Origin of the sequence: Neobacillus mesonae, assembly GCF_023715155.1 — a bacterium.
GTDB lineage: Bacteria > Bacillota > Bacilli > Bacillales > Cytobacillaceae > Neobacillus > Neobacillus mesonae_A.
The window spans coordinates 230,687-337,153 of record NZ_JAMBNQ010000002.1; the positions used below are offsets into that span (position 1 = coordinate 230,687).

The following is a 106,467-nucleotide window of genomic DNA, read 5'->3' on the forward strand; positions in this document are numbered from 1 at the left end:
GGGATCATGTCGTTTGTGCTTTCGTTCCAAGCTGTGGTCATTGTCTCCCTTGCCAAGAAGGACGGCCTGCGCTTTGTGAACCAGGGGCTGAAGCCAATACAGCCGGCACGTTAATAAGCGGTGAACGACGGATTCATTTAAACGATGGAACGATTCATCACCATTTAGGTGTTTCTGCTTTTGCCGATCATGCGGTGGTTTCAAGAAACTCCTTAATAAAAGTGGATCCTGAAATTCCATTTGATAAAGTCGCTGTATTCGGATGTGCGGTTATTACCGGGGTAGGAGCCGTTGTCAATACAGCCGGGATTGAAATGGGCAGTACGGTGGCTGTCATTGGGCTTGGAGGAGTTGGGCTAAGTGCACTTCTTGGGGCCGTCACAGCAGGAGCCAGCCGGATTATCGCAGTAGATGTCAATGATGCAAAGCTTGCACAGGCACGTGAATTAGGAGCTACTGATACATTTAATTCGAGAGATGTGGAAGTCGTCTCCCAAATTCGTGAAGCAACTGGCGGCGGTGTTGATTATGCATTTGAAACAGCAGGTGTTGTTCCTGCCATGAACGTAGCTTATGGTATTACAAAAAGAGGAGGTACAACAGTTACGACCGGATTGCCGCATCCTGATGATCATTTTTCCTTCCCGCAAGTTACCTTGACGGCGGAAGAGCGTACGCTTAAAGGATCCTATGTAGGAAGCTGTGTGCCAGCACGGGATATTCCTCGTTTTATTGAATTATATAAGCAGGGCCGTCTGCCTGTCGATAGATTGTTAACGGATCATTTATCGCTGGATGAGATCAACGAAGGATTTGATCGGCTTGCAAGAGGGGAAGCTTCCCGTTTAGTCGTTGTATTCTAATTCAACAAGAGAAGAAAGGCGGAAGCAATGGTGGAAAAGTATCAGTTATTTGTTGGCGGAGAATGGGTTGATAAAAAAGAAACATTTGATGTCATCAATCCTGCAACAGAAGAAATTATTGCCAAGGTGCCTAATGCAGGAAAAGAAGAAATGAAACTTGCGGTTGAAGCTGCTGTACATATTCAGCCGGAATGGGCAGACACGGTTGCGGCCGAACGTGCAAGAATTCTTGTGGAAGCCGCGAAATTGATGCGTGAGCGGACAGAGAAGCTGGCTCGAATTATGACGTTAGAAGAAGGGAAACCTCTTAGTGAATCACGTGGTGAAATCGCCTATGCCATTTCTTTTTTGGAATGGTTTGCCGAGGAGGCTAAACGAATCTATGGAGATACTATCCCTTCGAACTCGAAGGATAAACGCATACTAGTGATCAAGCGTCCGGCAGGCGTGACAGCCGCCATTACCCCATGGAACTTTCCAGCAGCGATGATTACAAGAAAGATCGGACCGGCACTCGCTGCAGGATGTACTATGATTGTCAAGCCATCTGAAATGACGCCATTATCTGCACTGGAGATTGCCGGCATTTTTGAAGAGGCAGGTCTGCCTAAAGGTGCCTTATCAGTAGTCGCTGGAACTGATCCAGCTGAGCTGACACAAGTCTTAATGGAAGATATCCGTGTGCGTAAAATCTCTTTCACAGGTTCGACGAATGTTGGGAAACTGTTAATGAGACAGGCATCTGATACCATGAAGCGGGTTTCTTTTGAATTAGGGGGACATGCTCCGTTTATTGTCTTCCCAGATGCAGATTTGGATGAGGCTGTTGCTAATGCTGCTTTGGCAAAGATGAGGGGGATGGGTGAAACATGCGTGGCGGCCAACCGCTTCTATGTCCATCACGATATTTTACCAGCCTTTACAGAAAAATTAACGGCACGCCTGCAGGCTATGAAAGTTGGGAATGGCCTTGAGGAGGGAATCACAGTCGGTCCTCTTATTGAGCCGGCAGCTGTACAAAAAGTCGAAGAACATGTACAAGATGCGGTTTCGAAGGGTGCCAAACTGTTATTGGGCGGTAAACGTACAGAATCTGAAAAAGGATTCTATTATCCGCCAACGATTCTTGCAGGCGTAACGGAAGATATGAAGATATCCTGTGAAGAAACATTTGGCCCGGTTGTGGCGATTCTTCCTTTTGAAACGGAGGATGAAGTCATCCACAAAGCAAATGATACACGTTATGGTTTGGCTGCCTATTTCTTTACAAGGGATGTGGGCAGAATTTTCCGTCTTGCTGAACGGTTAGAATTTGGCATTCTCGGTGCGAATGACGGGCTGCCATCCACCGCCCAAGCCCCATTTGGCGGTGTAAAGGAATCAGGATTAGGACGGGAAGGAAGTAAATACGGAATCGAAGAATATCTCGATATTAAATATTTATCCCTTGGTGGAATTTCTGCCAAATAAGTAAGGAGGGCTTCCCAACCACTTTGGTTGGCATAAAGCCCTCTTTTTTATATTAAATTCGGGCAGCAAGCACCCATTGCCTGCCAAAGAACTTTTTTTTCGAAATAAGGTTCTCCACCAAAAGACCCTGCAGCTATTTGCACCCCATATATGGATTATATGGCAGCTGAAGTCGAGGGGGAGAGCCAAGTATGAAATTAGTTTTTCCATGATTCATCTCATTTATTTTGTTGGTGCATTCCTAACAGGATATGTATAAACGAAGCTCTCTATCAACCAGATATTTCAGGAGCAGGGGATACTGTGGATATTCTGCAAAGTGAAACAGCATCGGGTATAACTGCATCACCTTTATTTTTCCTATTAACCTTTACGGGAGAAGCTATTGTGTGCGCAACCCTTCTTTTTTTCTACAAAAAGAAGGGACATTCTGAAAGCCGGCCCCTTTGTTCGTCATTTCATTCTATCCAATGGAACATCAAAAATCAGTAATAGAATAATAATGATAGGGATTGAGAGCACATAGGCAATTAAAGGCTTTTTATGATGTAAAATTAACATCGGAAACATCATGCAATTAAAAGCAATGGACCATCCAAAATTCCAGCCATTATCATAATGAAATAAGCCCATCAAATGATAAGATAATTCGATTCCACAGTTAAACAACACCCAAAATGCTATATATAAGACTTGCTTTCCTATTGAACTGGGATAATGAGAAAGAAACAATAATACCGTACAGGTAAAAGCAATAAAGGTGACAATAAGGGCATTGATCGTATGGGTTGGAACGAAAAAATCACTAAACACCCATAAGGGGTAATTGTAGGTTAACACATCATATAATAAGGACATCGAAATCTTATAAAGAATGGTCGTATGATACCGTTCCCAATGCTTCCAATCTGCCCACCGCCAAGCTGCTAATATAAATATCAGAGAACCCAAGATTTGAATGGCCGTTTCCCTCCCTGCAAACGCTCCTCGAGTTATCATATTTTCCAATTAAATGGAAAATTATTCTTGGCTTTTAGACATAAAAAAGGCATTTAGCGTGAAAATGTAAATACCATTGCTGTTTTGCTTTTAAAAAATACTTAGAGTGCACTGGTTCTGCAGCCTTTACCGTTGTAGGAGATGGTTCTTTTCCTTCACTTGGTTTTTTGAAAAGGCTCTTTTCTAAAAGATTGTTGCTTTTTGCTCCCTTTTTAAGATTCGTTCAAAAAATAGGGGTAGAAATTCCCCTTATTTAGGAAATTGGATGTTAATTAGCTGAAATAGACGGAGGAATTTCCCTTATTTGATTTTAAACGGCTAAAATCGGGTGCTTTTCATTGAATAACGGAAAAAACTCCGCTTATACTTTACTATTTAAGCTTCATTTTGCAAATAACGGGAAAACTTCCGCTTATTTTTTACTTCCAAGGGGGCTATCCTGTAATCCAGCTTTTTCGCAGAGTCCGCTTATTCCAAAATAGAATAAACCACCGCTTTTCTTGGCATAACAACATAGTTTACGAAAACAGCCTTTGAAATAGAAAGAACAGATCAAGGCAGCCACAGATATCCCTGTTACCAAAGTAGAAAGTATATTTTACGCCGGCAGCTAATATGTCGCTCTGTGCGGCATTAGGAGCTCCAGCTGCGAAACTAGTTTGACCAGCTGTAAACAGGGTAATCGCGATAGCAGTACCTGCAGCCCCGGCTGCTTGTTTCAATGTATTCATGGCGGCAGATCCACCTGCATATAACTCACGCGGTAATACATTCAGACCATTGGTTTGTGATGGAATGGTGACCATTGTCAACCCAAAGAATAGAATCATAAAGCCGAGCAGGGGTTGATGCTGAAATAACGGCAGCAAAAATGAGATTACCAATCAATACAATCATAGATCCTGCGATTACTAATTTTTTTGGACCTCTTTTATCAAACAGGGTTCCGACAATCGGTGACATGATTACATTGACAGCATTACCTGGAAGCAATAATAAGCCAGCCGCCGCAGTGCTGAATAATAAAGATTCTTTTAGATAGATTGGCAAGAGAATTCCAGTTGATAAAATGACTAAAATACTTAAGAACATCATCACTGTTCCTAATGTGAACATAGGGTGCTTGAATACTCCTAAATGGATCATAGGCTTATCATGGAATTTTGCCGGAAGAGCGATACCCTCTGCTAGTAATGGAGTCCATAATTTGGGAGAGGCAAAGGATATTTCAGCCATCACCGCCAAAGCATAAATTAATCCGCCAAAACCAATGGTTGATAAAACGATCGATAAGAAATCGATTCTAGGTTTAGTTATTTCCGAAACATTGGCCATTTTAGCGGCAGCAAAGAGTGTCAGTACCACATAAATAACCGCACTAAACCAGAAAATATAATGCCACCCAAGCATACTAATAATAACCCCTGAAAGTGCCGGTCCTAAAGCTGGCCCTAATGTAATTACAAGCCCCATAATCCCCATGACCACACCGCGTTTATGGAATCGGGAAAATCATTAACAGAACCAATCGTCATGACCGGAATTAAAATACCTGTTCTGACAGCTTGGATGATCAGGCCGGTTTCCAATACAGCGGGGGAAATCGTTGCTAAAACTGCCCCCGCCAGCGTGATAGCAAGTCCTCCGATCACTAATGTTCGTAAACCATTTCATTAAAAGAGCGGAGATTGGCACTAAAATCGCTAAGGTTAGTAAATATCCTGTTGTCAGCCACTGTGCAACAGGAGCCCTAATGGAAAATTGCTCCATAACATTTGTTAACGCCATATTTAATGCCGTCTCACCAAAATAAACCGATAAACGCACCAAACATTAAAATAAATGCCATTCTCTTGGGGTTTTTTACTTGAATATATGAATTCAACACAAACTTCTTATCCTGTTATAGAAAATAATTAAATAAAATGTCAACTTGGTTGACATATAAAAAATTTTTTTGTATAGTATTGTCGATTAATGGATTGGAGTGAAAACACTTGAATCATGAATTAGAACACTTAGATTTAATTGACTTATTAAGTGAGCGGCATCTTTTGCTTCGACAAATTACAGAGAAATTGTGGAATGATCGCAGTGATATTCATATCTCCAATTCTGAATGGTTTATTATGGCGCGAATATACAAAAAACAGCCGACCATTGCATATGTATCCAAAAATGTGGATATCTCCCGGCAGGCTACCCATAAATTTATCAAAAGACTGGAATCAAAGGGCTTAGTGGAAGTAATGAACGTTGAAAATAATAATAAAGAGAAGTGCATCAAATTAACGCCATTAGGAAACGATTATTTTGAAAAAAACGCGGAACTTAAGAAAGCACTTGAGAGGAAAATTACCAATCAAATGGGAGAGAAACAGGTTGCATTCCTGAAAGATATTTTGAAGGCTGACTGGGGAGTCGGAAATGATTAGACACGCGCAAGAGCCCTCGGAACAAGCGCAGCTTTTTTAATAAAAAAAAAGAGTTGTGGACTACATCCTCAACTCTTTCATGCCATTATGCTTTTATCATATTGTTGACTTGTTCCGAAATATTTTCTAATGTGGTATCTAACGTCATAGCCATTTCTTGAAATAATAGATGTTGAATGGGTTCTAATATTTTGCGGTCTTGCTCATGCATTTTTTTATTGTCCAAACTTAACTCCAATTCTTTTCTCAATAAGGTGTTGGTAATTTGGGCAATTTCCATGCGGTCGCCAGCTTTTATCTTATCGTGGTATTGACTGTATCGTTGTTTTGAATTTTCAATCCACTTTACCCCAGGCTGTTTAAACGATTGTAAAATTTCCTCAGCCTCTGCCTGATCCATCATCTCCAGCATCACGACTTTATCGCTGTCCACTGGTACACTAATGGTTAAAGTAGACTGTTCAAGAGGATGTAAAACATAATATTTTCTGGTTACATTGGAAATTGTCTTTTCACATATATCATCAATTCTGCTCAAACCATGCACTGAATAAATAATGACATCTCCAACATTAAACATTGCCACAGCCCCTTATATATATATATTGTAAACCTAGTTTACTACTAGTATAACCCTATTTTTGTCAATTGTCAACCTTGTTGACAATGAGAAACGGGTTCCTATATAGTAAAAAGGGTGATTTTTAATAGGAGATGTAAGAAATGGACATGGAAAAAGAAGAACATGACGGGGGTTCTGAACCTGTCATTCCATTCGAAATGGGAGAAAAAGTAAAGATAAAAAAAGTTGAAAGTGAACTAAAACAAAAAATGGAGCCAGAGGATTACTATTATTTAAAAGGCTTTGAAAATAAAGTGGGGACAATCAGCGAACAAAAGAGAAATCAATTAGGCATCTGCTCGTATAGAGTCGATTTTGACGAAAAGCACTTTGGCTATTTTTATGGCAAGGATTTAATTGAAATATAGTAATAATTAAAGGAACCAATAAAAAAGGTGCACTGCGCGGACTATGGGCAAGTTAAAGAGCGCGGAAGAATAAAAAAAGGGCCTCCGCGCGCGCTAAGAAAAGGTTAAAGAGCGCGGAAGAATAAAAAAAGGGCCTCCGCGCGCGCTAAGAACAGGTTAAAGAGCGCGCAAGAATAAAAAAGGGAACCCCATGCGCCCTAAGAGCAAGTTAAAGAGCGCGGTAGAATAAAAAAAGGAACCCCGCGCGCGCTAAGAAAAGGTTAAAGAGCGCGGAAGAATAAAAAAAGAGCTCCCGCGCGTACTAAGAACAGGTTAAAGAGCGCGGAAGAATAAAAAAAGGATCGCCGCGCGTACTAAGAACAAGTTAAAGAGCGCGGAAGAATAAAAAAGGAAGCGCCGCGCGTACTAAGAGCAAGTTAAAGAGCGCGCAAGAATAAAAAAGAGTCCCCCACGCGTACTAAGAGCAAGTTAAAGAGCGCGGAAGAATAAAAAAAGGGTAGCCGCGCGCGCTAAGAACAGGTTAAAGAGCGCGTGAGAATAAAAAAAGGATCGCCGCGCGCGTACTAAGAGCAAGTTAAAGAGCGCGGAAGAATAAAAAAAGGGTAGCCGCGCGCGCTAAGAACAGGTTAAAGAGCGCGGAAGAATAACAAAAGAGCCCCCGCGCGCCCTAAGAAAAGGTTAAAGAGCGCGCAAGAATAGAAAAGGAGGCGCCAATCGCATCATGAACACTTCAAAGAGCGCAATAGACCAACATCGTTACTGCTCCGCGCACTATGATCATCCCTCAAGGTACATATTCCTCAGAGACAAACTCCGTCTTCCTGCAGATCAGATTATCTTTTATTTGCCTTCTGCCACTCACTCTCAAGAATACTCATTTCCCATTGATTCCAATAGTCGTCGCCGATTTTACTGGAATCCCGCAGTAACCCTTCTTTGACAAAACCAGCTTTTTCGTAGCAGGCGATAGCGGGAGTATTGAAGTCAAACACACCTAAGCTGACCCGGTGCATGTGCAGTTCATCGAATGCAATTTTTAGGATTTCGTTGATCATTTGCCGGCCGATGCCTTTTCCTCTTGCATTTTCATCCCCAACTAAAACTTTCCCCACTCTAGCGGAACGGTGCTTTCTATCAATTCTTCCTAAAGAAATGTGACCGACAACATTTCCCGTCTCGTCATCTACCACTTTAAATATCAAGGTATCTGAATTATCATGATTGGCATTCATGATATATTTTTCTAACTGGCTCTCCGTTAAGGGATATTCAAATGCAGGGCCAGACCATTGAAGCAGGAATTCAGGTGATTCAACCCAATGGATGAGCTGCTGAAAATCAGATCGTTCAAAGTATTTTAGTTCAATCATTGCCATTCTCCTCTTTTTATTTTTAGTTTACTATATAGGATGTCCTTGGAAACTTATTTTGGCAATTTTTCGAGGCGTTATGGTTATTTTTAAATAGGTTTTGGCTATTTTTTAAGCCTTTTGGCTATATTCCAATCCCGTTTAGCCGAAAATACACTTTATAGAAAAAAACCTCAGCACACCCAGCAATGAAAATTTCGTCGCTAAGTATACTGAGGATTCCCCTTATAAAACGAAACCTGCCATCCACACCCCAAAAACTACAACCATCAAACCAATGAAATAAACAAAATCTTTCCCCGCAAGTTTGGTTGTTTGATAGTACGTCCGGTCTCTGCTGCCGGTAAATCCGCGCGCTTCCATGGCGATGGCGATCCGTTCCGATTTTCGAATCCCCTGGGTGAAGAGGGGCAGGGAGTATCTGGCAAAGGCTTTCCAGCTGTTTTTCTGCTTGTATCCGCGAATCTTATGGGCGGCTTTCATTTGGCTGAGTTCGGATTGGAACAGGGGAATGAAACGAAATCCTGCTAGTAACCCGTACGCCCATTTAGGTGAAAGCCTGCATTGATGAATCAGGCTCATGATGAACGAGGTTAAATCGGTGGTCGATGTGAATAATAGACCATATGTAACGAACCCCAGCATCCGTAAGGAAATCGTCAGACCATGACTGACGCTCTCTTTCGTGACATGAAACCAGGCCCAGCTCCAGATTGTTTCTTCACCTTTCCCAAATGCAGCCATCATCCAAAAAATCATCACAAAAAAGCCAAAATAGGGGAGAAGCCTTTTTAACAAATAAGAAATTCTCCAACCGCCAATCGAAATTCCAATGGCCACAGCAAGCAGCCAGATAGCGAGTGTCTCTCTAAAATCCGAGATGGCCATTAGCATAAACATCACGAGCAGGTGGGCAAACAGCTTGCAGGCAGGATTTAGAGATGACAGCCAGGAATGATTTCCTTTCATACAAGACTCAGCTCCTTTCTTGCATGAACTAACTTGTAATGAAGAGGAGGGACCAACGAACTGTCCTCCAGCAGCACCTCGTTCATAAATAATGAATAAGGGGTGCCGTAATAAGCTGCTTTTCCATTTTTTAAAAGCAGAACTTTGTCTGAACATTGATCCACTAGATTCATATCATGGGTCACCATAATGATGGTGGTGCCTTGTGCCTGCCTTTCCTTTAATTTTTTAATCAGTTCCTTCGCCGTTTTTTCATCCTGGCCAAAAGTGGGCTCATCCAGCAATAATACATCCTGGTCAAACAATAACATCGTTGCCACACTTAATCGCCGTTTCTGGCCGAGACTCAAGGTGAAAGGGTGGGCATCACGATGGGCCTCTAGTCCAAATTCCCGCAGCAGCTGATGGGTTTTCTCCTGAATCTGTTCTTCCGTCCAATTTCGCTGGCGGCCGCCAAAGGCGATTTCTTCAAAGACCATATCGGCAATAAATTGCAGTTCCGGGTTTTGAAATACAAATCCGGCCTTCTCATACAGCTCCACATCCGGCCATTTAGAGAGTTCTTTTTCTAAAAAGTAAATCTTTCCCTTTCTCAAAGATTCTAAGCGGGCCAGACTTTTTAAAAATGTACTTTTACCGCTGCCATTTTTTCCGACAATCGAAATCCATTCTCCTTTATGAATGGTAAGATTGAGATCTTGAACAATAGCTTTTTTACCATAACCGATTGTCGCGTCTTCTACCCGAATCATCGGGTTTCCTCCTACAAAACGATGTTCCTCTGATCGTGTCTCTATGAATCTTGTAAGCTCAGCAGATACGGGATGGTCATGATTCTCCACCACATCATTCCATTTCACAGGGAAAAGCTTTGGCCGCCAAATTCCGGCCTCCTTGATCTCCGCATCGAATTCCCTCAATACTTCTTCAGGTTTGCCGCTGCCAATCATCCGGCCGTCTTTATTCAAAAGAATGACCCGGTCCATCCATTCAATACAGCCATCCAGCACATGTTCGACAAATACCATCGTTTGGCCGGTCTGCCGGGAGAGGTTCTTTAACAACTCAAAGATTTCTATTCTCCCTTGAGGATCAAGCTGTGCCGTTGGTTCGTCAAAAAACAAGACTTCCGGATCCAGCGCCAATATGCAGGCGAGTGCCAACCGCTGCTTCATCCCGCCGGAAAGTGACTCAATGGATGTTCGTTTATCGATGTTCAACCCTGCTTTATCCATGACGTCTGAAATCATCTCATCCATCTTCCCGCGCGGAATCCTCCGATTTTCCAGGCTGAAGGCAATTTCTTCGTCTACATGAAGCATGCAAAATTGCGAATCAGGGTCCTGGAACATCACACCGGCACGTTCCCTGCGTACGACTTCACCTGTCACTTCTGCATCCAAAAATTCCGGAATAATCCCTGAAAGGGCGGAAATTAACGTCGATTTTCCGCAGCCGCTGGGTCCTAAAATTAATAGTTTTTCACCAGGGTGGATCGATAAGGTAATGTCATCGACAATCTTTTTGCGATGCTGGTAAAAACGAACAGAAAGATGATTACAGCCCAGATACATATTCGTCTGCATGGCCTTGTTTTCTTCTTTCCTTCATGATTTCGTATTGGTCCAGCACGCCTGTTTTGACAAGAGATCCCACAACCACTTTGGCCAGCAGGCCGCCAAGCAGGATGCCGCTGATTACTTGAATTACTAAGGTTGATACCAATACTTCAGCAGTGTAATAGCTAAAGCCGTTGGCCAGCAGGTTATAGGCCATGCTGCCGCAAGCGGCTAAGGCGCCTGAGAGCATTAACACTGATACGTGATAGCGTTTGTACCGGAACAGGGCAAAGGCAATTTCTGCTCCAATGCCTTGAAAAACACCCACCATAAGAGCGGATAACCCGAAATGGCTGCCGGTTAGTAATTCAACCGCTGCAGCGGCGGTCTCTGATATGAATGCTGCGCCGGGTTTTCGGATAATGCAGGCAGTAATAGGGCTGGCAATCACCCAAATGCCAAACATAAAATGCGCACCCATCGGTCCGACAAGGGCAGAAATCGGAATCCATAGTGTCGACCAGCCTAAATAAATGACTCCGCAGGCCACGGCTAAAATGACAGTAAGGACAATCTCTTTCATTTTCCATTTCATCTTTTCACCAGCTCCAGCCCAACAGGCCATTCTTCCCGTTTGAAGGCCATATCCCAAAATAGGTATTCCAGCTGACAGCTTAAGAGGAAGTGCTCCTTCATCTTTGCTTTTTCCTTTTCCGATGCATCCTGGACTAGTTCATCAAGCCGTTTGCAGAACTTTTGGGTTCCATCCGGCCGGTTTCCGTAAAAATGAATCCATTCATAAAAAGGATGGGAAGGGTCTGGATTGACTTCTTGGATTAACTTTTTGCCAATCTCCCAATAGGTCCATGGGCATGGCAGGAGTACAGCCAAAATTTCTGCTAAAGACCCTTCATGGGCAACGGTTAACATATGCCGGATATAATGATGCGAGGAAGGGGACAGGGAATACCCTTGTAATTCCTCATAGGAAACACCGGCGGCTTGACAAAAATTATGATGCGGGTGGATTTCACTGTTTAAAATAAAGGCGATCTGCTGGTTGAACATTTCCATGTCTTCGCGGTTATCACATTTTGACACAGCGATTCCATAGATGCGGATAAAGGAATTTAAATACTCAAAATCCTGCTTCACATAGTGAATTAATTGTTCCTTTTCCAATTTCCCGTTGGCAATTCCTTGTACAAATGGGTGGTCAAAAATAGCTTGAAAAATCGGTTCTGCCTCTTTCCTTAGTTCTGCTGAAAAACTCATCAATATGGCCTCCTTAGAATTTTTTCGCAGAGGGTGAGGAGGCACCCATATAAAAAGCCGCCCCCAAAAATGGAGCGGCGCAAATGACAAAATGGACTATTTGAGCTCTGTCTCCACTTTCCTCCGCTAGTATGAACTAGATCAGGTTCGAAGGGTCCAAGATTCCAATCTTGTCTCAGCCGTGCCCACGGCTCCCCCAGTGGTAACCTATTCATTTGCCTATAACTATACATGACACATTTTGGTAACGTCAATAGGAATTTTGTCATTAATGAAGAAGATTCAGAATTTTTTTTATTAAGGAGTCCTGATTCGTGTTCTTCTCAGATGTTTCGGAGTCAAGTTCAACTACATACTGAAAGCCATAAAGAAGCAGCGCCCTTAAAAAGTCGATGCCCAGGTATTGGAACTTGGTCAGCTTATCCAGGTAAAACACCTTAAAATGCTTCACAAATTTTAAACCGCCAAAAAAGATAAAGCAGATGTGGAGAATGGTATTAGAAAGTAAAAATAATGGGAACCTGCCAAAAAACAATTTTAAGGCCCAAAGGCTGGATACGAGGTAAGGTCCGAAGTTAAAAAAATTCATGCTATCTAAAGGCGGCATCCCTTTGAAAAACCGCCACCATTTTTTCTTTTCACCGTACAAATCCAATGCCTTTGTGAAGGTACTCATAAAGATGGCGGCCGGAAGATATTTTTTCAATGCATTTCGGCCTAATAATGGCACTGTCAGCCAGGGAAGAATGAGTAAAGCTATGTAAAGTAATTTTGAATTCTTCATCTTATCTCCTCCTACTAACTTAGATTGTGCATTTTTAGGTCAATTACTCAATGCCTGTAAAAATAGGTGTTTTTTTTGCCAATAGGATACGATAAAAAGAACAGAATAAGGGTTTGAGGTGAAGACAAAATGATGAAAAAAAGACATCTAATATTTAATTTAGCCATCATCTTAATTCCATGGGGATCATTGATGTTTATTGGTAAACGCAATTTGAAACGTTACTCTTTCGCAGGTATTTTTATTGTGATTTTTGAGATTATCAATCATTTGTATGGGCATAAGCGGCATTGGTGGAAGTTTTACGATAAGAAGGACGCTTTTTTCAAGGATGAACTTCCTTTTAGTATTGGTCCATATATGCCTGTTTCTTTGTGGCTGCTAAAGTACTCATTTGGCAGCTTTAAAAAGTTTGTCGTCCTGAATGTGATTTTTGACGGCCTTTTTGCATTTTTGTTTATTGATATCTTCAAAAAAATGAAAATTGTAAGCCTGAACCGGATTAATCATATTCAATTTTTTATTTATCTGCACTATAAAGCTTATTTACTGTATGGGTTTCAATATTTGGTGGAAAAGCTAAAAAAAATGTAAAGTACCTCTTTTTTTATGGTGAAATATGAAACGATTAATTGATGATGAAAAACTCAAAAAAGGCAATGAATTTTATGACAGAATTCATCAAGTGGAAGTGGATCATTTTCACTATTGGCAGGAAAATATCCTGTGGAATTGGGAGTTTTGGCTTTCAGCTGTCCTCTCCGTTCTGCCGTGGGTGATCTGGTTTATTTTTCGAAAACGCGGCAGTGAGGCCAGGCTTCTTTTAGCCGGTTGCTTTGTTTTGATTATCGCTTGCTGGCTGGATTTTATGGGGGTCATTAGTGGACTTTGGTATTATTCCGGGAAAGTGATGCCGACGATTCCTTCCTTCTTTCCTTGGGACTTTTCCTTATTGCCTGTGATCATGATGCTTTGGCTGCAATATAAACCAAACTTACATCCTCTCCTAAAGGCATTTATTTTTTCAGCATTTTCCGCTTTTATTGGAGAACCTTTTTTTGAATGGGTGGGAATGTATTGCACGGAAAAATGGAGCAGCTTTTATTCTTTTATCATCTATATGGTTATTTATTTACTGGCCCATTGGATTAGCAGGACGAAGGCATTTGATTCGTTATAAGATCTATTAATGTTTGGCTGTAATGGAAAAAAGGTTCATGAATCAGCCTGTTGTTTTTTTCTAAACCTAAAAGAAAAAAGGTGGTGGAAAAGAACATGATGATTGCATCCATTCTGATAGGGATTTTATTAGTGGCCAGCCTGGTTTACACCTTTAGAGCAGGCAGGGCAGTCGATGTAAGGAACAGTGAGGTAGATAAAGAAATCAGCGGCACCATTAAAAAGAACTGGGTGTCCTTAAATCCGATTTTCCTTGCCTATATCATTGGAATTGGGGCCATGCTTCTATATATCGTATACCATATCGTCAGGTAATAAGGCTGACTTAATTTTACCCCTGCATGTAAGGCAGGGGTTGTTTTTTATATTCCTAAAGATTCCATTGAAGCCATACAATGGTGGTGATAAAGTTATAATTATAGAAATTGTTTGAATTGCGAGGGAAGAGGATGAATTTAACAAATAACGTTCTATTGCGGGAAGAAAGCAGTTTCCTGGCTGGTGCGCGGGACTGTTTACCGACCGTTTTAGGGTATTTAAGCATTGGCTTTGCGGCAGGAGTTGTGGAAAAGACTGCCGGCCTGTCGATTATGGAAATCGGCTTGCTGTCCTTGCTTTTATATGCAGGTTCGGGCCAGTTTATCGCAGCTGCCATGATTGGGGCAAACAGTCCTACTTTCGCGATTATCTTTACGATTTTCTTTGTGAACCTTCGTCATCTTTTGATGAGCGCGGCCTTATCACCTTATTTTCGCCACCTTACACCATTTAAAAATATATTAATCGGTTCGCTGCTGACAGATGAAACTTTCGGAGTTGCGATGAATGTAGCCGCCGGTAAAACATTTATCAGTGAAAAATGGATGCATGGTCTAAATGTCACTGCCTATTTAAATTGGTTCGCCGCCAACATTGCAGGGGCCTATTTTGGCGCATGGATTGCAGACCCTGAACAATTTGGCCTGGATTTCGCATTGCCCGGCATGTTTATTGGTCTTTTAGTATTGCAGATGGCAAGCCGGAAAAAGATTGTAAGGGATATTATAGTTGCACTTAGTGCCGTGATCATTGTGGTGGTCGTTAGTCAGCTCACTTCAGGCAGTGTGGGTGTGATTGTAGCAACCGTTATCGCTTCCACCATAGGAATGGCGGTGGAAAAATGGAAGTAAGATGGTCGATTTTTTTCATTATTTTAGGGATGGCTCTGGTTACCTTTATTCCAAGGGTGCTTCCGATTGCCATCTTAAGCCGAGTTGAGCTGCCGGATTGGGCTATGCGCTGGTTAAATTATGTCCCAATCGCTGTAATGGCTGCGTTAGTGGGGCAGGAATTATTAATGCCAAATGGAAAGCTTGAGCCATTACAAAGCAATATGGAACTGATTGCCGCACTCCCTGCCTTTATTGTGGCGATTGTCACACGCAGCTTGCTAGGGACGGTTGTGGTTGGGATTATTGCGATGATGGTATTGCGGATGGCGGGGTAATGGGGCGCCCCTTTTTATAAGTTACCTTTCACAAGAGGTCTCAGCAGAAGCTGAGGCCTTATTTCATAATCTCCATTATTAAAACATTCTCCCCCACCATTTCCCTAACATAAGAAACCCCATCTGAAGCAAACTTTCTATGTATGACAAAAGGGGGTTTTTCTTTTGAGTACTACTGAAAAGCAGTTATCCAATCAAGAGTCTTGGAAAGAAGTTGTTAAAACCGTTAAGAAACTGGATCCCAAAAAGCTCGAAATCATTAAAGCGACATTACCGGTTGTAAAAGAGCATGGGGAAGCCATCACCAAGGCTTTTTATAAACGTATGTTTCAACATCATCCAGAATTAAAAAATATTTTTAATATGACACATCAAATCACCGGTCACCAGCCAAAAGCCTTAGCAGACGCTGTCTATGGAGCCGCAGCTAATATTGAAGATATGACGCAGATTATGCCTGTATTAGAGCGGATTGGCCAGAAACACCGCAGTTTGCAGATCAAGCCGGAACATTATCCGATTGTCGGTGAAAATCTTTTAGGCGGAATTAAAGAGACTTTAGGGGACGCTGCCACAGACGAAATTATGGATGCCTGGGCCGATGCTTATGAAGTCATTTCCGATGTCTTTATCCGAATGGAAAATGAGTTATATAAGACAACAGAGACTGAGCCTGGCGGATGGGCCGGGTTTAAGGATTTTGTCATCGACCGGAAAGTCCCGGAGAGCGATGTCATAACCTCCTTTTATTTAAAACCGAAAGACGGAGCAAAATTGGCTGAGTTTACACCAGGACAATATCTAACGATCAAGTTGGACAAGTCTGACCTGGAATATACCCAGCTGCGTCAATACAGCTTATCCGACCGCCCGGGATTGGATTACTACCGCATCAGTGTCAGACGTGAAGACCCGCGCCAGGAAGGGATGCCGCCAGGGGTAGTTTCAACCTATTTGCATAAAAATATGAATGAGGGAGATATCCTCCCAATATCAGCTCCGGCAGGCGACTTTTATTTAGATAGGGAAAGTAAACTGCCATTGGTGTTAATTAGCGGCGGCGTCGGCTTAACCCCGTTAATGAGCATGTTAAATACGATGGCGGAAGAAGAGCTGCAAAAAGAGATTTATTGGATCCACGCAGCCGTAAACGGCAAAAACCATGCCTTTAAAAAGCATGTAAATGACCTGGCATCCAATCTTAAAAATGTGAAGCCTTTTGTTATTTATGAAAAACCAACAGAAGAGGACAAGGAAATGAAGTCATATGATAAGGATGGCTTTATTACACTTGAATTTCTCAAAGAAGTACTGCCATCAAAGGACAATGAATTTTATTTCTGCGGGCCAACCCCGTTCATGAAAGCTGTCTACCGTGCCCTCAAAGAATGGGGAATTCCGCAAGAACGAATTCATTACGAGTTTTTCGGTTCCTTTGGAGATTTGGAGGGGTAACCAAAAAGCTTGCCTTTACAAATAAATCCCAAAAGTCAGAGGCTTTTGGGATTTATTTGGCTTAAAGCTAAACAAACTCTTAAAAAAATTTACCAAAACTTAATATCGGTTTTAGGACATGAACAAGTATGATGAAAAGGTAGGTTTGTATGAGGAGGAAAGTTTTATGAGTGAGCACATCATTGCTTTTATCATGGGGATTGTAGAAGGACTGACAGAATTTCTCCCCGTTTCATCAACAGGGCATCTGATCTTAACTGGTCATTTATTAGGTTTCGAAGGGGACCGTGCCAAAACATTTGAAGTAGTCATTCAATTAGGTTCCATTCTGGCAATTGTCGTTTTATATTGGAAAAGGTTTTTTTCACTTTTAGACTTTAAGAGTTTTAATATAAAGAAAAACAATGGGAATAAATTGAATCTCCTTCACGTACTACTAGGAATTTTACCTGCTGCTATTGTAGGTCTTGTATTGCATGATTTTATAAAAAACGTCCTGTTTTCTACAACAGTCGTCTTAGTTGCTTTAGTCGTGGGTGCCTTATTATTAATTTATGCCGATAAAAAGAACACAACGATTACAGCGAACACTATTGATCAGTTATCTTATAAGCAAGCTTTATATATCGGTCTTTTTCAATGCTTATCGGTTTGGCCTGGATTCTCAAGAGCTGGTTCTACAATTTCCGGAGGTTTGCTGGTGGGCGCAAGCCAAAAAACGGCTGCTGAATTTTCCTTTATTCTGGCATTCCCCATTATGGTAGGGGCAACAGGCTTGGATTTATTGAAAAATTTAGATGCAGTTACTTCAGGAGATATCACTACGTTTGTGATTGGTTTTGTGACGGCCTTTGTCGTAGCATTGTTAGCCTGTGTCGGATTCCTAAAATTGCTGGATAAAGTAAGACTTTCCGCATTTGCTTATTATCGGATTCTGCTTGCGATTGTTTTTGCGTTTATTATATTGTAATCAAATGATTAATGGGATGATTAATGGGGGAAATGGGGGGAAGTACTCCTTCGACCCTTCTGATATGTAATGTTGAGTGCAAAAAAATAAACCTTCCATCGAAGGTTTTTCTTTTTGTGCATGCATCTGTTTCATAACGTTCTGTAAGCCATGTTTTGTTCCTTTGTACTGCAAACGGTTTTACCCTTGTACTCAGGCGGTAATCATCTATCTACGGCTGTTTGAACAGCCGTCTATCTCTCCGTTTGATTCCTTCGAGATAATTCCCCTACCAAATTTGGGTTTCTCGCTCGTGGGGTTTACCGCGTTCCATCTTATATGTTTCCATATAAGCTTCGTCACTGTGGCACTTTCAGGGATACTCAACCATATCCGAAGACGTAGGTGTTTTTTCCCGCCGTCAGTCCAGTCGAAACCGAACTGCCCTAGCTTATTTATTGGCTAGGCACGAACACTACGGGCATCTCAGCACCGTGCGAGCATGGACTTTCCTCAACGCAGGTGAACCATGCCAGGCACTATTCACCTAAGCGCAGCGATTACCCAAACGCTATATCAGATGTGCAAGAGTTAGTATAACAATCAAACGGACTTTTTGCAAAAGTAATTGTTGGAAGGATTCCCATTTAAGAAGAGCATCGGATTGTTAAATCTTAATATAATTGGAATTGGGAACTGGGTTTAATAGGGTCATTTAAAAAACAAAATGGCGGGTTGGGACCGGGAAAATGTCTTTAATAAAGGTCTTGTGGACAGAATGGTGTACTGGACCGGAGGAACTGTTTTTAAAAAGGGTCTTAAAGACAGAATGGTGAGCTGGACCGGAGGAACTGTTTTTAAAAAGGGTCTTAAAGACAGAATGGTGAGCTGGAATGGGGAAATTGTTTTTAATAAAGCGTCTTGAGGACAGAATGATGTGCTGGAACGGGGAAAATGACTTTAATAAGGAAGGATTTTAAAGAAGGATTTTTAAAATGGCGGCTTCAAAGGAAAATGGAAGCCCTGAAAAGAAGGTCAACCTTTTTATAAAAGCAGGGACTGTCCAAGTTGTCCAACTTGCGAACAGGAACGTAAGTAGACTTTTGTCATTGCTCGCTGTACCGGCAAGGCAGGAACTGGAGAAAGATGGGATTCCCTCTTTAAAACGGTTGGGAAAATTTTGTGAAAGGTACATCTTGTGCATCTTTGCCTAAACTTATGGCTGCACTACTGTAAGATGGTTAATCGTTTGAAAAACGCATCTGGCATGTATTTTTCAAAAAGGATTATTCTATGTCACAACGAATTTGTTATAAAAAGGAACAAATAGGAGTTACATGATGAAAATTGCGGTTTTGTCGGATATTCACGAAGGTCTGAATCGAAAAAAAACGGGTGCCGATATGATGGGTGTTTTAAAAAAATGGATCACCAGCCATTCACCCGATGTTTTTATTATTAGCGGGGATATGACGGCCGGCCCTGAGAAAAGTCTTAATCTGCTGCTCCAGCTTCAGCAGAGTTGCCCGCAAACCAAACTGTTATTTGTCAATGGGAATCACGATGTTTATGCAGAAGATTCGAAGTCGGCGTATCAAACGCTGCTGCAATTTCCAGGCAATCTTGGCAATGGTCCAGTGGAATTGAACGATCATTGGGTGGTGATCGGCGATGGCGGCTGGTATGATTACTCGTTGGGAATAGAAGGATTTACGCAGGAACAATTTTCAATCGGTACATTCAATGATTTTACCTGGCCTGATAAAACGTACGCCCATTGGCTAAGGCCTGACCAGGAAGAAACCAATCAGTATCTCGAAAAATTAGAAAGCTGGCTTGAGAAGTACCAGGGGAAAAAGGTCATCATGGTAACCCACTTTGTACCTTTTTCACGATTCTTATTCATTAAAAACGACCTTAGCTGGGACTTTTTCAATGCGATGATGGGAAGCGCACGGTTCGGCGAGCTGGCTGTAAAATACGGTGTGAAAAAATATATTTTTGGCCATATTCATACCCGGTATCATGAACAGTCCCATGATATGGAAATCATCTGCAATCCATTGGGGTATTACCCGGACGAATGGAACTCCGATGATGCAGAGGAAGAAATTTTTTCAACGATTAAAGTTTTGGAAATCTGAAATCCAGGCCTGTATCATCAAATGGTGGTACAGGCATTTTGTGTTGAAGGAGTTGAAAATTTACTTCTAAAATAACCTCCAACCCCCAACATCCCAAATGGATTGACAATAAAAATAGTACAGAACCAGCAATGTATTAAGGGTAAAGCAAACTTGAAAAAGCCATCTTATTTCGGACACCGTCTTGTATAGAAAAAGAAATAGATAGTTACACAGGACCGGAACCAGCGTAAAACACATTCGTTCATCCCAAATGGATACCGTGTCAGGATTAAGCCATAGGATGAATCTATCTGAAATCTGGGCAGCGATTGAGAATAGAAGAAGGAATCCGATTAAAAGCAGTGTAAGGCTCTTCATTATAATCATCCGCATGGGAAACCACCTCTTATCACCAGCAATGGATTGGATTAAATTGGACATTTTTGCCGCCAATTACGTTTACATTCGCTAATGCTGGTGCGGTTTCCTTCTTTAAAATTGATTACCGAACAGATGAGCAGTCTAGGTGCACATGAAGGAAAAGGAATGGGGGAATTGCGTACTTTAAAGAGCGCGGGAAGGTAAAAAGCAGAGCCTCCCTCTACTATAAAACGGTTTAAAGAGCGCAGGAAAGTATAAAAGCAGAGCTCCCCGCGAACTACCCCGGCTGAAAGACAGATTCAAGTCATTTAGCAGCAGATTTGTCCTTCATCCCCCTGCTGAAGGACAGAATCAAGTCATTTAGCAGCAATTTTGTCTTTCATTCGCCCGATGAAGGCCAGTTTTAAGTTATTTAGCAGCAGTTTTGTCTTTCATCCTCCTGATGAAAGACAGAATCAAGTCATTTAGCAACAATTTTGTCTTTCATCCCCCTGATGAAAGACAGAATCAAGTCATTTAGCAGCAGATTTGTCTTTCATTCGCCCGATGAAGGACAGTATCAAGTCATTTAGCAGCAGATTTGTCTTACATCCCCCTGCTGAAGGACAGTTTTAAGTTATTTAGCAGCAGATTTGTCTTACATCCCCCTGCTGAAGGCCAGATTCAAGTCATTTAGCAGGAGTTTTGTCTTACATCCCCCTGCTGAAAGACAGTTTTAAGTCATTTAGCAGCAATTTTGTCCTTCATCCCCTGATGAAGGCCAGATTCAAGTCATTTAGCAGCAATTTTGTCTTACATCCCCCTGATGAAAGACAGAATCAAGTCATTTAGCAGCAGATTTGTCTTACATCCCCCTGCTGAAGGCCAGTTTTAAGTCATTTAGCAGCAGATCTGTCTTTCATCCCCGGCTGAAGGCCAGAAAGCCGTCATTTTACTGCAAATCGTCTTTCATCCGCGCGATGAAGGCCAGAATCAAGTCATTTTGCCACTATGCCCCCTTTAAAGAGCACATCAAAGTAAAAAGACGAAGCAACCCGCGCACGAGGAATTCCCCAACACCCCAGCATTCATCAACCCCACATGGAATCCAGCCCAACACCCCAGCATTCATCAACCCCACATGGAATCCAGCCCAACACCCCAGCATTCATCAACCCCACATGAAATCCAGCCCAACACCCCAGCATCCATCCACCTCACATGAAATCCAGCCCCAACACTTATACATAATACCCCAATTTTAGTAAAACCTAATCACAGCGGAAATTTATGACACGGAGAGCTCTTGTTTATTTTTCCAAAGCTGATCAGGAGGAAAAGACATGAGATTTTTTAATAAAAGAAAACGGCATGAGGGGGCGTTAGGGCAAGACGATTCTGCGGCAGGCAAACCCAGTTCCGGGCAAACTTTTTCCGGTAATATCCACCGAGACACTGACTATATCAAACAGCTGTATTCCTACCCTGCGAATGTGGATTTCATGGTGAGAGAATTTACAATTTTCGGGATGGGCAGGAAGGCTGCGCTATTTTATATTCCGTCCCTGACGGATGCGAAGCTGGTTGATGAGGATATCATTAGGCCATTAATCACAAAAGAAATGGCCATTCAGGATGTGCCCTCAGCCGTATATGTCAGTGCAATTAATGCGGAACAGGAAATGAGAAAGGCCTTTCAAGAACTGAATACAGGAGACACCTTGTTATTGGTGGATGGGATAACCCACGCTTATATCATGAAGACCGCCAAGACAGCGGGCCGGAATGTGGAGAAGCCGCAGAACGAAACGACATTACTAGGGCCGAAGGAGTCCTTTGTGGAAAAGTCAGGGGAAAATATTTCACTGATCCGCAAGAAAATCCGCAGTGAAGACTTTACCGTCGAAAAAATGACCGTCGGAGCCCGGTCCAATAATGAAGTTTTCATCATCTACAACAAAGAATTGGCCAGCAGCAGAGTACTAGCAGAGCTGCGAGAAAGAATCGGATGCATTTCAAAGGATGCGGTGCAAAATCTAAGTTTGTTAATCCAGCATATTGAGGATCGAAAAAGAAGCTTGGTCCCGACGATTTTACAAACAGAGCGGCCTGACCGGGCAGCTTCTTATATTGAGGATGGGTATGTTGTTGTCATCATGAATAACTCTCCATTTGCCATTGTGGCTCCAGCGACATTTTGGTCTTTTTTCCATTCGGCAGATGATCATTATTTACGCTTTATCTATGGGAATTTTACAAGATTACTTCGGATCATTGCGATATTTATTACCTTATTTACATCCTCTATCTATATTTCCATTACGAACTATCATGTGGAAATGTTCCCGACCGACCTGTTACTGGCGATTGCCGGGGCACGGGAGATTGTCCCGCTGCCTGCCATTTTAGAATTATTTTTGCTGGAAATCGCTTTTGAACTGATTCGGGAAGCAGGGATTCGGGTGCCTGCTCCCATTGGGCCGACGATTGGCATTGTCGGGGCACTGATTCTAGGACAGGCGGCAGTGGAGGCGAATGTCGTCAGTCCAATTGTCGTGATTGTTGTGGCACTTTCAGGTCTTTCTTCTTTTGCGATTAATGATGTGAACTTAAGTTATACGATCAGAATTGCCCGGTTTGTTTTTTTACTTTCTGCAGGCCTTGCGGGAATCTTCGGGATGGTTTGCTGTTTCATGGCGTGTGTCATTTATTTGTCTTCTATCAAAAGCTTTGGGGTGCCTTATATGGCACCGATGACGCCAAACTATAAGTCATCAGGCGATACCGTATTCCGAAAATTATTGACCAATGAACGCTTTCGGCCGGGTTTCACAAAATCAAAGGATTTGACGAAAGATACCGGACAAAATAAGTAAAGATGGGTGGTAGTTTGGCACGGAACGAAAAGGACTATGTCGGATACAGAGAGATTTTTGCCATTGTTTTTTTAACAGTGGGATCAAAAGCGACTGATATGAATATCGTCCTGCTATTTGAGGATGGGCTGAATGCGGCATGGATGATTGTCATCGGTTCTTTTTTACTGATCGTCCCTTCGCTTTTTCTATTAAATCTTGTAATGAAAAAATATGAAACGAAGAACCTGCTGGAAATCATCCAGCTGACACTTGGAAAGCCTGCTGCGTTACTCATTGGACTGGTCTTCCTTTTGTACGTTTTAATTGTAACTGCATCTGATACCAGGAGCTATGTGACGCAGCTGATTACGATCAATTTTCCGAATACACCATTGTTTGTGATTTACTTATGTTTTTTACTTCTTTGTCTTTGGGGTGCGAAGAAGGGATGGGAGTCGGTAGCATCGATTGCCTGGATGATTTTGCCTTATCTCTTGCTTTCAATAGGGTTTTTAGCCTTTTTACTGTTAAGGGAAGGGGAAGTATATAGGACCTTTCCTTTATTTGGAACCGGTAAATGGGAAATAGCGAAGGCTAGTTTTAAGTACACGTATTTATATTCAGAAGCATTCCTTCTTGCTATGATGTACCCGTTTGTGAAAAATCATCAAAACTATACGAAAGGGTTATATAGTTCCTTAGGATTTGCTGTTATCTTTATGGCTTTTATGTACCTGTCATATTTATGGGTATTTGACTTTAGAAGTGTTGGAAAGATTACTTATCCTTTTAATGAAGCAATCCGGCTGGTGTCACTGGGCAGAACGATTGCCAATATCGAGACCTTTTTTATCACCGTTTGGCTTGTTGGAGTATTTGTGAAATTTATGGTTTATATTTTTTTTCTATGTAAAATATTTGGGTTCGTTTTTCGGATTGATGAGTATGAATATGTCGTGGTTCCTATCACCCTGCTGATTTTGGTCATGGGGATGATACCAGAAAACAATGAGGTTAATATGTTTTTCATTCGAAAGGGAATAGCCGTTTATTTTAAATACGTCATTCTTTTTTTACCGCCGCTGCTCTGGGGCGTAACAAAAATAAAGGGGGCAAAGGGATGAGGTATCCGCTTCTTTTATGTGCGCTCATTCTCGTGCTGACAGGCTGTTGGGATAAGAAGGAAGTGGAGGAACGGTCCTATGTTGTGGCGATTGGAATGGATCTGCCAAAAGGAATAGATATTGAAAAAGAGCAGGCGGTGGATGTGACGTTTCAATTTTCCAATCCAAAATTAAATGTCAAAGGCGCTTCTGCGACAGAGGGGTCAGAAAGGAAGGATGTTGTCACTCTGACTGCTCCGGACATTGTCACGGCACGAAACATGGCCAATTCATTTGTTACAAGGGAAATTTCCTATAGTCATAACAAGGTTTTAATTGTTTCTGAGGACCTGGCAAAGAAGGAAATCTTTTACCGGCTGTTAAGTACAGCCATCAAAGACAGGGAAATCCGCAGGGAGACTAATCTTATTGTGACAAAGGGAAAGGCTTCGGAATTTATTTCGAAAAATAAACCTGAACTCTTAGTAAGGCCGCACCGGTACTATCAATTTTTAATTGACCGGGCAGCCGAAACAGGATTGGTGCCGGAATCGACCCTCAACCGCTTTTTTGCGATAACGGACGGAGATGCGGACCTATTTTTGGCAATATACGGTGCCTCCAACCAGGAAGAAGCAGGGTTTCGGGATGAAGACCAGTATAAGGCGGGACAAGTCCCAAAAACAGGGGGGAATCCTGTCCTGATGATTGGGTCTGCTGTTTTTAAGGAGGGGAAAATGATTGGTACCTTAACAGGGGAAGAAACAAGGATTACGAGATTATTAGATAATACGGAAAACACCAGGGATTTGTTCTCAAGCTTTCAAGACCCTTTAGACAAAAGGTACAAAATTGCCGTGAGAATTAAGAAAACCAACAGAACAAAGGTGAAAATCAAGCTGCGAAACGGTCCGCCTAAAATAGATGTAACCTATCCCATTGAAATTAAAATTTTATCGGTGCCGAGTTTGATTAATTATGCGGATGACATGAAAAAACAAAAACAATTAAAAGCCGCCTTGGAACAAAAGCTGAAAGAAAATGCCGAGAATTTGATTAAAAAAACCCAAAAGAAATTTAAGACAGAACCATTCTACTGGTCATTATATGCCCGCCCATTGTTTAGCACCGTGAAGGAATATGAGGAATGGGATTGGAATAATAAACGATATCCTTATGCTGATATCAATATAAAAATGGATTTGAATATTACCGGATTCGGTAAACAATTCAAGGAATCCGACATTGAGAAGGTGCTGGATTAATGTTGAAAATGGTCTTCTGGGCTGTGGTGTTGTTTGGTTCGGGCTATAGTTTTTGGTATTCCTATTATTTAGTCAAAGGGAAAAATAAATTAGGGGCATTGGGGATTGCCCTTGTTGGAGGATTGATTTTCGGATTGTCATTTTTGGTGAAGGTAAAATGAGGATGAATCTCGACGTTCATAGTATTGACACAATTGAACGACTCTGTTATCGTTAGATAGTTGCTTTTGATAACTGTTACCATTGGTAACTATTTAGGCGGTGATCTATATTAAAGTATCCCAAAAATTTTTTTATCAACTGTTAATGCTCTATCGTCCATTTGAAAAAAGATTAAATGTAGAGCTTAATAAACATGATCTGCACAGGGCGCAATGGACGATTATTTATTATTTGGAAAACTTCGGCTCCTCCACGCTGGTTGAACTTTCCAACTACCAGGGTGTGGAAAAGCCGACCATTACCAGGACCATTAATCAATTGGAAGAATTAGGTTATGTTGAACAGGTGCCTGGAAAGGATAGACGCGAAAAACGGATGCAATTGACGGAGTCTGGAAGACAGTTGTATCAAGCAGTCCGCATGACAGTTGATCAATATGAAGAAGAAATTCTACAGGGGATTTCGGAAGAAGATCAGCTAACAGCCATCACAGTGATGGATGAAATACGAAAAAATATAAAGTTATAGGGAGATGGAGAGTTTGGATCAGGCAAGACCAAAATTGTGGACGAAGGATTTTATTATTATCTCGGCTGCAAACTTTTTCTTGTACTTAGTCTTTTATTTGTTATTGGTGACCATCGCGGTTTACGCCGTCGATCACTATCACGCCAGTGAAGCTCAGGCGGGTCTTGCGACAGGTATTTTCATTATTGGAACCTTAATCGGGCGTCTCGCCATTGGCCGCATTATTGAATCAGTCGGCAATCGGAAAACGATGTTATTCGGTCTTATCTTTTTTATTTTGACATCTTGCTTATATTTCATTGATTCAGGGATTTCCTTTTTACTGTTTACCCGTTTAGTGCATGGTTTAGCACTTGGAGTAGCCAGCACTGCAACAGGCACCATTGTTGCCCAGATTATTCCAGCTGAACGCAAAGGTGAAGGGATTGGCTACTACAGCATGAGCACCACATTAGCTACAGCTATCGGACCTTTCATCGGTTTATTCATGAGTCAGCATACAAGCTACTTCGTTATCTTTAGTTTTTGTTTAGCATTAGGCGTCATCAGCTTTATCATTGCACTGTTTATGAAAGTGCCGGAAGTAAAAACATCTGGCAAAAAAGCAGCGGTTACGAGAGGATTCAAGATTTCCAACTATATTGAACCCAAAGCGCTGCCGATTGCATTGGTTACTATGATTGCAAGCATTGGCTACTCAAGTGTCTTATCTTTTATTAACTTCTATGCCATTGAAATTAATCTTGTCAACGTGGCCAGCTTTTTCTTTATTGTCTATGCCATAGCCATTTTAGTATCACGCCCAGTTACGGGTCGGTTAATGGACGTAAAAGGCGCCAACTCTGTGATGTACCCAACTTTTATTCTTTTTGCAGCAGGATTATTCTTATTAAGCACAGCATCAAACGGTGTGATTTTCTTACTTGCCGCTGTTCTAATTGGATTTGGGTTCGGAAATATCCAATCTTGTTCACAGGCCATTGCCGTGAAAGTAACACCGCTTGAGCGAATGGGATTGGCCACATCAACGTACTTTATCGCACTGGATGCCGGCTTGGGATTCGGTCCATATGTGATCGGCTACATCATCCCGCTGACCGGCTATCGTAAGCTTTACTTGATTATGGCCATCATTGCTCTTGTATGCGCGGTTCTTTATTACTTCATGCATGGAAAAAAAAGAGAATCTGCAGAATTGAAGGTCAATGAGGCTTAAAAGATAATAGAAAAAGGGTGTCAGGCATTATGTGCTGGGCACCCTTTTTTAGATATTAATACACTTTTAGCGTAAAGCAACGGATGCCGGTGACCTATTATATAGTAGTTATGGCAACACACAGCTGCTAATTACACATTGTGCTGAATCCATGCAGGTACGTACTCCAAATGGATCAAAGCATTCAACTGTTACAGTTACAGTGATAGGCACGTCAGGGGGAGGACATTCGTTGAAAGTAAAAGTTGCATTTATAATGGTTTCACCCTGATCGACCGGAATTGGGTTCCCCGGGGGATAGTAACCTCCACGAAAAACGCTTAACTCGCATGAAGCCCCAATAGTATCTGGTGCGATATCACAGCTGACGATACAATTCTCGCAAGCTCCCATGACATTTACAAGAAAAACTGCCTGATTCACTCCAGGGGTCGCCTCTGCAATGAGTGGGCAATCCATCACCGAAATCTCACAATCACATCTAAGTCCCAACTATTTCACCGCTTTTCAGTTGTATTTGTTTTAATATGATATTTTACATACAGCAGGAAAGCATCGGCGCTTGTCCATGGAGGGAAAATTTGGAGTGATTTGGGAGAAATTTTTTCTTAAAAGTCGTTTTTAAAACTTAAGGATTTCTTAAGGTTGCCCCAATAAAATAAAAAACAGTTAGTTGAGATGTTTTATTAGGAGGAAATCTTATGAAAAAGAATTATATAAAGATTGTACTTGATTTGCTGATGGCGGTTACGTTTGTGCTGCTGATGAATCCAAGGGTATTAAACGGGCTGCCGTTTCATGAAATTGCGGGACTTGTGATAGGAGTAGTGATTCTCGTCCATATCGGGTTGAACTACCGCTGGGTAATCAATACAACCAAAAAGATTTTCAACCCTAAGCTCGCTGGAAAAACAAGATTTAGTTTTCTGCTGAATATCTTGCTCTTACTTTCAATGGCCACTGTCATAATAACCGGGATATTGATTTCAAGGGTGGTTTTACCAGACCTGGCCGTTCAAGGAGGCCGATCGCTTCGCGGGCTCCATGGGTTATCGGCTGATGCCGCGGTTGCTTTGGCAGGCCTTCATATTGCCGTACATTGGCAATGGATCATGAGTATTTGTAAAAAGGCATTTAAAACGAAGGAAGGAAAACTTCGGAAGGGTGTTTTGGCATCGGTGGTTTTGTCACTGGCCATTTTGGCCGGCGGGATGCAATGGGTTTCTTCAACCTCTGGTCCGGCTCCGGATCATTTCAAACAGGGACGTTTTGAACAATTTGAGCAATTTGACCATAATGGGACCGGGGATGTTGCGGCACCCCCTCAAAGGATTTTTAGTGAAGATGGCCGAGAAGGGGAATTTCATGGAAGAGAAGGACATGGACGCAGCAGCAGCCCATTTCTCGTAATCCTCAACTACTTTGCCATTTGGGCAGCCATCATTATACCGGTTTATTATATAGAGCGGCGGTTTTTTAAGAAAAAACGAAAAACAAAAGAGCTGGAGCCTAAAGCATCGGTATGATTGGAAGGCAATGTGACCGAAGGCAGGATTATTTCTTTTCTTCGGTCACGTAGAAGGAATCTACATGCCCAGAAGCGAAAAAATGAGAATGGGCTGGAAACGTAGAAGAATGGTCTGGAAACGTAGCAGGGGTCTACGTGACTGAAGGCGGAGGAATAAGAATGAGCTGGAAACGTAAAAGGAGTTTACATGCCGAAGTTGAAAAAACCGGAATGGATGGGTAACATAGAGGAGGTCTACGTGACCCAAAATGAGCATATCTATGTAAACTGGTAATGTATAGAAATTCTGTATGACCAGCCAGTCTCTCCACCCAATCACCGGTACGGTCACATAATCCTTACTTATTGATTCATAGCAAGTTCTCGAAATACAACTCCCCCAACCAACCCTCCTTATAAAATTCATCAAATAACAGTCCTCGATAACTCAAAAGTTGTTTACCATAATCCACCAATATCAACAGCAGGTTTTAATTTTTCTAAAATTTACCAAATGTAGGAAACTTTCAGGACTTTTTGACGTCTATGTGATAGAATGGATTAGGAAAAAGGAGGTAGCAGTATGGTTAATGATTTTGGGCAGGTTGCGCTGGTTAGTATTTTATCACATCTGGTGTTTATCGCTGTTGCCTGGTGGGCCTTGCAGGCGATTAACCTAGAGAAACTTCTAAGACCTAACCGCGTATTTCAGGCACGATTGCTATACATAGTATTAGCCATTTTCATTGGATCATCTGTTAGTAATTTCTTCCTTGACTATTTGCAATGGTCAAGACAACTGCCTTTAATTTTTCAATAAAGTGCAACTTCAATTAGTGGGTCTTTTCCACCCACCGCCGACTGTTAGTTGAACCAATCAGGCATTTACAGGCACTTATACTCTCAATTTGTATAAAGTTTGAAGGGGGTTACTGCCGTTAATGTGGGATAAAAAAGAAAATTGGTAAAAATTTAGGTCTAAATATATGTTCCCAAACTCATGCAAATTGAGTACAATCTAGTTTGTGTGAAAAATTTGTTTGCAGGCTCTTTTTACATAAAAAAGGGTTTCATTTTGTCACATAAAATAAATCTAACATATGACAATGTAAAATCGTATAAAATGCTGTTGTCAAAAAGTGACGATAATTCCCAAGTATGCTCTCTTTCTCCTTGGAAATACTGGTAATAAGGGAGAGAAGCAGAGATGAAAAGATATCGTACATTTTTTTTATGCCTGATAACAGTTATTATTTTTTTACCGTTTGTGATTGGGAACCAGTACACCGAGGCAGTCAAGGGTCTGAATTTGTTTCAAACCGAAAAAGCAGATGCCAGCGGAGCTTTTTTTCAAAAAAAGGCTCAAGGCAAAGGCGGAACACTTTTTTCAGCAGAAGGCGTTCAGGACTTAGCAAAAATCGGCACCGTTTTACAAGCCGAACATATTTTGCTTAAAAATTGGTCGTTTTATGCACGTGAACAATTAACAGGCTTTACAAGTGAAAAAGAAGTGCAGGAATACGCGGATAGGCTTCAACGAAAGTTTCCTGATTGGAATTGGACCATTAAAGAAACAAGCCAATCATGGGAACTTACAGCTGTATCTCCAACATCTGAACACCACAAAGAAATGCTTCAAATTATGGCTACCCGCACAAAACAACCTATTAATGCGTATATAGTATATCGTGTAAGCGGAGAAGAATGGAATCAGTCGACAAAGGACTATTTCACCACCGAAGAATTTAAAGATAAGCTATCTGGCATATTTCGGGGAAAACCGACAGTTTTTTCTTGTATGAAAGGCGTTGTCAGTGATAAGATTGATACAGTTTTAAGCAAAAAAGTGAATCATTTATTATCAAGTTTTAAAGCAAAGGAAATCGAGTCCCTAAAAGAGGAGAAATTCATATCGGTGTCTGCTGCATCACCCATGTTTACAGAATCAATAAATGACATGAATGTACAAATTGGTGCGCGTTCCGAAGGATTGGGCGAAGGGACAACCATTATAGTAGGAACACCTATTATTACGATTGAATATTAATATAGAGAAAATGGACGCGGAGGGGAATACTCTTGGAAAAGATCATCGTCCGCGGCGGACAAAGGCTTTATGGAACGGTAAAAGTTGAAGGCGCAAAAAACGCCGTCCTGCCTGTTATCGCTGCAACATTATTAGCAAGTGACGGAAAAAGTGTAATACGTGATGTACCTACACTCTCCGATGTATACACAATTAATGAAGTACTACGCAATTTAAATGCAGAAGTGAACTTTGACAATAATACCATCATGGTAGATGCATCTAGAGTGTTAAAGGAAGAAGCGCCATTCGAATATGTTCGAAAAATGCGCGCATCTGTATTAGTAATGGGATCGTTGCTCGCTCGAAACGGCCGTGCCCGCGTGGCATTGCCTGGCGGCTGTGCAATTGGATCCCGGCCAATTGACCAGCATCTAAAAGGCTTTGAAGCCATGGGTGCCAAAGTGAAAGTTGGAAATGGCTTTATCGAGGCGGAGGTAGAGGGCCGCCTTCAGGGAGCAAAGATTTATTTAGACTTCCCAAGTGTTGGAGCAACGGAAAACATTATGATGGCAGCCTCTCTTGCAAAGGGCACCACCATCATCGAAAACGTCGCAAAAGAACCAGAGATCGTCGATTTAGCGAACTTTTTAAATAAAATGGGCGCCCGCGTGAAAGGTGCCGGTACCGGTACTCTTCGAATTGAGGGCGTAGATATGTTATTCGGCGCCGACCATAATATTATTCCAGACCGTATCGAAGCAGGCACTTTCATGGTTGCTGCTGCGATTACCGGCGGAAATGTATTGGTTCAAGGGGCAGTCCCTGAACATTTATCCTCCTTAATTGCGAAAATGGAGGAAATGGGCATTACGATTATTGAGGAAGAGGAAGGTATTCGAGTTATCGGCACAGACCACATGAAAGCAGTCGATATTAAAACGATGCCGCATCCTGGGTTCCCAACGGATATGCAATCACAAATGATGGCGCTATTGCTTCGGGCAGAAGGAACTTCCATGATTACTGAAACGGTTTTTGAAAATCGATTCATGCATGTGGAAGAATTCCGCCGGATGAATGCCGATATTAAAATTGAAGGACGTTCCGTTATACTAAATGGTCCTTCTGATTTACAGGGAGCAGAGGTATCAGCAACCGACCTTCGGGCAGCAGCTGCCTTAATTCTCACCGGACTTGTTGCTGAGGGTGTAACACGTGTAACAGAATTAAAACACCTAGACCGCGGGTACGTGAACTTCCACGAAAAACTAGCCGCATTAGGTGCAGACATCGAACGCGTGAAAGAAGAAGAAGAAACTTTCGTCGAATTTCCGAAATATGTTACAGATCTAAATGCGTAAAAGCTTTATAAAAGAAACAACCAAAGCAACAGGGCCCGGAGAATGCGGGTCCTGTTTTCTTTAGGCGGATAATTAGCTCTGGTGATTATTTTTAAAATTGTTTATGAGGACAGAACAGGGTAGGGAATTTCGTATTCTCGTATTCTGTTCTCATAAAGGGTCATGAGGACTGGGCAGGGATGAAAATTCCGTTCATAGTTCTTATAAAAGGTTCATAAGGACAGAACAAGGCGAAAAAATCCGCTCGCTGTTCTCATAAAGGGTTCTTGAGAACAGAACAAGGTGAAAAAACCCGTTCCCCATTTCCATAAAACTAACCATTATAAAAAAGCCCCGTTTCCATTCCTTAAGTAGTTCCGTTTCGGTGGAGAAACATACCAAACAGCATGTTAAATAGGAGACAAAATCGCAGCCTAAAAAACATATTGACAATAGTTGTTTTCAATGTGCTGTGCTAATTACTTGTTAATTCCTATGCAATTGGCTAGGTTGTTTTTTACTGAGGTTCACTTGGTTTTTTTGAAACATAAGTAGTCTAATCCATAATTGGGTAACCGGCGAAGGTAAAATAAGCGGAGTTTTTTCCGCTATATGCAGAATAGAGCTCGTTTCGCGGAATATAAGGGGAGGATTTCCGCTTATCCAAAGCAAAATTACCTATTTTCACATTTTTCGAGTCAATAGGCGGAAACCCTCCGTCTATTTTAGCTATTTTCAGTGTTTTTTGTTACTTAAGGGAAATTTCTCCGCCTATTTATAAAACTTGCCTTAGCGTTTAACGACTTGTACAACTTTTCCATATTAAAGAGCTTTTTTGTGTGCTAGTTATATTGTTAATAACTTGTTATTCATGCAACGAATTCTTATGTTATTTGTGTTGTGGTTTTAGATATTCTCCACATTATCGGAACTGCTTATCCATTCCTATAAAGGCTTCGTGCTCATCAAAATACCGCTAAAACAATCCGTCCCCCACCCTAAAAATTTGTAATAAATGCTTGTCCGTCTCCATATGTATTAATTGAAACACATCCGGGCGGGGCTCCGGCTGTGAATTTGCATTCTGGAGGCACATTCATGAAAAAATACAAACCACTCTTCGTACTCGCATCAATTCTCTTTGCCTTGACTCTAGTGATACCAGCCGTGCTGGTACTGCCGTTTTCCGATGGGAAAGCGAGCGGCAAATTAGGGGAGGAACTCGCAGCCAAAAGCAAGCCTGCTGCCAGCAAGACGGCCTCTGCTTCTGCCTCAAAGGATCCGGCTGTCGAAGTTGCTGTATATCGTTCGGGTAAATCTAAAATTGAAAAAGTACAGCTGGAAGATTATCTTGTCGGTGTGGTAGCGGCAGAGATGCCGGCTGATTTTAATGAAGAAGCTCTTAAGGCCCAGGCACTTGCAGCAAGAACCTACATAGTCAACCGGTTGATAAGCAAGGATCAGCTGGGTGTCCCTAAAGGAGCGACCGTAACCGATACCACCATCCATCAAGTATATAAAAACGATGCAGAGCAGCGAAGGGATTGGGGCAAGGATTACACCTGGAAAAAGAAAAAGATAGTGGAAGCTGTTCGTTCGACCAGCGGACAAATTTTAACCTATAAGGAAAAACCAATTGACGCACTATTTTTTTCCACCAGCAACGGCTACACGGAAAGCTCAGAAGACTACTGGGGAGGCTCCATTCCATACCTAAAAAGCGTCTCAAGTCCTTGGGATAAAGGGACGGAAAAATTCATTCACAAAGAACAGATACCTGTCAGCCAATTTGAATCCAAGCTCGGCGTGAACATTGGTTCAGGAGGTACAATTGGGAAAATCATCGCCAGGACAGAAGGCAAGCGCGTAGCCAAGGTTGATTTTAACGGGAAAATACTAACTGGCAAAGACATCCGTGAAAAACTTGGCTTGCGATCAACGGACTTCTCTTGGGAACGGAAGGGCGGAAGTATCCTGATCACCACTAAAGGATTTGGCCACGGCGTCGGTATGAGCCAATACGGCGCCAACGGAATGGCTGAGGAAGGCAAAGACTATAAAGAAATTGTTCAGCACTACTACAAAGGCGTCCAAATCAAATCTGCCAACAACATGCTCGCAACCGTGACAGCACAGAAATAATAAAAGAGCCAGGCTAACGTAAAGCCTGGCTTTTTGGTGCTGTTGAAATTACAATTATACTTTTTCGTGGATTGCATGAAATGCAGTCAATCCAGTGGCCCTCCATTGCCGGCGAAAGAGTTTTTTCATGAAAAACGGTCAATCCAGCCGGCCTCCATTACCCGCGAAAGAGCTTTTTCATGAAAAACGGTCAATCCAGCGACTCTCCATTACCCGCGAAAGAGCTTTATCATGAAAAGCGGTCAATCCAGCGACTCTCCATTGCCCGCAAAGGAGTTTTTTCATGAAAAACGGTCAATCCAGCGCCCCTCCATTGCCCGCGAAAGAGCTTTATCATGAAAAGCGGTCAATCCAGCCGGCCTCCATTGCCCGCGAAAGAGTTTTTTCATGAAAAACGGTCAATCCAGCCGCCCTCCATTGCCCGCGAAAGAGTTTTTTCATGAAAAAAGGTCACTCCAGCCGGCCTCCATTACCCGCGAAAGAGCTTTATCATGAAAAGCGGTCAATCCAGCGACTCTCCATTGCCCGTAAAAGTGCTTTTTCATGAAAAACGGTCAATCCAGTGGCCCTCCATTGCCCGCGAAAGAGCTTTTTCATGAAAAAAGGTCACTCCAGCGGCCCTCCATTGCCCGCAAAAAGTTTTTTTCATGAGATACGGTCACTCCAGCGCCCTCCATTGCCCGCGAAAGAGCTTTTCCATGAAAAACGGTCACTCCAGCGCCTCTCCATTGCCCGCGAAAGTGCTTTTTCATGAAAACCTCAATCCAGCGTCCTTCCATTGCCCGCAATACATCTTTCCTTGTACTTTAATCAGCCCTCAAGCCCGCGAACCCGGCCAAGCATCCTCCTTACCCCGGCAAACTTCCCGCCGAACAACGCCCCGCGGATAAAATAAAAGCATACAGCGATTCCGGTAAAGTCCTTTACTAAGTCAAATAATGACGAAGAACGGTAGGGATAAAAAGATTGATGGATTTCGTCACTGATTCCGTACAATCCGGCAAAAATCGCACAGGCCAGATTCAATCCGGTTGTAAAGGAACGCTTTCTTGTTAAAAAAGCAAGCACAAGCAGCACATATAAAATCGCAAACTCAATTAAATGAAGGGATTCCTTGATTGTGTGGTCAAGCTTTGAGTCGGGCAGCTCGACGAATTGGTCTGAGGGCAGGCTTGATTGAATCCAAATGATTGCCATATACAATAAAGGCAAAACCCGAAGCCCCCATTTTAAAAAACTTCTCATAAAAGCTCCTCCTAAAAAAATTTTTCCGATATCATGCATAAAAATCGCTGCACTGTCAAAAAATAAAAAATTTTTCATGACTTGTGTATATAATTCTAGTTATCTGTTCAGAATGATTGCTGAGGTGATGAAAATGAGAGAGGAAAACAATCGATCTTCTCAAGGTTCAAAAGTAAAACGCTTCTTTAAAAAGCGTTGGGTGTTTCCAGCCATTTATATCGCAAGTGCAGCAATCATTTTAACAGGAGTTCTTTGGTATCAATCTGCCGCAAATAATACGGACAAGTATGATTACAAGTCTACTGATTTAACCGGCAAAAAGAACCCGCCTGCAGTGGAAGTTAACAAAGCATTGGAAAACTTCAAAATGCCAGTGGCAAAGGCTGACTCTGCTGTAATTAAAACGAAATTCTATGATTTTAATGGAAAAGCAGAAGATCAGGAAGCAGCACTCGTATTTTACAATAATACGTATTCGCCAAACACTGGTGTGGATCTCACAATGCCAGACGGCAAAACATTTGATGTTACTGCGTCTTTAAGCGGAAAAGTAGTCCGTGTTGATGATGCTGATGCGGTTCTTGGAAACGTAATTGAAATCGAACACGATAATGGTATTGTAACACAATATCAATCTGTGAAAGACATTCAAGTTGAAGAAGGCGACGTTGTAAAACAAGGTGATGTTCTTGCAAAAGCTGGACAAAGCTTGTTCAATGAAAAGGCTGGTACACACGTTCACTTTGAAATCCGCAAAGATGGTGTAGCAGTAAACCCAACTGAATTCTTTAACAAACCTGTAAGTTCTTTAGTTCAAGAAAAAGTATCTGAAGATAAAAAATCAACGGAAACACCTGCAGCTGAACAGAAAAAGATGGAAGACCCAGCAAAGTCTTTAGATGACAACAAGTCAATTGATAGCGACAAGTCAACTGAAGATGACAGTCAGTCAATTGAAGATGAAAAGTCTACTGATGACGGCAAGTCCATTGATGACAGTAAGCCATCTGATGAAGGCGAGTCTACCAACACAACAGAGAGCACAAACTCATAATCGGCGACTGCTGAGAAATGACGACAGTCACTAATTCGATTCACATGACAATATAAAAGCAATACTGTAACAAAGGGGAAGGGGAAGACATCTTTCCTCTTTTTTTTGTCTTTTTTAGGGTAAGGCGGCGGTTCGTATGTAAAGCTCCAACATGGTGCCTGACACCACCGCGGACATGATTCGGGACGCGGTGAGGACAGTTTTATACTTTTTTAGGGTGGACTGTTTTTGGGAAAGGTATGTTATTGAAAGCCTTTGTAAGATGCTTGAACCCAATTGTGTGTGTTAGAATGGTTGTAAAGATTTTTAGAGGGGGGTTACGAAGTGAAGAAATTTATGGGTCTGCTGCTTGCTGCAGTAATGGTTTTGGTGTTTGCAGGCTGCAGTAAAGAGCCGCAGCCACAGGACCGTTTCGCGGAATACATAGATTTATGGAATAAACAAAAGTTTGATCAGATGTATGACTACCTTTCGGCCAGTGCGAAAAAGAAAATCTCTAAAGAGGAATTTACAAGCCGTTATGAAAAAATTTACAGTGATTTGGAGATTTCCGACCTTAAGCTAAATTTTAAGAAGCCAAAGGAAGATAAGCAGGGCAAGGAGGAAAAAGCCCAATATTCTTTTACGGCAAAAATGAACAGCATTGCAGGACCGATTTCATTTGACTATAAAGCCAATCTGAAGAAGGAAGAAAAAGAGAAAAAGAAAAATTGGTTCGTTGATTGGAATACCGGGTTTATTTTTCCACAGCTAAAAGAGGGAGACAAAATCAGCTTGAGCACTGTCAAGCCAAAGCGGGGAGAAATTCTGGACCGCTCCGGCAGTGCCTTGGCAGCAAACGGCCAGGTGTACGAAGTGGGGGTTGTCGCTGGAAAATTGGATAACTCCGTGCTGGAGCCGCTGGCCAAGCTTTTACAAATGACCCCTGAAGAGATTAACAAAACGCTTGATGCCAGCTGGGTACAGGAAGGAATGTTTGTGCCGCTGAAAAAAATCTCAATGGATGACAAGGATCGGATCAAACAGCTCGTGGCGCTCGAACCGGTTCAGACCCGCAAAGTCGAAGGAAGGGTCTATCCTTACGGTAAGGCTGCGGCACAGCTGGTCGGCTATGTAGGACCGATTACGGCTGAAAAGCTGGAAAAATTAAAGGACAAAGGCTATACCGCAAATGACGTCATCGGCATGCGCGGCCTTGAACAGGTTTTTGATGAACAGTTAAAAGGAACAACCGGTGTAACCATTTCTATTAAAAAAACGGACGGAACACAAGAAGTACTGGCAGAACAGCCGGTAGTGGATGGTAAAGATGTTAAACTGACCATCGATGCCGAATTGCAGAAAACTATTTTTAATGAGATGGGCAAGGAAGCTGGAACAGCAGCGGCGATGAATCCAGTGTCAGGCGAGACATTGGCACTTGTATCAACTCCTTCATTTGATCCGAATCAGGCGACACTCGGCTTTTCAACTGATGAATGGAAGGCACTGCAGGAAAATAAGCAGAAGCCTTTATTGACCCGGTTCAGCCAAGGTTATGCGCCGGGATCAGTGATGAAGCCAATCACCGCGGCGGTCGGACTTGAGAGCGGTGCAATTAAGCCGGATGAAGGCGTGAAAATCGATGGCTTGAAATGGCAAAAAGACAAATCATGGGGCGGCTACTATGTAACACGGGTTCACTCCGGCAGTCCAATCAATTTGGAAAAAGCATTCGTATATTCTGATAACATTTATTTTGCTCAAGCAGCATTGAAGATTGGAAAAGACAATTTTACCGCTGGTTTGAAAAAGTTTGGCTTTGAAAATAAGCTGGATTATGCGTATCCGCTCGAGGCCTCTAAAATAGGCGGACTCGGAAATGATATCGCGCTTGCGGACTCTGGATACGGCCAAGGCCAGATCCAAATGAGTATTGTACATCTAATGTCGGCGTACACACCGTTTATGAACAATGGCAATATGATCAAACCGATTTTACTGGCGGACGACAAACCTGGACAGGTGCTTCAAAAAGCGGTTGTATCGCCTGACCATGCAGCCTTAATCGCCGCAGACCTGCGGAAGGTGGTCGGGGATGCCCACGGCACAGCCCATGCTGCAGATATCAATGGATACCCGCTGGCTGGCAAGACCGGCACTGCTGAAATCAAGCAGAAGCAGGGCGAAACCGGAACAGAGCTCGGCTGGTTTGTCGGATATAATGTAGATAATCCGAAATTAATGATTGCCATGATGGTCGAAGACGTCCAAAAACGCGGCGGCTCTGGTATACCGGTGAAAAAGGTCAAGAATATTTATACAAAGTGGAAATAGTGTTTAAAAAATAACACCTGGTTGGCAGGTGTTATTTTTTTTGTACTTTTAGTGGCTTTGGAAAAGGAAAGCTGGGTGGTGCTTTGCTAAAGAGTGTGAGTTTTATACGTGCCCGAATCATATTTCTATTCATGGTTTCGGGAAAATAGGAGCAGTCTAGTTGCCCGAACAGCATCCCATTCGATGAATTGGGTAAAGTAGAGGCGATCTAGTTGCCCGAACGGCACCGCGTTTGAAGAATTGGGTAAAGTAGAAGCGATCTAGTTGCTCGAACAGCATCCCTTTCTATGAATTGGGTAAAGTAGAGGCGATTTAGTTGCCCGAACGGCACCGCGTTTGAAGAATTGGGTAAAGTAGAAGCGATCTAGTTGCTCGAACGGCATCCCTTTCTATGAATTGGGTAAAGTAAAGGCGATTTAGTTGCCCGAACAGCACCGCATTTGAAGAATTGGGTAAAGTAGAGGCGTTCTAGTTGCCCGAACGGCATCCCTTTCTATGAATTGGGTAAAGTAAAGGCGATTTAGTTGCCCGAACAGCACCGCATTTGAAGAATTGGGTAAAGTAGAGGCGTTCTAGTTGCCCGAACGGCATCCCTTTCTATGAATTGGGTAAAGTAAAGGCGATTTAGTTGCCCGAACAGCACCGCATTTGAAGAATTGGGTAAAGTAGAGACGGTCTAGGTACCCGAACAGCAACTTTTTCAATGAAAACGGTAAAGTTGAGCCTGTCCACGTGCCCGAGAAACATCTTTTTTTCAAAGATTCAGTCATCTAGAACCCCTATACGTGCCTTTTGAAGACGGGAAATGTCACGTAAAGAGGTTCTATGTCCCCTCGGAAAAGGGGAAGAAAACAACTTTATAAGATGGTTATTTTCTTCCTATTTTTCGACTCATTGCTCTTGCTTCTTAAAGTATCTTAAATGATGACTGCAGAGCTGAAGTCCTCTTGGATGTAATTGAGAGGAGCTCTCTTAGCTGTCTTTCAAGGGGAAGCTGCCGCGCTGCAAAACCCCGGTGCTATTTGCTTGGTAAAGAATCTCTATATTTATATAAGATTCTCCTTTTTCCAACCGAATCTTTTTACGTATTCAATATAAACATCGTTTCCTATATCCTCAAGCAGCCTTTTAGTAAATTCTTCTCTATCTAGTTTAAAAGGATAGTAACATATATTAAAAATGAACGGTGGTCTTTTAGGTTTATCAATAAACCTTAATATTAAAAGCATACCTAAGAGATATTCTTTATATTCAAACTCACTCCCAATATAAACTGGGATTTCGTTTTTGGCGAGCTGCTCCTTTTTAAAATCATCTTGAAGAACGATGGCTGCTTCGGTATCTAGATGTACAGAGTCCAGCTCTACTGTTTCTTTTATTAGTTTAATTAAATTACCCTCATCTAAATCCTTAACCTTTTCTTTGAAGGAATTCAAATCTTTCTCTACATCTACTTCTAAATTAAGATTCCTTAGTATCATTACCAATTTCAAAGTTCATTACCTCCTTTAATATCTACTATGTAACTTATAAGAAGTACGATCAATAGTCAAAAGGGCCAAAGCTCCAATGAGAAGATCAAAAAGCAGCACGGTCACAAAGAAAAACTCCTGGAGGGAGCACATACAAGATTCCTATTCTCCGATTTCCTCCCCCTCCGGATGCCACTGATATTTTTCCAAATCAATCACCCCATGCAGCCCGACCTCTACGCCCTCCGCTTCAAGCGACATCCATTGTTCACTGCGGGATTCATCATCTTGAATGGCGATGACTCCTTTCGCATTGACTACCCGATGCCATGGAAGTCTGTGGGAACGGCTCATAGAATGAAGAATGCGGACTACCTGGCGGGCAGCAAGCCGGCTCCCGGCAAGACCGGCAATTTGTCCGTACGTCATTACCTTGCCGGGGGGAATATGTTTAATCATCTCAATTACTTTTTCAGTAAAAGGTGTCACGAATCCATATCCTTTCTTGAGCAGTATAGAAATAGTATATAATAATTGAAAAGGGAAGGGCTAGACACCACGGAAAAGTGAAACAATTCACAAACACAGCTCCTTTGGGGGTTCATAAACCTTGCCTCTTCAAACCTGACTTCTTTGGAGCTCCACAAACCCACCTTTTGTTAAAATAAATTCCGCAAAACACTGCCGATCATTACGACAGGAAACTCCACGAAACACTACCACATCCACATCATACTATTTTTCCCAAAAACGATTATTTAGTCCTATTTTGGTAGGATGATAAAACTACTATAATAGTAATGGTAATTATGGGGGATTTGTAAAGTTAAGGTAAAAGCGGGTGATTTTAGTGGGTATTAATGTGGGATTGGCACATTCTCAAGCGAATCGGGTAAAGGATTGCGCACAGTCATTGAGAGGGATTCAGAACAGCATGAGCCAGGTAAAGGGCAGTCTGAATCAAGGCTGGCAGGCAAAAGAGATGACATACGTCAACCAATCGATTGAGAAGATTAATCAAGAAATTTCACAGCTTTCTTCTAAGCTCCAGCAAATTGGATCGGATATTATCGCTGCGGCTGAACAAATCAAACGGGAAGAGGAAGCAAAGGCAAGAGCCGAGGCAGAGGCAAAGGCGAAGGCGGAAGCAGAGGCCAAGGCAAAGGCTGAAGCCGCAAAAGCGGGCCGATAAGCCAAAACTAAAAAAAACAAAACAATAGCCAGCAAAGGAGGTATGCTCGTTTGGCGTTAATCAAAGTACATACAGATTATGTAAGAAGTACGGGAAACATTCTCGGTACGAAAATTGCCAGAGTGGAGGACGTGAAAGGGGATATCTCCTCATTACGACATGGGATTGACCGCAAAATTTTAAGCCGCAGAAATATTGACCTCAAGCTAAGCAGCTCTTTGAATGAACTCAACAAAATTGTCATGCACATGCGCGAACTTGATCGATTTATCGATCAATCGATGGACCGCTATCAACGGACAGAGCAGGGGCTTGTGAAAAAGTCAGGGGAAATAAAAGCTTCTAAAGGCAGTAAAAAACAAGAGGAATCCAGCATCATGAATGATATCTTAGGGGTCATTGACAAGGTGGACTCCGCTCTCGGCGATGGGGATAATGTTTTGTTAGCCTCACAAGTTTTTTCACTTTTGGCAGCGAGCGGATATACCCGCAAGCTCAACATCCGCTACATCAATGGTAAACCGACATTTTTGCAAAAAATAAAGGGTGACTACAAATTTACGGTGCGGGCAGATGCTTCCTGGACACGTCGTGGAAACTACTCTTCTAAAGTGGCCCGTGCCATTTATAATTTTTCCAAATCGAATCCGACGAATCCGATTGTTAAACAGCTTCATAAACTTGTGACTTCGTATACAAGCCCATCTGCGATGTTGAAGCATGCGGCAGGATTCCCGAAAAACGTGAACGGGATGATGAAGGCGAATACGTTAGCAGGCACATTCCACGGCCGGATTACGGCGGGTACGAAAGAGGTTGCGGAAGCCGTATTGGATGGAAAAGGCTGGACGAAAGCGGCCAGGAAAATCCCGCTGGCGGGGACCCTTATTTCTATTGGGGCAAATGCAGGAGAAATTTGGGACCCGGCGAATGCCAATAAGACCTTTGCGGAAAAAACAGGCAGAGCGGCTGCTGGATTTACATCAGATCTTGTAGCCATTTCCGGCGGTGTAAAAGTCGGCGCTATGATTGGCAGTATCGGCGGCCCGGCTGGTATTATTATCGGCGGTGCTGTCGGGGGTGTAGTAGGTGCTGTGGCAAGTACGGTTTTTGAAGATCAAATCAAGGAAGTCGGTGAAAAGGCCGGCGCATTGGTCGACAGCGGGATTAAAGCAGCATCATCAGGTATTGGAAAAGCTTTTAAATCAGTAGGAAGCTGGTTTAAATAGTAAAAAGGTTAGGGTGAATTATGACACCGGAAACATTGGAAATCATCAGAGGTTTGATTGTTTATTATTTATGTATCCAAGTAATATATAGTGTTTTAATTATGATTTTTGGACAGATGATCCTGAATATTTATGAGGCAGGGTATTATGAAAATCCCCGGAATCTTTTTGAAAAAGTACTGACGTTCATCGTGAACTTCTTTTTTGGGGCAGGGGCTTTTATTGCCAAAAAGGTGAAAAAGTACTCATGGGCAAAACGGAAACTTCTCATGCTGATGGCAAATATTATTCTGTTTATTGCCAGCGTCATTATCTACTATATTCTTAAATTTATATTGGAAGCTATTTTTCTATAGAAAGGAGGGGGAGAAATGGAGTATATTATCACGTGCACCGCTGAGGAGCTTGCGTTAATGGTCACGGTCTGCGGATATCCCGGTGTTGCGAAGGGGATTGCGGAGGCATCTCTCGGTGAAAAAACGCCGCAGGAATGGGAAGCCATTATGGGGACGGCCGCCCGTCAGTTAATCCTGAAGCAGGTGTGGGACAGTGAAAAAGAAAGGCGCGATGAAGTTCCCTTTAGCGAGGAAGCACAGCAGTTTATCCGCGAATATGTGGAATCGAAATGGATGATTCGCTGTGTGCACCAAACGGGGGCCAATATTTTAATGATCCACCATGTCGGGCAGGACAAATGGATGAGCCATGTCATTGACCAGGACATGTTCCATGAATTTTCTTACATAAATGAGGAAGAAATTCCTGAAATCATCCGAAGCTATTATTCTTTTTCGGACGCACCTTCGGAAAAATCTGCATCATTCCAGCTTACGGACAAGATGTTCGATTTACTGAGCAAGCCGGATAAGACTGAAAAGGTTAGGAAAAAGAACCGCTTTGCACCGGAAGAAGAGCAAAGCTTTGATCATTTTATCACAGACCTGGAAAAAAATTCCTGGTTGCTGATGAATATTTCTTTTTTCAATATCCCAAGCATGGAAGCTGACCCGATTCTTGAAAATATCGTGTTCTTCCTGCCATCAGATGCCGGCATTTGGATTGTCGAATACACGGAAGACCGGAAAACCCCTGTCCATATTGAGCTGAACACCCATGAAGAGTGGTGCGGCCTGTTAAACGGCGTGGGTACCGTGGCAGCAATGGTGAATCAGGGATAATGGGGAACTTCATTAGCGGGGGGGGGATCCCCCGCGATTGTTAGTCCCGTCCTACTGTCTCAAATATCAAGGGGGAGCCCGTGATCCAAATATCACGACGGCAAGTTCATGGTATCTCACCAATCGGGTGCATGCAGCAGTTATGCCTCGCATATACTTCTTGCTTGCGCTAAGCCTTGAAGCGCGGGGATTACTGCCTGTTAATGCAGGATAAAAGCAGGATGACACCATCACGTTTGTGGTGGTTTTTGTTGTTGATAGGAAAAAATGCCTAGCTGCCAGCTGGAAAAATGATTCCAAAGATAGTACTCATTACGTAAAAAGTTCTTTATCATATAAAATATGGAAAAAATACGTAAAGTAGCAGGACTCTAGGGAGAGAACCGTCTTGATTTTAACACTTTTTGACCGAGGTAAGGCATTCGATATGGTCTTACCGGAAAAGATTACTGGGAGATATGTCCTGAAGACGACCAATCAAGAGGGACAGCCGCAGGACCTCATTGCCGTCGAAGCGGAAAAGGGATGCTGGTATATCAAATCCAATAAATATGCATACATACAAGATCAAAAGAAAGCCTTGGTAGAGCCGTTTATGACCTATGCGATCCAAAGGGAAGGAGATGCCGCAGCACTCCTGTATGCCGAACCCTACAGTGAGGACCGCAACGAGTTTACCAGGCATATTGCCGCATCCGCCAGCATTAAAATCGGCCGGCTAAAGGAGAACCATATTTGTTTTACCAACAAATTGGTGTCAGGCACCCATGCCGTGATCGAATATAAAGGAGACGGGCAGGCTGTCATTCGCGATTTAAACAGTGCGAACGGCACCTATGTCAACGGCGGGAGAGTTTCGGAACATGTTCTTGCCATTGGCGACGTGATAACGATTATGGGCCTGAAGATTATTTTTAATGGAAAACTACTTTCCTTAAATAACCCGCACCAGCAGGTCTTTTTGAACCGGAATGCATTCAAGCTGCATATCGTGAGTGAGCCTGCACCCGAAGAAGATGATGGGCTCGATGACTTCCAGAATGTGGAGGATACAGCTGAATTATTTTACCGCTCGCCAAGGTTTAAACGCGAGATTGAACGGAAGATGATTAAAATTGACCCGCCGCCAGCTCCTAACCAATTAGAGGAGACGCCGCTCATGCTGCTTCTCGGCCCATCGATTACGATGGGAATGGGGTCGCTTGCAACCGGGGTGTTCGCAGTTATGAACGTGACGCGGTCAAATGGCGACTGGATGTATGCGATGCCGACCTTAATCATGTCTGTCAGCATGCTGCTTGGGATGATTCTCTGGCCGATTTTAACGAAGCGCTATGAAAAGAAACGCAAAATCGCCCATGAAAAGAAGCGCCAGGAAAAATACAGTGCCTATATTGAAGAAATGAAACAGGTCATCGCGAAAGAATGTGAGTACCAATGGGATATCTTGCACGAAAACCATATCCCGCTTGCAAACTGCCTGAACCGAATCGACAACCGCGAACGCACATTGTGGGAGCGGGTCATCGGGCAGAATGACTTTTTGAAAATAAGAGTCGGGATTGGCAATCTGCCGTTGGCTGCTGATATCAAGTACCCAGAGAAAAAATTTGCCCTTGAGGATGACAATCTGCGGGATGCTCTTTATGAATTAGCGGAGACGCCGCAAATCCTCAAACAGGTGCCGATTACGATTTCCCTGATGGAAGAACGAGTCAGCGGGATTATCGGCAAGCGGGAAAAAGTAACTTCCTTTGTCAAAGGAATGATTTTTCAATTAGCCGCTTTACATAGTTATGATGAGTTGAAATTTGTCTTTTTGTACGATGAAAGTGAAGCAGATGTATGGAAGTTTGCGAAATGGCTGCCACACGTCTGGAATGAAACGAAGAGCATGCGCTTCATTGCCGCTGATGCAAACGAAGCGAAGGAACTGTCTTCCTTTTTTGAAAAAGAAATGGCGGCAAGAACTGAGCGTCTGATGAATGGACCGGAAGATGCGGAAATGTCGCCGCATTATGTGGTGTTCTCAATGAGCCGGGAGCTTGCGGCGAAAACGGAAATAATTAACCAGCTGTTAAAAGAAAAGCAGCAGCTCGGATTCAGTTTGGTCACACTGTATGACGAACTGGAACACCTGCCAAAAGAATGCTCCAATGTGGTGGAACTGCCAGGGCTCGAAAAGGCCGGGAAAAACTACAGCAAGGGCGAATTGGGCGAGGTGCAGCCGGAGAATATCGGAAAAATTTACGACAAAGATGATATTTCAGGCAAATACCTGCCGTTTATACCGGATATTTATATGACACGCGATGCCGAAGAAATGGCGGTGAAGCTTGCCAATATCGAATTGGCATCATCCGCAGCGGCCTACACATTGCCGGATATGATGACATTTTTAGAAATGTTCGGGGTCGGCAAGGTCGAACACCTAAATGCTTTAACACGATGGAAAGAGAACAATCCAACACGGACGCTGGAAGCACCGATTGGCGTGGGCCGCACCGGCGAACCGTTCCTGCTGGATCTACATGAGAAATTCCATGGACCGCACGGCTTGATTGCCGGAATGACCGGTTCTGGAAAAAGTGAATTCATCATGACGTTCATTCTGTCGCTTGCGGTAAACTACCACCCGGATGAAGTGGCTTTTATTTTAATCGACTATAAAGGCGGCGGAATGGCCAATGCCTTCTTGAACCTGCCGCATCTTGCCGGTACGATCACCAACTTAGACGGTGCCGCAGTGAAGCGGTCACTGATTTCAATCCAAAGTGAATTGAAGCGGCGCCAGGCAATTTTTAGCGAAACAAGCAGACGCTTGAACGAAAGCAATATCGATATTTATAAATACCAAAAACTGTACCGCGAAGGTGTCGTGCGTGAGCCGCTGCAGCATTTGTTCATGATTTCCGACGAGTTTGCTGAGTTAAAAACACAGCAGCCGGAGTTTATGGAACAGCTTGTCAGCGCGGCCCGGATAGGCCGGAGCCTTGGCGTCCATTTGATTTTAGCCACACAAAAGCCTTCCGGTGTCGTGGACGATCAAATTTGGAGTAACAGTAAATTCCGCATCAGCTTGAAGGTGCAGGAAAAAGCGGACAGTATGGAGGTCATAAAACGTCCGGATGCAGCAGAATTATCGCAGACAGGCCGGTTCTATTTGCAGGTCGGCTATAACGAATTGTTCGAACTTGGGCAGTCGGCATGGGCCGGTGCACCGTACTATCCGGCTGATAAGGTGGAAAAACGCAAAGATGACGGCATTACCGTCATTGATCACTTAGGCCGCGCCATCAAAAGTGCGCGGATTGACAAGCGAAAAGGTAAGATAAAAAATCCGCCGAAACAGATTGATGAAGTGACGAAGTACTTGGAGAACTTAGCAGACCAAGAGGGGATTTCGGTGAAGCCGCTGTGGCTTGAGCCGATTCCTGCGGATGTGTTTGTCGATGAGTTGAAGGGGAAATATCGTGTCGGGGCTGGTGCGGCGTCACGCCATTTCAACCTCAACCCGGTTATCGGCGAATACGACGATCCAGCCCGCCAGCGCCAGCTGTTATTGAGGCTGCCGATCACTCAGGAAGGGAACACGATTGTTTATGGTGTGGCCGGAAGCGGAAAAACAACTTTCCTGACAACGCTGATGTATTCATTAATGGAAGAGCACACGCCGGAAGAAGTCAACATCTATGCGCTTGACTTCGGCTCAGAAACGCTGAGCTGGTATCAGGGCGCACCACATGTCGGCGATGTGATGCTGTCACATGAAGCAGAAAAAATCGATAATCTCTTTAAAATGCTTGGGAGTGAAGTAGCCACAAGGAAAAAACGGTTTACTCAATATGGCGGCGACTTTAAAATGTACAACGAAATGGCGGATGAGCCGGTACCGGCCATTGTAGTGATGATCCACAACTACTCCGCCTTTTCCGAGACCTATGAACAATTTGAAGAAATGATTTCCTATTTAACACGTGAAGGAACGAAGTATGGTCTTTATTTCGTTGTGACCGCATTGAATACAGGTGCAGTCCGCTACAAACTGCTGCAGAACTTTAAGCAGATGTATGTATTGCAGCTCAATGACACGACTGAATACTCAGCTGTTTTAGGTAATGTGGACGGCGTGTACCCGTCGAAGTTTAAAGGACGGGGGATTTTCAAAGCGGATGAAGTTTATGAATTCCAGACCGCGCAAATCTCAGAGGCGGCGTCACGGGACGTGTATCGCTTTGTCACTAACTACTGCCAAAGCTGGCAGCAGAAGTGGAATAAGGCCGGGGCGAAGCGGATTCCGATTTTACCGGAAACCGTCGACCTTGACTATCTGCGGGATGATATTCAGTTTGGGCAAGGGCTGCCGGTTGGTGTGGAAAAAGCAACACTGAAGGTCGCAAACTATGATTTCGCTGGGCAATATATCACGTTGACCGCTGCGGCAGATGCCAGTGAGAGTACTGCGTTCCTGCAGGGACTTGCTGAAATAGCAGCCGTAAAAGGCGACAGTGAAGTAATCGTCCTTGACCCTGAGGAGGACTTTACGGAAGACAGCTGTATCGGGTACCAATATGTGACCGGAAGTAAGCCATTAGAAGATAAAATTGTGGAATTGTTCAACATGCTGGTGTATCGCAATAACACCTCGAAGGATGCCATTGAAGCCGGCCTCGAAGCGCCGGTGTTCGGGGAGGTAATGGTGATTATTCATGCATTCAACGAATTGAACGAACAATTATCCGAAGACGGACGCGATAAACTGAAGGTATTTTTAGAAAAAGGAAATGGGTTGAACGTATCGTTTGTTATCGGGGATGCAGCCGACAAATTCAACTCCATTACGTATGAATCCTGGTTCCAACAGCATGTATCGCTACACGATGCGATATGGGTCGGCAACGGGATCGCCGACCAATATGTGCTGAAACTCGCGAAATTTTCAAACGGGCTGTATGAGGAACTGGCGGACGGCTTCGGCTACATCATCCGCAAAGGAAAAGTCTCGCAGGTGAAACTGCTGACATCAGCGGCTAGGGAAGAGGAGGCTGTGCAATATGTCTAAAATCTTAGTCGAAGTCTACAGCCCTGCTGCCGGCAGCAGCTATGACGCGTTCATCCCGCTCGAAAGCAAAATGTACGAAGTAGCTTATCTGCTGGCCAACACCGTATCAGAGCTATCCCAAGGCTATTTCAAGGCAAACCCCGAGCAGACCATCATCTGCGACCGGTCCACCGGCCAGGTATTTGATATCAATCGGACGGTGGAAGAACTAGGACTGGAGAATGGCGCGAAATTGATGCTGCTTTAAGGCGTTGCGTTGTGACAAAATCTTTTAAAGTCGCTATTGAAGACAAAAGGGGTTGTTTGAAAAGGGAAACTGTCTTTCAAGGGGACTCTTGGAGACAAAAAGACTTGCGGGAAGTGTGGAATTGTCTTTAATAGTGCGTCTTGAAGGCAAAAAGTGCTACGGAAGTTGAAAAACTGTCTTTCATAAGCAGGATGAAGGACAGAAAGGGTTGCAGACTATGAGAAACTGTCTTTCATAGAGGGTATGAAGGACAGAAAAGGTTGAGGACCATGAGAAATTGTCTTTCATAAGCAGGATGAAGGACAGAAAAGGTTGAGGACCATGAGGAACTGTCTTTCATAGAGGGTATGAAGGACAGAAAAGGTAGAAGACCATGAGGAACTGTCTTTCATAAGCAGGATGAAGGACAGAAAGGGTAGAAGACCATGAGAAACTGTCTTTCATAGGGGGTATGAAGGACAGAAAGGGCTTTAAACCATGAGAAATTGTCTTTCATAGAGGGTATGAAGGACAGAAAAGGTTGAGGACCATGAGAAACTGTCTTTCATAAGCAGGATGAAGGACAGAAAGGGTTGCAGACCATGAGAAACTGTCTTTCATAGAGGGGATGAAGGACAGAAAGGGTTGCAAGCCATGAAAAACTGTCTTTCATAAGCAGGATGAAGGACAGAAAGGGTTGCAGACCATGAGGAACTGTCTTTCATAAGCAGGATGAAGGACAGAAGAGGCTTTAAACCATGAGAAATTGTCTTTCATAGAGGGTATGAAGGACAGAAAAGGTTGCAAACCATGAGAAATTGTCTTTCATAAGCAGGAAGGACAGAAAAGGTAGAAGACCATGGAAAACTGTCTTTCATAAGCAGGATGAAGGACAGAAAAGGTTGGAAACCATGTAAAACTGTCTTTCATAAGCAGGATGAAGGACAGAAAAGGTTGGAAACCATGTAAAACTGTCTTTCATAAGCAGGATGAAGGACAGAAAAGGTTGAGGACCATGAGAAATTGTCTTTCATAGAGGGTATGAAGGACAGAAAAGGTAGAAGACCAAGAGAAACTGTCTTTCATAAGCAGGATGAAGGACAGAAAGGGTTGCAAACCAAGAGAAACTGTCCTTCATAAGCAGGATGAAGGACAGAAAAGGTCGGTCTCCATTGGAACTGTCTTTAATAAAGTCTCTTAAAGACAAATCCTTTGCTAAATCCTAGCAAACTGTCTTTTATAGAAGCACAAAGCAGGGAGTTCGGGTTTCGATGGGACCCAATTCGAATTTGGAAGGCCGGCTTTGTCCCATAGAGAGTTCTATGAGACAGAATCACCTATCGGAAGGTGGTTTTAGTCCCATAGACAGCACCTATGAGGCAAATTACAAGAGGTCAGATAAGCATCCCATAGCGAACGCTTAAAAGACAAGAAGTCCCTTTCCGCCCCCTCTTGGTCCCACAGCACCTAAAAGAATAATAGAATCAAGGCTCTATTTTTAAAACTATAAAAAACTGTCCGCCCCAGGCGTACAAATGTCCACGAAGGTCGTCAGGCACCGCTAATCAGGCTGCCAAGACGGCAAAAACTACAAAAATCACAAAAGCCGCAAACAGCGCAAAAGCCGCAAAAGCCGCACCCTGTAAAATGGTGCAGCTCAAACAAGATTAAAGGAGGTGATAGGAATGGCAAGATCCATTATGGTTGATCCAGCGAGACTGGAGGAAGCATCTGCTAAGATTGATGCGCAATCTGCGGAATATGAAAAGCTTTATAAAGCACTTTTTAATGAAGTAGATGGGATGCAGGCAGCTTGGCAAGGTCAGGATAACGTAGCATATACTACCCAAATCAAAGGCTTCATGGATGATTTCCAAAAGATGTCCCAGCTGATGAGACAGTACTCTGAATTTTTAAAGATGAGTGCAAAAACATACCGCAATACTCAAAATGACATCGTTTCGGCAGCGAAGCGTTTAACAAACTAATAAACTAATAAACACAATAGAGGAGGTGCTGAAAAATGGCAGTAGAAGGAATTAAAATTACCCTCAACCAGGTGTCAAGCACGGCGAACCAAATCCGCACGCTGAACAACCAGCTGACAGATCGTCTTGCAGATATCAGAAAAGAAATGAATGCCTTACAAAACACCTGGAATTCTGATGCATCCAATACCATCAGAAACAACTTTAACGCCCTGCAGCCGAAGTTTGAAAACTTCCGCCAAATCGTGGACAGCTATGGAAAATTCCTTGACCAAACAGTAAATTCATATGATTCCACAGAATCAGCCATCAACAACAACGCCAGCGCATTCAGATAATTTGAGCGCTCCGGCTAAAGCCAATTCCAGCTCGCCCAAAATGGGAGCTGGAATTGGGTACCACTCGTGGACATTTGTATGCGTGGAATGGACAGTTGATTTTTAATAAAGGTTCAAGATGGGAGACGATGGATGATGATGAGGGATTTGGATTTGAGGGTGGAAAGTTACGGAGGATCCCAATTTTTATTTTTTTCCCTTCCTGAAGGCGTAGAGCCGGAAGAGATAATGGTATCCAAAGAGGCCCCGGGGCTGCTTCCTTGGGCATTGCTGCAAAAGGAAGATGAGGTTCTTGTCAGGTATGATCAAATTTTTAACCGGACACTGGGAGAACTATTTAAAGGCACACTGACGAAACAGCAGCTTGCTCTGAATCTAGTAAACTTGGCCGACAGTTTGATTGAATTACAGCAAACAGGCCTTAACCCGGACAACCTGCTGTTGAACAAACAATATATCTTCCTTGATCACTTTTCAAACAGATTAGCTTTTATCTATTTGCCTGTAAAAAATAATGTTTTTGAAAAGGTATCAATGAAGACGTTCATCAGCGAATTATTAAACACCACCACATTCGATGAATCCGATGACCTCGTATTTTTCATCAAACTGCATAATTATCTTGCAGGCGAGGACGAGTTGGATCCGGCTGATTTTAGAAAAAAAATAACGGAACTCGCATCCATCAAGGAGATTCCATTAAAAGAAGAACCCGGTCATTTTTACAGCCCTGGAAGAATGGAGGCAGCAACTTCGGTTGAAAATGGCATCCTTTCTTCCGAATATAGCAGCAAAAAGTCTGACAAGAAATCCAATCAGAAGCTGGAAATTGAGGAAGAGGTACAGTACAAGCGTATCACCCGCACGGAACTGGGGGAAGGCGAGTCCCTGTTAAAAGGGGCAGCATCTATTGGCGGCACTTCGATTAACATTATGCCGAAAATGGCCCATGATCGGCTTGAGGAAGAGGGCACAACGGTTTTATCTGGCAGGCGGGATGAGGAGGAAGAAGGAACCACCACACTTGGGGTTTCTAATTATGCCGCTGCAAGGCCATTTCTCATTGCAGCCGCCTCCAAGGAAAAAATTGAGGTCACCAGCTATGAATTCAAAATGGGCCGCGACCCTGAACAAGCCGACTATGTTTCGAAAAATAAGGTCGTCGGCCGGCTCCATGCCAAGGTCATCACGGAAAACGGGGAATACTTCCTGGTCGACCAGCATTCCAGAAACGGCAGCTTCCTAAACGGTATGAAGGTCCTGCCGAATCAAAAGACAAAAATCAAGCATGAAGACCATATCAAATTGGGAAATGAAGAATTTGTATTTCGGTTGTTTTAAAACATCAGGGAAAATCAACAAAGCAAAACAAGAATGGGGTTATACAAGATGGCATTTTTAACGGCGTACCATACAGATGTCGGCACGAAAAAGAAAACCAATCAAGACGGGCTGCTACTCAAAACCGCGGCAACGCCATTCGGGCAGGTGGGTCTGTTTGTTGTCTGCGACGGAATGGGGGGCTTATCCCATGGAGAGCTTGCGAGTGCCGCTGTCATCCGGGGACTGTCCCATTGGTTTGATAACAACCTGCCTGAACTGCTGCGCGACCAACTGGAAAAACAAACTGAAACGGGCAGCCTAAGCGGGCTTGCCGCGGTCATCCAAACAGAAGTAGAAGCTGCCATCAAACTGCTGAATGAAAAAATTCTTCAGTACGGGGAACGCACAAATGTCAAATTGGGGACAACCGTTACCGCGTTATTCATTTTAAACGATACATATATCATTGCTCACATTGGCGACAGCCGGGCCTATTGCCTTGGACAACGAGAGGCACAGGATTCAAGTGAAGAAACCCAGTTATTGCAGCAGATTCAGCCGGAAGCAGCGGAGCAGCCGCTGGAAACTCCGGCAGTTCTGACGGCAGAGAAACCGAAATTTGCGATCACCCAGCTCACCACCGACCAAACCCTGGTTGCGCGTGAAGTGGCGCGTGGGAATATGACGTTGGAGCAGGCTGAGCGGGATCCGCGGCGGAATGTGCTCCTGCAATGTGTCGGGGCGACAAACGAAATCGAAATCGAATTCCACTGTGGCGAGATCCTTGAAAACTCGGTCTTCGTGTTGTGTTCAGATGGGTTTTACCACCAAATTTCCGACGACGAACTCGAAGTTCATTTTTCCAAAAAAGATCTGGATCTGAAGGAAACCATTGTTGAGCTGGTGGAACTGGTGAAATCGCGCGGGGAAGTTGACAATATCTCGGTGATGGCGGTGAGGATTTCATGATACGAATTGGGTCGATCATCGATGAACGGTATGAGATTCTGAAGGAAATTGGGCGCGGCGGAATGAGCGTTGTGTACCTGGCGATGGATAACCGCCTGAATAAGTCGCTGGTGGTAAAGGATATCCGCAAACGGGAGCACAGCAATGATCAGCTTCTCATCAACAGCCTGATTGCTGAGGCCAACCTGTTGAAAAAATTAGACCATGGGGCGCTGCCGAAGATTTACGACATTATTGAGGCGGAAGGTGACATTTATGTGGTCATGGACTACATCGAGGGCGAGTCGCTGAAGGAGAAGCTGAAGCGCGAGAAAGTTCTCCCCGCTGATGATGTGATTGACTGGGCGAAGCAGCTGGCCGAGGTGCTCAACTATTTGCACACACGAAAGCCGCACCCAATCATTTACCGCGACATGAAGCCGGACAATATCATGCTTACGCCGGAGGGGAAAATTAAGCTCGTCGACTTCGGGATTGCGCGCGAGTTTAAGGCGGACAGCTCAACCGATACGACGAATCTAGGGACCAAATCGTACGCCGCGCCGGAACAGCATTCCGGAAAACAGACGGATGCGCGGACCGATATTTACAGCTTAGGCGTGACATTGTACCATCTGGTGACTGGAAAAAGTTTGAATGAACCGCCGTTTGAACTGAAACCGATCCGTCACTGGGATGCGGCACTGCCGGAGGGACTCGAGCACATTATCATCAAGTGCACCCAGTCCGAGCCGGATGCCAGGTATCAAAGCTGTAGTGATCTGCTGTTTGATTTGGAAAATATCAATAAACTAACTCAAGGTTATAAAAATAAATTGCGCAAACAATTGTCGGTTTTTTTCATCCCAGTGGTGCTCTGTCTTATTTTTTCAACGACGGCAGTGGCCGGCTGGAAGGGGATTAAAAATACGCAGTTTCAGAATTACATGAAGCTGGTCAACAGCTCGAGCATTGCGCTGATGAACGGGGATGAGGAGAAGGCGGTTGGGATTTTGGAAAAGGCGATCACGGACGTTGATAAATCAAGGCCGGAAGCCTATATCAATCTGCTTGACCTTTATATCAGCCGCAATGAGACGGACGCCGGGCTGACGAAAATTGAGACCTATATCAATGATGAATATGGCGGTATTCAAAATAACAGCGAGCTCCGATTCAAGATGGGGATGACTTATTTTGATGTAAAACGGAATTACAGTGAAGCGTTGAAGCATTTCAGCTATGTGGATAAAGAAGAAATTCCGGATGCGAAGTACTATCAATCCTTGGCGACAACCATGATTTCGATGAACATTGACTATGGAAGTTTTTCGAAAAAGCTGACACAGTTTGAGAAATATAATGACGGCCTGGCTAATGACCGGAAAAAAGTGGATAACTACAACTCGCTGGCGAATATTTATATCTCCTACAAGGGGCAGATTCCGGACGCCAATACGAAGGCGATTGAGATTGTCGAGAAGGCCTATAAGGTCCTGCAGCTAATGGAGGACGAGCAGTTAAAGCTGAAGTATGAAGTGGATTTCGAACAGAAACTGGCTCAGGCATTTTACAGCCGCGGCGTGAATTCACAAGATCAGCTGGCTGCCCGCGATGACTACGAGCAGGCGATTGAGCATTATCAAAATGTGCTCGATTTGGATGTGAAAAATAAAGAAGACGTATTGGTGAAAATCGGTGCGATTTATCAGGACATGGGCGAGCCGATCCGTGCCAAGGAACAGTTCCGGCAGACGATTAAAAGCTATCCGAAAAGCATTGATGCTTATACCAAATTAGGAAATCTATTGCTCGACATCGAACAGACGAAGCCTGAGGGCAAGCGCAATTATAACGAAGCCAAGCAGGTCTATGCGCAAGTCAGCGGGATTGCCGGCGCCAAAGAAGATGAGGCCTTTAAAAAACTCACACGCCGGTTTGAGAATCTGAGGATTAAGTAGCGGCGGGTGTGGGATTCGGTAATAGAAGGCTTGGATTCGCTAATAAAGGGCTGAATTCGGTAATAGAGAAGGGTTCCGCGGAAATAACGGAGGAATCGCGGAATTATCTTGGAATCTGGCGAAAATGACGAGCAAACCCGCGGAATCAGGATTTTTTTCGAATGAAAAACTCTCTAAATTGGGTTTCGCTAATAGAGAGACGAATCCTCTGATAGAAAGTCATTTTCCGCTAATAAGCGGTGGAAATTCGCTAATAGAGTGGTTTGTCTTTTAGGGTTTCGCGGAAATAACGGAGGAATCGGCGGAATTATCTTGGAATCCGGCGAAAATGACGAGAAAACCCGCGGAATCAGGATTTTTTTCGAATGAAAAACTCTCTAAATTGGGTTTCGCTAATAGAGAGACTAATCCTCTGATAGAAAGTCATTTTCCGCTAATAAGCGGTGGAAATTCGCTAATAGAGTAGTTTGTCTTTTAGGGTTTCGCGGAAATAACGGAGGATTCAGCGGAAATAACGGAGGAATCGGCGGAATTATCTTGGAATCCGGCGGAAATAACGAGCAAACCCGCGGAATTAGTGACAAAACCGGCGGAATCAGCATTTTTGCCGTATGGAAAACCTGCTAAATTTCAAGTTTCCGCGAATTTTCAGCTCATATCCGCGAATTACGCCAAGTTATCCGCGAATCAATAAGAGTTATCCGCGAATTCCGGCCGCTTATCCGCGAATCGAATTTCATAAATTCACTGAAAGGGGGACAAACGTTGGTTTATCAAATTATGTTTTACGGCGGAATGGCGGGCGCTGCGATTACGCTTGTGATTTCGGTTGTCCTCTACATCAAAATGGGAATTGCCGGGGTGGTTGAGGATTTAACCGGCTGGAACTTCCGCAAAACCAAGAGGAGGATTGCCCGGGAGCAGTCAGGCGACAAGCCTATCACAAAAGAAATTATGCTGAAAAAACAAATACCAGAACCTGCCGCTCCATATGAACCTGAGTCAATGGGTTCCTCTGAACTAACGGGGCGCAAACGGTTGACCGCGAAAATGGGCAGCACACAAGCCCCTATTCCAATGGAAGAAACAGCTTTACTGAGCGAATTGGAAGAGACCACACTGCTGGATCCGTTGGACGAGACCGGGATACTGGATGAAACGACACTGCTGAGCCCTGAACCGCTCGAGGAAACAACACTTATCGCGGAAGAGAACGAGAATTATTTTTTCAAAAAAGAAATAGATGTGATGGTTGTGCATTCGACAACCATTCTGTAGAGGGAGATAGGAGAAATGATCAAGAGGAGAATATCGCCGGCTATGGCGTTGGCTATGGTGGTGCTGCTGGTTTCCGCGCTTGTGTTTGGTACGAAGGCTCTTTCGAAAGACAGCGCCAAACGATATATCGTCTTTCAAGACGACCGCTGGGACCTCGAATCCAGCGAGCAGCCAAACTGGATTACCAATGAAAGCACCATCCATTTCAAGGTAGATTTAAGTGAGGATTTTGAAAAAATTCAAGCCGAACGGGCGGAGGAAGCGGCGAAAAAACAAGCCGCCCAAACAGAGAAAACTGTAGATAATTCAACAGGGGGTCCCGCAGAAGAATCTGCAAATAATGAAAATCCGGCAAGCAGTTCAACTAAAGATTCAGCAGCCGGTTCAACTGAAAATGCAACAAGTGATTCAACAGAAGACCCGTCAAATACTGAAACAAGCGGTTCAACTGAAGAACCATCCCAAGATGCAGAAGAACCGCCTGCTTTAGAGCAGCCTTTCGATATCCAGGCAAACGGGAAAACTATTACGCCGCAAAAGCCTGCAGATTTCAAAGGAATATATGATGTCTCCATTCCGACAAAGGAAGACGGGGATGTTAAAGTCACCATTACGTTTCATAAAGACAACAGCTGGAAAATTCCTGAAATGTCAAAGTCTTTTACGATTAAGCAAGACACAATCAAACCGGTTGTCGATGTCGAGACACATTTTCAGGATAAGCTATTTACAGATGGTGAATTTACTAAACAACCTGTCAGAATGAAGATTTATGTAAGGGACGAACACTTCAAGCCGGGGACAGATACCATCTCGATTGAAAAAGATGATACCCCATACCAGCTGGAAACACAGCCAAATTGGAAAAACAACACTGCCCTTTTAACATTTGCCAATACCGGTGATTATAAGGTGACCATTAAGGCAGCCGACACGGCTGGCAATGTAAGTGACGCGCAAGTAGTTACATTTGGGATTGTCCAGCAAGGCCCTAGTGTGAAAATTACCAACACTGGAAGAGACGGTTATTATAATGACTCTGTTGAACTGATGGTGGAAAATCAAATCCCAATTTGGGGAGCAACCGCTGAAGTTAAGGTTAACGGAAAGCCGGAAAGTGTGACAAAGAATTTCACGGTAAAAGGCAAAACAGCGACCTTGAATCTTAGCGGCGATGGCGTCTATCAAGTCAATGTAACCGTAAAAGACAGGAAAAATCCTGACGGGGTGAATCTTGGCGAGAACCGTTTCACGATTGATACCAAGAAACCTGAACTTGGATTCGGCGGCCTAGGAAACGGAAAGGTTTATAATGATTCAAAGATGCTCGCAATCAGCGTAACCGACACAAATGCAGATGAAAATGCGACCTTATTAAAAGTCCTCCACAATGGGCAGGAAAAGGTTTTTTCCGGCAAAGAGGCCTTTAAAAAGATGGAGCTGAAAGACGAAGGGAATTATCTCCTGCAGCTGGCTTCTACCGACAAGGCAGGGAATACGGCAAATGAAGAAATGTCGCTGACAATTGATAAGTCTAACCCAGAATTAAACATTTCCGGTGTAGACGAAGGTCAATTTTACAATACGAAAAAAGATGTCAATTTTACAGTGAAAGACTTAACATTGGATGTCGGTCAAACCGTATTGAATGTGCTGAAAAATGGCGAGGCTTATAAGAAGGAGATTCCGTTTACGGCCTATCCGGATAACAAAGCCAAGGCTGCTTATACATTTACCGAAGAAGGCAGCTATGAGTTGCAACTGGTATCGACAGACAAAGCGGGGCATAAAGAAGAAACAGCACGCAAATTTACGATTGATGCCACCGCACCGGACATTACCATTTCACCGGTTGACGATGGAAAGGAATATAATACAGAGCAAAACGTAGCGGTTTCTGTCAGCGACCTGCATTTGGATCAATACCAAGTAACGGTGAAGAAAAACGGCGAAGAAATCAAAGCCAGTCCGCTGAAGCCTGATGGACAAACAGCTAAGTCTGAGCAGGTGTTTAAAGAGGACGGCGTCTATGAAATTCATGTAGCGGCACGCGATACGGCAGGCAATAGGAAGGAAATGACGAAAACGTTCACGATTGACAGCGGCGCACCAGAGATTGACTTTTCAGGTGTAAAAGATGGCGTGCATTATAACAGTGATAAAGTCGGTGTCACCATTTCCGTTGACGACCTGACATTTAAAAAAGATAAAACCGCTTTGGAAATTACCCGTAATGGGGAAAAAATAGAACCAGAGCTAAAATGGTCGATTAAAAATGCAATTAAGTGGATGCTTAAAGGGGAATTGACGCTGCAATTTAAGGACGAAGGCGTTTATCACATCAAGGTTTCCTCTGAAGATCATTTTGGCAAAAAGAGTTCAAGTGAAATTGGCTTTACCATTGACCGTACCGCTCCAAAGGTGAACATCAGCGGCATTGACAACGGCTCCTATATTCAAAATGGACAGACTGTCATTTCCGTGGATGAAACCTACTATCAAACGAACAATGTTCAAGTGACGGTAACAAAACACGGTAAGGAAGAGAAAGTGCCGTTTGACAGCAAGGCGGAACACTCCGAATTGACGCTGCCATTTACCGAAGATGGCGATTATGTCATCAAGGTGGCTGCTGAAGATAAAGCCGGAAACAAAGCGACAGTTCAAACGATTGCGTTCACGGTCGACACCGTGAAGCCAGCCATTCAAATATTAAATAAAGCAACCGGCGAACAGATGAAAAATAATGCCTATCACAGCAAAAATCAAGACGTTTCCATCGTGGTAGATGAACATAATTTTTCAAATAATAATGTGAACATTAACGTCACGGCGACCAATACGGTTACAAATGAAAAGCGAAAAATTAATATAGGCGAATGGCAAAATAAAGGCGAAACATCAAAGTTAAGCTATGAATTTAAGGATGAATTCGAGTACACCATTACGGTGGATGCAGCTGATGCGGCTGGTAACAAAGCCGATACCCAGTCCGTCACCTTTACGGTTGACCATACCAATCCTGAGCTTTCCATTGACGGGATTGAGGACAACCACAATTACAAGAGCCAAGGGGCGGTCTTTACCGTCAGAGATACAAATATTGATTTAAACGAGACGAACCTTAAGGTAACCCGTAATGGGGAGCTTTATGCAATCGGCGATTTGCAGCAGGTCTCCAAAACGAAGGGCGAGCTCAAATTTCACTTTGGAGAAGAAGGAAATTATGTGGTGAAACTGGATTCCACCGATAAAGCGGGACGCAAAACAGTTCATGACCCGATTTCGTTCATTATTGACTCAACCAAACCGGTTGTAAAAATTGAAGGGGTCGATCATAACTCCTTTAATCCAAAGTCGAAAAATGTGACCATGTCAGTGGAGGAGAAAAATTATCAGACCAACCATGTGTCACTTTCCGTCACAAAAGACGGAGCACCGTTTGGAATCGGTACATTTGTAACAGACAAAAAACCGTTATCCAAACACAGCTACAATTTTTCAAAAGATGGTTTGTACACGATTGCCTTGAAGGCAGAGGATAAGGCAGGCAATGGTCCGGTCGAGGTCAACCGCACGTTTACAATTGATAAAACGAAACCTGCGATTGATATTACCGGCGTGGACAATGATGCTTACTACAATGTCGACAAACCGGTGAGTGTGACGATCCGCGACGTTAACCTGGATGTGAATCGGATTACGGTAACAAGAGATGGAACACGTTATGCTGCCGGAGGTTTTGGCGTGAATGGCGATACCGCCTCACTGCGTCACAACTTTAGCAAAGAGGGGCTTTATCACATCACAGTGGAAGCTACCGACAAAGCTGGCAATAGTTTTTCAAAGGAAATTCACTTTACGATTGATAAAACCAAGCCGGTGATTACACCGAAAATCAAAGGTACTAACCACGTGATAAAGAACGGCGAGTTTATCAACGAAATTTTCACACCGGAGTTCGCGCTGGATCAACGGGATGACAGCATTGTTTCAGTTGAATTGAATGGAAAAAATGTCGGCCGGACAGCACCGACTGCATCAAAAGAAATGAAATATGATTTCAAGGTGCTGGCAAAAGATAAAGCCGGCAACGAAGCGACCATTTCCGTCAGCTTCACGCTTGATACGACCAAGCCAAACCTAACCATCACAGGTGTGTTAGCCGGATTTTTCAAAAATAACATTTCGCCGATGGTTAAGTATTTTGATAAATATTTAGATAAAGGCAAAACATCCGTCACTCTGAACGGCCGTCCTTACGAAAATGGCATGACCCTTAAGAATGAGGGAGATTATGTTTTAAAAGCGGTCGTAACAGACCTTGCGAAGAATGTCAGCTCGAGGACGATTGTGTTTACGATTGATAAAACCGCTCCGGCAATCAAGTTCAACGAGCCCATTTCGAATAAGTATTTCAAAGAAGACTTGATTCCTAAGCTGTTAATCAAAGACTTGAATGCCTATGACATCATTTCACAAACACTGGACGGCGAAGAATACCGCCTGGGCGATCCGATTACTTCTGAAGGCAAGCACGTACTGTTCTTCGAGGTGAAGGACAAAGCTGGCAATATTAAAAAATTAAGCGTCGAATTTATCCTGGATAAAACGGCGCCGAAGGTTATCTACGAAGGCGTCAAGAGTAATGAAACGTACTACGACTCTGTTCGTGTGGCGGTTCATGTAGACAACCCGCAGGATAAAATTAAGTCCATTTTGGTAAACGGCCAGCTTGTGAATTTTGACAAAACCGTCGATAAAAATGGCACTACGGTATTAACAACCAAACTGTCAGAAATCAGCCCGTACCGCATCCAAGTAACGGCTGTGGATGACGCTGGCAACGAAACTAAACAGGAAATACCGTTTGAAATTGCGCAAAAATCAGCACTCGTGAAGTTTTCCGAGAACAAGCCGCTGGTAGCAGGCTCCATTTTTGGATTAATCGCCTTGATTGGCGCAGGAACCGTGGTCGCAGTTCGAAAACGCAAAGAGGAAGTAGACGAATAAGATTATTTTTGAAAAACCGGAACGGGTATTGTGGCCTGTTTCCGGTTTTTTTGCTGTTTATGGGGATTTGCGGAAATCTTTGTGGAAATTGCAGATATCTTTGTGGAAACTGCAGATATCTTTGTGAAAACTGCAGATAAAATTTGAGATGGGTGGGAAAATATCAAGGCATCGGGGGTATGAAGGACAAAATAGCTGTGTAATGACGTGGAACTGTCTTTCATCGATGGTATGAAGGACAAAATAGCAGCAAAATGAAGTGAAACTGTCTTTCATCGGGGTTATGAAGGACAAAATAACAGCAAAATGAAGTGGAACTGTCTTTCATCGTGGGTATGAAAGACAAAATAGCAGCAAAAATGATGTGGAACTGTCTTTCATCGTGGTTATGAAGGACAAAATAACAGCAAAATGAAGTGGAACTGTCTTTCATCGTGGTTATGAAGGACAAAATAACAGCAAAATGAAGTGGAACTGTCTTTCATCGGAGGCATGAAAGACAAATAGCAGGAAAATGAAGTGAAACTGTCTTTCATCGTGGTTATGAAGGACAAAATAGCAGGAAAATGATGTGAAACGGTCTTTCATCGGGGGCATGAAAGACAAAATAGCAGGAAAATGAAGTGAAACTGTCTTTCATTGGAGGCATGAAAGACAAATAGCAGGAAAATGAAGTGAAACTGTCTTTCATCGTGGTTATGAAGGACAAAATAGCAGCAAAATGACGTGAAATTGCCTTTCATCGGGGGCATGAGAGACAAAATAGCAGCAAAATGAAGTGGAACGGTCTTTCATCGGGGGCATGAAAGACAAATAGCAGGAAAATGAAGTGAAACTGTCTTTCATCGTGGTTATGAAGGACAAAATAGCAGGAAAATGATGTGAAACGGTCTTTCATCGGGGGTATGAGAGACAAAATAGCAGCAAAATGAAGTGAAACTGTCTTTCATTGGAGGCATGAAAGATAAATAGCAGGAAAATGAAGTGGAACGGTCTTTCATCGGGGGCATGAAAGACAAAATAGCAGCAAAATGAAGTGAAACGGTCTTTCATCGGGGGCATGAAAGACAAAATAGCAGGAAAATGAAGTGGAACGGTCTTTCATCGGGGGCATGAAAGACAAATAGCAGGAAAATGAAGTGAAACGGTCTTTCATCGGGGGCATGAAAGACAAAATAGCAGGAAAATGAAGTGGAACGGTCTTTCATCGGGGGCATGAAAGACAAAATAGCAGCAAAATGAAGTGAAACTGTCTTTCATCGAGGGTATGAAGGACAAAATAGCAGCAAAATGAAGTGAAACGGTCTTTCATCGAGGGTATGAAGGACAAAATAACAGCAAAATGAAGTGGAACTGTCTTTCATCGGAGGTATGAAGGACAAAATAGCAGCAAAATGATGTGGAACTGTCTTTCATCGTGGGCATGAGAGACAAAATAGCAGCAAAATGACGTGAAATTGCCTTTCATCGGGGGGATGAGATATAAAACATCAATAAACTGCTGCAAAACTGTCTTTCATCAACATATACAAAGTGTAAATTTACACCACTCCCTTTTTTATCCGCAATTTCTTCAGACTTATCCACGAATTACACCCGTTTTTCCGCGAATCAACCTCACTTATCTGCGAATCCAAGTAAAATATCCGCGTATCGCAAAATCAGCTCTCGAAACTATCCCACTGTAAAAAAGTTCTAGCAAGATTTTTCAAATGACGGGGAAGATATACTTGTAAAACACATTTGAAAGGAGCTTTCCCATGAAAAGAAAACTTTTAATGATGCTCGCTGGTTCTGTGCTTTCAGGGATTTTGTTAGTGGGCTGTAATAATGATAATAATCAAAATCCGCCGCCGCCAAATGTAAATAATCCGACAGATACCAATTTTAATCCTAACGATAATAACAACAATGATATGACACCGGATAATAACAATAACAATGATCTCACACCAGATCAAAATGATGTCATCAACGATAACGATCATTATTCTCCGGCAGAGGACAAAAATACGGATACTGACAAAGACCCTGGAAAAGATAGAAATACCAAGCAAGAAGATATCATTGAGGATGATATCGACGTAAACGACCGCGATAATAAGGACGAATAAAGTGAAACTTCAATCATTGGGAGCTTTTTTCACCCACTGATTTAGTTCCATTCAAATGACTCTAATAAAGCAGATTAAAAAAAGCATGGGGAGGTTCCAGATTCCAAAAGAACCGCTCCATGCTTATTAATTTTTTACTTTAATTTTCGGCTTGCTTTTCATTTTTTCTTTGAATTCTTCGAGCAGTTTGTGACCCTCAAGGCCCATTTGCAATAGATTGTCGAGCAGCAGCTCGGAGTAATCGCTTTTATTACGACGGAGATGACCTTCTAATAGGACACTAATGTGATGATCAAATTTTAGCAGGGAGCAAATTTTCGTTTGAAAATAAGCAGGGGCATTTTCCTTTTTGGTGATTTTGGCTTCGACAATAATTTCACGTTTTTCTGAAAATATTTTATAAAAATAATCATATAGATCTAAATCGGTATATGCCTCAAGCAGCCAGGTGTAATGTTCATCCTCTTTGTTAAGGACCAACCCATCTGTCAATGGAACTTCAACAGATGTTTCACCATCCTCCAAAACATCCAACGAGAACAATTTAAACGTTTTCATCGACACCCTCCTGTCTTTTTCCTCATTATAGCATATGTCTGTTAAAAACAAATGTCGAAAAATCTTTGTCGAACTTTGAAAAAATCATTTATTAATCACTGTAATAGGTTAAATTTTACAAAAGCGTTGAAAAAATCTCATTTTCAAAAGTCTTCACTACTTGAAAAGGTGAAAATTGCGATTTTACAACCATCTGGCCTCAGAGATATGATGGATTCATCAAACGAAAGGAGTTGAAATTTTGATAAATCAAGTTACGCTTGTTGGCCGATTGACGAGGGATCCAGAATTGAGGGCAACACCGGAGGGAACTTCGGTGACACAGGTGACCCTGGCTGTCAACCGCGGTTTTCGTAACCATAACGGGGAATTTGACGCGGATTTTGTTCAATGCACCCTCTGGAGAAAGGCAGCGGAAAATACGTGCCATTATTGTCGAAAAGGATCGCTTGTTGGAATTACGGGGAGACTGCAAACCCGTCATTACGACAATAGGGATGGAAAAAGAGTGTATGTAACTGAAGTGGTCGCTGAATCAGTGCGCTTCCTTAGTTCCACCAGGCCGCAGCCATCTGGCGGTGATTCCCAGTCCAGCAGTAGAGAACGGTATAACCGGGCTGCTGAAACGATGGCTGACAACGCTGGACGGCAAGGTGAGGGGAATTTGCAAAGATCTGTGAATCAATCACAGTCTGCATCAGGGAGCGAATTTCAAGGATCAGTAACAGGCGGTGCCCAGCAAGCCCCAGCTATGGAATCACGAACCACATCCGGCGGACCTAAGCTGACATCATCATTTGGTGCATCGTCTGCCACAGGAGGACAAACCCAGAAGGCCTCCCCTGGACCACCGCCTTTTACAGGCGAACAGTCGTTCAATGGTGCAGATTCACAGGAAAGATCAGCAGATTGGCACATAAATGATGCCGGGCAAAAAAAGGAGGAGAGAGAGCTTGCGTTTTAATGAAAGGGATACCGGCAACTTAGAGCAGCTGCTGGAGAGCTTGATAAAAATGGTAGGCAAGTCCAATAAAAATGTAGATAGTCTGCAAAAGCGTGTCAGCCAGCTGGAATGGCTGATAAGGGAGCAGCAAATCGAGCTAAGGGAACGAGGCCCCATCAAAATTTACTCCAAGCGTCCGCACAAACCGCATGAAAAGATTCCAAATTATTATTGAGTGAGCCCAATTTCCTCTTATTAATTGCCCCATTAGATAGAGAATCAACCAAGTCCCCGCAAGTTTCCTCATAATTGATGTTCCGGCAGACATTTGTTTCTGTCGGACTTTTTTTAATATAGAGGGGGAGGTGTTCCAGTTAAAATGATGAAAAAGTTACCGATGCATGTATAAAATTCCGCGAGCTGGGCATTCTTTTACTAAAACCCCCCTGTTTTTTTAAAAGAAGCCGCTGATCTCGTGTCAGCGGCTTCTTCGATGTTACATTCTATCTCTATGCGAATGGTTTATACGATAGCGTGGATGAAGGATGCCTACCGCTCAGGAGTCATTAAATGCAGTTCCACAAAAGCCATTTTTACATCCTCATAATCTCCTAGCAGCTGGTTAATCCAGTCAAAGTCTGGATCAGCAGGACTTTCACTCGTCACATAACCATTAGAGTAATTTTCTTAGCCCTTATTTCGATTAATTTCATCTATATCGACCGTATATATATCTGCAAATTTAGCAAAGTTTCATCGCCAGGAATCGACTTTCCCGTATCATATCGGCTAAAGCCCGACCGATGGAGATTAACCATTTTGGACAGTTTCTCTTGAGACCAGTTTTGTTTACCGTACAGCATGCGTAACTTTTCGACAAATGACATCCTTTTCACCATAACTTAACGGGAAAAGATTGCTTAGAGTTTGAATGTGTGCAATCTGTACGCTGCATGTTGTGAAGAGTGGGTACAAACGGAAAATTGCCGGGGAAATATGGAGGAAATGGGAGAAACATATTGAATAATTGATGATTGTGTAACATTTTGTCATTTGGAGGGACCTTATGGAGCATACATTTATTTTTATCGGAAAAAGAATGAAAGAGAAAGGTTGGAAAGTTACAAGCAGGCCTGGATTTTACGATGCACTCCAGTTCACATATCCAACACAGCAAAAGGTTAATTCAGCAGAATCATCCTATCAGAGCATTCCGCTGCATTCAGCGAACATTACCTGCGGCAGCTCAGAGAATACCATCTATTTTACCTTTCACAACGGGAAACTTCGGATTTTTACAGAAAAAGCAGAGCTGTCAGATCATGACATCTATGATATCTTCAGCAGCCTTCTTCTTAAAGAGGGAAATAAAGTCAGCTATCTAATCCAGCCGCCAAAGCGAAAAAGCAGCAAAATTAATAGGAAAAAAATACGGACCACATTCAAAGCAAAGACACTAGCAAGAGAAAATTACGAGGCTTGAAACGATTGATTTAGGTCAATTAGGACGATGGTAACATGAAATGATGTCTTTTTATAGGAAAAAAACATCATAGACGAACCCCTGTCATACCGCATTTTTACCGCAATTATGACGAATTGTGATAGTCTTTTAATCTATTTGTAACATAACTGGCATATTATTTTGTTATAAATAGACTAATAAGGAGGGGGAAATGTATGCCAACGAGAGTAAAGCGTATAATTCTCATGTTACTTACGGTCTTAGTTTGTGCGCCGGGCACCCTGGTCACACATGCACAAACTAACAATGAAGCATTAAATAATGCAACACAAGAGCTGCAGAAGAAACAAAAATTAGTAGAACAAAAGCAGCAAGAAAGTCAATCCGTAAATCAAGAAATAGCGAAAATTCAGCAGGAACTGCAATCTTTACATAATGATATTACAAAGAATCAAGAAGAAATGGCTGCAGCAGAAGATAAGATCGCTGCCGTTCAAGAGCAAATCGAAAAGAAGAAGCAAGAAATTGTCGTACTAGAGGACAAGATTCTTGGACGTAAAGATATTATGAAGAAGCGGGCAATAGCTCTTCAGCAAAATGATTCAGTGGATATGATTATCGATATCTTTTTTGAATCCGATAGTATTTCTGAATTTATTCAGCGTGCAAGCGCCGCATCTACTTTAATAGATGCAGATAAGAATATTCTAACCGCACAGAAAGCAGATTTGCAGCAAATCGAAGAAGATAAAAAGGCCATTGACGAACAGGAACAGGTTTTGGAAAAAGAAAAGAACAATCTTGCAAAACAACAGCAAGAACTAAACCAAAACATGCAAAAGAGACAATCAATCTTAACTTCCATGCAAAATAAATACGAACAAATCGTGAAGGAAATGCAGCTAGCCGAACAGGAAAAGGCCGGCATTGCAGCAAAAATGAAAGACATTCAATCAAAAATCAAACAAGAAGAAAATACGGTTAAAACGGTAGCAGCGAAGAAGCCTGCTGTAAAAACGACAGCAGCGCCTTCAGCAAAAAAAGACCCTAAGCCGGCAAAGGCAACTAGTAACGGGAAAGAAATGTATGTAACAGCAACAGCTTACACACCATATGATTCCGGCACGGTCACAGCACTCGGCTATAACATTAAAAAGAACCCGAACATGAAGCTTATCGCGGTTGACCCCAGAGTCATTCCGCTTGGAAAAAAAGTCTGGGTAGAGGGCTATGGGACAGCCATTGCCGGTGACACAGGCGGTGCCATTAAAGGCCATAGAATTGATATTCTGAAACCAAGTAAAAGTGCTGCCTATCAATGGGGCAGAAGAACAGTAAAAGTTATTGTATTGAATTAAAAGACGGCTCCGGGGTTTCCCCTCGGGCCGTTTTTTACATTGGAAGGCAGTACAGCGTAAAGCAGGTTGTTTTTTTTAAAAGTTCTTGTAATCATATCTAGAGGACTCACTTTGATATCAATTAAGAAATAATTTTTTATAGAAACCCTCTATGGGGCCAATATTACTTTAAGGGTTAAAAGTTGTTCTAAAGAGCACGCGCTATGGCCAAAAATTCAACTAAACAGTAAAAAGAAAAGAATCCCATAGAGCACGCCTAAAAGACAAAACTAGCTGCAACCTAAAAGAGTCTCAAAGGTACCATCTATGGGACAAAAACAAAATGATAATCATAGAAAAGGTCTATGGCTCAGAAAAATAACCAAAACCCCCAGCATGCCAAAACAAAAAGAAGAATACAGCCCTCTCGAAGATGCCTTACGGCTAAAATAAATGATTATCCCACAAGAGTGATGCAGACGATTCATTCATATATCGGGTGTCGCTATGTCTGCATATCGCCTATCGCTATGCCCGTATATCCGTATATCGGGTGCCGCTACGCCCGCATATCGCCAGCCGCTATACACAATCAGTTTCAATATTCCGCAACTATCCTACTGTTTATTCCTAACTAACTAGAGCCAGCAAAACCAACACAGGAATTTCTAATGGATATGGTACACCTGGTGACATATCCAGAGGTAAGGATTTGTAAGGCGTTGTATCACATATACGAAAGCCCTCGAAAACACCTTTTTCCAGTTCGATTTATCTTATTTAAAAAAAATGCCAGGCGCCATGTAAAATTTTCTACATGGCGCCTGAGATCTGCAATGAACCATCATCCCAAATAAACTAAATCTTTCAGCTCTTCGGTAGACAGTTCCGTAATCCAGTTTTCACTTTGGATAATTTGATCATTCAAAAATTGTTTTTTCTCCAGCATGGCGTCGATTTTTTCCTCTAAAGTGCCTGTACAGATGAGCTTGTGCACGTGAACGAATCGGGATTGCCCAATCCGGTAGGCACGGTCGGTTGCCTGGTTTTCAACGGCGGGGTTCCACCAGCGGTCATAATGAATGACATGGTTTGCGGCCGTCAGATTCAACCCGGTTCCTCCTGCTTTCAGGGACAGCAGGAACACCTGGAACTCCCCGTTCTGGAACCGTTCAATCATCGTATCACGATGCGACTTCGACACACTTCCATTCAAAAACGGCACTTCGACAGCAAATTTCTTTTTCAACACACTTCGAATCATTTCACCCATTTCAAGGTATTGTGTAAAAATCAGACAGCTTTCGTTCTGTTCCAACACGGCGTCCACAAGCTCAACCAGCTTCTCCAATTTATTCGAACGTTCCAGGAGCACGCGTGCAGCTGATTTTTCCTTTAAATAAAGGGCGGGGTGGTTGCAAAGCTGCTTCAGCCGGCTGAGCATTTGTAAAATTAACCCCTTGCGTTCAAAGCCAGACAGCTGTTCAATTTGAGCAAACGTATCATGAATCAGCTGTTCGTACAGTGATGCCTGTTCTGCTGTGAGCGGACAGTATTCCTTTTGCTCCAGCTTATCAGGAAGGTTCAGTGCTACTTCCTCATCCTTTTTCGTACGGCGCAATAGGAAGGGACGGATTAATGCTTGCAACTGCTGGATTTTTTCCTTTTTCTCATCTTTCTCAATGGGAACAATGAACTTTTTCTGGAATTGTCCCAGGCTGCCAAGATAGCCATGATTGGTAAAATCAAAAATGGACCACAGCTCGGACAGGCGGTTTTCCATTGGCGTTCCTGTCAAAGCGATATGATGGCGGCCGCGCAGTCTGCGGACAGCCCGTGATTGCTTTGTCTGGGCATTCTTAATGTTCTGAGCTTCATCAATGGTGATCGTGCCCCACAGCACTGACTCAAAGTCCTCTGAATCCAGGTGTGTCAAGCCATAGGAAGTCAGCACCACATCGACATCCTGCATTTTTTCAGTGAAGGATTCACCCTTCAAGCGGTTCGGCCCATAATGTAAATGCACATCCAGCTCAGGTGCGAACCGTTCCAATTCTTTCTGCCAGTTCCCCAGCACCGATGTCGGACAAATAATCAACGCTGCTTTCACTGGAATCTTTTCAACAGCATCCGCATCCTTTTTCTTCCTCCGGGACTTAGTTTCGGCCGCCGTGCTCGAATCCACTTCATTAAGGGCGTCAGGCAAAGACTCTTTCACCTTCAGCAAATAAGAAATGAGCTGAACGGTTTTTCCAAGACCCATGTCATCGGCTAGGCAGGCGCCAAATCCGTATTGCCTCAAGAACCAGAGCCAGCTCATGCCAAGCTGCTGGTAGGGGCGCAGCTCTCCTTGCAGACCGCCAGGCACCTCCACTAGTGGAATTTCATGAACTTCCGATAATTGTTTTATCATCTGTTTCCACTGCCGGTTCAGCTCAATCTGAATTTTTGCAAACGCCTTAGGATTCTCAAGCTCGTCCTCAGCCGCTTCCGCCTCCAAGAGTTCCTGCTCCAGCAGATCACGGACATGCAGACCCTCTTTTTCCGCACGTTTCATCATATCTTGAATCTGCCGGATAAACTGCGGATCGAGCTTCACCCAGCGCCCACGAATATAGACAAGCCGCCGTTTCTCCTCGACAAGATTCTGGAACTCATCCTCCGACAGATCGACGCCGTTCATCGAAAACCGCCAATTGAAATCAAGCATTGCCTGCAGACCGACAAAGGACGGCCTGTGGCTCGAGGACCCTTTCAAAGATGCCTTTACCCGCAAATTGGCATTTTTCATCGCCTGCCACCAGGAAGGAAGAAGAATTTCAACATCAAGCGCCAACAGCGTTTCACTTACTTCTGTTAAAAATAACCACGCTTCCTCCTCGGTTAGTTCCGATTTCAATGCATCCGCATTTTCCTCACCAAGCCATGGAATTAAACGAATCCAGCGAGCCTGTTCACGGTCGACCCGGTCCAAATAAGTTCGCCATTTCGCAGGAATCCGTTTCACATCTTCTGCATCAAAAACCTGATTAGGATTCTTTTTCCCTCTTAAAAAGATATCCAGCGTCCAGCTGCCTTCACCTTCCACTGGTTCATCCAGCCGAAGACCAATGGTAAACGGCGTATCGCTTTCTTTAATACCAACCCATTCAAGCCATGATTCCTCATCAAAATAGCGCGACAGTTCGCTGCCTGAGATATTTTGTTTTTTCAAAAGGTCAAGCTTCGGACCAAACAATTCCTTCATTTTCGCATTACGCGTTAAATAGGCATCGAGTGCCTGGTTGTATAAATCTGAAATGTATCCACGAGCGTTTGCATCCACATTCTCGATATCCTGCTCCCAGAACGACGGGTCAAACTCATCCTTCACCCGTTCCGGCAGCCTCCAGCGGAAATCCCCGTCTTGCTTGCCCCAGACCGAAAAGTCCGGCAGCCAGTCTTTTTCCAAAATTCCCTCATACATCGAGAGGGCGGCCGCCAGACAAATCTCAGCTTCCTCATTCCAGTCCCAGTCGATGAACCGGTTGAACGACTCCTTCGCAAACAGCGATACCAGCTGCCAGCCGTTCACCACCACACCATTGCCGCTCTCTTCCAGCACTGTTCCGAAAAAACTCTCCTCGTGACTGCTGAACACAAGGTTTTTCCAGGTGGAAGGAGGGAGGTCGACTCCGCGCTCATCCTGCGCACTGATGAGAAAGTTACCGTCGTCCAATTGAGTTGTAAGCAATCGTAAAAATTTCGTTCTAAGCATAGTAGGCCGTACTCCTTCTGTAGATGCACGTGATAACAGCATCACCAAAAATCCATATTCCTATATTATACCTAAAAATCAGCAGCAAGAGGAAGGGAGGCATATTGAACCCTCTAACAGGATATTTTGAAGATGGTTAAAAGTTGAAAAAAGTATGATGGTAAGAGAGGAACTTGCTGCTGGTACTCGATATAATTAATAGCACCTCTGATCTAAGGGATATCTTTAATAAAAATAACTAATCATTTAATCCTTTTCCATTGAGAATGTGCTGCATATATTTTTCAACCCTTGATATCCTGGTTTTAGATTGTTTGGGTGATGAAAAATAAAGAATATAGGCACGCTGCCGTCCCGGTGTCAATGCCTTAAAAGCCGTTTTCAAGGCAGGATTTTCATCAAATTTCGTTTGAAGTTCTTCAGGAATGCTGTATTCTGCCGTCTTTTTAAAATTTACTTCCAAACCAGCTTTTTCAACTTCAACAGCTTCATGAATATAGGACTTTAAAATGGGTGCCATTTCCGCTATTTCTTGAACTTGAGTGAATCGAATTTGGCGCGCCGCCTGTACATTCTCTGTTTGCTGAATGAGAACCCCGTGGGGATCCTTTAAAAGAGCACCTTTGGGAAACAAAAGCGCACAATATTCTTTAAATCCATGTATTAAAACAATATTTTTATTCTCAAACGTGTAGCAAGGATGCATCCATTTAAATTCTTCGGTCAGCTCACAGTCAAGAACAATCTCTCTCAACTTCTCATATTCTTCCTTCCACTTTTTCGCTTTACTTAAAAATTCATCGACCTTAGGATTCAATTCACTCTTTGTCATCAAGGAACACCTCACTTAATTTCTTCCGCCTTTAAAAATTCAAGCCAAATCCAGCTGCCGATATATGTTGTTTGTCAATGGAGAGGCTGCTGGTGACCGCTTAATAAATCAAATACTCACCGTAAGATAACACCGATTGCCAATAAGAGGGGGGTATCCGCAAGTAAAAACTCGATGCATAAGAAAATGAGAGTTCTCCGCAAGTAACGGGGTGCCATGCGCAAGAAAAAGGCGCTTTTCCGCAAGTAAAATCCCTTGCGCAGGTATCCGAAACTAAATTCCGCAAACCCGTAACTACCTAACAACCCCTAAGATACCCTTCCAGCAACCCCCTAAAACCTACACAATCAACTTCCCGCGCTCGCACTCCTCATGAAACGCCCGCAGCCGTTTCGTCCGCTCCAGCAGCCCTTCGAAAAAATACTCCCAATCGTCCACACGTTTCAGCTTCTTATACAGCGTCCGCAATTTTTTCAAATGCCGGACCGCCATCCGGTAGCTCGCCCGGTTCTTCTGATTAATCTCACGCTGGGCCGCCTGGTGAAGCATCCCGAGCAGTACCTCCGGCTGTTCTTTTTCAATCACTTTCACCCGATCTTTCGGCAAGTCTTGAAACTCCATCCCGACATATGCCTGGAGATCGCCCCAGCGGTCATACATCCCGCGCTCAAACAGCATATACTCATACTCGCTATAACTATATGGCAGACTGGACAGCAGTGCCCTCTCATACACATCCAGCCGGTGTGCCTCCGATACATACGGCATAATCGCCCGAAGCACCGTCCGCACAAACCCGGTCTGGCCATGAAATCCGCCGGGGAACTCAGCACTATCCAAATACCCCTTCAATTTCGGCAAGGTCACATCAATCCAGCGCCCAACCCGCTTCCACGCCTTCAAGCCGGACAAATACTCAATCCAATTAATAAAATAAGGAAAAATAACTTCATCATTGACCAATTCAACCGTACTCAATGCTTGATCGTCCTCGTCAAGCAGGACACTCAAATGAGCGCAGCCAACCACCAAAGGCAGTGAATTCACATCATCTTCCACATGCTTCAATTCTTGAAGAACCCGCTCGCGCTCAGCTTCCCGCCAAGCTGTCTTTTTAAACAAACCGCTCCACAGCAGGCGGTACAGTGAAATCCGATGCTGCTCAAGCCCGTTCACCACAGTCAACAGCCCAAACGCCTCATCCTGAAGCTTCGCCACAAACTCATCAAAATCAAACGGCAGCGTCTGCATCCCAATCCGGTCCACCAAGTCTTCAGCCTCATCAACTGACGCCTCAAACAAATACCCATAGGACCGCCGCACCGCTTCCGCTGAATGCCCCATCTGCTCATTCAGCACCGCAAGCTTCCGAAACGACACAATCTCCGCGACCAGCTCATACAAAAGTTTCCATTCCTGCTCAACCGGCGCACTCGCCCCAAGCCGCCGCCGGTAAATGCCAAACAGCTCTGACACTACAAATGGATTCGTATGCTTTTTCGCCCCCACAATTGCATCAAAACTCTTTTCAAACGAACTCACCCAGCGCTCATAATCCGGCTTCAACAGCCCGTTCGCCTTCACCAAATCCTTCGCTTTTTGCAGCCCCCAGGCCACGACCGATTTCTTCTCCCGCACAGGCTCACGCCACTCCGTAACCCAATCCGACACACTGCCGACCTGCGCATACGCCGCAAAAAACACAGCCATCTGATGACGGCAGAGCTCATTCAAAGGACACGAACACTCGCTCAAGCCCAAAAACTGCGGATCCAGTATCACCTTCGCCGGCGTCACATCCTCCACCACAGCCGTAATCCCAGTCTCCGCCACCTGCAGCTGTGTCACCAGCCCCTGCCGGTACAACATCAAACCCTTCTGCACCAGCCGCGCATCCTCAGGCGAATTCGCACTCAACAAATCGCGAATCTCATCCGACAACTCCCGCACAAACTCCATCCCAATCACCGACCTCATCGAAAAATCCATATTCTACTATTATACCCAAAAATCCAACCCCAACGGAACCCCAACCCCATTTTTGAAAAATGAAGCCAGAATTGCTCATCGAACTTCGTTCCAGTTGATGAAATCTTTCCAGTCCATAGGACAAGCGGAGGGAGGACCGGCAAAATTCACAGCATTAAAATTTTGCTTCCCAGCGCTAAACACAAGTTTTGAAAGGATTTCTCATAATCTTAAAGAATACATAGTAAAGATAAGAAAGAGGAGGGAGACAGCCAATGACAACCAAATACTGCCCAATATGCGGCGAAGAAAACAAATGTATGTCAGGCGGGGGAAAGCACGGGAATTGCTGGTGTGACGCCGTAACATTCCCGCCGGAGATCTTCGAATTAGTTCCGCTGGAGTACAGAAGAAAAGACTGCATCTGCCAAAAATGTTTAACCAGCTTCATCGAAAAAGGGGAAATTCGTAAAGTCTAAACAGCCAAAGATTCTATTAGCGAACTTAGTGAGTTTTTCTATTCAGCAATAATGTTGATTCCGCGGGTTTTGGCCATGATTCCGCGGGTTTGCTCGTTAATTCCGCGGGTTTTCAAAAGAATTCCGCGGCTTTCCGCGTTATTTCCGCCGAATCCTCCGTTATTTCCGCAAACCCGCAAAAACCAAACCTGCTCTAGCAGCGAAATTCAACGGCCAATTGCGAAATCTGTTCTCTTATTAGCGAACTTGGTGAGTTTTTCTATTCAGCAATAATGTTGATTACGCGGGTACTGGCCTTGATTCCGCGGGCTTGCTTATTAATTCCGCGGCTTTTCAAAAGAATTCCGCGGCTTTCCGCGTTATTTCCGCCGAATCCTCCGTTATTTCCGCAAACCCGCAAAAACCAAACCCGCTCTAGCAGCGAAATTCAACGGCCAATAGCGAAAAATCTATTCTCTTTTTACCGAAATGAATCCCAATTTAGTAAGTTTTTCTATGCGGCAAAAATGCCGATTCCGCGGGTACTGGCCTTGATTCCGCGAGTTTGCTCATTAATTCCGCGGGTTTTCAAAAGAATTCCGCGCCTTTTCGTTGTATTTCCGCCATATTCTCCGTTATTTCCGCGCCCTCCCCAAAAACCAAACCCGCTCTAATAGCGAAATTAAAATGCCAACCAGCGAATTCCCCCAGTCTAGCAGCAAATTCCAGGACTTCATTAGCAAATCTAAAACCGCCCCATTTTAGTAGTAAAAAAACCCGGCAATGAAGCCTGGCTCAAGTTAATGCGGTATCGGAATTTTCAACACATTGATTTTCAATCCATCCTTAGCTGAATAGACGAACAGTTCAAACGTTACATTGTCGCTGGCAATCCATTTTTTATCGAGTGTAATGGTAAAATCCCCCCATGCGGGTGCCCCGTCCGTCTGATAGTGGTCTTCCAACAGTACCTTATCGTTGTCGTAAAGTTTGTATTGGAATCCCCCTTCAAACACTTGTGCCCTCCCGGTGACAACCAGTTGATCTCTTGATTCCTTTACCACGACATGTTTAAATACCTCATTTTGGTAGACCTGTTTATCCGAGATTTCCTCAGCTTCTTCCTTAGCCGGCCCCTCTTTTACAGGTTCGACTGTCACCGGCTTTTCCTCTTTCGATGTTTGAACATTCGAGTCTTCAGGCTGACTGCAGGCGGCCAGCCCCAATGCAGCGATTAGCCCTAGCAGAAAATAAAGAACCTTTTTCATCGAAAACTTCCCCTTTTAGTTCATGTTATGTCTAAGGTAAGCAATATGCAGTCTAAAATTTTTCAACCATTCTAAACTCAAATGGCACTCGAAAGATAAAATCCTTGCTAAAATTAATGAAAGAGTTAAAAAGGGGATAGTGAAATTGGAAAAGAACAATCTTGAAAAAGTCATCCGCCTGCGTCATGAACTGCATGAACATCCGGAGTTATCCAACTATGAAGTGTGGACGAAACAGCATGTCATCCAGTTTCTGGAGGAAAATACCAATCTTGAAATTGTCGACAGGGGGCGCTGGTTCTATGCTGTCTATCATTCTCCTATTGGAAAAAGAAATGTTGCCTTCCGCGCAGATTTTGATGCCCTTCCAATAGAGGAAACGATTGATCTGCCATATGGTTCAAAGTTTCCCGGTGTTTCCCATAAATGTGGTCATGACGGCCACAGTGCCGCCCTTTGCGGGTTGGCTCTCGAAATCAATCAAAAGGGGAGCGACAACAATATCTTCTTCCTGTTCCAGCATGCCGAGGAAACAGGGGACGGTGCTGCCGAATGCACCGAGTTGATCAAGGAAGAAAACATTGATGAAATCTTCGCCTGGCATAATATGAGCGGATTCAAACATAATCATGTGTATGTTACGGACAAAACAGCATTCTGTGCTTCTAAGGGAATGTCGATTTATATGGAGGGGTTGCCTTCCCATGCAAGCGAGCCGGAGAAAGGGAAAAATCCATCCTTTGCGATTGCCAAAATCATCGATGCCATTCCTGGATTCATTGATCCTGCCATCAACCAGGGCATTGTTCTCTGCACCGTTGTTCAGGTGGATATCGGGGCCAAAGCCTTTGGAGTCAGTGCCAGCAACGGCGTGTTACGAATGACCATTCGAGCCCTGTATGAGGAAGAAATGGACAGACTTCAACAAAATTTAGAGAATATGGCACGGACCGAAGCGGAGAAATACGGGCTTTCCGTACGTTTCGAATACCAAGACGAATTTCCGGAAACGGTCAACCGCAAGGAAAGTTCTGACAAGGTGCGCCAGGTCTGCCGGGAAAAAGGGATTCCAATGGTGGAGTTGGAGGAAGCCTACCGCGCTTCAGAAGATTTCGGCCATTACACAAAACTGACAAAAGGATCCTACTTTTTTGTCGGCAGCGGAGAAGATCATCCGAACCTGCACAGCTTCGAATATGACTTTAAGGACGACCTCATTGAAACCGCGGTTGAAGTATTCAAGGGGCTTACTGAAAAATAGACGTTTTGGATGGTAAAATGAACCAAATGGCACCATGTTGACAATCTGCCCGTTTTTTACTATCCTTTAAAAAAACATTCATGAATACTTCGTATAACTCCAATAATATGGTTTGGAGGTCTCTACCAGGAACCGCAATTCCTGATTACGAAGAGAGTACAAGATTTGTATTTTCTTCGTGATCGGGAATTTTTTTATTTTCATGAAAAATTTTAGGAGGTCAAGAATGAACTTTTTAGCAATGCCAAAAATTGAACTTCACTGTCATTTAGATGGGAGCGTTAGGGTTGAAACGATTATCGATATTGCCCGCAAGGAAGGTATCCCCTTACCCTCTTTTGATAAGAATGAGCTGCAAAAAGAACTCATTGCTCCGCTTGAATGCGACTCCCTTGATGAGTATTTAAAAAGATTTTCTCTTCCTAATTTGGTGATGCAGTCCAAGGACAGTTTAAGAAGAATTACGTTTGAGTTATTTAAGGATGCAGCAACGGAAAATGTGAAATATTTAGAAGTCAGATTTGCTCCGCTTCTTCACACAGTAAAAGGTCTTGGTGTGGAAGAAGTGATTCAATCTGTTATAGAGGGAATGAGGGAGGCTGAAAACTGTTACGAAATAAAGGGAAATATCATCCTGTCCTGTATGAGGACGATGTCTGTAGAAAGCGCCTTTGAGGTGGTTGAAAAGGGGAAGAAGTTCCTTGGAAAAGGAGCAGCGGCAATCGACCTCTGTGCATCAGAAGAAGAAGGGTTTTGTAAAAGATTCGTAGAACCGATTCTTTTAGCAAAAGAATATGGTTACAGAGTCACGATTCATGCAGGTGAAACGGGAATTGGGAAAAACGTGCTGGAGGCTGTTGAACTGTTGGGCGCTGAAAGAATTGGACACGGAGTATTTATAAAAGATTGTGCGGAGGCTTATAAAATTGTGAAAGAAAGACAGGTAGTGCTTGAAATGTGTCCAACGAGCAATGTCCAAACAAAAGCGGTTCACCAATATGCGGAACATCCGATTTATAAGTTTCATCAAGATGGAATAAAAGTGACCATTAATACTGATAACCGAACAGTATCTGATACAACTATGGCAAAGGAAATCAATCTAGTGAACAAAGAATTTAATCTAAGCGAAGAAGATTACCGGCAAATGTATGTAAATGGTGTAGAAGCATCCTTTGCCGACCAAGAAACGAAAGAATGGTGTTTGGCCCAATATTAGAGGGGGATTTACAAAAGGAGTGCTGCTTTGTATTTAGCGCTCTATTTTAAAAAACAAAAGGGCTTTTAACTTTAGCGGCAATTTGCAGAATATTAGAATGCAGGATAAACTGGTAGAAGATACTGAAATATGACAAGATAGGTTTTTCTTAGAAAGAAAATTTTAAAAGTGAGCAGGTGTACAATATGATTGAGATAAAAAAATCTCCATTAAGTGATGGAGAATTCAATAGAGGGGTCTTTGCTACATGTGAAATCAAAAAAGGAGAGCTTTTACATGAAGCACCGGTCATTTCTTATCCAAATGACCAGCATCAATACATTGAGAAAACCTTACTCGCTGATTATGCGTTTGAGTATGGGATAAATCATACTGCTATCCTTCTAGGTTATGGAATGTTGTTTAACCATTCTTACGAGCCGAATGCCATTTATGAGATTAATTTCGACAATCACACATTTGATTTCTATGCGTATAGAGATATAAAAGCAGGAGATGAGATTCTAATCAATTATAACGGCGATGTTGATGACAAAGAACCACTGTGGTTTAATAAGGACTAAAAACGAGAGCTTACAGGCTCTCTTTTTTTTGACTAACCAGCCTTGCTTTTTAAAATTTTGCCCTTCCAATAGGTCGACTGAGTTAATCAAGGAAAATCGAAGAAAAGATGAAGTATTGTACTATAGAAGGTTCATGGAGTTAAAAAAAATTATCGACCATCATCAATTAGATACTTTTTATCAGCCGATTGTTGAACTTGATTCTGAAAGGACGATTGGCTATGAGGCTCTAAACCGGCCTGCAGCATCTTATTTATTTCCAAACACCGAAATCTTTTATGATTTTGTCGGTCAAACCGATCAAGTTTTCTTATTTGAATGTTTTTGCAGGAATATTTCACTGAAACGGTTTATGGACCGCTTGAAAGGGAATTTCAATAAAAAAGACTTTGTGCTTTTTATTAATATCCATCCACATGTTCTGATGGATGCCAATTATCATAGCGGGGAGACGCTTCAGCTCCTGCAGGAATTTGATATTGAACCAGGGCAGGTCGTTTTTGAACTGACAGAAAAAAGTGCGGTCACAGACTTTGAACAATTTGAAAAAGTGCTGTCCCATTATCGTTCGCAAGGTTTCCGAATTGCCGTTGATGATGTCGGTTCCGGCTATAACAGCCTAAAAACTCTTATTTATCTAAAGCCAGAATTCATTAAGCTGGACCGTTCTCTGATTGACTTCATCGATAAAAGACCAGAACAGCAAAGACTGGTGTCCTTAATCGTTGACTATGCCAAACAGTCCCATATAAAGATCATTGCGGAAGGCATTGAACGGATGGAAGAGCTGGAGTATATAAAAAAACTGGGTGTAGATTATGCTCAAGGCTACGCATTAGGAATGCCGCAGCGGGATATTCAACGCGGGATTTTACCGACAAATTTACTTGCAATGCAAGAACCATTGCATGATGTCAGTTGAGTTCTAGGAATTCAATTGAAGAAGAATAGATTCCAAAAGATCGCCAGTAGAGTCGGTCTTTTTTGTCACTGTTTTACATAAAAGAGTTATTTTTCCTGCTGGATGAGAGTTTCCTATACAAAGACTTTCGCCCCATCTAGAAGTCAGATTAACAGGTAAAAGATGCGATTACTTGGCAAGGTTCACTCGTATTTGCATGGACTACTGGATTTATCGATATGAAACTATAGGAGAATCTCCTATGATGGACAATGAAACTAGATTTAACTCTAAAAGTAAATGATAAAATTGTTAAACTTCAAGAATCGGGTGCTATCCTTGAACAGGGATGAGCACCATTTTTCATTTTAACGGCCAGATGCTTGCATACGTTTCAAAATCAGATTAGATAATTATGTTAAAATACGGGGGTATGGTAAGGATGGTTATTTTACTAACAGCGGGGTAGAAAAAATATTCTCTTTTAGAGTTTCCACTCCCTGCCATGGGTTTATTTAGCAATATAAAAATTAATAAAGGAAGTTCGGTAATTCGAACTTTTTCTGCGCGTGAAAAAATTCCTTGAAGAATCAATATTCATTTTTAGAAAGGTGGATATACAATGCATTTTAAAAATCAGCATAAGTTACTTTCACCTGTCGAGCTTATGAGACTTATTGAGGGTCCTGGACAAATGAATCAAAAAATGATAATTGTCTATGTTGGGCTTGGTAAACAAACGGATGATAAGGACGGATTTATTCCGGGTTCCATTTATCTTGATATCAATTTAATAGAAGGCGGACCATTGTGGAATCTCGTTTCAATGGAACAACTAGGTATTATTTTACATAAATTAGGTATTTCTAATGAAACTACAGTGATACTTTACGGACAACAAATAATGGCTTCCGCTCGAGCTGCGTGGGCATTTATGTACGCAGGTCTAGAAGATGTTCGTTTGGTGAATGGAGGCATCCATGCATGGAAAGCCCTTGGATATGATGTGGAAGAACAACCTTCGATCCTACGTGTAAACGAAGGCCCCTTCCCCCGTTTAAACCCGAAATCACATTATCTTTCGACAAGAAGTGATGTGGAAAAAAGCTTATATGATCAAGACTCTATTGTAGTTGATGTTCGCAGCTGGAATGAATATACAGGTAAAACCACGGGGTATGATTATATGAAAGAAAAGGGGCGCATCCCAAATTCCGTATGGGGTTACGCTGGTTCTAATCCATATCATATGGAAGACTTTGAAGAAAAAAGCGGAGATCTGAAAAGCCTTAAAGAAATAAGGCGATTATGGGAGAAATCAGGAATTACCCCAGAAAAAAAGATCATTTTTTATTGTGGTACTGGCTGGAGAGCTAGTGAAGCATTCTTTATTGCTTATCTAATGGGGTGGCCTCATATCAGTGTATATGATGGTGGTTGGATGGAATGGAGTCAGTAGAAAAAGGAGGTTTGTTCTCATGAATATTTTAATTTTAGGTGGAACCGGGCGGGTTGGAGGTCAAATTGTTACTTATGCCCTTCATGATGGATATCGTGCGACTGTATTAGTCCGCACTCCAGAAAGGATTCAAATAAATAATAAAAATTTAACCATTATTCAAGGTAATGTTTTAAATAAAGACGATGTCATACGTTCCATGCAGGGTATGGATGTAGTGATTAGTGCACTAAATACTGATGGGGCAGCTGTTCTATCAGAAAGCATGCCGTTGATAATCGAAGCAATGGAGAACGAAGGTATACAGCGAATAATCACGATAGGAACAGCAGGTATCCTTCAAAGTAGAACCACGCCAAATTTACTGCGTTATCAGTCAAGTGAATCCAAGCGTAAGTCAACCCGTGCAGCGAAAGAGCACCATAAAGTTTACGAGCTGCTTCAACAATCAACCCTCGAATGGACAATCGTCTGTCCTACGTATTTGCCAGATGGGGAAAGGACAGGTAAATACCGTGTCGACCGAAATGTTTTACCGGAGGGTGGAGTTGAAATATCTGTGCCGGATACAGCAGAATTTGCATATAGCCAGATAAAAAGTAATGATTATATAAAATCACGTGTTGGTATTGCCTATTAATCGTCTCATACTGCTTGCTTATTGGACTAAAATTTAAGGCGGCATCGTTTTAGCTGCAGTTTTTTAAATATATCTGCAGTTTTGAGAAAGACTTCCATAAATTACCCCTTTTTAGAGAAACCCCTCGACTATCACCCAACATATCTGCGACTTTTCAGGGGATATCTGCGACTTCACCTATTTTATCTGCGAGTTTCCACCATATATCTGCGATTACCCCCATTATATCTGCGACTTCCTTTTATTCCCTCCCTTTTTTAAAATCAATAAATAAAATTCCCCGCATATCCGCAAATTTCCAATGATATCTTAATACAAAACATGTAAAAAAGGAGCGGACTATGAAAACAAATATAAATGTCTGTCCACATGATTGCTGGGATACATGCAGTATGAAGGTGACGGTGGATGAGAACGGGAAGGCGGTTAAGATCCGCGGCAATCAGGAGCACCCGGTGACGAAGGGTTCGTTATGCTTGAAGGTGAACCGATACCTTGACCGCGTCTATCATCCTGACCGGATTTTGTATCCACTGAAACGAACCGGTAAAAAAGGGGAAGGGAAATTCAAAAGAATCTCGTGGGATGAGGCCATTCAAACCATCACCGGCCAATTTAAGAAAACGATTCAAACATATGGGGCTGAAGCTGTGCTGCCGTTTAGTTATGGCGGGACCTACGGGCTGTTGAATTATGGCAGCATGGACCGGCGATTCTTTGGAAAAATGGGGGCCTCCACTTTGGCACGGACTTTTTGCGTCGCGGCAGGGGGAGCGGCATTAGACGAAACGTTTGGGACGAAAATAGGGATGGACCCGGAAGATATGGTTCACTCCGAATTAATAATCGCGTGGGGAATTAATCTCTACGCAACGAATATGCACCAGGTTTCGATTATTGAAGAGGCACGGAAAAAGGGAGCCAAATTAGTGGTAATCGACCCGTACATGAACGAAACGGCGAAAAAGGCAGACCTCTATCTCCGGATTCAGCCTGGAACGGACAGTGCCCTGGCTCTCGGCATCATGCATATTCTCATCAAAGAGGATTTGATCAACCACCAATATGTGAATCAATATCTAGACAACTTTGATAGATTAAAAGAAAGGGCAGCCGAGTTTCCACCGGAAAAAGCAGCTGCGATTACTGGGATTGCCGAAAGCAAGATAATTGAATTAGCTCGTCTTTATGGTCAGACCCAAAAAAGTGTGATTCGCTGCGGATTCGGCATTCAGCGCCATACCAATGGTGGAGAGATGGTGAGGAGTCTTGCCATTTTGCCTGCTTTAACTGGGGCGTGGGAAGCTGTAGGCGGCGGGTTTCTTCTCATTAATTGGGATTATGGTTTTAATTTTAATCAATTGTTTGCGATAGATATTCATCAGGGAAACCCGCGTGAAATCAACTGTTCCCAGATTGCCTCGGCCCTTCATTTGAAAGAAAACCCGATTCATATGATGTATGTGTACAATAGTAATCCAGCAGGCGTGGCGCCGAACACCAATCAGGTCATTGAAGGGCTTTTAAGAGAGGATCTTTACCTTGTGGTCCATGAACAGTTTATGACGGATACCTGCCAATACGCGGATATCATCCTGCCGGCAACCACCTCATTGGAGCAGCTCGATATTCACCGGTCCTATTGGCACCTGTACATTCAGCTGAACGAACCTGCGATTAAACCGCTGGGCGAGTCGAAGTCGAATAATGACACCTTCCGGCTGCTGGCAAAAGGAATGGGATACACCGATGCCTGTTTCTCTGACAGTGATGAGGACTTAATTAGGCAATTGCTGGATTCTGACCATCCCTATTTGAAGGGGATTACCTATGAGGCCCTGAAGGAAAAGAAATTCATCAAAATTAATGTTGAAGGAAATCATTTTATGCCATTTAAAAAGGATTTTCCAACCAAAGCAGGAAAAGTAGAGATCACTATGAAAAATGGTTCGGTAATCAACTATACCCCGATTGTGGATGACAGCCGGTTTCCGCTTCATTTTATTACACCAAAGGCCAAGTTCTTCCTAAATTCAACTTTTGGCAATATCGATCTTTTGAAAAAGAGAGAAAAAGATCCGCTTCTTTATATGCATCCAAACGATGCCGAACCGCGCGGCATTCAAGACGGGGATGAAGTTTTGGTTTTTAATAACCGCGGCTGCATTACTCTTCCGGTGAAGATAGGCGAAACATCCGGTCCAGGTGTGGTGATCAGTCCGATTAACTTATGGGAAAAACGGGTGAATGTCACCACTTCTGATGCCATCACGGATATCGGCGGCGGAGCGACGTTTTATACCAATTTTGTGGATGTAAAGAAGATGGAGTAGAAAAGGCCTGCGCCTGTTAGACTTAGATTCAACCTTTTCCAATATTTGTAGAATTGAAGAGAAATATTATACCTAATTTATGTAGAATCGTCCGAAATGAAGTGCCCAACTTATGCAAATTTTTCGGCTGTTTACATTGAATCCCAACAAAAAAGCCAGGCCCAAAGCCTGGCTTAAGTCATTTTAAAAGACTTATTGTAAAATACTAGAAAATACAACATAATATTTGAGGGCAGTATTCTAATCTGATTGACTACTAATGAAAAAGCAGCCAGGGGTGTAAATGTGAAGAAAAATAAAAGAAAAGATAAAAAGATAGATAAAAAAACATATAAAAAGAAAGATAGTAAATGGAAGGATAGATTAGAAACCTTCCTTGGATATTTTTTAATGATTGATATCCCTGTGTTTCTGGTTTCACTGGTTCTAGCTATCTTCATGAAAGATTTCTTGTGGCAGCAAATCTTCCTTAATCTAACGATTGGCTCCTTTGGATTTATCGTCATTTTTGGGGCGATTGCACTGATTCAAAATAAAGCCAAAAGCGTCAACGGCAATATTTTTCAGAAATTGTTTGGCTCTATTTTGGCACTTATGTTTACATTAGTGGTCCTATCCTCATTATTGACGGCGATTTCCCTCTATCAAGACAAAACGGAATATACCAATGGTGAATTTAAAACGGTGGTAGGTGTTGCCAAAAATGTTACATATAGTTCCCCCAAACACGATCCTAAAGATTATTTGTGGAAATTTGAGATCAAAGGGAAAACCTTCACGATAGAAAATATGGCCATCACCGATGATGAATACGAACAACACTATAAAGGTAAAAAACTATCGGTGACTTATTTGCCGGAAAGCGGTTATGTTATCGATTTAACATTGGCCGAGGAAGAACAATAAAATCCCGGCCTTTTCGCGAGTTTCATTAAAGTCTTAAATTACTTCTTTCCAATATACTCCACCGAGTAAATATGTGTTTTCGTCAGCTCAATGACTTCCTTGATAAAATCTTCCTTGGTTTCTTTGAAGCCATTTTGAATCCAATTTTGCAGGAGTCCGTAAAAGCCATAGGCAGTATAACGTTTAAACACGTCCATATTGACAGGAATCTGGTTGATGGTTTCGAAAATAAATTGTTCCTGATAGATTTTTAAGATGGTTTGAGGGAACCGTGTATGCAGCCCCGGCAACGTGTCGTCATAGTTAATCAATTCAAAGAAGTTCCGGTTTTTATAGATATAAGAAACGATATTAAAAGATGGCGGGTTTAGCTTTGATGTATAAACTTTGTGACCAGGTACATAGGGTTTGCCAACTGAAGTCTCTAATCCCTGCAGCATGGAAGCAAGCAGCTCTTCAGCTAATTCGATTTTATCTTGGTAATGGATATAAAAGGTGCTGCGATTATAGGAGGCATAATCGACAATGTCTTTTACGGTAATGGAGTGGTAACCCTGCTCTTTGATGAGATCAATCAATGCTTGCTTAAAATGTTCTTTTGTACGATTTTGCCGCCCCGATGTCCTATTTTGTTCGTTATTCATCAAAAAACCCCCCTGAAAATAGACAGATTTATCGCAAGTGTCTAAGTAATCGACACTTCATGATATCTTAATGATTGTGAAATGTGAACGGAATAGTACAATTAAATTGTGACAAAAATAGTACAGATAATAAATCTATCTAGTATCTTTGTCTAAAATGTAGTAAGGAATTTTTTAATATAAGGAGGATCTAAGGATGGGAAAATTACAAGATAAAGTAGCTGTGATTACTGGCGGAGTATCTGGTATTGGGGCAGCAACAGCGCGTTTATTCGTTTCGGAAGGTGCCAAAGTGGTTCTTGTTGATTTAAATGAGGAAAAAGGGAAAGCTTTTGAAGCAGAATTGAAAACGCTTAATGCTGAAGCTCTTTTTATAAAAGCAGATATTACAAGTGAGGAACAAGTTCAACATGTATTTTCTCAAGCTGTTTCCACTTTCGGCCATGTCGATGTTGTGTTTAATAATGCTGGAATCGGTGTGACAAAAGCAACAGAGGAGATTACGTTTGCTGAATGGCGTAAAACAGTTGGCGTGGATTTAGATGGCGTATTCTTAGTCGCACATTCTGCTTTGAAACAATTCCTAAAAAATGGCGGCGGTGTGTTAGTGAACACAGCTTCAATGTACGGCTGGGTTGGCGCACCAGGAAATGCTGCTTATAATGCAGCAAAAGGCGGCGTGATTAACTTAACACGTTCATTAGGTCTTGAATATGCTGACCGAAATATTCGTGTAAATGCACTATGTCCTGGATTTATTGATACACCTATTATCCCAGAAGAAGTCAAAAAGGATCTTGGAGCTATTACACCAATGAAACGTTTGGGTAAAGCAGAAGAAATGGCAAAAGCCGTTTTATTCATGGCTTGTGATGATTCATCATTTATGACAGGTAATACATTAACAGTTGATGGCGGTTTTACCGCACAATAATAGATTTTGGGAAAGTAACGTTTGGTACAAGTTTAGTAAACCTAGATTTATGGATTACGAAGGGGAGAAATAGCCCTTGTAGAGTGTAATATCCTTAATTAAAGATATTTTAAATGAAGAGAAATTAATGGATATCTGAGCATAAGTTTTTATCTGTAAGAATAAAGGAGGAAATTTCAATGAGCAACCGTTTTGATGGGAAAGTAGTATTAATTACAGGTGCAGGTTCTGGTTTAGGTCAGGCCTCTGCATTACAAGTGGCAAAAGAAGGAGCAAAACTTTCACTCGTTGATTTAAATGCTGCTTCATTAGAAGAAACAAAAAGGAAAGTGTTAGAAGCAGCACCTAACGCTGAAGTATTGCTTATCACTGCGAATGTGGCAGATGAAAAAGCGGTCGAAAACTATGTAAAAGAGACAGTTGAAGAATACGGGAAAATCGATGGTTTCTTCAACAACGCAGGGATTGAAGGAAAACAAAACTTAACAGAGGATTTTGGCAGTGATGAATTTCAAAAAGTAGTGGGTGTCAACCTAAATGGTGTGTTTTATGGCTTGAAACACGTTTTGAAAGTCATGAGAGAACAAGGTTTCGGCTCTATTGTCAATACGGCTTCTGTTGGCGGTATCCGCGGGGTAGGAAACCAATCTGGTTATTCAGCAAGTAAACACGGTGTGGTCGGATTAACAAGAAACTCTGGAATTGAATATGGCCAATACGGCATCAGTATTAAAGCCATTGCACCAGGCGCTATCATGACACCAATGGTTGAAGGTTCATTAAAACAAATGGATCCAGACAACTGGGAAGAAGTAGGAAAACAATTTGTTCAGCCAAACCCAATGAAACGTTTCGGTAAGCCAGAAGAAGTGGGTTATTTGGTGGCCTTTCTGCTATCAGACCAAGCCAACTTCATCAACGCTGCCGTTGTTCCGATTGATGGCGGACAATCTTATAAATATTAAGTAGTACGGGTTCACCCTGAATACAATAAAAAGGAGAGTTATCGATATGTTATTTGAAAACAAAGTAGTCTTAATTACTGGTGCGGCTGGCGGTATTGGAATCGCTGCTGCGAAGGCATTTGCAAAAGAAGGGGCAAAATTAGCGCTTGTGGATTTGAATGAAGATGCGCTAAAAAAAGCTTCCGAACAAGTGGATGCAAGTGATATCTTATTTGTTCCTGCGGATGTTACAAAAGAAGATCAGGTAAAAAATTATGTTGATAAAACCGTTGAAAAATATGGCCGTATCGATGTATTTATTAACAACGCCGGTGTAAATGGCGCCAATGCAACAATCGCAGAGCAAACGGAAAAAAACTTGCGATTTGTTATGGATGTTAACTTCTTTGGCGCTTATTACGGTTTAAAATACGTTCTTCGTGTCATGCAAGAACAAAAATCAGGTTCTGTTGTCAACACAGCTTCAAACGGTGGATGGCTTGGTGCTCCGGGAATGAGTGCTTATGTTGCATCGAAACATGCTATTCTCGGACTTACAAAATCTGCAGCTTTAGAAATGGCGTCATATGGCGTACGCGTAAATGCTGTTGCACCGGGCGCTACAAATACAGATATGATGCGTAGAATTGAAAGAAATGCAGTTGGAGAAGAACATGCTGAGGAAGCACAAAAAGCATTTGCGGCTGCTGTTCCAATGGGGCGCTATGCTACACCAGAGGAAATCGCAGATTTGATGGTATTCTTAGGTTCAGATAAATCCAGGTTCATTGATGGAACGATGGTTCGTATCGATGGCGGCATGTCTTCTAATTCAGCACAATAATATATTAAGGGGCTGTCCTAAAAATTCCAAGATGGATTTTGAGGGCAGCCCCTTTTCAATTTTTGTTAAAATTTTAGTCTATTTTCGTAAACTATGTTGTTATGCCAAGAAAGCGGTGGTTTATTCAATTTAGGAATAAACGGACTCTGCGAAAAAGCTGGATTACAGGATAGCCCCCTTGGAAGTAAGAAATAAGCGGAGGTTTTCCCGTTATTTGCAAAATTAGGCTTAAATAGTAAAAAATAAGCGGAGTTTTTTCCGTTATTCAATGAAAAGCACCCGATTTTAGCAGTTTAAAATCAAATAAGGGAAATTCCTCCGTCTATTTCAGCTAATTAACATCCAATTTCCTAAATAAGGGGAATTTCTACCTCTATTTTTTGAACGAATCTTAAAAAGGGAGCAAAAAGCAACAATCTTTTAGAAAAGAGCCTATTTTTAAAATAAAATAATCAGTACTTAGGTTTTTGACTACCCAAATTTGCACTATTCTTATGCTTAAATGTTTGGCCTTTCAATCTCTTCTTGGCCCTTCGGTTGAGATTTCAATGAAGCAAACGCATTTGACATTCTACTAGCTTGACCTTTTGTAGGAAAGAATTCTTTTGCAATCTCTTCCTGACTTTTAGGTTTAGCATTGGTTGAAAGGTTTGGTGAAAGTTCTTTTGCAATCTCGTATACAGTATTACCTAGTTTCGATTGACCATTATTTGCCTGACTACTTTTTTTATTTTTCTTATGATCAAATATTCACAAAGTCATCATCACCACGGTACTTATTATGAGAGAAGGCGAATGTAATTATGTAAAGAAAGGTTTGTCAAAACATCTAGTGCTTAAAATCTTTCATTGTGCATTATTCAATTGGATATTTTTTTGCATTTTTTTTAAAAAAATCAGTCGTTATTAATACAACATAATACCCACAACGTTAGTTTCGTGGTTTTCAATTCTTCCACAATCGGGCCAGATTGTGAAGTAATCTGTTTTAAAAAATTGAAGCATAAAAAGTACATATAATCCTAAAAGTTGAGCAGTTGCAGCGTAAATTAAACAAAGAATAAAAGTATTACTAAGAACAACGTGTCCTTTAAACTGCGTTTTAAAATTGTAACCGCTAACACACAAAGAAAATTTTAAAGCGAGTATTCCTTACATCATATTTCAATGATAATAAGACTGGATCTTTATCACTAAAGTTTAAATTCAAAAAAGTTAGAAAAGGAGATATAATATATTCAAATAAGGAGGTGTAATATGGCTTATAAGATATTTATAAAAAATAAATTTGATGGAAGTCTTGAAGAAGCTGACGATGAAACATATCACAGTAAAGAAGATGCTGAATACGCTTTAGACGAAGCAATTAATAATTTTATGACAGGAGCAGAAGTATTTGAACTGTCTGGAGAAAGCTATGAAGATCGAAATGATTATGAATTTATAATAAAGAAAATTTAATTTTGGCTAAAAGGGTAAAGTATATTTTCTGTCTTACCCCCTTTTTATTTACTATTGTTTAACCACCGTAGTGTTTTCTATGTTTCAGTATATACTTGAATGGTCGGCTCTCCCTTTTTTAGTTTTTACTTTGGTGGGAATAGCTCTTATATGTGGGGGTGTAATATATATTTATAAAAACTTCCGCACTTAAAATGTTGATGTTTTCTTTCCACAATCGAGCGCTATCCTTGAAAAAGGATGAGCGTTTATTTTTGTATTTTAGGGCCATATTTCGGAGCAAATCCATTAAAGAAAGAGTGTTTTGTATTTATAAACGGTAAAATGAGGGAAAAGCCATTTGAGGATGGATATTCTAGGAGACAGGTAAAAATGAGGATTGTGTTAGAACTACTTCTTATAATGCTGACTATGATTGCAGAAACGAAGGAGGCAGAGGATCCGGAGGACACAAATCTTTTACATTCATTATATCTACAGCTTTACCCGACGATATTTCCAAATATAAATTAGTCTTTAAAGAATGTAAAATACCATTCCAAAAACCAACAGGGCTTGAATTTGTAATTTAAAGGAGCAATTAATTTTCTTAATTAATCACTCATGTACATATTCAGCGCTTTTTCTGCTTTAAATTTAACTTTAGACGAAATCGAAGCGCTCATATAAAAATTAAGTAGTTCCGACTTTGTGGAACATTGTATATGGCATACTGTTTAGCATATATTTTTGTCACTATAACAATGATTTTAAATAAAATAGGCTGAAAATAGCATAGCAATTAGCACCCTTAATAGCATCTGACAATAGCTGTTGTCGTCGGTTAAATTAGGGTGCTATTTTAGTTGTTATTTACTTGTAAATTCTTATCTCTTTTGAGAAAAAACAAGGAGTGATTTCATTTTATAGAAAAATATAGTTGGATAACTTTAAATATTATGTTCTCCAACTACCATGAAAGAAACGAATTCAGACTTTCATTTTCTATGGGTGAAGATATGCTTCATGGATTGCTAAGGAGGGATTTAATTCAATAAGCAATATTCCTCTAAAGTGAAAAAAGCTTGAGGTTCGAAAAATTCCCTCAAGTCTTTTTGTGTGCTATTTAAATTGTTATTTGATTGCAGATTCTTATGTTATTTAACCTGTGATTTTGGATTTTCTCCACGTTATCGGAACTACTTATCTAAAAATGCGTGTCTTTTTTTATTGAGCCATTATCTACAGTATTTTTTTCCACAGTATTCAACGTATTTTATGATAATAAAAATGGTGGTTTTCTATCTTTGCGGAAACATGATCTACTGTAATGGTATATAGTTTTCATCGTATACAAAGATAGGACTTTACATGGTGGCTGGTATGATAATCTTGGATGCCGGTGAAACAGCTGCTTCAGCCTTTCAAGATAAATCGTAACCATAGAGGCTCCACGTCAAGTCCTTAACCACTTATCTTGGCAATACATGTACACAATGATAACGGGAGCATTCTATCAATTTTTTATCGACACTACTATAGATAAGGTTCCGATTGTGAAAGAAGTAATCCTATTAACCCACTAACTATTTTATAGACTCCAGAAGACTATTGATGGAGTGATTTAATTCATTTATGTTAGCATTTTCTACACTCGTATCTTTAATGTTATATTTCTTTTTTAGTTGAATAATTCTTTTTATACTTTCATTTAATCTTTGTTCGGAGATTTCCCCATTTTGAACAGCAGTTTTTAAAGAGGAGATAATCTTTACAACATTATTATAGTCATGCCCTACTAAAATAATATCGCTTCCTGACTTAACTGATTCTACCGATGCTTTACCAATATCATAATGTTCTGTTATGGCTCCCATTGTCATATCGTCCGTTATGATTACTCCTGTAAAACCAAGTTGTTTTCTAAGAAGATCCGTCATGACAGCTTTTGACATGGACGATGGATTCGTTTTATCTAATTGAGGCAATAAGATATGGGCGACCATCACAACATCTGCACCTTGATTAATCGCACGTTCAAACGGTATTAACTCTAGTTCTTTAAGCTCCTTAAGGCTTTTATTTACAATTGGAAGGTCCAGATGGGAATCAACCGATGTATCTCCGTGACCAGGAAAATGCTTAATTGTTGTGATAACGTTCTGAGACTGTATCCCTTTCATCGTTTGAACCCCAAGTTTACTTACTATTTCCGCATTGTTCCCAAATGATCGATCCCCGATTACTGGGTTATTTGGATTGCTGTTAATATCAAGAACAGGTGCAAAATCGAGATTTAAACCATATTCTTTTAATTCGCGGCCTAAAAGTGTTCCGACTTTATAAGAAAAATCGGGGTTATTAAGCTGTCCAATCTGTTTATTTGGTGGAAAGTTAACAAGTCCGCCTGGCAATCTTGTCACACGTCCACCCTCTTGGTCAACACCTAGTAAAAGCGGTAAACTCGAACTATTTCCAGCTTTCAGTTGATTCACAAGGTGATTCACTTGTGCAGGGGTTTCAAAATTATATTTGTAAAAAATAATTCCCCCGACATGGAATTGGCCTATTAATTGTTTTGCGTTTGCATCCATTGTAGTCCCGGAAACCCCAGCAAGAATCATCTGGCCAATTTTATCTTCTAAGCTCATTTTAGAAATTATTTCTGAAATGGTTTGATTTCCTTGTTGATTAGGTTTTTTAACTTGTGTTTGTTGATTCGGCTCTTTTTCAACTTGTGCTTGTTGATTTGGTGCCTTTTCAATCTGTGTAAAGAGTGAGATATGGTCAACTTTAGGATTTGGCTCCTGCTCTGTTTTTACCGGTAAAACCCATAATAAATCAGTAGAAGTCGTTGCATGATAGACTAGTATCATTTGGTCAACAGTTGAATCTTTATAGTATCGAATGGCATCGGGTTGTCCACCAGTTTTCTCAATTTCATTTAACGAGATATTTTGTAGTTCCGAATCATACAATCGGATATCATTTACAGTCTGATCGGCATAGCCGATTGTAGCGTGATGACTTTCATATTCCTCATACCTGCCTTTAGCAGTTTCTGAAATATGGTCTGATTTTCCCCACTCTTGATTTACTTCCTTCCATTCTGTTTTGCCGGAAACGAAGGGAATGTTCGGAACCTTACTTTCTTTAGACAAAGAAAAGGTTTCCTTTACCAATTTATCAAGACTTGAGGTCTGATCCTTGTTCGAATCCACTATTTTTTTATCGGAAGGATTAGTTATAATTGGGCTTTCTTTAGCTGGCGTCTGTTCGCTATCATTTGCTTTGATTGCATAATAAGCTCCAATGATTAAGGCCAGCATTAAAAGTAGAATTGTAAAAATAAGTAGTCTATACCGAGAATTCCTTTGTCTTTTCATCTTCAATTCCCCTTTCTAACCTAGTCTTTATCATACAAAAGGATGAAACAAAGATTTCATCCTCTATTTAGTCGTTAATTATAAAGTTTGCACCTTATAATGGAACTCGTTTGCAATAGTCGATACTTTTTTGTTTCATATTTTATCACCATTGTCTTCCCGGATCGTTTGACATATTATTAAACGTACCCTTAGGGTAAAGTACGGAGTAGTGGTCCATTACCGGGTTCTGATGGCTATTCGAAGGCTGAGGAAATACTAACAAAATCTTGTATTCGGAACTTGCAACATACCCTATAATTTCCTCACCATTACTTTTTACATCATATGCCGGAGTTCCATATACTTTCTTCACCATAGAAAGTGATAATTCATTTAATTTCTTATCAAAGGATCTCGCCTCAAAAATCCGCTCCCCTTTATTGAAACCAAATACCACATTGTGTTTCGAAAATACAGCATAATTCCCTTTAGCACTAGGTACCCAATCAACCTTATCCGGATCTCCTAGCTTTTTCTCTACGTCTTCTATAACAGTCGTTTTAACAGGAAACTCCGAATTAATGATTTTCCCCTGTTTTGCCAATTGCATGATACTAGAAAGAAGCTTTCTCTGAATACCCTCATTAGAGGATGAAGCAGGGGAATTGTTATTTGTTGCTGACGCTTTGCTGGTATTAACTTGTGTTGCATTGCTTTGTGGTGCTATGCTGGTATTATCTTGTGAAGCATTGCTTGGTGAAGCTTGGCTGGTATTATCTTGTGTGGCATTGCTTTGTGACGCTTGGCTGGTATTGTCTTGTGTTGCATTGCTTTGTGATGTTTCATCATGAGATGCTTTATCTTGAAATGTTTCATCTTGAGATACTTCATCTTGAGATGTTTTATCCACTGACGAAGTAGAACTATTTGTACCGCTGTTGTTAGTTGGGGTAACCCCTGAACTGCTTGGTTTAATGGTGCTAGAGCAGCCTACCATAATCGTAAAAATTACAGCTAAAACTGCACATAGTGCAGAACTTTTTTTAAATCGAGTAATCATAATAATTCTCCTTTTATTGTATTTACTAGCATACCCTAATGTCCCAGTAATTCCCCTTTTTTCTGAGAATAATCTAAGCATATTGATCATAGTTTGACCGTATTTTTTGAATTCCTCTGACTTTAAAGTATTGAGGACAGCCGCATCACAAGCCATCTCACAGTCTTGTTTTATCTGATTAAGTGAATACCAGATTAAGGGATTGAACCAATGTATAGCTTTAACAAACATAAGCAGGGTGTTTACCGCTAAATCCTTGTTCTTTATATGAGTTAACTCATGGCTGAACACAAACCTAAACTCTTCCAGGGTTAATTTGTCTATAAGCTCCTCTGGCATTAAAATTTTTGGACGTAATATCCCGTAAACTGCTGGTGACTTCGAGTAATTATTGTAAATAATTTTCACTTTCGAATTTACTTTAAGCCTTGATTTTTCTGCTTCAAGAAGTTCGATTAAATCTCCTCTTTCACAGATTGACCCCTTTTTTAATTTAGCTATCATCAAGATATTGACGAATAGAATATACAGTAAAGCTGCTGAAACACCGATTATCCACAGAACCGCTGCAGTATCATAATTAAAAATAGCCCCTTTAATACCTGGATCAGTGACTGGCATACTTTCTTCTTTTGACGGTATATTTCCGGTTTTAATATTACTGTTCGATAGTATGTTAGGAACATATTGCTCTGTTATAAAATATGTATCAAGTTTCTTCTGCTCATGTGGAATAAAATTCATCAAGCTTATATGACTTTGAACGCCCATTGGCAGTATTAGCCTAAGTACAAGCAGAAACCAGATATAATAATGAAGCCTTGCGCTAAGCCTTTGTCTAAAAATAGCCTTAATGGCAAGAATCCCTAATGCTAAAATACTTCCCATTAGTGACAGTAATAAGACTTCTTTAAATACTGCGGATAAAACCATGCATCAATACCTGCCTTTTACTCGTTAACTTTTTCATCAAGCAATCTTTGAAGTTCTTCTATTTCCTTTTCAGAAATCTTCTCATCTTTTATAAAATTGGCTAGCATAAGGTGAATAGAGCCATCGTATACCTTTTGGATAAACGTCCTTGTTTCTTCCTGTATACAGTCTTTTTTATCTACTAAAGGATAAAACTCATAATGAGGCATCTCCTTATTCACACCTAAAGCTCCTTTTTTTACCAGTCTGTTTATTAATGAATGAATGGTTTTCGGACTCCATGTCTTATTAGAACTTACTGCCTCTATTATCTTCGCAGCCGTTAATGGAGCTTCTTCCCATAACACCTTCATGACAATCCACTCTGCATCAGATATTTTGCAATCCACTTTCTTCATCTTACTTCACCATCCTACAAGTGTAATCTTATTCACAGACTACACTTGTAGGATTACATTGTCAACATGTATTTTTCCTGGAAAAATGCAAAAATATAATCTGGGAATTTCGAAAATAATTTTAGTATTTTTATATGAAAGTTTTATTTTAATCATGATGATATTAACTTCTCTACGAATTCCGTTATTGTACGTGGAAAAGGCGATAAAGAAAGAGAAGTCTATTTCAATACTCGCTGCTCCTTGTGGTTGAAAAGATATTTAGAAGAACGGGACGATGAGGATTCGTGTTTGTTTATCACAGAAAGAAGACCCAAAAGATGTATGAGTATCGACCTTATTAGATACATCATTAAGCGTATATTTTGCCATGCAGGAATAAAAAAAGTATTCATCCACACCCATTACGACATAGTTATGCAACTCACATGATTAATAACGGAGCACCTCCTGAAGTAATCCAGAGCAGCTTACTTAGTCATGAGAAGAGTGAGACCACAAAAATATATGCGCAGCTAAGTGGAAAGTTGAGACACGATTTTTAAAGCAAATATTTTTGAAAGTTGCTTAAAATGCTCTTTTTTTGAAATCGACGTCCATTTATACAAATGCATGTCTTTTTGTATAGGGCCAGATTGTTTAACATCATTTTTAAAGAAAAATTGGTAAGAAGGAAGAAATGGTGAAGATTTTCACTTGAACGATGCAGTTTAGTTTAATAAGGCTTTTCTTAAAAATAAAATGCCCCGGAAGAATCGTAGAAGTAATTTTTAACTGCAATATAACCGGTAAACAAATTTGTTTAGTAAATTCTATATATATTTGAAATTACATCTAACAACTTGTTGGGTGTTTTTATTAACATAATTAGATGACATTAGGAAAAAATAGATAAAAAACGAGGAGGATATATTATGTACAAATTTGCTTTTGCACTCCCTTTTTTGTTTGCTTTATTGCTTGTAAATCCTGCATATGCAGTTGAAGTAACTGGCATTGTTCAGATTATGGATCAAAACAATAAAGTTATAGTAAAGAAAAATATAACATTTGAAGAGGGAGACAATATATACGAAATAACCAAGAACAACTTTGATGTGACGGAAACAAACGGTATGATAACAGGAATCAATGGATTGGTTGAAAAACCTGCAGAAAACATCCATTGGGCTGCATTTATTGATGGTGAATTTGTTGAAATTTCACCAGACGATGTAGGACTTTACGCAAATGATATTTTAACATGGGCGTTAAGGGATCTCGATAAACAAGAGATAATGAAATAAACAGAACTGCTCACGGCAGCTTTTATATTTAAATAACGGGGGAGAATAGTTTAATAAGAAGTGGGTAGTATAAGTTCATTAAGTAGACTGGTGCCGTATTTCAAATATAAAAGTGTCGTCCTTTATTACGTATAAAATTAGATATAATTTAAATACTAAGGAATGTTGATATGATCCAAGATAGGATGTTAAGAATAGGTATATTAGGTGTACTTTCAACAATACCAGGAGAGATTGCTTCGAGGATATTTGTACACTTTGGCTTCGGAAAGTTTGGTATTTATGAATTATCAAGTCTTATTATTACATTTAACAGACCCGTATTTACCATAGGATTAATCGTGGATTTTTTAATTAGTAGTGTTTTTGCAGTCTTACTTTACTTTATATTTGAAAAGTTTGGTTCATGCCATTTAGTTATAAAAACGACCGTGGGCAGTTTATTTGCCTGGTTAGTATGTGAACTATTATTCACAACAATAATAGAAGGTAAATATATCGATATTAGACCCATCAATGATTATTATTCTCATATTTGCAGCACCATGATTTTTGGTATTACATTAGGGTTGTTGCTAAAAAAATTTATATTCAAGAGTTAACCCTATATTAAGTGTAAAAGAGATTGTGAACAATAGCACTTAAGCTATCGGGTGCATTAATTCAAGAAGGATTAATGCACTTTTTTGTTGAAGTTATAAAACTAACGAAGCAGAATTGTTAGATTACCAAGGAATGATTATAATTATTAGTATGATATCAAAAGGTGTGAAATTAAAGAATAAATATAAAATGTATTTGGCAATTAAAAAATGCTGTTTTTGGCAGTATGTTTTTTGAATGTGAAAAAGCAAATATGCAATGGATGAATAAAAACCTGCATATTTTCAGCTTTTTATTAATTTAGGATATTGAACAAAAGCACCCGTTTGTTTAAGTGTAATCATTCACAATCTTTTTCATACCTTAATATAACTCCAATCCCAATGAACTGTTGTTCCAGAATCCATTACTTACAAATAGACGCCTTCTTATTCAAGAAAAGCGCCCAATTGTTAAAGATCTCTTTTGATTATCTTCTTACCTTATAATGACTTCGAAAATCTCAAGTAGTTACATTTACCTATTATCCAGTTAGTGTAAAGAATTAAAATAAGGTTTTTAGAAGGTTACTTCAAATGTTCATTTAACACATTCTCCTCTAGCACCGAAAATTTATCGCCATATACTTTTGTAATATGTTTTTCTCCCCAAGCACATAGCGAATCCAAAATATCCTTTAGACTCCATCCATACTCACTGAGTTCATACTCCACTTTTGGAGGAATTTGATTATAAACAATCCTATTAATGATTCCATCTTCCTCTAATTCACGTAATTGTTGAGTTAGCATCTTTTGAGTTATATTCGGCATAAGACGCTTCAATTCACTTGTTCGTTTCTTTCCGTGTGTCAGATGGCAAAGTATCACGCCTTTCCATTTTCCTCCGATCACTTCCAAAGTAGCCTCAACTGATATATTGTATTTTTTTTTCTTCATCCATAAATACCTCCTAATTCGATAGGCACTAAAAAGTACCTACCACACTAAAAAGTCCCTATATCACTTTTAAGTGCGTTCTTCTCAATTAAAGCTATATAGATCATAATAACATTTGCCGGTGGAAATAGCCTATAGATTATTATTTTAAGTTGCCTTCATTCAAATCTATTCAACCTAAAACACTATTCAGGAGGGATAAAATGTCAATCAATAAAAAACGAAACACTTACGCACTGCTGGCTCTAGCAGTATGTGCATTTGCTATAGGTACTACAGAATTTATCAGTGTAGGGTTATTACCTCTAATCGCTGGGGATTTAAAAATACCAATTACAACAGCAGGTCTAACTGTTTCTCTTTACGCATTAGGGGTAACATTTGGCGCACCTGTCTTAACTTCAATTACTTCCAGTATGGCCCGTAAAACTTTATTACTTTGGATTATGATTATTTTTATAATCGGTAATAGCGTGGCAGCAAGTGCTGCAAGTATCGGTGTATTGCTTGCTGCTCGTATCATTTCAGCTTTTTCTCATGGTATCTTTATGTCTATAGGTTCAACAATTGCCGCCGATTTAGTACCTGAAAACCGCAGGGCAAGTGCGATTTCCATCATGTTTTCTGGTCTGACAGTAGCAACTGTTACAGGAGTGCCATTTGGAACATTTATCGGACAGCATTTCGGTTGGAGAATGGCGTTCATTCTCATTGTGGCAGTAGGAATTATTGCCCTAATTGCAAACAGCATCCTCGTTCCTTCCGATTTACGTCTGAGGACCAAAACCTCTATCCGTGATCAGGTTAAGCTAGTGAAAAATGGGCGTTTACTTCTTTTATTTATTATAACGGCTTTAGGTTATGGAGGAACATTTGTCGTCTTTACCTATTTATCACCTATCCTTCAAAATATAACAGGCTTTAAAGAAGGGACAGTGGCTGCGATTCTGCTTTTATATGGAATAGCCATTGCCATTGGAAACATGTTAGGTGGAAAGTTATCGAATCAAAACCCTATTCGTGCACTATTTTTTATGTTCATTATTCAAGCGGTTGTTTTATTTGTGTTCATGTATACAGCTCCATTTAAAATTGCGGGTCTGATTACTGTGTTCTTAATGGGTCTTCTTGCTTTTATGAATGTCCCCGGATTACAAGTATACGTGGTCATGTTAGCAGAGCGGTTTGTGCCTGCCGCGGTTGATGTAGCTTCTGCAGTGAATATTGCTGCTTTTAACATCGGTATTGCGTTTGGATCTTATCTAGGGGGAGTTATTACTGATTCAGTGGGACTGATTCATACCACTTGGATCGGTTCACTAATGGTTTTAGGAGCTGTTCTTTTGACTGGATGGAGCAGGATCCTTGAAAAAAGAGACCAAAAGGCAGATAGTTATGCAAGGACATCTATTGGATAACCAAATTTGCTGAAAATTGTAAATAAAATATAATAATTCCACACACAAGTTATGCTAAGATGGGATTTGCATACGAAGTGGTAATAATACAAAAACCACGAAGGAACATTATATTTTAGAAAACTTCGCTGTAGCTGATTTATCTATCAAAAGAAGACATGGCACAAATTGATCAGCTTAATCAAGAACATCAGGTTTGGCCTGACACAAATAACTTTGATATCTAAAAAAAAACTAAAAGGCGCTCCAACAATTAAAGGGAGCGCCTTTTAGTTTTAGTAAAAATATGTTAATCGAACACAAACCCCATTTATTACATTAAGCTTCTTCTGCATCCTTAAATTTAAAAGTAATGCATTTCTTCCACAATCTAACCCGATCGTTGAACTCAAGTTAAACACTACTCTTCAACTCCCCGTTAGCACAGTAAGCATCGCTTCAAATATGAATAAATATTAGTGTGTATACAGGTTTATCCCTAAGTTATAATTCAGAAGGATTTATAAACATACTGCCAAAACATTCATCAGTTAATTGCCAGAAACAAATATAAAATATGAAATTATACCAATTGAAAAAGCTTACTCTTGTAAAGAGTTGTGTAATGAACTTATGGTTTTTCAAAAATCAAAGGCAAAAATTACACCTGAAATGTTTGATAATATGAATTTTGAGACAAGGATGCTTCCTTCTATAAAAAGTGCAATAGATAATCAAATCGTGGTTGTAAGAGATGGTGACAAAATAGTTGGTTATGTTTTTTCAAATATCTCTCCTAAAGAAGTTTACTCAAATGATTTTGCAACTTCTTTTGACCTTTCTTCAGTGAATAGAAACAATGTAGGGTGTTTATCTCAGTTTTATATAAAAGAAGAATATAGACGATATGGAATTGGTTCAGTGCTCTTTGATATTTCAATGAAATGGTTGAACCAATTTGATGATATAGAGGATTATTTTATTTTTGTTTCAAATGGTAATGATGCATTAGAATTAGAATTTTATAAACGTAAAGGTTTTGTTGTTAGCCACAATATTATGAATGGATTTATAACTGTTTTACGAAACAAAAGATTACCAGATAGATAATTGTGAATGTGAAGAATGACACTTAAACTAAACCAGCTTTAGTTGAACAGCGGGGTTGCTGCGGCGATCCTTTTTTTATTGAGCTAACTGGCAGTTTTGTTCAATAAGACGATGTTAAATAGTAGTTAAAAGGTGATGCGAAAATGCCAATATTCCCAGATTAAATTGACCTTCTATCAATATTTGAATCGGAACCAATATTATTAGATTCTACATTAAAGGATTTGGCCAAATCTTAGTACAACAATAAAATACCTTACATATAAGGTGTTATAAGTTGGTTTCCTCATTAAGAAGCCTCTTCTGGTTGTGCGATTTCAAATTCACCTTCTGCATACTCTTGCTCCGCATAATGGCTTCCCCATTGACAGAGCTCCTGCAAGATAGGTTTAAGAGATTCTCCAAGTTCAGTGGATGAATATACAACCTTCGGTGGTACTTGATTATACATCTTTCTGCTCACAAGTCCACTGTCTTCAAGCTCTCTAAGTGTTTGAATCAGCATTTTCTGAGTTATATTTGGGATAATGCGCTTTAATTCACTCGTTCTCTTTGGTCCATTCATTAAAAAGTATAATACAAGTCCTTTCCATTTTCCGCCAATAACTTCCTTTGTCACTTCAAACCCACAGCTAAATTTTTTCATGTCTAAAGCTCTCCATTCCACATTTATTACTTTTTGGTTACTATATCACAAAAAAGTGGGTACTTCCAATAATGTGCTTACTGAAGGATACTATATCTTGTAAGTTGTTCTTCAAGTTTTTAAAGGTATTAGACTTAAAATAAAATTAATACTAAAGGAGTGTTAAGTATGGGTAAATTTGAAGGTAAAATAGCGCTTGTAACGGGTGGAACAAGTGGGATTGGTCTTGCTACAGCACAAAAATTTGTAAACGAAGGTGCATATGTTTATATCACGGGACGCAGACAAAACGAACTTGATAAAGCTGTTAACCAAATTGGCAAGAACGTAACCGGTGTTCAAGGTGATATTTCTAAGCTTGAAGACTTAGACAAACTATATGACATTATAAAGCAGGAAAAAGGTAAGTTGGACATTCTTTTTGCTAATGCAGGCATCGGCAACTTCCTTCCATTAGGTGAAATTACTGAAGAGCAGGTTGATAGAACGTTCGATATTAACGTTAAAGGAACCATCTTTACTGTTCAAAAAGCGTTATCACTATTCCCGGACAAAGTAGGTTCTATTATTGTAACGGGCTCTACTGCTGGATCAATTGGCAACCCAGCGTTTAGTGTATATGGAGCATCTAAAGCAGCATTAAGAGCACTAGTTCGCCACTGGATTCTTGACCTAAAAGGTACTGAAATCCGTGTAAATGTGGTTAGTCCAGGAGGTATTCTTACACCTGCATACGATGAGCTTTTTGGTGATGCACTTGAAGAGGTACTGGAAAATAGCAGAAATACTGTTCCAGCTGGAAAAATTGGGACACCTGAAGAAGTAGCAAACGCTGTATCTTTCCTTGCTTCAGACGAAAGCAGTTACTTGACGGGTGTTGAATTGTTCGTAGATGGCGGGCTAGCACAGGTATAATTTCACTGCGCAGAGATTACAAAAAAGGTTAATGGGGAATGGTGTAACGGAATCCCCGCAAAATATAAAATTTATAGGAGGAGTCAATATGACCAATCAACAAGTTCAACTCAATATTCGTTTTAAGGCTAAACCAGGGAAGAAAGAAGAATTCCGCAAGGAGCTATCTTCCCTTATTGAGGAGATGTCATCCGAGAAGGCATTCATTAGCGCCATTGTATCGGACGATCTGGATCAGCCGGATGACTTGATCATTTATGAAACATGGCAAGGCACGAGAGATAGCTGGCTTGCGGAAGAATTTATTAAACCATACCGCAAGAATTACGAAGGAACACTGGGCGATTTAATTGTGGATAGAAGCGTCAGCTGGTTGCAACCGAAGGGCGAATGGGGAAGTCATATAACGAATGCATGATGACGTTGAATCTTTAATCATTTAACCGAAGAAGGCAAACGCCTTGAAAGTGTGGTTATCCCTATTCTTAGGGATACCCATAAAACCGTATTGAATGGAATAACAGATGAACAATCCGAAGTGTTACATAATTTAATTTCAAAAATTATTACCAATACATCAGGAGGAAATAAAGGATGAATATTGTTGTACTCGTAGGAAGTCTAAGGAAAGAGTCTTATAACATGCAGCTGGCTAAAACAATGCAGAAAAGATACAAAGAAAAAATGAACTTGGAAATTGCCGACATCCGTTCCTTGCCTCATTTTGATCAAGATGAAGAAAACAATCCGCCGCAGTCTGTAAAAGAATTCAAAGAGGCAGTTTCAAATGCTGACGGAGTTGTCATTATTACTCCGGAATACAACTGGTCGATTCCTGGTGTTTTGAAAAACGCCTTGGACTGGGCTTCGAGGGTGGATAAGGTTTTCATTGGCAAACCAGTCATGGCTCTCGGTGCGACTATGGGAATGCTCGGAACCGTCCGTGCCCAAATGCATTTGCGTGAAATTCTGGATGCCCCTGGCATTCAAGCAAGAATCCTTCCTCCGGGCGGAAATGAAGTACTAATCGGTTTTGCCCATCAGAAGTTTGATGAACAATCAGGCCAATTAGTTGACGAAGGAACGCTTAATTTCTTGGACAGTAAAGTCGAAGCATTTATTGACTTTGTAAAATCACAAAATTAAATGAACAACAAAAAGACCGGCCCGCAATGGCCGGTCTTTTCGCTTACCTGAGGAGGTGTCTGCCAGGTAAGGTGGATATGGCGGCTAACGGGATCCTCCTCCTATGGACAGGTACCTTCTACCCCGGCTACCGTAATGATAAAACTGTATAAAAAATGGTCACCCAGAAATATCTGGCTGACCTTATAATACGAACGTGGCAGGTTGAATAAAGCAGGTATCTTGACAATCGTTTTTACACAATTCTAATAGATATTAGAGAGTCTTATAGTCTTTAATAGATAGGAAGGGTTGAATACATTGAAGTACTCAAAAGCAACTAATTACGCTCTTCATACAATATTAAATTTAGCCTTGTCAAAATCAAGCAAACCAATAGGGGTACAGACACTAGCAGAAAAGCTGAATGTTTCACCAACTTACTTATCTAAAATCCTAACCAAGCTTGTAAAAGAAGGAATGGTATCTTCTGTGTCAGGAGCAAATGGTGGATATTCATTGACAAGAGGCTGGGAATCCATTTCTTTTCTTGATATTATTTTTGCTATTGAGGGCAAGTCATCATTGTTTGAGTGCGGATTAGACCATGGACCTCAATGTCAGATCCAAAAAGTAATGTTGAAGTCCGAAGAAAAAATGGAAGAAGAATTAAGGAGGCAAACCCTGGCTGATTTAGCTAAGACATCTGAATAAATTTAATGATGTCTTTTTTTATCCTCCCTCTATAAATGTTGATTTATCAACGGTTTGACCCGTTGGTGGGGTGTCAAAAAAATATTTTTCGACACGATTTTCTAACAATATTTTTATATTATGTGAAACTATTCCATCACATGGGTACGCTACGCGGTCACTACTGGTTAAAGATGGTAAGTAGTGATAGGGAATTATACGATGCACAATGGATCTCTGCGTAGCTTATGATGACGTACCCTCCCATGTCTCTGGGCATCAGTGTGCCTACATTCCTTCGTTCGGTCTAGTCATAAGGCAGAGGCTAGCGAAGCTCCTTTAGGGACTCAAGGTCGAATGGAAAAAATAGTGCCAGCTTCTCCGTGTCATCCTATTGTCTAGGTCAATTTAAAGGGATGTAGGGTCTTACGCAGCCTCTGCGAGACTAGGAATATCCCTCATCATTCGCTGTGCGTCAAACGCTTTGTGCTTAGTGCTAATTCCATGTAATACTTTTAATAGCTTACCGCATAGAACCACGATGGATTGCTTCTTGCGTAAAGGATTAACCTGACGGTTAATGTAATATTCGTGTAGCCTTCTAAAGGCTTCATTGTGGCGAATCATGGGCATCATCACTCGAAAAAGTAGGGCCCGCAGCTTTCTTCTACCCCGTTTGGAGATGCTTTTATGCCCTTTATGCTGCCCGGAGGAATTTTCACGTAACGTTAATCCCGCGAGTTTGATTAGTTGGCGTGGATCTTCGTAGTGTGAAAAGCTTCCGATTTCAGCTAATAGGTCAATAATCGTGGTATCTCCAAGCCCTGGAACCGTTGAAAGCCATTCGTATTCTACAGACGTTTTTACTAGCTTAACTAAGTGCCCTGTAATACTTTCGATATCTTGTTCAAGCTGATAGTAACGACGGACCAGTGTGGCGATTTCAATACGGGCCATCTCATGTC

Annotated in this window: 95 protein-coding genes, 1 other RNA gene, 1 pseudogene and 2 riboswitches (1 of these 99 running past the window's edge); of the genes and pseudogenes, 65 read left to right on the forward strand and 32 right to left on the reverse strand. The window is 41.7% G+C overall.

Going from position 1 to position 106,467, the window contains the following annotated elements; all coding sequences use genetic code 11:
* Both M3183_RS03975 and M3183_RS03980 read left to right on the forward strand, forming a co-directional pair.
* Positions 1 to 863: the 3' portion of a zinc-dependent alcohol dehydrogenase family protein gene (locus M3183_RS03975; protein ID WP_251466711.1), read on the forward strand. The gene continues 262 nt to the left of window position 1, outside the view; only the last 863 of its 1,125 coding nucleotides appear in the window; its start codon lies off the left edge, out of view; it ends in the stop codon at positions 861 to 863.
* 30 nt (positions 864 to 893) lie between these two features.
* Entirely contained in the window at positions 894 to 2,333 is a 1,440-nt protein-coding gene (locus M3183_RS03980) for an NAD-dependent succinate-semialdehyde dehydrogenase (protein ID WP_311315348.1), read from the forward strand.
* A 453-nt stretch (positions 2,334 to 2,786) separates the two neighbouring features.
* Here M3183_RS03980 and M3183_RS03985 read toward each other — a convergent pair whose 3' ends face one another.
* The 4 genes from M3183_RS03985 to M3183_RS04000 form a co-directional block, all read right to left on the reverse strand.
* On the reverse strand, positions 2,787 to 3,332 hold the full coding sequence (locus M3183_RS03985; protein WP_251466714.1) for a CBO0543 family protein: 546 nt from the start codon (positions 3,330 to 3,332) through the stop codon (positions 2,787 to 2,789).
* A gap of 518 nt (positions 3,333 to 3,850) precedes the next feature.
* Entirely contained in the window at positions 3,851 to 4,063 is a 213-nt protein-coding gene (locus tag M3183_RS03990; protein WP_251466716.1) for a hypothetical protein, read from the reverse strand.
* 25 nt (positions 4,064 to 4,088) lie between these two features.
* On the reverse strand, positions 4,089 to 4,805 hold the full coding sequence (locus M3183_RS03995; protein WP_251466718.1) for an MFS transporter: 717 nt from the start codon (positions 4,803 to 4,805) through the stop codon (positions 4,089 to 4,091).
* Between the two features lie 42 nt (positions 4,806 to 4,847).
* Complete coding sequence (locus tag M3183_RS04000; protein ID WP_251466720.1) at positions 4,848 to 5,120, reverse strand: hypothetical protein; 273 nt, start codon at positions 5,118 to 5,120, stop codon at positions 4,848 to 4,850.
* Between the two features lie 209 nt (positions 5,121 to 5,329).
* Between M3183_RS04000 and M3183_RS04005 the strand changes: the two genes are divergently transcribed.
* Complete coding sequence (locus M3183_RS04005; protein ID WP_251466723.1) at positions 5,330 to 5,767, forward strand: MarR family winged helix-turn-helix transcriptional regulator; 438 nt, start codon at positions 5,330 to 5,332, stop codon at positions 5,765 to 5,767.
* A gap of 85 nt (positions 5,768 to 5,852) precedes the next feature.
* Here the strand turns inward: M3183_RS04005 and M3183_RS04010 are convergent, their stop codons facing one another.
* Positions 5,853 to 6,347 (reverse strand): CarD family transcriptional regulator, encoded by a 495-nt coding sequence (locus M3183_RS04010; protein ID WP_251466725.1) that lies wholly within the window; start codon positions 6,345 to 6,347, stop codon positions 5,853 to 5,855.
* Positions 6,348 to 6,490: 143 nt separating this feature from the next.
* Between M3183_RS04010 and M3183_RS04015 the strand changes: the two genes are divergently transcribed.
* Complete coding sequence (locus M3183_RS04015) at positions 6,491 to 6,757, forward strand: hypothetical protein (protein ID WP_251466727.1); 267 nt, start codon at positions 6,491 to 6,493, stop codon at positions 6,755 to 6,757.
* An 833-nt stretch (positions 6,758 to 7,590) separates the two neighbouring features.
* Here M3183_RS04015 and M3183_RS04020 read toward each other — a convergent pair.
* The 6 genes from M3183_RS04020 to M3183_RS04045 all read right to left on the reverse strand — a co-directional run bounded on the left by M3183_RS04020 (position 7,591) and on the right by M3183_RS04045 (position 12,714).
* On the reverse strand, positions 7,591 to 8,127 hold the full coding sequence (locus M3183_RS04020; protein WP_251466729.1) for a GNAT family N-acetyltransferase: 537 nt from the start codon (positions 8,125 to 8,127) through the stop codon (positions 7,591 to 7,593).
* A gap of 225 nt (positions 8,128 to 8,352) precedes the next feature.
* Entirely contained in the window at positions 8,353 to 9,096 is a 744-nt protein-coding gene (locus tag M3183_RS04025) for an energy-coupling factor transporter transmembrane component T family protein (RefSeq protein WP_251466732.1), read from the reverse strand.
* Positions 9,093 to 10,682, reverse strand: coding sequence for an ABC transporter ATP-binding protein (locus M3183_RS04030; RefSeq protein WP_251466734.1), 1,590 nt, complete (start codon positions 10,680 to 10,682; stop codon positions 9,093 to 9,095). Before M3183_RS04030 ends, M3183_RS04025 begins: the two co-directional genes overlap by 4 nt.
* A complete protein-coding gene (locus M3183_RS04035) occupies positions 10,654 to 11,250 on the reverse strand; it encodes an ECF transporter S component (protein ID WP_251466736.1) in 597 nt (198 codons plus the stop codon). The genes M3183_RS04030 and M3183_RS04035 overlap by 29 nt, the downstream gene beginning before the upstream one ends.
* On the reverse strand, positions 11,247 to 11,930 hold the full coding sequence (tenA, locus tag M3183_RS04040; RefSeq protein ID WP_251466738.1) for a thiaminase II: 684 nt from the start codon (positions 11,928 to 11,930) through the stop codon (positions 11,247 to 11,249). The genes M3183_RS04035 and tenA overlap by 4 nt, the downstream gene beginning before the upstream one ends.
* Positions 11,931 to 12,031: 101 nt before the next feature.
* Positions 12,032 to 12,138: riboswitch (TPP riboswitch) on the reverse strand.
* A gap of 60 nt (positions 12,139 to 12,198) precedes the next feature.
* Positions 12,199 to 12,714: a hypothetical protein gene (locus M3183_RS04045; protein ID WP_251466740.1), complete on the reverse strand. Its 516-nt coding sequence runs from the start codon at positions 12,712 to 12,714 to the stop codon at positions 12,199 to 12,201.
* A gap of 129 nt (positions 12,715 to 12,843) precedes the next feature.
* Between M3183_RS04045 and M3183_RS04050 the strand changes: the two genes are divergently transcribed.
* The 7 genes from M3183_RS04050 (at position 12,844) to bacA (ending at position 17,804) form a co-directional block, all read left to right on the forward strand.
* Positions 12,844 to 13,308, forward strand: a complete 465-nt coding sequence (locus M3183_RS04050) for a hypothetical protein (RefSeq protein WP_251466742.1) — start codon at positions 12,844 to 12,846, stop codon at positions 13,306 to 13,308.
* A 25-nt stretch (positions 13,309 to 13,333) separates the two neighbouring features.
* Positions 13,334 to 13,894 carry a CBO0543 family protein gene (locus M3183_RS04055; protein ID WP_251466744.1) on the forward strand — a complete coding sequence of 187 codons (561 nt, stop codon included), beginning with the start codon at positions 13,334 to 13,336 and terminating at the stop codon, positions 13,892 to 13,894.
* Between the two features lie 95 nt (positions 13,895 to 13,989).
* Complete coding sequence (locus M3183_RS04060) at positions 13,990 to 14,208, forward strand: hypothetical protein (protein WP_251466746.1); 219 nt, start codon at positions 13,990 to 13,992, stop codon at positions 14,206 to 14,208.
* 134 nt (positions 14,209 to 14,342) lie between these two features.
* A complete protein-coding gene (locus tag M3183_RS04065; protein WP_251466748.1) occupies positions 14,343 to 15,062 on the forward strand; it encodes an AzlC family ABC transporter permease in 720 nt (239 codons plus the stop codon).
* The gene (locus tag M3183_RS04070) at positions 15,053 to 15,379 is read left to right on the forward strand and encodes an AzlD domain-containing protein (protein WP_251466750.1); all 327 of its coding nucleotides are present in this window, start codon (positions 15,053 to 15,055) and stop codon (positions 15,377 to 15,379) included. The genes M3183_RS04065 and M3183_RS04070 overlap by 10 nt, the downstream gene beginning before the upstream one ends.
* Before the next feature lie 165 nt (positions 15,380 to 15,544).
* A complete protein-coding gene (gene hmpA / locus M3183_RS04075) occupies positions 15,545 to 16,834 on the forward strand; it encodes an NO-inducible flavohemoprotein (RefSeq protein WP_311315344.1) in 1,290 nt (429 codons plus the stop codon).
* A 166-nt stretch (positions 16,835 to 17,000) separates the two neighbouring features.
* Positions 17,001 to 17,804, forward strand: a complete 804-nt coding sequence (gene bacA / locus M3183_RS04080; protein ID WP_251466752.1) for an undecaprenyl-diphosphate phosphatase — start codon at positions 17,001 to 17,003, stop codon at positions 17,802 to 17,804.
* Between the two features lie 139 nt (positions 17,805 to 17,943).
* Here bacA and rnpB read toward each other — a convergent pair.
* Positions 17,944 to 18,355, reverse strand: an RNA gene (rnpB, locus tag M3183_RS04085) — RNase P RNA component class B.
* A 768-nt stretch (positions 18,356 to 19,123) separates the two neighbouring features.
* On the opposite strand from rnpB, the gene M3183_RS04090 reads away from it, so the two are divergent.
* The 7 genes from M3183_RS04090 to M3183_RS04120 all read left to right on the forward strand — a co-directional run bounded on the left by M3183_RS04090 (position 19,124) and on the right by M3183_RS04120 (position 27,401).
* A complete protein-coding gene (locus tag M3183_RS04090) occupies positions 19,124 to 19,927 on the forward strand; it encodes a metallophosphoesterase (RefSeq protein WP_251466754.1) in 804 nt (267 codons plus the stop codon).
* 1,685 nt (positions 19,928 to 21,612) lie between these two features.
* Positions 21,613 to 23,145: a spore germination protein gene (locus M3183_RS04095; RefSeq protein WP_251466756.1), complete on the forward strand. Its 1,533-nt coding sequence runs from the start codon at positions 21,613 to 21,615 to the stop codon at positions 23,143 to 23,145.
* A gap of 14 nt (positions 23,146 to 23,159) precedes the next feature.
* Complete coding sequence (locus M3183_RS04100) at positions 23,160 to 24,251, forward strand: GerAB/ArcD/ProY family transporter (RefSeq protein WP_251466758.1); 1,092 nt, start codon at positions 23,160 to 23,162, stop codon at positions 24,249 to 24,251.
* A complete protein-coding gene (locus tag M3183_RS04105) occupies positions 24,248 to 25,495 on the forward strand; it encodes a Ger(x)C family spore germination protein (RefSeq protein WP_251466760.1) in 1,248 nt (415 codons plus the stop codon). Before M3183_RS04100 ends, M3183_RS04105 begins: the two co-directional genes overlap by 4 nt.
* Positions 25,495 to 25,656, forward strand: a complete 162-nt coding sequence (locus M3183_RS04110; RefSeq protein WP_251466762.1) for a hypothetical protein — start codon at positions 25,495 to 25,497, stop codon at positions 25,654 to 25,656. The genes M3183_RS04105 and M3183_RS04110 overlap by 1 nt, the downstream gene beginning before the upstream one ends.
* A 109-nt stretch (positions 25,657 to 25,765) precedes the next feature.
* Positions 25,766 to 26,185, forward strand: a complete 420-nt coding sequence (locus M3183_RS04115; RefSeq protein WP_251466904.1) for a MarR family winged helix-turn-helix transcriptional regulator — start codon at positions 25,766 to 25,768, stop codon at positions 26,183 to 26,185.
* Between the two features lie 13 nt (positions 26,186 to 26,198).
* Positions 26,199 to 27,401: an MFS transporter gene (locus M3183_RS04120; RefSeq protein WP_251466764.1), complete on the forward strand. Its 1,203-nt coding sequence runs from the start codon at positions 26,199 to 26,201 to the stop codon at positions 27,399 to 27,401.
* Positions 27,402 to 27,509: 108 nt separating this feature from the next.
* On the opposite strand, the gene M3183_RS04125 is transcribed toward M3183_RS04120, so the two are convergent.
* Positions 27,510 to 27,860 carry a hypothetical protein gene (locus tag M3183_RS04125; protein WP_251466767.1) on the reverse strand — a complete coding sequence of 117 codons (351 nt, stop codon included), beginning with the start codon at positions 27,858 to 27,860 and terminating at the stop codon, positions 27,510 to 27,512.
* Positions 27,861 to 28,102: 242 nt separating this feature from the next.
* On the opposite strand from M3183_RS04125, the gene M3183_RS04130 reads away from it, so the two are divergent.
* From M3183_RS04130 to spoIID, 5 genes are all read left to right on the forward strand, one after another.
* Positions 28,103 to 28,927 (forward strand): DUF4405 domain-containing protein, encoded by an 825-nt coding sequence (locus tag M3183_RS04130; RefSeq protein ID WP_251466769.1) that lies wholly within the window; start codon positions 28,103 to 28,105, stop codon positions 28,925 to 28,927.
* A gap of 564 nt (positions 28,928 to 29,491) precedes the next feature.
* The gene (locus tag M3183_RS04135; protein ID WP_251466771.1) at positions 29,492 to 29,728 is read left to right on the forward strand and encodes a DUF1146 family protein; all 237 of its coding nucleotides are present in this window, start codon (positions 29,492 to 29,494) and stop codon (positions 29,726 to 29,728) included.
* Between the two features lie 387 nt (positions 29,729 to 30,115).
* Complete coding sequence (locus M3183_RS04140) at positions 30,116 to 30,955, forward strand: YwmB family TATA-box binding protein (protein WP_251466772.1); 840 nt, start codon at positions 30,116 to 30,118, stop codon at positions 30,953 to 30,955.
* A 32-nt stretch (positions 30,956 to 30,987) separates the two neighbouring features.
* Positions 30,988 to 32,298 carry a UDP-N-acetylglucosamine 1-carboxyvinyltransferase gene (murA, locus tag M3183_RS04145; RefSeq protein ID WP_251466774.1) on the forward strand — a complete coding sequence of 437 codons (1,311 nt, stop codon included), beginning with the start codon at positions 30,988 to 30,990 and terminating at the stop codon, positions 32,296 to 32,298.
* 1,077 nt (positions 32,299 to 33,375) lie between these two features.
* On the forward strand, positions 33,376 to 34,419 hold the full coding sequence (gene spoIID / locus M3183_RS04150) for a stage II sporulation protein D (protein ID WP_251466776.1): 1,044 nt from the start codon (positions 33,376 to 33,378) through the stop codon (positions 34,417 to 34,419).
* 593 nt (positions 34,420 to 35,012) lie between these two features.
* On the opposite strand, the gene M3183_RS04155 is transcribed toward spoIID, so the two are convergent.
* Both M3183_RS04155 and M3183_RS04160 read right to left on the reverse strand, forming a co-directional pair.
* Positions 35,013 to 35,198: a hypothetical protein gene (locus M3183_RS04155; RefSeq protein ID WP_251466778.1), complete on the reverse strand. Its 186-nt coding sequence runs from the start codon at positions 35,196 to 35,198 to the stop codon at positions 35,013 to 35,015.
* Positions 35,199 to 35,229: 31 nt separating this feature from the next.
* Positions 35,230 to 35,664, reverse strand: coding sequence for a VanZ family protein (locus M3183_RS04160; protein WP_251466780.1), 435 nt, complete (start codon positions 35,662 to 35,664; stop codon positions 35,230 to 35,232).
* Positions 35,665 to 35,797: 133 nt separating this feature from the next.
* Here M3183_RS04160 and M3183_RS04165 point away from each other — a divergent pair, with 133 nt between their 5' ends.
* Together M3183_RS04165 and M3183_RS04170 are read left to right on the forward strand one after the other, a co-directional pair.
* Positions 35,798 to 36,718, forward strand: a complete 921-nt coding sequence (locus M3183_RS04165) for a M23 family metallopeptidase (RefSeq protein ID WP_251466782.1) — start codon at positions 35,798 to 35,800, stop codon at positions 36,716 to 36,718.
* 324 nt (positions 36,719 to 37,042) lie between these two features.
* Positions 37,043 to 39,034, forward strand: a complete 1,992-nt coding sequence (locus M3183_RS04170; protein WP_251466784.1) for a penicillin-binding transpeptidase domain-containing protein — start codon at positions 37,043 to 37,045, stop codon at positions 39,032 to 39,034.
* A 1,046-nt stretch (positions 39,035 to 40,080) separates the two neighbouring features.
* Here the strand turns inward: M3183_RS04170 and M3183_RS04175 are convergent.
* A complete protein-coding gene (locus M3183_RS04175) occupies positions 40,081 to 40,527 on the reverse strand; it encodes a hypothetical protein (RefSeq protein ID WP_251466786.1) in 447 nt (148 codons plus the stop codon).
* A 141-nt stretch (positions 40,528 to 40,668) separates the two neighbouring features.
* The gene (locus tag M3183_RS04180) at positions 40,669 to 40,995 is read right to left on the reverse strand and encodes an MGMT family protein (RefSeq protein WP_251466788.1); all 327 of its coding nucleotides are present in this window, start codon (positions 40,993 to 40,995) and stop codon (positions 40,669 to 40,671) included.
* Between the two features lie 361 nt (positions 40,996 to 41,356).
* Between M3183_RS04180 and M3183_RS04185 the strand changes: the two genes are divergently transcribed.
* The 14 genes from M3183_RS04185 (at position 41,357) to M3183_RS04250 (ending at position 64,356) form a co-directional block, all read left to right on the forward strand.
* Positions 41,357 to 41,698, forward strand: coding sequence for a WXG100 family type VII secretion target (locus tag M3183_RS04185; protein ID WP_251466790.1), 342 nt, complete (start codon positions 41,357 to 41,359; stop codon positions 41,696 to 41,698).
* A gap of 50 nt (positions 41,699 to 41,748) precedes the next feature.
* A complete protein-coding gene (locus M3183_RS04190; protein WP_251466792.1) occupies positions 41,749 to 42,927 on the forward strand; it encodes a hypothetical protein in 1,179 nt (392 codons plus the stop codon).
* Positions 42,928 to 42,947: 20 nt separating this feature from the next.
* Positions 42,948 to 43,283, forward strand: coding sequence for a hypothetical protein (locus tag M3183_RS04195; RefSeq protein WP_251466795.1), 336 nt, complete (start codon positions 42,948 to 42,950; stop codon positions 43,281 to 43,283).
* A gap of 15 nt (positions 43,284 to 43,298) precedes the next feature.
* Entirely contained in the window at positions 43,299 to 44,105 is an 807-nt protein-coding gene (locus M3183_RS04200; protein ID WP_251466797.1) for a hypothetical protein, read from the forward strand.
* 388 nt (positions 44,106 to 44,493) lie between these two features.
* Entirely contained in the window at positions 44,494 to 49,167 is a 4,674-nt protein-coding gene (essC, locus tag M3183_RS04205) for a type VII secretion protein EssC (RefSeq protein WP_251466798.1), read from the forward strand.
* Complete coding sequence (locus M3183_RS04210) at positions 49,160 to 49,414, forward strand: methyltransferase (protein WP_251466800.1); 255 nt, start codon at positions 49,160 to 49,162, stop codon at positions 49,412 to 49,414. Before essC ends, M3183_RS04210 begins: the two co-directional genes overlap by 8 nt.
* Before the next feature lie 1,664 nt (positions 49,415 to 51,078).
* Positions 51,079 to 51,381 carry a WXG100 family type VII secretion target gene (locus M3183_RS04215; protein WP_251466802.1) on the forward strand — a complete coding sequence of 101 codons (303 nt, stop codon included), beginning with the start codon at positions 51,079 to 51,081 and terminating at the stop codon, positions 51,379 to 51,381.
* Between the two features lie 35 nt (positions 51,382 to 51,416).
* The gene (locus tag M3183_RS04220) at positions 51,417 to 51,719 is read left to right on the forward strand and encodes a pore-forming ESAT-6 family protein (protein WP_251466803.1); all 303 of its coding nucleotides are present in this window, start codon (positions 51,417 to 51,419) and stop codon (positions 51,717 to 51,719) included.
* 132 nt (positions 51,720 to 51,851) lie between these two features.
* Complete coding sequence (locus M3183_RS04225; RefSeq protein WP_251466805.1) at positions 51,852 to 53,060, forward strand: FHA domain-containing protein; 1,209 nt, start codon at positions 51,852 to 51,854, stop codon at positions 53,058 to 53,060.
* 48 nt (positions 53,061 to 53,108) lie between these two features.
* A complete protein-coding gene (locus tag M3183_RS04230; RefSeq protein WP_251466807.1) occupies positions 53,109 to 54,011 on the forward strand; it encodes a PP2C family protein-serine/threonine phosphatase in 903 nt (300 codons plus the stop codon).
* Positions 54,008 to 55,951 carry a protein kinase domain-containing protein gene (locus tag M3183_RS04235; protein ID WP_251466809.1) on the forward strand — a complete coding sequence of 648 codons (1,944 nt, stop codon included), beginning with the start codon at positions 54,008 to 54,010 and terminating at the stop codon, positions 55,949 to 55,951. The genes M3183_RS04230 and M3183_RS04235 overlap by 4 nt, the downstream gene beginning before the upstream one ends.
* 765 nt (positions 55,952 to 56,716) lie before the next feature.
* Positions 56,717 to 57,229: a hypothetical protein gene (locus tag M3183_RS04240; RefSeq protein WP_251466811.1), complete on the forward strand. Its 513-nt coding sequence runs from the start codon at positions 56,717 to 56,719 to the stop codon at positions 57,227 to 57,229.
* Positions 57,230 to 57,244: 15 nt separating this feature from the next.
* Positions 57,245 to 62,242, forward strand: a complete 4,998-nt coding sequence (locus M3183_RS04245; RefSeq protein WP_251466812.1) for an Ig-like domain-containing protein — start codon at positions 57,245 to 57,247, stop codon at positions 62,240 to 62,242.
* Between the two features lie 1,760 nt (positions 62,243 to 64,002).
* Positions 64,003 to 64,356: a hypothetical protein gene (locus tag M3183_RS04250; RefSeq protein ID WP_251466813.1), complete on the forward strand. Its 354-nt coding sequence runs from the start codon at positions 64,003 to 64,005 to the stop codon at positions 64,354 to 64,356.
* A gap of 126 nt (positions 64,357 to 64,482) precedes the next feature.
* Here the strand turns inward: M3183_RS04250 and M3183_RS04255 are convergent, their stop codons facing one another.
* Positions 64,483 to 64,914, reverse strand: coding sequence for a YwpF-like family protein (locus tag M3183_RS04255; protein ID WP_251466814.1), 432 nt, complete (start codon positions 64,912 to 64,914; stop codon positions 64,483 to 64,485).
* Positions 64,915 to 65,155: 241 nt separating this feature from the next.
* On the opposite strand from M3183_RS04255, the gene M3183_RS04260 reads away from it, so the two are divergent.
* Together M3183_RS04260 and M3183_RS04265 are read left to right on the forward strand one after the other, a co-directional pair.
* Positions 65,156 to 65,878, forward strand: coding sequence for a single-stranded DNA-binding protein (locus tag M3183_RS04260; protein WP_251466815.1), 723 nt, complete (start codon positions 65,156 to 65,158; stop codon positions 65,876 to 65,878).
* Positions 65,868 to 66,092 (forward strand): hypothetical protein, encoded by a 225-nt coding sequence (locus M3183_RS04265; protein WP_251466816.1) that lies wholly within the window; start codon positions 65,868 to 65,870, stop codon positions 66,090 to 66,092. Before M3183_RS04260 ends, M3183_RS04265 begins: the two co-directional genes overlap by 11 nt.
* Before the next feature lie 478 nt (positions 66,093 to 66,570).
* Here the strand turns inward: M3183_RS04265 and M3183_RS27410 are convergent, their stop codons facing one another.
* Entirely contained in the window at positions 66,571 to 66,756 is a 186-nt protein-coding gene (locus tag M3183_RS27410; protein WP_396953694.1) for a helix-turn-helix domain-containing protein, read from the reverse strand.
* Between the two features lie 167 nt (positions 66,757 to 66,923).
* Here M3183_RS27410 and M3183_RS04270 point away from each other — a divergent pair, with 167 nt between their 5' ends.
* Both M3183_RS04270 and M3183_RS04275 read left to right on the forward strand, forming a co-directional pair.
* The gene (locus tag M3183_RS04270; RefSeq protein ID WP_251466817.1) at positions 66,924 to 67,340 is read left to right on the forward strand and encodes a hypothetical protein; all 417 of its coding nucleotides are present in this window, start codon (positions 66,924 to 66,926) and stop codon (positions 67,338 to 67,340) included.
* A 197-nt stretch (positions 67,341 to 67,537) separates the two neighbouring features.
* On the forward strand, positions 67,538 to 68,680 hold the full coding sequence (locus M3183_RS04275; RefSeq protein WP_251466819.1) for a 3D domain-containing protein: 1,143 nt from the start codon (positions 67,538 to 67,540) through the stop codon (positions 68,678 to 68,680).
* A gap of 823 nt (positions 68,681 to 69,503) precedes the next feature.
* On the opposite strand, the gene M3183_RS04280 is transcribed toward M3183_RS04275, so the two are convergent.
* From M3183_RS04280 to M3183_RS04290, 3 genes are all read right to left on the reverse strand, one after another.
* Positions 69,504 to 72,416 (reverse strand): DEAD/DEAH box helicase, encoded by a 2,913-nt coding sequence (locus tag M3183_RS04280; protein WP_251466820.1) that lies wholly within the window; start codon positions 72,414 to 72,416, stop codon positions 69,504 to 69,506.
* 238 nt (positions 72,417 to 72,654) lie between these two features.
* Positions 72,655 to 73,248, reverse strand: a complete 594-nt coding sequence (locus M3183_RS04285; protein ID WP_251466821.1) for a YdeI/OmpD-associated family protein — start codon at positions 73,246 to 73,248, stop codon at positions 72,655 to 72,657.
* A 339-nt stretch (positions 73,249 to 73,587) separates the two neighbouring features.
* Positions 73,588 to 75,207 carry an SWIM zinc finger family protein gene (locus M3183_RS04290; RefSeq protein WP_251466822.1) on the reverse strand — a complete coding sequence of 540 codons (1,620 nt, stop codon included), beginning with the start codon at positions 75,205 to 75,207 and terminating at the stop codon, positions 73,588 to 73,590.
* A 284-nt stretch (positions 75,208 to 75,491) separates the two neighbouring features.
* Between M3183_RS04290 and M3183_RS04295 the strand changes: the two genes are divergently transcribed.
* Complete coding sequence (locus M3183_RS04295; protein ID WP_251466823.1) at positions 75,492 to 75,695, forward strand: cysteine-rich CWC family protein; 204 nt, start codon at positions 75,492 to 75,494, stop codon at positions 75,693 to 75,695.
* 38 nt (positions 75,696 to 75,733) lie between these two features.
* Here the strand turns inward: M3183_RS04295 and M3183_RS04300 are convergent, their stop codons facing one another.
* From M3183_RS04300 to M3183_RS04310, 3 genes are all read right to left on the reverse strand, one after another.
* Positions 75,734 to 75,874, reverse strand: coding sequence for a hypothetical protein (locus tag M3183_RS04300; protein WP_251466825.1), 141 nt, complete (start codon positions 75,872 to 75,874; stop codon positions 75,734 to 75,736).
* Between the two features lie 80 nt (positions 75,875 to 75,954).
* Entirely contained in the window at positions 75,955 to 76,095 is a 141-nt protein-coding gene (locus M3183_RS04305; RefSeq protein ID WP_251466827.1) for a hypothetical protein, read from the reverse strand.
* Positions 76,096 to 76,474: 379 nt separating this feature from the next.
* On the reverse strand, positions 76,475 to 76,942 hold the full coding sequence (locus M3183_RS04310) for a Gmad2 immunoglobulin-like domain-containing protein (RefSeq protein WP_251466829.1): 468 nt from the start codon (positions 76,940 to 76,942) through the stop codon (positions 76,475 to 76,477).
* A gap of 145 nt (positions 76,943 to 77,087) precedes the next feature.
* Here M3183_RS04310 and M3183_RS04315 point away from each other — a divergent pair, with 145 nt between their 5' ends.
* The 8 genes from M3183_RS04315 to M3183_RS04350 all read left to right on the forward strand — a co-directional run bounded on the left by M3183_RS04315 (position 77,088) and on the right by M3183_RS04350 (position 86,224).
* Entirely contained in the window at positions 77,088 to 78,203 is a 1,116-nt protein-coding gene (locus M3183_RS04315; protein ID WP_251466831.1) for a M20 metallopeptidase family protein, read from the forward strand.
* Between the two features lie 69 nt (positions 78,204 to 78,272).
* Positions 78,273 to 78,371, forward strand: a riboswitch (purine riboswitch).
* A 58-nt stretch (positions 78,372 to 78,429) separates the two neighbouring features.
* Positions 78,430 to 79,422 (forward strand): adenosine deaminase, encoded by a 993-nt coding sequence (gene add / locus M3183_RS04320; protein WP_251466833.1) that lies wholly within the window; start codon positions 78,430 to 78,432, stop codon positions 79,420 to 79,422.
* Between the two features lie 185 nt (positions 79,423 to 79,607).
* Positions 79,608 to 79,985, forward strand: a complete 378-nt coding sequence (locus M3183_RS04325) for an SET domain-containing protein (protein ID WP_251466835.1) — start codon at positions 79,608 to 79,610, stop codon at positions 79,983 to 79,985.
* 133 nt (positions 79,986 to 80,118) lie between these two features.
* Positions 80,119 to 80,907: an EAL domain-containing protein gene (locus tag M3183_RS04330; protein WP_251466838.1), complete on the forward strand. Its 789-nt coding sequence runs from the start codon at positions 80,119 to 80,121 to the stop codon at positions 80,905 to 80,907.
* 601 nt (positions 80,908 to 81,508) lie between these two features.
* Positions 81,509 to 82,345: a sulfurtransferase gene (locus M3183_RS04335; protein WP_251466840.1), complete on the forward strand. Its 837-nt coding sequence runs from the start codon at positions 81,509 to 81,511 to the stop codon at positions 82,343 to 82,345.
* 19 nt (positions 82,346 to 82,364) lie between these two features.
* Entirely contained in the window at positions 82,365 to 82,985 is a 621-nt protein-coding gene (locus M3183_RS04340; RefSeq protein ID WP_251466841.1) for an NAD(P)-dependent oxidoreductase, read from the forward strand.
* A 341-nt stretch (positions 82,986 to 83,326) separates the two neighbouring features.
* Positions 83,327 to 85,318, forward strand: a complete 1,992-nt coding sequence (locus tag M3183_RS04345; protein ID WP_251466842.1) for a molybdopterin-containing oxidoreductase family protein — start codon at positions 83,327 to 83,329, stop codon at positions 85,316 to 85,318.
* Positions 85,319 to 85,603: 285 nt separating this feature from the next.
* Positions 85,604 to 86,224, forward strand: a complete 621-nt coding sequence (locus tag M3183_RS04350) for a hypothetical protein (RefSeq protein ID WP_251466843.1) — start codon at positions 85,604 to 85,606, stop codon at positions 86,222 to 86,224.
* A gap of 38 nt (positions 86,225 to 86,262) precedes the next feature.
* Here the strand turns inward: M3183_RS04350 and M3183_RS04355 are convergent, their stop codons facing one another.
* The gene (locus tag M3183_RS04355; RefSeq protein WP_251466845.1) at positions 86,263 to 86,868 is read right to left on the reverse strand and encodes a TetR/AcrR family transcriptional regulator; all 606 of its coding nucleotides are present in this window, start codon (positions 86,866 to 86,868) and stop codon (positions 86,263 to 86,265) included.
* Between the two features lie 196 nt (positions 86,869 to 87,064).
* Here M3183_RS04355 and M3183_RS04360 point away from each other — a divergent pair, with 196 nt between their 5' ends.
* The 5 genes from M3183_RS04360 (at position 87,065) to M3183_RS04380 (ending at position 91,564) form a co-directional block, all read left to right on the forward strand.
* Positions 87,065 to 87,802 carry an SDR family NAD(P)-dependent oxidoreductase gene (locus M3183_RS04360; RefSeq protein WP_251466847.1) on the forward strand — a complete coding sequence of 246 codons (738 nt, stop codon included), beginning with the start codon at positions 87,065 to 87,067 and terminating at the stop codon, positions 87,800 to 87,802.
* A 179-nt stretch (positions 87,803 to 87,981) separates the two neighbouring features.
* The gene (locus M3183_RS04365) at positions 87,982 to 88,767 is read left to right on the forward strand and encodes an SDR family oxidoreductase (protein ID WP_251466849.1); all 786 of its coding nucleotides are present in this window, start codon (positions 87,982 to 87,984) and stop codon (positions 88,765 to 88,767) included.
* A gap of 46 nt (positions 88,768 to 88,813) precedes the next feature.
* On the forward strand, positions 88,814 to 89,590 hold the full coding sequence (locus M3183_RS04370) for an SDR family NAD(P)-dependent oxidoreductase (RefSeq protein ID WP_251466851.1): 777 nt from the start codon (positions 88,814 to 88,816) through the stop codon (positions 89,588 to 89,590).
* A 1,257-nt stretch (positions 89,591 to 90,847) separates the two neighbouring features.
* On the forward strand, positions 90,848 to 91,051 hold the full coding sequence (locus tag M3183_RS04375; protein ID WP_251466853.1) for a hypothetical protein: 204 nt from the start codon (positions 90,848 to 90,850) through the stop codon (positions 91,049 to 91,051).
* A 372-nt stretch (positions 91,052 to 91,423) separates the two neighbouring features.
* Entirely contained in the window at positions 91,424 to 91,564 is a 141-nt protein-coding gene (locus M3183_RS04380) for a hypothetical protein (RefSeq protein WP_251466855.1), read from the forward strand.
* Between the two features lie 1,052 nt (positions 91,565 to 92,616).
* Here the strand turns inward: M3183_RS04380 and nagZ are convergent.
* The 3 genes from nagZ to M3183_RS04395 all read right to left on the reverse strand — a co-directional run bounded on the left by nagZ (position 92,617) and on the right by M3183_RS04395 (position 96,789).
* Positions 92,617 to 94,416, reverse strand: coding sequence for a beta-N-acetylhexosaminidase (gene nagZ, locus M3183_RS04385; protein WP_251466857.1), 1,800 nt, complete (start codon positions 94,414 to 94,416; stop codon positions 92,617 to 92,619).
* A gap of 145 nt (positions 94,417 to 94,561) precedes the next feature.
* Positions 94,562 to 96,391 carry a M56 family metallopeptidase gene (locus M3183_RS04390; RefSeq protein ID WP_251466859.1) on the reverse strand — a complete coding sequence of 610 codons (1,830 nt, stop codon included), beginning with the start codon at positions 96,389 to 96,391 and terminating at the stop codon, positions 94,562 to 94,564.
* Positions 96,392 to 96,408: 17 nt separating this feature from the next.
* The gene (locus tag M3183_RS04395) at positions 96,409 to 96,789 is read right to left on the reverse strand and encodes a BlaI/MecI/CopY family transcriptional regulator (RefSeq protein WP_251466862.1); all 381 of its coding nucleotides are present in this window, start codon (positions 96,787 to 96,789) and stop codon (positions 96,409 to 96,411) included.
* 150 nt (positions 96,790 to 96,939) lie between these two features.
* Between M3183_RS04395 and M3183_RS04400 the strand changes: the two are divergent.
* Both M3183_RS04400 and M3183_RS04405 read left to right on the forward strand, forming a co-directional pair.
* Positions 96,940 to 97,334, forward strand: a pseudogene (locus M3183_RS04400) (tyrosine-type recombinase/integrase); the annotation flags it as partial.
* Between the two features lie 369 nt (positions 97,335 to 97,703).
* The gene (locus M3183_RS04405) at positions 97,704 to 98,075 is read left to right on the forward strand and encodes a DUF4430 domain-containing protein (protein ID WP_251466864.1); all 372 of its coding nucleotides are present in this window, start codon (positions 97,704 to 97,706) and stop codon (positions 98,073 to 98,075) included.
* Positions 98,076 to 99,244: 1,169 nt separating this feature from the next.
* Here M3183_RS04405 and M3183_RS04410 read toward each other — a convergent pair.
* Positions 99,245 to 99,616: a winged helix-turn-helix transcriptional regulator gene (locus tag M3183_RS04410; RefSeq protein ID WP_251466866.1), complete on the reverse strand. Its 372-nt coding sequence runs from the start codon at positions 99,614 to 99,616 to the stop codon at positions 99,245 to 99,247.
* A gap of 203 nt (positions 99,617 to 99,819) precedes the next feature.
* Between M3183_RS04410 and M3183_RS04415 the strand changes: the two genes are divergently transcribed.
* Both M3183_RS04415 and M3183_RS04420 read left to right on the forward strand, forming a co-directional pair.
* Positions 99,820 to 101,034, forward strand: a complete 1,215-nt coding sequence (locus M3183_RS04415) for an MFS transporter (protein ID WP_251466869.1) — start codon at positions 99,820 to 99,822, stop codon at positions 101,032 to 101,034.
* Between the two features lie 534 nt (positions 101,035 to 101,568).
* A complete protein-coding gene (locus tag M3183_RS04420; RefSeq protein WP_251466872.1) occupies positions 101,569 to 102,123 on the forward strand; it encodes a GNAT family N-acetyltransferase in 555 nt (184 codons plus the stop codon).
* A 289-nt stretch (positions 102,124 to 102,412) separates the two neighbouring features.
* Here the strand turns inward: M3183_RS04420 and M3183_RS04425 are convergent, their stop codons facing one another.
* Positions 102,413 to 102,769 (reverse strand): winged helix-turn-helix transcriptional regulator, encoded by a 357-nt coding sequence (locus tag M3183_RS04425; protein ID WP_251466874.1) that lies wholly within the window; start codon positions 102,767 to 102,769, stop codon positions 102,413 to 102,415.
* A gap of 168 nt (positions 102,770 to 102,937) precedes the next feature.
* Here M3183_RS04425 and M3183_RS04430 point away from each other — a divergent pair, with 168 nt between their 5' ends.
* The 4 genes from M3183_RS04430 to M3183_RS04445 all read left to right on the forward strand — a co-directional run bounded on the left by M3183_RS04430 (position 102,938) and on the right by M3183_RS04445 (position 105,523).
* Positions 102,938 to 103,684 carry an SDR family NAD(P)-dependent oxidoreductase gene (locus M3183_RS04430; RefSeq protein WP_251466877.1) on the forward strand — a complete coding sequence of 249 codons (747 nt, stop codon included), beginning with the start codon at positions 102,938 to 102,940 and terminating at the stop codon, positions 103,682 to 103,684.
* An 88-nt stretch (positions 103,685 to 103,772) separates the two neighbouring features.
* The gene (locus M3183_RS04435) at positions 103,773 to 104,102 is read left to right on the forward strand and encodes a putative quinol monooxygenase (protein WP_007085797.1); all 330 of its coding nucleotides are present in this window, start codon (positions 103,773 to 103,775) and stop codon (positions 104,100 to 104,102) included.
* A 176-nt stretch (positions 104,103 to 104,278) separates the two neighbouring features.
* A complete protein-coding gene (locus M3183_RS04440) occupies positions 104,279 to 104,830 on the forward strand; it encodes an NADPH-dependent FMN reductase (protein WP_251466880.1) in 552 nt (183 codons plus the stop codon).
* A gap of 300 nt (positions 104,831 to 105,130) precedes the next feature.
* Positions 105,131 to 105,523 carry an Rrf2 family transcriptional regulator gene (locus tag M3183_RS04445; RefSeq protein ID WP_251466883.1) on the forward strand — a complete coding sequence of 131 codons (393 nt, stop codon included), beginning with the start codon at positions 105,131 to 105,133 and terminating at the stop codon, positions 105,521 to 105,523.
* Positions 105,524 to 105,928: 405 nt separating this feature from the next.
* On the opposite strand, the gene M3183_RS04450 is transcribed toward M3183_RS04445, so the two are convergent.
* A partial coding sequence (locus tag M3183_RS04450; protein ID WP_251466886.1) for a transposase occupies positions 105,929 to 106,467 on the reverse strand: 539 nt, incomplete at its 5' end.

Coding starts and splice junctions, on each gene's coding strand:
- M3183_RS04435 (WP_007085797.1), top strand. CDS start 103,773: ATGACCAATCAACAAGTTCAACTCAATATTCGTTTTAAGGCTAAACCA.
- M3183_RS04290 (WP_251466822.1), bottom strand. CDS start 75,207: ATGGAGTTTGTGCGGGAGTTGTCGGATGAGATTCGCGATTTGTTGAGT.
- nagZ (WP_251466857.1), bottom strand. CDS start 94,416: ATGAAAAGACAAAGGAATTCTCGGTATAGACTACTTATTTTTACAATT.
- add (WP_251466833.1), top strand. CDS start 78,430: ATGAACTTTTTAGCAATGCCAAAAATTGAACTTCACTGTCATTTAGAT.
- M3183_RS04370 (WP_251466851.1), top strand. CDS start 88,814: ATGTTATTTGAAAACAAAGTAGTCTTAATTACTGGTGCGGCTGGCGGT.
- M3183_RS04070 (WP_251466750.1), top strand. CDS start 15,053: ATGGAAGTAAGATGGTCGATTTTTTTCATTATTTTAGGGATGGCTCTG.
- M3183_RS04380 (WP_251466855.1), top strand. CDS start 91,424: ATGAGGATTGTGTTAGAACTACTTCTTATAATGCTGACTATGATTGCA.
- M3183_RS04245 (WP_251466812.1), top strand. CDS start 57,245: ATGATCAAGAGGAGAATATCGCCGGCTATGGCGTTGGCTATGGTGGTG.
- M3183_RS04165 (WP_251466782.1), top strand. CDS start 35,798: ATGAGAGAGGAAAACAATCGATCTTCTCAAGGTTCAAAAGTAAAACGC.
- M3183_RS04055 (WP_251466744.1), top strand. CDS start 13,334: ATGAAACGATTAATTGATGATGAAAAACTCAAAAAAGGCAATGAATTT.
- M3183_RS04330 (WP_251466838.1), top strand. CDS start 80,119: ATGGAGTTAAAAAAAATTATCGACCATCATCAATTAGATACTTTTTAT.
- M3183_RS04250 (WP_251466813.1), top strand. CDS start 64,003: ATGAAAAGAAAACTTTTAATGATGCTCGCTGGTTCTGTGCTTTCAGGG.
- M3183_RS04255 (WP_251466814.1), bottom strand. CDS start 64,914: ATGAAAACGTTTAAATTGTTCTCGTTGGATGTTTTGGAGGATGGTGAA.
- M3183_RS03990 (WP_251466716.1), bottom strand. CDS start 4,063: ATGAATACATTGAAACAAGCAGCCGGGGCTGCAGGTACTGCTATCGCG.
- bacA (WP_251466752.1), top strand. CDS start 17,001: ATGAGTGAGCACATCATTGCTTTTATCATGGGGATTGTAGAAGGACTG.
- M3183_RS04295 (WP_251466823.1), top strand. CDS start 75,492: ATGACAACCAAATACTGCCCAATATGCGGCGAAGAAAACAAATGTATG.
- M3183_RS04415 (WP_251466869.1), top strand. CDS start 99,820: ATGTCAATCAATAAAAAACGAAACACTTACGCACTGCTGGCTCTAGCA.
- M3183_RS04275 (WP_251466819.1), top strand. CDS start 67,538: ATGCCAACGAGAGTAAAGCGTATAATTCTCATGTTACTTACGGTCTTA.
- M3183_RS04405 (WP_251466864.1), top strand. CDS start 97,704: ATGTACAAATTTGCTTTTGCACTCCCTTTTTTGTTTGCTTTATTGCTT.
- M3183_RS04065 (WP_251466748.1), top strand. CDS start 14,343: ATGAATTTAACAAATAACGTTCTATTGCGGGAAGAAAGCAGTTTCCTG.
- M3183_RS04390 (WP_251466859.1), bottom strand. CDS start 96,391: ATGGTTTTATCCGCAGTATTTAAAGAAGTCTTATTACTGTCACTAATG.
- M3183_RS03985 (WP_251466714.1), bottom strand. CDS start 3,332: ATGATAACTCGAGGAGCGTTTGCAGGGAGGGAAACGGCCATTCAAATC.
- M3183_RS03995 (WP_251466718.1), bottom strand. CDS start 4,805: ATGGGGCTTGTAATTACATTAGGGCCAGCTTTAGGACCGGCACTTTCA.
- M3183_RS04230 (WP_251466807.1), top strand. CDS start 53,109: ATGGCATTTTTAACGGCGTACCATACAGATGTCGGCACGAAAAAGAAA.
- M3183_RS04215 (WP_251466802.1), top strand. CDS start 51,079: ATGGCAAGATCCATTATGGTTGATCCAGCGAGACTGGAGGAAGCATCT.
- M3183_RS04135 (WP_251466771.1), top strand. CDS start 29,492: ATGGTTAATGATTTTGGGCAGGTTGCGCTGGTTAGTATTTTATCACAT.
- M3183_RS04140 (WP_251466772.1), top strand. CDS start 30,116: ATGAAAAGATATCGTACATTTTTTTTATGCCTGATAACAGTTATTATT.
- M3183_RS04365 (WP_251466849.1), top strand. CDS start 87,982: ATGAGCAACCGTTTTGATGGGAAAGTAGTATTAATTACAGGTGCAGGT.
- M3183_RS04050 (WP_251466742.1), top strand. CDS start 12,844: ATGATGAAAAAAAGACATCTAATATTTAATTTAGCCATCATCTTAATT.
- M3183_RS04395 (WP_251466862.1), bottom strand. CDS start 96,789: ATGAAGAAAGTGGATTGCAAAATATCTGATGCAGAGTGGATTGTCATG.
- tenA (WP_251466738.1), bottom strand. CDS start 11,930: ATGAGTTTTTCAGCAGAACTAAGGAAAGAGGCAGAACCGATTTTTCAA.
- M3183_RS04220 (WP_251466803.1), top strand. CDS start 51,417: ATGGCAGTAGAAGGAATTAAAATTACCCTCAACCAGGTGTCAAGCACG.
- spoIID (WP_251466776.1), top strand. CDS start 33,376: ATGAAAAAATACAAACCACTCTTCGTACTCGCATCAATTCTCTTTGCC.
- M3183_RS04015 (WP_251466727.1), top strand. CDS start 6,491: ATGGACATGGAAAAAGAAGAACATGACGGGGGTTCTGAACCTGTCATT.
- M3183_RS04090 (WP_251466754.1), top strand. CDS start 19,124: ATGAAAATTGCGGTTTTGTCGGATATTCACGAAGGTCTGAATCGAAAA.
- M3183_RS04345 (WP_251466842.1), top strand. CDS start 83,327: ATGAAAACAAATATAAATGTCTGTCCACATGATTGCTGGGATACATGC.
- M3183_RS04225 (WP_251466805.1), top strand. CDS start 51,852: ATGATGATGAGGGATTTGGATTTGAGGGTGGAAAGTTACGGAGGATCC.
- M3183_RS04160 (WP_251466780.1), bottom strand. CDS start 35,664: ATGAGAAGTTTTTTAAAATGGGGGCTTCGGGTTTTGCCTTTATTGTAT.
- M3183_RS04285 (WP_251466821.1), bottom strand. CDS start 73,248: ATGACAAAGAGTGAATTGAATCCTAAGGTCGATGAATTTTTAAGTAAA.
- M3183_RS04335 (WP_251466840.1), top strand. CDS start 81,509: ATGCATTTTAAAAATCAGCATAAGTTACTTTCACCTGTCGAGCTTATG.
- M3183_RS04310 (WP_251466829.1), bottom strand. CDS start 76,942: ATGAAAAAGGTTCTTTATTTTCTGCTAGGGCTAATCGCTGCATTGGGG.
- M3183_RS04035 (WP_251466736.1), bottom strand. CDS start 11,250: ATGAAATGGAAAATGAAAGAGATTGTCCTTACTGTCATTTTAGCCGTG.
- M3183_RS04195 (WP_251466795.1), top strand. CDS start 42,948: ATGACACCGGAAACATTGGAAATCATCAGAGGTTTGATTGTTTATTAT.
- M3183_RS04355 (WP_251466845.1), bottom strand. CDS start 86,868: ATGAATAACGAACAAAATAGGACATCGGGGCGGCAAAATCGTACAAAA.
- M3183_RS04110 (WP_251466762.1), top strand. CDS start 25,495: ATGTTGAAAATGGTCTTCTGGGCTGTGGTGTTGTTTGGTTCGGGCTAT.
- M3183_RS04270 (WP_251466817.1), top strand. CDS start 66,924: ATGGAGCATACATTTATTTTTATCGGAAAAAGAATGAAAGAGAAAGGT.
- M3183_RS04410 (WP_251466866.1), bottom strand. CDS start 99,616: ATGAAGAAAAAAAAATACAATATATCAGTTGAGGCTACTTTGGAAGTG.
- M3183_RS04340 (WP_251466841.1), top strand. CDS start 82,365: ATGAATATTTTAATTTTAGGTGGAACCGGGCGGGTTGGAGGTCAAATT.
- M3183_RS04095 (WP_251466756.1), top strand. CDS start 21,613: ATGAGATTTTTTAATAAAAGAAAACGGCATGAGGGGGCGTTAGGGCAA.
- M3183_RS04200 (WP_251466797.1), top strand. CDS start 43,299: ATGGAGTATATTATCACGTGCACCGCTGAGGAGCTTGCGTTAATGGTC.
- M3183_RS04430 (WP_251466877.1), top strand. CDS start 102,938: ATGGGTAAATTTGAAGGTAAAATAGCGCTTGTAACGGGTGGAACAAGT.
- M3183_RS04210 (WP_251466800.1), top strand. CDS start 49,160: ATGTCTAAAATCTTAGTCGAAGTCTACAGCCCTGCTGCCGGCAGCAGC.
- M3183_RS04375 (WP_251466853.1), top strand. CDS start 90,848: ATGGCTTATAAGATATTTATAAAAAATAAATTTGATGGAAGTCTTGAA.
- M3183_RS04020 (WP_251466729.1), bottom strand. CDS start 8,127: ATGATTGAACTAAAATACTTTGAACGATCTGATTTTCAGCAGCTCATC.
- M3183_RS27410 (WP_396953694.1), bottom strand. CDS start 66,756: ATGGTGAAAAGGATGTCATTTGTCGAAAAGTTACGCATGCTGTACGGT.
- M3183_RS04125 (WP_251466767.1), bottom strand. CDS start 27,860: ATGGATTGCCCACTCATTGCAGAGGCGACCCCTGGAGTGAATCAGGCA.
- M3183_RS04440 (WP_251466880.1), top strand. CDS start 104,279: ATGAATATTGTTGTACTCGTAGGAAGTCTAAGGAAAGAGTCTTATAAC.
- M3183_RS04425 (WP_251466874.1), bottom strand. CDS start 102,769: ATGAAAAAATTTAGCTGTGGGTTTGAAGTGACAAAGGAAGTTATTGGC.
- M3183_RS04105 (WP_251466760.1), top strand. CDS start 24,248: ATGAGGTATCCGCTTCTTTTATGTGCGCTCATTCTCGTGCTGACAGGC.
- M3183_RS04045 (WP_251466740.1), bottom strand. CDS start 12,714: ATGAAGAATTCAAAATTACTTTACATAGCTTTACTCATTCTTCCCTGG.
- M3183_RS04130 (WP_251466769.1), top strand. CDS start 28,103: ATGAAAAAGAATTATATAAAGATTGTACTTGATTTGCTGATGGCGGTT.
- M3183_RS04280 (WP_251466820.1), bottom strand. CDS start 72,416: ATGCTTAGAACGAAATTTTTACGATTGCTTACAACTCAATTGGACGAC.
- M3183_RS04235 (WP_251466809.1), top strand. CDS start 54,008: ATGATACGAATTGGGTCGATCATCGATGAACGGTATGAGATTCTGAAG.
- M3183_RS04030 (WP_251466734.1), bottom strand. CDS start 10,682: ATGCAGACGAATATGTATCTGGGCTGTAATCATCTTTCTGTTCGTTTT.
- M3183_RS04025 (WP_251466732.1), bottom strand. CDS start 9,096: ATGAAAGGAAATCATTCCTGGCTGTCATCTCTAAATCCTGCCTGCAAG.
- M3183_RS04060 (WP_251466746.1), top strand. CDS start 13,990: ATGATGATTGCATCCATTCTGATAGGGATTTTATTAGTGGCCAGCCTG.
- M3183_RS04360 (WP_251466847.1), top strand. CDS start 87,065: ATGGGAAAATTACAAGATAAAGTAGCTGTGATTACTGGCGGAGTATCT.
- M3183_RS04000 (WP_251466720.1), bottom strand. CDS start 5,120: ATGGCGTTAACAAATGTTATGGAGCAATTTTCCATTAGGGCTCCTGTT.
- M3183_RS04325 (WP_251466835.1), top strand. CDS start 79,608: ATGATTGAGATAAAAAAATCTCCATTAAGTGATGGAGAATTCAATAGA.
- M3183_RS04155 (WP_251466778.1), bottom strand. CDS start 35,198: ATGGAAGGACGCTGGATTGAGGTTTTCATGAAAAAGCACTTTCGCGGG.
- M3183_RS04010 (WP_251466725.1), bottom strand. CDS start 6,347: ATGTTTAATGTTGGAGATGTCATTATTTATTCAGTGCATGGTTTGAGC.